This is a genomic window from Allobosea spartocytisi, from assembly GCF_014764685.1.
Classification (GTDB): Bacteria; Pseudomonadota; Alphaproteobacteria; order Rhizobiales; family Beijerinckiaceae; genus Allobosea; species Allobosea spartocytisi.
In genome coordinates this window covers 1-112,904 of record NZ_JACXWY010000015.1, presented here as the reverse complement: position 1 = coordinate 112,904, position 112,904 = coordinate 1, and the positions used below count along the sequence as shown (strand labels likewise).

Annotated in this window: 103 protein-coding genes and 5 pseudogenes (1 of these 108 running past the window's edge); 61 read left to right on the top strand and 47 right to left on the bottom strand. The window is 66.7% G+C overall.

Annotation, left to right across the window (positions count from 1 at the left end; translation table 11 throughout):
* The 11 genes in view from IED13_RS20760 to IED13_RS20710 are tightly spaced (at most 58 nt apart) and all read left to right on the top strand, a layout consistent with a single transcriptional unit that may run on beyond the window.
* On the top strand, positions 1–678 hold the 3' portion of the coding sequence (locus IED13_RS20760) for an SDR family oxidoreductase (protein ID WP_191125310.1). Its footprint begins 102 nt before the window's first position; only the last 678 of its 780 coding nucleotides appear in the window; its start codon lies off the left edge, out of view; it ends in the stop codon at positions 676–678.
* A gap of 11 nt (positions 679–689) precedes the next feature.
* Entirely contained in the window at positions 690–1,502 is an 813-nt protein-coding gene (locus tag IED13_RS20755; protein ID WP_191125309.1) for an enoyl-CoA hydratase/isomerase family protein, read from the top strand.
* A gap of 1 nt (position 1,503) precedes the next feature.
* Positions 1,504–3,537 carry an FAD-dependent oxidoreductase gene (locus IED13_RS20750; RefSeq protein WP_191125308.1) on the top strand — a complete coding sequence of 678 codons (2,034 nt, stop codon included), beginning with the start codon at positions 1,504–1,506 and terminating at the stop codon, positions 3,535–3,537.
* A gap of 13 nt (positions 3,538–3,550) precedes the next feature.
* Positions 3,551–4,303 carry an SDR family NAD(P)-dependent oxidoreductase gene (locus IED13_RS20745; protein ID WP_191125307.1) on the top strand — a complete coding sequence of 251 codons (753 nt, stop codon included), beginning with the start codon at positions 3,551–3,553 and terminating at the stop codon, positions 4,301–4,303.
* 10 nt (positions 4,304–4,313) lie between these two features.
* The gene (locus IED13_RS20740) at positions 4,314–5,192 is read left to right on the top strand and encodes an NAD(P)-dependent oxidoreductase (RefSeq protein WP_191125306.1); all 879 of its coding nucleotides are present in this window, start codon (positions 4,314–4,316) and stop codon (positions 5,190–5,192) included.
* Between the two features lie 7 nt (positions 5,193–5,199).
* Positions 5,200–6,357: an acyl-CoA dehydrogenase family protein gene (locus IED13_RS20735; RefSeq protein WP_191125305.1), complete on the top strand. Its 1,158-nt coding sequence runs from the start codon at positions 5,200–5,202 to the stop codon at positions 6,355–6,357.
* Positions 6,357–7,217 (top strand): HTD2 family dehydratase, encoded by an 861-nt coding sequence (locus IED13_RS20730; RefSeq protein ID WP_191125304.1) that lies wholly within the window; start codon positions 6,357–6,359, stop codon positions 7,215–7,217. Before IED13_RS20735 ends, IED13_RS20730 begins: the two co-directional genes overlap by 1 nt.
* A complete protein-coding gene (locus IED13_RS20725) occupies positions 7,214–8,047 on the top strand; it encodes an HpcH/HpaI aldolase/citrate lyase family protein (RefSeq protein ID WP_191125303.1) in 834 nt (277 codons plus the stop codon). Before IED13_RS20730 ends, IED13_RS20725 begins: the two co-directional genes overlap by 4 nt.
* Positions 8,048–8,058: 11 nt before the next feature.
* A complete protein-coding gene (locus tag IED13_RS20720) occupies positions 8,059–8,805 on the top strand; it encodes an electron transfer flavoprotein subunit beta/FixA family protein (protein WP_133564806.1) in 747 nt (248 codons plus the stop codon).
* Positions 8,805–9,743 carry an electron transfer flavoprotein subunit alpha/FixB family protein gene (locus IED13_RS20715; protein ID WP_191125302.1) on the top strand — a complete coding sequence of 313 codons (939 nt, stop codon included), beginning with the start codon at positions 8,805–8,807 and terminating at the stop codon, positions 9,741–9,743. The genes IED13_RS20720 and IED13_RS20715 overlap by 1 nt, the downstream gene beginning before the upstream one ends.
* A 58-nt stretch (positions 9,744–9,801) precedes the next feature.
* Complete coding sequence (locus tag IED13_RS20710) at positions 9,802–10,176, top strand: cupin domain-containing protein (protein ID WP_210323699.1); 375 nt, start codon at positions 9,802–9,804, stop codon at positions 10,174–10,176.
* 100 nt (positions 10,177–10,276) lie between these two features.
* Here IED13_RS20710 and IED13_RS20705 read toward each other — a convergent pair.
* The 6 genes and pseudogenes from IED13_RS20705 to IED13_RS20680 form a co-directional block, all read right to left on the bottom strand.
* A pseudogene (locus IED13_RS20705) lies at positions 10,277–10,817 on the bottom strand (integrase core domain-containing protein); the annotation flags it as partial.
* 5 nt (positions 10,818–10,822) lie between these two features.
* Positions 10,823–11,176, bottom strand: a pseudogene (locus IED13_RS20700) (aspartate 1-decarboxylase); the annotation flags it as partial.
* 61 nt (positions 11,177–11,237) lie between these two features.
* Positions 11,238–12,179: an efflux RND transporter periplasmic adaptor subunit gene (locus IED13_RS20695; RefSeq protein ID WP_191125300.1), complete on the bottom strand. Its 942-nt coding sequence runs from the start codon at positions 12,177–12,179 to the stop codon at positions 11,238–11,240.
* Positions 12,176–12,385: a DUF1656 domain-containing protein gene (locus IED13_RS20690; protein ID WP_191125299.1), complete on the bottom strand. Its 210-nt coding sequence runs from the start codon at positions 12,383–12,385 to the stop codon at positions 12,176–12,178. The genes IED13_RS20695 and IED13_RS20690 overlap by 4 nt, the downstream gene beginning before the upstream one ends.
* A gap of 7 nt (positions 12,386–12,392) precedes the next feature.
* The gene (locus IED13_RS20685) at positions 12,393–14,471 is read right to left on the bottom strand and encodes an FUSC family protein (RefSeq protein ID WP_191125298.1); all 2,079 of its coding nucleotides are present in this window, start codon (positions 14,469–14,471) and stop codon (positions 12,393–12,395) included.
* Positions 14,468–14,935, bottom strand: coding sequence for a MarR family winged helix-turn-helix transcriptional regulator (locus IED13_RS20680; protein ID WP_142021437.1), 468 nt, complete (start codon positions 14,933–14,935; stop codon positions 14,468–14,470). The genes IED13_RS20685 and IED13_RS20680 overlap by 4 nt, the downstream gene beginning before the upstream one ends.
* Positions 14,936–15,109: 174 nt before the next feature.
* Here IED13_RS20680 and IED13_RS20675 point away from each other — a divergent pair.
* The 5 genes and pseudogenes from IED13_RS20675 to IED13_RS20655 all read left to right on the top strand — a co-directional run.
* Positions 15,110–15,343 (top strand): annotated as a pseudogene (locus IED13_RS20675) (IS110 family transposase); the annotation flags it as partial.
* Positions 15,344–15,473: 130 nt separating this feature from the next.
* Positions 15,474–16,691, top strand: coding sequence for an ABC transporter substrate-binding protein (locus IED13_RS20670; RefSeq protein WP_191125297.1), 1,218 nt, complete (start codon positions 15,474–15,476; stop codon positions 16,689–16,691).
* A 25-nt stretch (positions 16,692–16,716) separates the two neighbouring features.
* Complete coding sequence (locus IED13_RS20665) at positions 16,717–18,330, top strand: flavin-containing monooxygenase (protein WP_191125296.1); 1,614 nt, start codon at positions 16,717–16,719, stop codon at positions 18,328–18,330.
* Positions 18,331–18,348: 18 nt separating this feature from the next.
* The gene (locus IED13_RS20660) at positions 18,349–19,293 is read left to right on the top strand and encodes an alpha/beta hydrolase (protein ID WP_191125295.1); all 945 of its coding nucleotides are present in this window, start codon (positions 18,349–18,351) and stop codon (positions 19,291–19,293) included.
* A gap of 15 nt (positions 19,294–19,308) precedes the next feature.
* Positions 19,309–20,364 carry an alcohol dehydrogenase gene (locus IED13_RS20655; RefSeq protein ID WP_191125294.1) on the top strand — a complete coding sequence of 352 codons (1,056 nt, stop codon included), beginning with the start codon at positions 19,309–19,311 and terminating at the stop codon, positions 20,362–20,364.
* A 16-nt stretch (positions 20,365–20,380) separates the two neighbouring features.
* On the opposite strand, the gene IED13_RS20650 is transcribed toward IED13_RS20655, so the two are convergent.
* From IED13_RS20650 to IED13_RS20580, 15 genes are all read right to left on the bottom strand, one after another.
* Positions 20,381–21,163: an SDR family NAD(P)-dependent oxidoreductase gene (locus IED13_RS20650; RefSeq protein ID WP_248312693.1), complete on the bottom strand. Its 783-nt coding sequence runs from the start codon at positions 21,161–21,163 to the stop codon at positions 20,381–20,383.
* Between the two features lie 5 nt (positions 21,164–21,168).
* A complete protein-coding gene (locus IED13_RS20645) occupies positions 21,169–21,486 on the bottom strand; it encodes an AtuA-related protein (RefSeq protein WP_191125292.1) in 318 nt (105 codons plus the stop codon).
* Between the two features lie 2 nt (positions 21,487–21,488).
* Positions 21,489–22,823 (bottom strand): acyclic terpene utilization AtuA family protein, encoded by a 1,335-nt coding sequence (locus tag IED13_RS20640; RefSeq protein ID WP_191125291.1) that lies wholly within the window; start codon positions 22,821–22,823, stop codon positions 21,489–21,491.
* A gap of 19 nt (positions 22,824–22,842) precedes the next feature.
* Positions 22,843–23,808 (bottom strand): Bug family tripartite tricarboxylate transporter substrate binding protein, encoded by a 966-nt coding sequence (locus tag IED13_RS20635; RefSeq protein WP_191125290.1) that lies wholly within the window; start codon positions 23,806–23,808, stop codon positions 22,843–22,845.
* Between the two features lie 106 nt (positions 23,809–23,914).
* A complete protein-coding gene (locus IED13_RS20630; RefSeq protein WP_191125289.1) occupies positions 23,915–24,688 on the bottom strand; it encodes a FadR/GntR family transcriptional regulator in 774 nt (257 codons plus the stop codon).
* 40 nt (positions 24,689–24,728) lie between these two features.
* Positions 24,729–25,445 carry an ABC transporter ATP-binding protein gene (locus IED13_RS20625; RefSeq protein WP_191125288.1) on the bottom strand — a complete coding sequence of 239 codons (717 nt, stop codon included), beginning with the start codon at positions 25,443–25,445 and terminating at the stop codon, positions 24,729–24,731.
* A complete protein-coding gene (locus IED13_RS20620; protein WP_191125287.1) occupies positions 25,442–26,170 on the bottom strand; it encodes an ABC transporter ATP-binding protein in 729 nt (242 codons plus the stop codon). Before IED13_RS20620 ends, IED13_RS20625 begins: the two co-directional genes overlap by 4 nt.
* Positions 26,167–27,180: a branched-chain amino acid ABC transporter permease gene (locus tag IED13_RS20615; protein WP_191125286.1), complete on the bottom strand. Its 1,014-nt coding sequence runs from the start codon at positions 27,178–27,180 to the stop codon at positions 26,167–26,169. Before IED13_RS20615 ends, IED13_RS20620 begins: the two co-directional genes overlap by 4 nt.
* Positions 27,167–28,057 carry a branched-chain amino acid ABC transporter permease gene (locus IED13_RS20610; RefSeq protein ID WP_191125285.1) on the bottom strand — a complete coding sequence of 297 codons (891 nt, stop codon included), beginning with the start codon at positions 28,055–28,057 and terminating at the stop codon, positions 27,167–27,169. Before IED13_RS20610 ends, IED13_RS20615 begins: the two co-directional genes overlap by 14 nt.
* A 62-nt stretch (positions 28,058–28,119) precedes the next feature.
* On the bottom strand, positions 28,120–29,343 hold the full coding sequence (locus tag IED13_RS20605) for an ABC transporter substrate-binding protein (RefSeq protein ID WP_191125284.1): 1,224 nt from the start codon (positions 29,341–29,343) through the stop codon (positions 28,120–28,122).
* Between the two features lie 42 nt (positions 29,344–29,385).
* Positions 29,386–31,155: a hydantoinase B/oxoprolinase family protein gene (locus IED13_RS20600; RefSeq protein ID WP_191125283.1), complete on the bottom strand. Its 1,770-nt coding sequence runs from the start codon at positions 31,153–31,155 to the stop codon at positions 29,386–29,388.
* Positions 31,156–33,174, bottom strand: coding sequence for a hydantoinase/oxoprolinase family protein (locus tag IED13_RS20595; RefSeq protein ID WP_191125282.1), 2,019 nt, complete (start codon positions 33,172–33,174; stop codon positions 31,156–31,158).
* A gap of 2 nt (positions 33,175–33,176) precedes the next feature.
* The gene (locus IED13_RS20590) at positions 33,177–34,421 is read right to left on the bottom strand and encodes a CaiB/BaiF CoA transferase family protein (RefSeq protein ID WP_260368430.1); all 1,245 of its coding nucleotides are present in this window, start codon (positions 34,419–34,421) and stop codon (positions 33,177–33,179) included.
* Positions 34,418–35,395, bottom strand: a complete 978-nt coding sequence (locus tag IED13_RS20585; protein WP_191125280.1) for a DUF7065 domain-containing protein — start codon at positions 35,393–35,395, stop codon at positions 34,418–34,420. Before IED13_RS20585 ends, IED13_RS20590 begins: the two co-directional genes overlap by 4 nt.
* Positions 35,388–36,794, bottom strand: coding sequence for a phosphotransferase family protein (locus tag IED13_RS20580; RefSeq protein ID WP_191125279.1), 1,407 nt, complete (start codon positions 36,792–36,794; stop codon positions 35,388–35,390). The genes IED13_RS20585 and IED13_RS20580 overlap by 8 nt, the downstream gene beginning before the upstream one ends.
* Positions 36,795–36,894: 100 nt before the next feature.
* On the opposite strand from IED13_RS20580, the pseudogene IED13_RS20575 reads away from it, so the two are divergent.
* From IED13_RS20575 to IED13_RS20550, 6 genes and pseudogenes are all read left to right on the top strand, one after another.
* Positions 36,895–37,365, top strand: a pseudogene (locus IED13_RS20575) (MaoC family dehydratase); the annotation flags it as partial.
* On the top strand, positions 37,362–38,255 hold the full coding sequence (locus IED13_RS20570) for an HpcH/HpaI aldolase/citrate lyase family protein (RefSeq protein WP_191125277.1): 894 nt from the start codon (positions 37,362–37,364) through the stop codon (positions 38,253–38,255). The pseudogene IED13_RS20575 and the gene IED13_RS20570, both read left to right, overlap by 4 nt.
* Positions 38,252–39,532 (top strand): acetyl-CoA hydrolase/transferase family protein, encoded by a 1,281-nt coding sequence (locus IED13_RS29260; protein ID WP_191125276.1) that lies wholly within the window; start codon positions 38,252–38,254, stop codon positions 39,530–39,532. The genes IED13_RS20570 and IED13_RS29260 overlap by 4 nt, the downstream gene beginning before the upstream one ends.
* A 27-nt stretch (positions 39,533–39,559) precedes the next feature.
* Positions 39,560–40,492, top strand: coding sequence for a 3,5-dioxohexanoate:acetyl-CoA acetone transferase (gene kce / locus IED13_RS20560; RefSeq protein WP_191125275.1), 933 nt, complete (start codon positions 39,560–39,562; stop codon positions 40,490–40,492).
* A 10-nt stretch (positions 40,493–40,502) separates the two neighbouring features.
* The gene (locus IED13_RS20555) at positions 40,503–41,534 is read left to right on the top strand and encodes an NADP-dependent oxidoreductase (RefSeq protein WP_191125274.1); all 1,032 of its coding nucleotides are present in this window, start codon (positions 40,503–40,505) and stop codon (positions 41,532–41,534) included.
* Positions 41,535–41,566: 32 nt separating this feature from the next.
* Complete coding sequence (locus IED13_RS20550) at positions 41,567–42,733, top strand: acyl-CoA dehydrogenase family protein (RefSeq protein ID WP_191125273.1); 1,167 nt, start codon at positions 41,567–41,569, stop codon at positions 42,731–42,733.
* A gap of 49 nt (positions 42,734–42,782) precedes the next feature.
* On the opposite strand, the gene IED13_RS20545 is transcribed toward IED13_RS20550, so the two are convergent.
* From IED13_RS20545 to IED13_RS20530, 4 genes are read right to left on the bottom strand one after another with little or no spacing between them, the layout of a single operon-like run.
* Entirely contained in the window at positions 42,783–43,532 is a 750-nt protein-coding gene (locus tag IED13_RS20545; RefSeq protein WP_191125272.1) for an ABC transporter ATP-binding protein, read from the bottom strand.
* Positions 43,529–45,316, bottom strand: a complete 1,788-nt coding sequence (locus IED13_RS20540) for a branched-chain amino acid ABC transporter ATP-binding protein/permease (RefSeq protein WP_191125271.1) — start codon at positions 45,314–45,316, stop codon at positions 43,529–43,531. Before IED13_RS20540 ends, IED13_RS20545 begins: the two co-directional genes overlap by 4 nt.
* Positions 45,313–46,188 (bottom strand): branched-chain amino acid ABC transporter permease, encoded by an 876-nt coding sequence (locus tag IED13_RS20535; protein ID WP_191125270.1) that lies wholly within the window; start codon positions 46,186–46,188, stop codon positions 45,313–45,315. Before IED13_RS20535 ends, IED13_RS20540 begins: the two co-directional genes overlap by 4 nt.
* Positions 46,189–46,240: 52 nt before the next feature.
* Positions 46,241–47,428 (bottom strand): ABC transporter substrate-binding protein, encoded by a 1,188-nt coding sequence (locus IED13_RS20530; RefSeq protein ID WP_191125269.1) that lies wholly within the window; start codon positions 47,426–47,428, stop codon positions 46,241–46,243.
* A gap of 135 nt (positions 47,429–47,563) precedes the next feature.
* Between IED13_RS20530 and IED13_RS20525 the strand changes: the two genes are divergently transcribed.
* The 4 genes and pseudogenes from IED13_RS20525 (at position 47,564) to IED13_RS20510 (ending at position 50,572) form a co-directional block, all read left to right on the top strand.
* The gene (locus IED13_RS20525; RefSeq protein WP_191125268.1) at positions 47,564–48,748 is read left to right on the top strand and encodes an ABC transporter substrate-binding protein; all 1,185 of its coding nucleotides are present in this window, start codon (positions 47,564–47,566) and stop codon (positions 48,746–48,748) included.
* A gap of 199 nt (positions 48,749–48,947) precedes the next feature.
* Positions 48,948–49,061: pseudogene (locus IED13_RS20520) on the top strand (helix-turn-helix domain-containing protein); the annotation flags it as partial.
* Positions 49,062–49,319: 258 nt separating this feature from the next.
* The gene (locus IED13_RS20515) at positions 49,320–49,580 is read left to right on the top strand and encodes a hypothetical protein (protein ID WP_112761450.1); all 261 of its coding nucleotides are present in this window, start codon (positions 49,320–49,322) and stop codon (positions 49,578–49,580) included.
* Between the two features lie 56 nt (positions 49,581–49,636).
* Positions 49,637–50,572, top strand: coding sequence for a LysR family transcriptional regulator (locus IED13_RS20510; RefSeq protein WP_113254561.1), 936 nt, complete (start codon positions 49,637–49,639; stop codon positions 50,570–50,572).
* On the opposite strand, the gene ppk2 is transcribed toward IED13_RS20510, so the two are convergent.
* A complete protein-coding gene (gene ppk2, locus IED13_RS20505; RefSeq protein ID WP_191125267.1) occupies positions 50,536–51,525 on the bottom strand; it encodes a polyphosphate kinase 2 in 990 nt (329 codons plus the stop codon). The genes IED13_RS20510 and ppk2 overlap by 37 nt on opposite strands.
* 141 nt (positions 51,526–51,666) lie before the next feature.
* Here ppk2 and IED13_RS20500 point away from each other — a divergent pair, with 141 nt between their 5' ends.
* The 7 genes from IED13_RS20500 (at position 51,667) to phoB (ending at position 58,219) form a co-directional block, all read left to right on the top strand.
* The gene (locus IED13_RS20500; protein ID WP_191125266.1) at positions 51,667–52,725 is read left to right on the top strand and encodes an ATP-binding protein; all 1,059 of its coding nucleotides are present in this window, start codon (positions 51,667–51,669) and stop codon (positions 52,723–52,725) included.
* Between the two features lie 124 nt (positions 52,726–52,849).
* Positions 52,850–53,875, top strand: coding sequence for a phosphate ABC transporter substrate-binding protein PstS (gene pstS, locus IED13_RS20495; protein WP_113254534.1), 1,026 nt, complete (start codon positions 52,850–52,852; stop codon positions 53,873–53,875).
* Between the two features lie 173 nt (positions 53,876–54,048).
* Entirely contained in the window at positions 54,049–55,020 is a 972-nt protein-coding gene (pstC, locus tag IED13_RS20490) for a phosphate ABC transporter permease subunit PstC (protein WP_038359776.1), read from the top strand.
* Positions 55,021–55,038: 18 nt separating this feature from the next.
* Positions 55,039–55,920 carry a phosphate ABC transporter permease PstA gene (pstA, locus tag IED13_RS20485; RefSeq protein WP_038360388.1) on the top strand — a complete coding sequence of 294 codons (882 nt, stop codon included), beginning with the start codon at positions 55,039–55,041 and terminating at the stop codon, positions 55,918–55,920.
* Between the two features lie 39 nt (positions 55,921–55,959).
* Positions 55,960–56,766: a phosphate ABC transporter ATP-binding protein PstB gene (pstB, locus tag IED13_RS20480; protein WP_038359773.1), complete on the top strand. Its 807-nt coding sequence runs from the start codon at positions 55,960–55,962 to the stop codon at positions 56,764–56,766.
* A gap of 22 nt (positions 56,767–56,788) precedes the next feature.
* Positions 56,789–57,508: a phosphate signaling complex protein PhoU gene (gene phoU, locus IED13_RS20475; RefSeq protein WP_038359770.1), complete on the top strand. Its 720-nt coding sequence runs from the start codon at positions 56,789–56,791 to the stop codon at positions 57,506–57,508.
* Between the two features lie 12 nt (positions 57,509–57,520).
* Entirely contained in the window at positions 57,521–58,219 is a 699-nt protein-coding gene (gene phoB, locus IED13_RS20470) for a phosphate regulon transcriptional regulator PhoB (protein WP_038359768.1), read from the top strand.
* Positions 58,220–58,271: 52 nt separating this feature from the next.
* Here the strand turns inward: phoB and IED13_RS20465 are convergent, their stop codons facing one another.
* Positions 58,272–58,658 carry a SpoIIAA family protein gene (locus IED13_RS20465; protein WP_191125265.1) on the bottom strand — a complete coding sequence of 129 codons (387 nt, stop codon included), beginning with the start codon at positions 58,656–58,658 and terminating at the stop codon, positions 58,272–58,274.
* 56 nt (positions 58,659–58,714) lie between these two features.
* On the bottom strand, positions 58,715–59,626 hold the full coding sequence (locus IED13_RS20460; RefSeq protein ID WP_191125264.1) for a LysR substrate-binding domain-containing protein: 912 nt from the start codon (positions 59,624–59,626) through the stop codon (positions 58,715–58,717).
* A gap of 202 nt (positions 59,627–59,828) precedes the next feature.
* Between IED13_RS20460 and IED13_RS20455 the strand changes: the two genes are divergently transcribed.
* The 6 genes from IED13_RS20455 (at position 59,829) to mdh (ending at position 65,911) form a co-directional block, all read left to right on the top strand.
* The gene (locus IED13_RS20455) at positions 59,829–60,728 is read left to right on the top strand and encodes an amino acid ABC transporter permease (RefSeq protein ID WP_191125263.1); all 900 of its coding nucleotides are present in this window, start codon (positions 59,829–59,831) and stop codon (positions 60,726–60,728) included.
* A complete protein-coding gene (locus tag IED13_RS20450) occupies positions 60,725–61,519 on the top strand; it encodes an amino acid ABC transporter ATP-binding protein (protein WP_112761482.1) in 795 nt (264 codons plus the stop codon). The genes IED13_RS20455 and IED13_RS20450 overlap by 4 nt, the downstream gene beginning before the upstream one ends.
* 99 nt (positions 61,520–61,618) lie before the next feature.
* Complete coding sequence (locus IED13_RS20445) at positions 61,619–62,449, top strand: ABC transporter substrate-binding protein (protein ID WP_112761483.1); 831 nt, start codon at positions 61,619–61,621, stop codon at positions 62,447–62,449.
* Positions 62,450–62,669: 220 nt separating this feature from the next.
* Positions 62,670–63,848, top strand: coding sequence for a cell division protein ZapE (gene zapE / locus IED13_RS20440; protein ID WP_248312688.1), 1,179 nt, complete (start codon positions 62,670–62,672; stop codon positions 63,846–63,848).
* A gap of 170 nt (positions 63,849–64,018) precedes the next feature.
* Positions 64,019–64,618, top strand: coding sequence for a TetR/AcrR family transcriptional regulator (locus IED13_RS20435; protein WP_038359756.1), 600 nt, complete (start codon positions 64,019–64,021; stop codon positions 64,616–64,618).
* 327 nt (positions 64,619–64,945) lie between these two features.
* Positions 64,946–65,911 (top strand): malate dehydrogenase, encoded by a 966-nt coding sequence (gene mdh, locus IED13_RS20430; protein ID WP_038359754.1) that lies wholly within the window; start codon positions 64,946–64,948, stop codon positions 65,909–65,911.
* Positions 65,912–65,968: 57 nt separating this feature from the next.
* Here the strand turns inward: mdh and IED13_RS20425 are convergent, their stop codons facing one another.
* Positions 65,969–66,607 (bottom strand): 2OG-Fe(II) oxygenase family protein, encoded by a 639-nt coding sequence (locus IED13_RS20425; protein ID WP_038359752.1) that lies wholly within the window; start codon positions 66,605–66,607, stop codon positions 65,969–65,971.
* Positions 66,608–66,783: 176 nt separating this feature from the next.
* Here IED13_RS20425 and sucC point away from each other — a divergent pair, with 176 nt between their 5' ends.
* From sucC to lpdA, 5 genes are all read left to right on the top strand, one after another.
* Positions 66,784–67,980, top strand: coding sequence for an ADP-forming succinate--CoA ligase subunit beta (gene sucC, locus IED13_RS20420; RefSeq protein WP_191125262.1), 1,197 nt, complete (start codon positions 66,784–66,786; stop codon positions 67,978–67,980).
* 9 nt (positions 67,981–67,989) lie between these two features.
* On the top strand, positions 67,990–68,874 hold the full coding sequence (sucD, locus tag IED13_RS20415; protein WP_038359746.1) for a succinate--CoA ligase subunit alpha: 885 nt from the start codon (positions 67,990–67,992) through the stop codon (positions 68,872–68,874).
* A 217-nt stretch (positions 68,875–69,091) separates the two neighbouring features.
* Positions 69,092–72,049: a 2-oxoglutarate dehydrogenase E1 component gene (locus IED13_RS20410; RefSeq protein WP_038360384.1), complete on the top strand. Its 2,958-nt coding sequence runs from the start codon at positions 69,092–69,094 to the stop codon at positions 72,047–72,049.
* A gap of 105 nt (positions 72,050–72,154) precedes the next feature.
* Positions 72,155–73,384, top strand: coding sequence for a 2-oxoglutarate dehydrogenase complex dihydrolipoyllysine-residue succinyltransferase (gene odhB / locus IED13_RS20405; protein WP_191125261.1), 1,230 nt, complete (start codon positions 72,155–72,157; stop codon positions 73,382–73,384).
* A gap of 132 nt (positions 73,385–73,516) precedes the next feature.
* On the top strand, positions 73,517–74,917 hold the full coding sequence (gene lpdA / locus IED13_RS20400) for a dihydrolipoyl dehydrogenase (protein WP_191125260.1): 1,401 nt from the start codon (positions 73,517–73,519) through the stop codon (positions 74,915–74,917).
* A gap of 138 nt (positions 74,918–75,055) precedes the next feature.
* Here lpdA and folD read toward each other — a convergent pair whose 3' ends face one another.
* Positions 75,056–75,916 (bottom strand): bifunctional methylenetetrahydrofolate dehydrogenase/methenyltetrahydrofolate cyclohydrolase FolD, encoded by an 861-nt coding sequence (gene folD / locus IED13_RS20395; protein WP_191125259.1) that lies wholly within the window; start codon positions 75,914–75,916, stop codon positions 75,056–75,058.
* A gap of 171 nt (positions 75,917–76,087) precedes the next feature.
* Between folD and IED13_RS20390 the strand changes: the two genes are divergently transcribed.
* The 5 genes from IED13_RS20390 to IED13_RS20370 all read left to right on the top strand — a co-directional run bounded on the left by IED13_RS20390 (position 76,088) and on the right by IED13_RS20370 (position 81,032).
* A complete protein-coding gene (locus IED13_RS20390; RefSeq protein ID WP_191125258.1) occupies positions 76,088–77,419 on the top strand; it encodes a cytosine deaminase in 1,332 nt (443 codons plus the stop codon).
* Positions 77,416–78,840, top strand: coding sequence for an FAD-binding oxidoreductase (locus tag IED13_RS20385; RefSeq protein ID WP_191125257.1), 1,425 nt, complete (start codon positions 77,416–77,418; stop codon positions 78,838–78,840). Before IED13_RS20390 ends, IED13_RS20385 begins: the two co-directional genes overlap by 4 nt.
* A gap of 2 nt (positions 78,841–78,842) precedes the next feature.
* A complete protein-coding gene (locus tag IED13_RS20380) occupies positions 78,843–79,424 on the top strand; it encodes an NAD(P)H-dependent oxidoreductase (RefSeq protein WP_191125256.1) in 582 nt (193 codons plus the stop codon).
* A gap of 103 nt (positions 79,425–79,527) precedes the next feature.
* Positions 79,528–80,010: a MarR family winged helix-turn-helix transcriptional regulator gene (locus tag IED13_RS20375; RefSeq protein ID WP_038359732.1), complete on the top strand. Its 483-nt coding sequence runs from the start codon at positions 79,528–79,530 to the stop codon at positions 80,008–80,010.
* A 95-nt stretch (positions 80,011–80,105) separates the two neighbouring features.
* A complete protein-coding gene (locus tag IED13_RS20370; RefSeq protein WP_248312687.1) occupies positions 80,106–81,032 on the top strand; it encodes a DMT family transporter in 927 nt (308 codons plus the stop codon).
* A 208-nt stretch (positions 81,033–81,240) separates the two neighbouring features.
* Here IED13_RS20370 and IED13_RS20365 read toward each other — a convergent pair whose 3' ends face one another.
* From IED13_RS20365 to IED13_RS20355, 3 genes are all read right to left on the bottom strand, one after another.
* Positions 81,241–83,205: a potassium transporter Kup gene (locus IED13_RS20365; RefSeq protein WP_081925201.1), complete on the bottom strand. Its 1,965-nt coding sequence runs from the start codon at positions 83,203–83,205 to the stop codon at positions 81,241–81,243.
* A gap of 79 nt (positions 83,206–83,284) precedes the next feature.
* Complete coding sequence (gene ispG / locus IED13_RS20360) at positions 83,285–84,559, bottom strand: flavodoxin-dependent (E)-4-hydroxy-3-methylbut-2-enyl-diphosphate synthase (RefSeq protein WP_191125255.1); 1,275 nt, start codon at positions 84,557–84,559, stop codon at positions 83,285–83,287.
* A gap of 13 nt (positions 84,560–84,572) precedes the next feature.
* Entirely contained in the window at positions 84,573–85,121 is a 549-nt protein-coding gene (locus IED13_RS20355; protein ID WP_113254519.1) for a Fur family transcriptional regulator, read from the bottom strand.
* Positions 85,122–85,234: 113 nt separating this feature from the next.
* On the opposite strand from IED13_RS20355, the gene IED13_RS20350 reads away from it, so the two are divergent.
* From IED13_RS20350 to IED13_RS20340, 3 genes are all read left to right on the top strand, one after another.
* Entirely contained in the window at positions 85,235–86,020 is a 786-nt protein-coding gene (locus IED13_RS20350; protein ID WP_191125254.1) for a 3-hydroxybutyrate dehydrogenase, read from the top strand.
* Positions 86,017–87,090 (top strand): patatin-like phospholipase family protein, encoded by a 1,074-nt coding sequence (locus IED13_RS20345; RefSeq protein WP_112761494.1) that lies wholly within the window; start codon positions 86,017–86,019, stop codon positions 87,088–87,090. The genes IED13_RS20350 and IED13_RS20345 overlap by 4 nt, the downstream gene beginning before the upstream one ends.
* A gap of 213 nt (positions 87,091–87,303) precedes the next feature.
* Entirely contained in the window at positions 87,304–87,720 is a 417-nt protein-coding gene (locus tag IED13_RS20340; protein WP_112761495.1) for a DUF3830 family protein, read from the top strand.
* A 154-nt stretch (positions 87,721–87,874) separates the two neighbouring features.
* Here IED13_RS20340 and ybaL read toward each other — a convergent pair whose 3' ends face one another.
* From ybaL to IED13_RS20325, 3 genes are all read right to left on the bottom strand, one after another.
* Complete coding sequence (gene ybaL, locus IED13_RS20335; protein WP_081925197.1) at positions 87,875–89,755, bottom strand: YbaL family putative K(+) efflux transporter; 1,881 nt, start codon at positions 89,753–89,755, stop codon at positions 87,875–87,877.
* A 194-nt stretch (positions 89,756–89,949) separates the two neighbouring features.
* Positions 89,950–90,270, bottom strand: a complete 321-nt coding sequence (locus IED13_RS20330) for a polyhydroxyalkanoic acid system family protein (protein WP_038359722.1) — start codon at positions 90,268–90,270, stop codon at positions 89,950–89,952.
* 146 nt (positions 90,271–90,416) lie between these two features.
* A complete protein-coding gene (locus IED13_RS20325; protein ID WP_038359720.1) occupies positions 90,417–90,626 on the bottom strand; it encodes a hypothetical protein in 210 nt (69 codons plus the stop codon).
* Positions 90,627–90,801: 175 nt separating this feature from the next.
* Here IED13_RS20325 and IED13_RS20320 point away from each other — a divergent pair, with 175 nt between their 5' ends.
* A complete protein-coding gene (locus tag IED13_RS20320; protein WP_113254515.1) occupies positions 90,802–91,479 on the top strand; it encodes a hypothetical protein in 678 nt (225 codons plus the stop codon).
* Between the two features lie 102 nt (positions 91,480–91,581).
* Here IED13_RS20320 and IED13_RS20315 read toward each other — a convergent pair whose 3' ends face one another.
* The gene (locus tag IED13_RS20315; RefSeq protein WP_248312686.1) at positions 91,582–91,854 is read right to left on the bottom strand and encodes a hypothetical protein; all 273 of its coding nucleotides are present in this window, start codon (positions 91,852–91,854) and stop codon (positions 91,582–91,584) included.
* A gap of 302 nt (positions 91,855–92,156) precedes the next feature.
* Between IED13_RS20315 and IED13_RS20310 the strand changes: the two genes are divergently transcribed.
* Complete coding sequence (locus IED13_RS20310; protein WP_210323698.1) at positions 92,157–92,477, top strand: DUF4156 domain-containing protein; 321 nt, start codon at positions 92,157–92,159, stop codon at positions 92,475–92,477.
* Between the two features lie 165 nt (positions 92,478–92,642).
* Here the strand turns inward: IED13_RS20310 and iolB are convergent, their stop codons facing one another.
* The 8 genes from iolB to IED13_RS20270 form a co-directional block, all read right to left on the bottom strand.
* Positions 92,643–93,440: a 5-deoxy-glucuronate isomerase gene (gene iolB, locus IED13_RS20305; protein WP_191125252.1), complete on the bottom strand. Its 798-nt coding sequence runs from the start codon at positions 93,438–93,440 to the stop codon at positions 92,643–92,645.
* 152 nt (positions 93,441–93,592) lie between these two features.
* Positions 93,593–94,477: a myo-inosose-2 dehydratase gene (iolE, locus tag IED13_RS20300; protein WP_191125251.1), complete on the bottom strand. Its 885-nt coding sequence runs from the start codon at positions 94,475–94,477 to the stop codon at positions 93,593–93,595.
* Between the two features lie 32 nt (positions 94,478–94,509).
* Complete coding sequence (gene iolD, locus IED13_RS20295) at positions 94,510–96,360, bottom strand: 3D-(3,5/4)-trihydroxycyclohexane-1,2-dione acylhydrolase (decyclizing) (RefSeq protein ID WP_191125333.1); 1,851 nt, start codon at positions 96,358–96,360, stop codon at positions 94,510–94,512.
* Between the two features lie 72 nt (positions 96,361–96,432).
* On the bottom strand, positions 96,433–98,367 hold the full coding sequence (locus IED13_RS20290; protein ID WP_191125250.1) for a bifunctional 5-dehydro-2-deoxygluconokinase/5-dehydro-2-deoxyphosphogluconate aldolase: 1,935 nt from the start codon (positions 98,365–98,367) through the stop codon (positions 96,433–96,435).
* Positions 98,368–98,464: 97 nt separating this feature from the next.
* Positions 98,465–99,340 carry a MurR/RpiR family transcriptional regulator gene (locus IED13_RS20285; RefSeq protein WP_051987586.1) on the bottom strand — a complete coding sequence of 292 codons (876 nt, stop codon included), beginning with the start codon at positions 99,338–99,340 and terminating at the stop codon, positions 98,465–98,467.
* A 229-nt stretch (positions 99,341–99,569) separates the two neighbouring features.
* Positions 99,570–100,373 (bottom strand): SDR family NAD(P)-dependent oxidoreductase, encoded by an 804-nt coding sequence (locus tag IED13_RS20280; protein ID WP_191125249.1) that lies wholly within the window; start codon positions 100,371–100,373, stop codon positions 99,570–99,572.
* Positions 100,374–100,531: 158 nt separating this feature from the next.
* Entirely contained in the window at positions 100,532–101,551 is a 1,020-nt protein-coding gene (locus tag IED13_RS20275; protein WP_191125248.1) for a TRAP transporter substrate-binding protein, read from the bottom strand.
* Positions 101,552–101,607: 56 nt separating this feature from the next.
* Positions 101,608–103,476, bottom strand: a complete 1,869-nt coding sequence (locus tag IED13_RS20270) for a TRAP transporter large permease (protein WP_191125247.1) — start codon at positions 103,474–103,476, stop codon at positions 101,608–101,610.
* A 233-nt stretch (positions 103,477–103,709) separates the two neighbouring features.
* Here IED13_RS20270 and IED13_RS20265 point away from each other — a divergent pair, with 233 nt between their 5' ends.
* Genes IED13_RS20265 through IED13_RS20255 form a run of 3 tightly spaced genes read left to right on the top strand, consistent with a single transcriptional unit; the run spans position 103,710 to position 107,076 of the window.
* Positions 103,710–104,597: an IclR family transcriptional regulator gene (locus tag IED13_RS20265; protein ID WP_191125246.1), complete on the top strand. Its 888-nt coding sequence runs from the start codon at positions 103,710–103,712 to the stop codon at positions 104,595–104,597.
* On the top strand, positions 104,594–106,228 hold the full coding sequence (locus IED13_RS20260; protein ID WP_191125245.1) for an acyl-CoA synthetase: 1,635 nt from the start codon (positions 104,594–104,596) through the stop codon (positions 106,226–106,228). Before IED13_RS20265 ends, IED13_RS20260 begins: the two co-directional genes overlap by 4 nt.
* Complete coding sequence (locus IED13_RS20255; RefSeq protein WP_191125244.1) at positions 106,225–107,076, top strand: PCC domain-containing protein; 852 nt, start codon at positions 106,225–106,227, stop codon at positions 107,074–107,076. The genes IED13_RS20260 and IED13_RS20255 overlap by 4 nt, the downstream gene beginning before the upstream one ends.
* A 112-nt stretch (positions 107,077–107,188) precedes the next feature.
* On the opposite strand, the gene IED13_RS20250 is transcribed toward IED13_RS20255, so the two are convergent.
* Entirely contained in the window at positions 107,189–108,814 is a 1,626-nt protein-coding gene (locus IED13_RS20250; protein WP_191125243.1) for an acyl-CoA synthetase, read from the bottom strand.
* 174 nt (positions 108,815–108,988) lie between these two features.
* Here IED13_RS20250 and IED13_RS20245 point away from each other — a divergent pair, with 174 nt between their 5' ends.
* From IED13_RS20245 to pepT, 4 genes are read left to right on the top strand one after another with little or no spacing between them, the layout of a single operon-like run.
* On the top strand, positions 108,989–109,249 hold the full coding sequence (locus IED13_RS20245) for an AbrB/MazE/SpoVT family DNA-binding domain-containing protein (protein WP_113254502.1): 261 nt from the start codon (positions 108,989–108,991) through the stop codon (positions 109,247–109,249).
* Positions 109,246–109,641: a type II toxin-antitoxin system death-on-curing family toxin gene (locus IED13_RS20240; protein WP_191125242.1), complete on the top strand. Its 396-nt coding sequence runs from the start codon at positions 109,246–109,248 to the stop codon at positions 109,639–109,641. Before IED13_RS20245 ends, IED13_RS20240 begins: the two co-directional genes overlap by 4 nt.
* Positions 109,638–110,525, top strand: a complete 888-nt coding sequence (locus tag IED13_RS20235; RefSeq protein ID WP_133564569.1) for a beta-keto acid cleavage family enzyme — start codon at positions 109,638–109,640, stop codon at positions 110,523–110,525. Before IED13_RS20240 ends, IED13_RS20235 begins: the two co-directional genes overlap by 4 nt.
* A 20-nt stretch (positions 110,526–110,545) precedes the next feature.
* Positions 110,546–111,775, top strand: coding sequence for a peptidase T (pepT, locus tag IED13_RS20230; protein ID WP_191125241.1), 1,230 nt, complete (start codon positions 110,546–110,548; stop codon positions 111,773–111,775).
* Positions 111,776–111,875: 100 nt separating this feature from the next.
* Here pepT and IED13_RS20225 read toward each other — a convergent pair.
* On the bottom strand, positions 111,876–112,904 hold a 1,029-nt coding region (locus IED13_RS20225; protein ID WP_191125240.1), incomplete at its 5' end, for an autotransporter family protein.

Here is a 112,904-nt window from a genome sequence, read left to right as displayed (position 1 = left end):
CATCTCGTCGCGCGCTCGGGCGACAAGCTCACCCGGCTTGCCGAACGCCTGCGCGATCAGCATGGCATCACCGTGGTGGTTCAGGAGCAGGATATTGCCGCTAAGGGGGCCGCTGGGGCGATCGGCAAGGCAGCCGGACGCGTCGATGTGCTGGTCAACAATGCGGGAGCTATTCCAGGCGGCGATCTCTGGCAGGTCGACGGAGAGCGCTGGCGCGAAGGCTGGGAGGTGAAGGTCTTCGGCTACATCGACCTTTGCCGCGAATTCTACGCAGCGATGAAGGCGGCTGGAGGCGGCGTCATCCTCAACAACATTGGTAATGGCGGCGAGAACACCGATTTCCGCTACATCGCGGGTTCGACCGGCAACGCTGCCCTGATGGCTTTCTCCCGGGCGCTCGGTGGCCGCAGCCTCGATGACGGCATCCGCGTCCTCGGCATCAATCCGGGCCCAGTCGCCACGGACCGGATCGTCAACATCATGAAGAAGCGTGCTCGCGAGCAGTGGGACGACGAGAGCCGCTACGTCGAACTGTTGGCGGCCTATCCGCTTGGCCGCGCAGCGAGCGTGCGCGAGGTGGCTGACCTCTTCGCCTTCCTCGCGTCGCCGCGCTCCGCCTACACGTCCGGCACCATCATCACCGTCGATGGCGGCATCACCTCGCGCCGCTCGATCTGACCGGAGGCAGCATGACACTCGAAGCCTATTCCGCCTTTCCATCGATCCTCTGCGACCGGCCCGCTCCAGGCGTGCTGCGGCTGACGCTGAATCGCCCGGAAAGCTTGAACTCGCTTGGGGCCGACGCCCATCGCGAGCTGGCCGACATCTGGCGCGTTGTCGATCGAGATCGCGAAACACTGGCCGTTCTGCTCTGCGCCAAAGGAAAGGCTTTCTCTGCCGGCGGCGACTTCGAGGTCGTGAAAAAGCTGACGCAGAGCTTCGAGGAACGCGCCAACATGTGGCGGGAGGCGAGAGACCTCGTCTACAACATCGTCAACTGCTCGAAGCCGATCGTTTCGGCCATTCAAGGAGCGGCCGTCGGCGCCGGTCTGGCCGCCGCCCTGGTTTCCGACATTCCAATCGCTGCCAAGAATGCCAAGCTGGTCGACGGCCATGTTCGGCTTGGCGTTGCTGCGGGTGACCATGCCGCAATCATCTGGCCGCTGCTCTGCGGCATGGCCAAGGCCAAGTATCACCTCCTGCTCAACGAACCCGTGAGCGGTGAGAAGGCCGAGCAACTCGGGCTCGTCGCGCTCGCGGTCGACGAAGAAGAGTTGCAGGAGAAGGCGCTCGCCGTGGCCACGAGGCTTGCCGAAGGTGCGCCTTCCGCCATCCAGTGGACCAAATACGCCCTGAACAACTGGCTGCGGATGGCTGGCCCGACCTTCGATGCCTCGCTCGCATTGGAGATGCTTGGCTTCTCAGGTCCCGACTCGCAGGAGGGGCTCGACTCCTTCCGCGAACGGAGAGCACCCAACTTCCCGAAGAAGGCGCCGTTCTGAGATGCCCGCCGCCGGCTACGAGAGGCTGCTGAGCCCGCTCGCTCTCGGCCACGTCACGTTCCGCAATCGCATTGCGATGATGCCGCATGCGGTGATGTTCGGCGCCGGCTACGGCTCCGCGATCGAGCGCACGATCGCCTACCATGTCGAGCGCGCGAAGGGCGGCGCCGGCCTCATAGTCATGTCCAACTTTCTGATGCCGCCGTCCTGGCGTCATACAGCGAGCTGGGGCGGGGCGCTCGAAACGACGGCACTCGGCGGGCTGGACCTGGCCAATGATCGCGGCCTGCAGCCGTATTATCAGCGTATGATCTCGGCGATTAAATCCGAGGGAGCCTGCTTCGTCTCGCAGCTCAACATGAGCGGCCGCCAGTTGCGGTCACCAGGCACAACCCAGTTCGGCATCCCGCTCTTCGCTCCATCGCCGCTGCCGTGTCCGCGAACCGGCGAGATCCCGAAGGAGATGAGCGAAGAGGACATCGCCGAATACGTCGCGACCATGGTCGAGGCCGCCCAGAACATGCAGGAGGCAGGCGCCGATGGCGTCGAGCTTTTTGCGGCTCAAGGCTATCTCCTGCACGAATTCCTCTCGCCCGCGACCAACAAGCGGACAGACCGCTATGGCGGATCCCTCGAAAACCGCATGCGTTTCCTGCTCGAAGGGCTTCGGGCAATCCGAGCCGCGGTCGGTCCGAATTTCCTTATCGGCGCCCGGGTGAATGGCAGGGATGACGTTCCGGGTGGACTTCAGCTCGCGGATGCCACCGCAATCGCAGAGAGGCTCCAGACGGAAGGCATCAGCTATCTGAATGTCAGCGGGCTGACCTCACTGCATTATCCCGGCTGGATCGCAGACATCACTGCTCCGGAAGCCCAATTTGTTGTAGAAGCGGGAGCGATACGGCAGGCCGTAGATGGCCTCCCGGTTTGCGTCAGCTCCCGTATCGCGACTCCGGAAGCGGCCGAGGCGGTGCTCGCATCCGGCAGCGCCGACTTCATCGGCATGGCTCGCGCGCTGATCTCTGATCCCGAGTTGCCGCTCAAGGCGGCCAGAGGGGACCGCGAGAGCATCCGCATCTGCACCTACTCGAACCAGTCCTGCATCGTCGGCCTCGATCGCGGGCGCGGTGTTGGCTGCGTGCACAACCCCGCAGTCGGCCGCGAAGCCCAGATTGGAATCGGGACCATGCGTCCTGCGCCGCGATCCAAACTCGTGGCGGTTGTGGGCGGTGGCCCTGCAGGACTGGCAGCCGCGCGTGTCGCCGCCGAGCGCGGCCACCGAGTAACGCTCTTCGAGCGCGGCACGCGCCTCGGAGGTCAGAACCTCATGACCAGCGAGATCACTTCGCGGCGCGGCTTCGCAGAGATTCACCGCTGGCAGATCGAAATGCTGGAGCGGCTCCAGGTCGACATCCGTTTGAATGCCGAGGCCGATCGGACGACTTTGGCGAGCGGCGCTTTCGAAGCCGTTGTCCTTGCGACGGGCTCATCGCCTCGCCGCGACGGGTACAGCTCGCTGCGCCCCGGGGCCTCGGGCATTCCCGGCGCCGAACTCCCGCGCGTCCGAACCGTCTGGGATGCGTTTCTCCAACCTGAGAGCTTCCACGGCCCGGTCATTGTGATCGAAGACGATCCCCATCTCTCCGGAACAGCTGCCGCGGAGAAGTTGGCCGAGCGGGGGCATGCCGTCACCATCGTCACGCCGCACATGCACGCCGGCGCGGATTTGCCTGTCCATCATGCACCCGCGCTTTACCGGCGCCTGGCTGCTCTGGGGATCGAGGTTCTGCCGACACGCTTCGTCACTGCAATCGAGCAACTGCGCCTGATCTGTGAGGATCGCTTTGGCGGCGCGGTCAGTGAAATCGAGCATGCCGGCCCGATCATCCTCGCCATGGGCAATAGCGCCAATGCCAGCCTGGCTTCGGAACTGGCCGGCAATGACCTGGAAATCCAGCTTGTCGGTGATGCCGTGGCGCCGCGTCAGGTGGACATCGCCATTCTCGACGGCGAACGCGCCGGCTGGATGGTCTGAACAGGAGGACGACATGACAAGGCTGTCCGGCAAAATTGCTTTCATTACCGGTGCTGCTGGCGGCATCGGCCGCTCGACTTGCGCCCGCTACATCGCCGAAGGCGCCCGCATCGTCGCAGCCGATATCAGCGGGCCTGCACTCGATGAAACCTTGGAAGAAGCCAAGGCGGGCGAAAATGGGCTGCCGCTCGTCTGCGACATCACCGATCCCGAACAGGTCAAGGCCGCGATGGCGAAGACCGTGTCGGAGTTCGGCAGGCTCGACATCCTTTGCAACATCGCCGGCGGATCCAGCTCAGCCGATGCGCGTGTGACGGAGGCGCCGGACGAGGAATTCTGGCGCGTCATCAAGCTCGATCTCTACGGCACGTTCCTGTGCTCCAAATATGCGATCCCCGAGATGGTCCGTTCGGGCGGGGGCTCCGTGGTCAATCTTTCGTCGATGGTCGCATTGATGGCTCTGCCGGAACGCGATTGTTACACCGCGGCCAAAGGTGGCGTCGCGGCGATGACCCGTTCGATGGCCGTCGAATACGCGCCCGACAACATTCGCGTGAACGCGATTGCGCCCGGCCTCGTTTTGACACCACGAGCCGAAGCGCTTTTGCAGGAGCGCGAGGAGTTGCGGCGTCTGGCCGGACAGCACCTTCTCGGTCCCTGCCGGCCGCTCGATATCGCCGACATGGCGGTTTACCTCGGCAGCGATGAAGCCCGCGTGGTCACGGGCCAGGTCATCTCTGTCGACAGTGGCGTGACCATTTCCTGAGGCGCAATCCATGATCAATTCAGTCGCCGTCATCGGCGTCGGAGCCATGGGCGCTCCGATGGCCATGAACATCCATAAGGCGGGCTTCGCCCTTACCGTCTGCGATCGCGGCGAAGCTGCGCGAGCGCCGTTCGCCGCGCTAGGCGTCAACTGCGTTGAACGCGCCGCTGACTGCGCTGGCTGCGACGCGGTCATCATCCTGGTCGCGACGCCCGAGCAGGCTCGCTCCGTCGTGCTTGGGGAAGGCGGCCTGCGCAGCGGGCTCAACGGCCGCAAGCCGATCCTCGTCGTCATGGGAACGATCGCTCCCGAAACCATGCGCGAGCTCGCGCAGGAACTTGAGCCTGACGGCGTTAGGGTCGCCGATGCCCCGATCAGCGGCGGAGCCTTGAAGGCTCGCGATGGGACCCTCGCCATCATCATGGGCGGGCGTGCTGAGGATTGCGAGGAACTGCGCCCCCTGATGCAGTCCATGGGCAGCAGCATCTTCCATTGCGGCCCGCTTGGAGCGGGGCAGGCGACCAAGATCGTCAACAATCTCGTTGGCATCACCACGCTGATGATCGCGGCCGAAGCCTATCGCATTGCCGGCGAAAACGGCATCGCGCTGCCGGACGCCATTCCGGTCTTCGAAGCCAGCACAGGGCGCAACTTCTTCACCGTCCGCCCGAACGATGCCGGGGAGGCTTATGAGGCCTGGACGGCGACCCGCGCGGATTTCGATTCCCTCCAAGCCATCCTGCGCAAGGACATCGACCTTGCGCTTACGATCGGGGAAGCCGCCGGCCCCCTGCCGATGACGAGCGCCCTGCGAGCGGTGCTCGAAGGGGTTGGCGACGAAACTTTCCAGACCTGGCGCGCGGTTGCGACCGCCCCTCGACAATTCTGAGGCCACCATGCAGCACGCTTCCGATCACTCAGAGATCCGCGACGCCGTCGCGAAGCTCTGCTCCGATTTTCCGGGCGAGTACTGGCGCAAGCACGATCGCGAGATGGCCTATCCGTCCGAGTTCGTTTCGGCTCTGACGGAAAGCGGCTTCCTGTCGGCGCTCATCCCTGAGGAATATGGCGGGGCCGGTCTGCCGCTATCGGCCGCCGCCGTCATCATGGAGGAGATCCAGCGACAGGGCTGCAATGGCGCCGCCTGCCATGCCCAGATGTATGTGATGGGCACGGTATTGCGACACGGCACCGAGGACCAGAAGCAACGCTATCTCCCCAAAGTTGCCTCGGGCGAGCTTCGCCTTCAGGCCTTCGGCGTTACCGAGCCAACCAGTGGCACGGACACGACGGCACTGAGGACGACGGCCCTTCGCGAGGGCGACCACTACGTCGTGAACGGTCAGAAGATCTGGACGAGCCGCGCCGAGCAGTCTGACCTGATGCTGCTTCTGGCTCGCACCACCCCGCGCGACCAGGTGGCGAAGCGCACCGATGGGCTCTCGGTATTCATCCTCGACATGCGAGAAGCGCTGCAGGCGGGCCTCACCATCCGGCCGATCCGGACGATGATGAACCACGCCACCACCGAGGTGTTCTTCGACAATGTCAGGGTGCCGGCCGCGAACCTCGTTGGCGAGGAGGGCAAGGGCTTCCGCTACATCCTGTCGGGCATGAATGCCGAGCGCATCCTGATCGCTTCGGAGTGCGTCGGCGACGCGAAGTGGTTTATCGACAAGGCGTCGAACTACGCCAAGGAGCGCCATGTATTCGGGCGCCCGATCGGCCAGAACCAGGGCATTCAGTTTCCGATCGCCAAGGCCTACGCCAACATGCGTGCCGCGGAGCTGATGGTGCGCGAGGCGATCCGGCTCTACGAGGCCGGCGCCAATCCGGGCGCCGAGGCCAACATGGCCAAGATGCTGGCGGCGGATGCTTCCTTCGAGGCCGCCAACGCCTGCATCCAGACCCATGGCGGTTTCGGGTTCGCCGAAGAGTATGACGTCGAGCGCAAGTTCCGCGAGACGCGTCTCTATCAGGTTGCACCGATCTCGACGAACCTCATCCTCTCGTTTCTCGCGGAGCATGTGCTCGGCATGCCGAGGTCATACTGATGACCGCGGCCGAAGCGCTCACTGTCGATATCGACCATCTTCGAAGCTGGATCGGCCGCGAGGATCTTGGCTCAGATGTCCTGACCGAGGACCTCGCGCGAAAATATCACGCGACCTTCGACCTTGCTGGCGAAGCGCCGAAGTTTGGCGAGGTCGCGCCACGGATGATCCATGTCTGCCTGGCCCAGCCTGCGGTCCCGACTGCACAACTCGGTCCGGACGGTCATCCCGAACGCGGTGGATTCCTTCCCCCGGTGCCTTTGCCGCGTCGCATGTGGGCAGGCAGCAGCCAAACCTTCCACGACGATCTGCGGGTTGGCGATGAGGTGAGGCGGATTTCGCGCATCGCTGACGTCGTCTTCAAGGAGGGGCGGACAGGGGCGCTTTGCTTCGTCACAGTGCAGCACCAGATCGAGGCGAGCGGACGGCTTGTGCTCGAAGAGCGGCAGGACATCGTCTACCGGAATATTGAGGCTTCCGGAGCCACACCTAAGACGCCGCCACCGGCTGAGGCGGGCGCACATCGGCGTCCGATGAAAATCGAGCCTCCGCTGCTGCTTCGATATTCGGCGCTGACCTTCAATGCCCATCGCATCCATTACGACCGGCGTTATTCGATGGAGGTCGAGGGATATCCGGCTCTCGTCGTCCACGGGCCGATGCAGGCTGCGATGCTCCTGAACTACGCCACGGAACTGCACGGCTCGCCGCCGAGCCGTTTCCGCTTTCGCGGCCAGTCCCCGCTGTTTGACGATGCCGCCTTCGCACTCAACGCACGTGACGAGGGCGATGGGTTGAAGCTCTGGACCGCCAGGCAGGACGGTCCGGAGTGCATGGTAGCCGAGGCGTCGTGGCAATGACCGCGGTGCCGGACATCACCGTCGCGCTCTTCGTTCCGGGAGACCGGCCTGAGCGCTTTGTGAAAGGGGCCTCGACCGACGCCGATGCGATCATCATCGACCTCGAGGACGCTGTCGCGGCTGAGGGCAAGGACAAGGCTCGCTCCGCTCTAAAGCGCGACTTCACCGACGAGCCGGTTCTGGTACGGGTCAACGGGCTCGGTACGCCCTGGCATGAACGGGACATCGCGGCGCTGAGGGGGCATGGCTTCAGCGCGGTGGTCCTTCCGAAAGCGGAGTTTGGTCCCGAGTTTCAGGCGCTCTGTGATGGGCTCGACCTGCCGGTCGTGGCCCTGATCGAAAGCGTGCGGGGGCTGGCCGATGCGCGCCGGATTGCGACCACACGCAATGTCATACGCATCGCTTTCGGCAGCATCGACTTCAGTGCTGATCTTGGATGCGCTCATACGCGGGAAGCGCTGCTGCTGGCCCGCTCCGAGCTTGTCATTGCTTCTCGGTTGGCCGGTCTGCCGCAGCCCATCGACGGAGTGACGACCGCAATAGATGACGCCCCGTTGATCGCGAGCGATGCGCGCCATGCGCGAGATCTCGGGTTCAGTGGGAAGCTCTGCATCCATCCTCGTCAGGTAGCCGCGATCCAGCTGGGCTTCGCGCCGGATGAGGCCGAGGTTCTCTGGGCCCGTAACGTCATGGCCAGCGGCGACGGCGCAGTGGCTATCGACGGCGCGATGGTCGACGAGCCCGTTCGCATCCGAGCGCGATCAATCCTGAAGCGGGTGCAGAGCGCGCCTGCCACAGCCTTCGACACACCCCGCTCGACATCTCAGTAAGAGGTTCCGAAATGAAGATCTTGGTGCCCGTGAAGCGGGTTGTTGATTACAACGTGAAGATCCGCGTGAAGGCGGATGGGTCTGGCGTCGAGCTTGCGAACGTCAAGATGTCGATGAACCCGTTCGACGAGATCGCCGTCGAAGAGGCGCTGCGCCTGAAGGAAGCCGGCAAGGCGACCGAGGTGATCGTGGTTTCGATCGGCCCGGCTCAAGCCGCCGAGACGATCCGCACGGGCCTGGCCATGGGCGCCGACCGCGGCATCCTCGTGAAGGTCGATGGGCTGGTCGAGCCGCTGGCGGTGGCCAAGCTCCTGAAGAAGGTGGTCGAGCAGGAGGCTCCCGGCCTCGTCATCCTCGGCAAGCAGGCGATCGACGACGACGCCAACCAGACCGGCCAGATGCTCGCCGCGCTGCTCGGCTGGCCGCAGGGCACCTTCGCCTCGAAGGTCGTGGTCGGCGACGGCTCGGTCGACGTCACCCGCGAGGTCGATGGCGGCCTGCAGACGGTCCAGCTCAAGCTGCCGGCGATCGTCACCACGGATCTGCGCCTGAACGAGCCGCGTTACGCCTCGCTGCCCAACATCATGAAGGCGAAGAAGAAGCCGCTCGACGAGACCTCGGCCGAGACGCTTGGCGTCGATGTTTCGCCGCGCCTGAAGGTGCTGAAGACGGAGGAGCCGGCCGGCCGCTCCGCCGGCATCAAGGTGGCCAATGCCGCCGAACTCGTCTCCAAGCTCAAGACCGCCGGGGTGATCTGATGACCACGCTGCTGATCGCCGAACACGACAACGTTTCCGTCAAGGACGCCACCGCCAAGGCGCTGACCGCCGCCGCCCAGCTCGGCGCACCCGTCCATATCCTCGTCGCCGGTGAGGGCGCCAAGGCCGCGGCCGAGGCGGCTGCGAAGCTCGCGGGCGTCGAGAAGGTGCTGCTCGCCGACGACGCGGCCTACGGCCACGCGCTGGCCGAGCCGCTGGCCGCGCTGATCGTCAAGCTGGCAAGCAATTACGACGCCATCGTCGCCCCCTCCACCACCACCGGCAAGAACGTGCTGCCGCGCATCGCCGCCCTGCTCGATGTGATGCAGGTCTCGGACGTCACCAAGGTCGTCTCGCCCGACACCTTCGAGCGCCCGGTCTATGCCGGCAACGCCATCCAGACGGTGCAATCCGCCGACGCGAAGAAGCTGCTGACGATCCGCACCGCCTCCTTCCAGGCGGCCGGAGAAGGCGGCTCGGCTGCCGTCGAGAGCGTCTCGGCCGCCGAGAACCCCGGCAACTCGTCCTTCAAGGGCGAGGAGGTCGCCAAGTCCGACCGTCCGGAGCTGGCCTCGGCCAAGATCATCATCTCGGGCGGGCGCGCGCTGGCTTCGGCCGAGAATTTCACCAAGGTGATCGAGCCCGTCGCCGACAAGCTCGGCGCCGCGATGGGCGCCTCGCGCGCCGCGGTCGATGCCGGCTACGCCCCCAACGACTGGCAGGTCGGCCAGACCGGCAAGGTGGTCGCGCCCGAGCTCTACATCGCGGTCGGCATTTCCGGCGCGATCCAGCATCTCGCCGGCATGAAGGATAGCAAGGTCATCGTCGCCATCAACAAGGACGAGGAGGCGCCGATCTTCCAGATCGCCGATTACGGCCTCGTCGGCGACCTCTTCACCGTCCTGCCGGAGCTCGAGCAAGAGCTAGCGCGGGGGTAAGGGGGCGGCGAAGCCGAGCGACCTCAAAGCAGGTGCTAGTCAGCAGATGGAGCATAGGATGTCGAAAGCGCCCCGTCGGCACATCGAAATGCTGCCGTTCGATAACAACGACGGCTGGCTGCCCTTGCCCGGATTTCCAGCAGGGCTTGATGTGAAAATCCTGGCCGACGACCTGGACGAAGATCGCAAGACGGGCGCTCGAACACGCCTCGTGCGCTTTGCTGCAGGCGTCGCGACTGCCGCGCCCCTCGTTCACGACTATTGGGAGGAGGTCTTCGTGCTAAAGGGCGCGATCGGGCCGGTTGGTGGTGGGGCCGCGGGCCCAAGTGCGCTGATGTATTCCTGCCGGCCGCCAGGAACGCCACATGGGCCGTTCCGGTCAGAGGAAGGCTGCATCATGCTTGAGGTACAGTACTACGTCGCTGCCGCGTGACCTGAGACCCTTTTCTCCTCCGACCTGAGGGAGAGTCCTCAGGTTAATTGATCCGAGACCATTTGCTGGAGCGCCGGAGCCTGGAGTTTCCGGCCTTCGATCACGGCGGTGGGCTAGGTGCTCCGCCGGGATTTTGCAGCAGGATCGGGGGCTTGTTGCCGATGGCCCCGTGCGGCCGATCCTCGTTGTAGTATCTGAGCCAAGCCTCCATCTTTTCGGCCGCATCCGCAAGTGTCAGGAACCAGTGCGTGTTCAGGCACCCGCTACGGAAGCGGCCGTTGAACGCCTCGATGAAGGCATTGTCGGTCGGCTTTCCTGGGCGGGAGAAGTCGAGCGTGACGCCCTTGGCGTAGGCCCACAGGTCAAGGTCGCGGCTGACGAACTCGGAGCCCTGATCAACCCGGTAGCTGAAGCGCGGATCAACCGCCGGCAAGAAGCGCGAGAAGGTATCGACCATGGTCAGAACCCGGATTTTGCGGCCCGTCGCGAGCTGGTCATGGACAAAATCCATCGCCCAGACATCGTTCGGCCGCGTCGCCGGCGCGATCCTCGCGCAGCTTCGCCTTGACCCGTCGCTTGGGCGTCTTGTTCCTGAGCTGCAAGCCTAACTCATTGTAGATCCTTCGAATCCGCTTCTGATTGACATTCAGCCTTTGGAGACTAGGCCAGGAATAGCCAATGCTGCATCCGTGTCGTCCAGAATCGAGAAGCTGTATCGACCCTGCGCATCGTGATCGACCGAGTAGCTCAGGCGGTCCCGGATTCGATTGTCCTGATCGAAAGTGACGATGCGCGGCTTCAGCGAGGTGATCTGCCGTTCGTCATCATAGACGGAATTACAGATGATGATCTGGTCGCCCGCCTTGCAGGTGCGGGCGGCTGCGCCATTGAGGATACAGCATCGCGGGCTGCGTTCACCGAGAATGGCGTAAGTCGAGATACGAGCGCCCGAGTTCTTGTTCCAGATCTCCACGAACTCCATCGGCAGGATCCCGACAGCCAGAGCGGCGCCTTCGGCAACGACGCGCCGACCGGAGCGGGCATCTCGGATTGCTCGGTCGTCATCTTGCTGGCTTCCCGACTGCCGGAGGCGGAGAGATCCCGACCTGAGCAGCTTGTGCCGCCGCGGGGAAGTCGCCTTGCGGCTTGATCTCCACCGTCGCCGTCAGCCCGGCGATCAGGCGCTGGCCTGGCGGGATCTCGGTCACGTCAATGCGAACCGGTACACGCTGAGCGAGACGCACCCAGGTGAAGGTCGGATTGATATTCGCGAGCAGTCCGCTGCCCACGGTCCGCTCACGGTCTTCGATCGCAGCCGCAATGCTCGCGACCCGCCCATGAAGCAGGCCCGCCTGTCCCATCAGGCGGATCGTGACCGGGGCGCCGATCTGAATCGAGGAGAGCTTGGTTTCCTCGAAATAGCCTTCGACATGGAGCGAATCCGTGTCGACGAGGGCGACGACCGCTCTCCCGCTCGTCACGTAATCGCCGGGCTGGAGATCGAGATTGGTGACGATGCCGTTCGTCGCGGCCTTCACCCCGGAACGGTCGAGATTGAGCCTGGCCAGATCCCGGTCGCTCACGGCCTTGCGGTGGTCGGCTTCGGCTTGCGCGAGCGCCGTCTGGGCCTCTTCCCTGCTTTTGCGGGAGATCACCTCCTGGAGCTGCTGATAGCGGTCGAGGTCGCGTTTCGCCTGGTCGAGCGCGGCTGCGCGACCGGCCAGCGCGGCCTCTGCCTGATCGAGGGCGATCCTGAAACGCTCGCGGTCCACCCGGAACAGCAGATCTCCCTTGCGCACCACCTCGTTGTCGCGGACCAAGACCTCGCTCACCAGTCCGGAGACGTCCGGGGCGACGCCGATCACATCCGCACGCACCCGCGCGTCGCGGGTCCATGGCTCGTTCATATAATGGTTCCAGAGCCCACGACCGACCAGGACGGCCGCCGCGACGACGATAAGGGTGAGCAAGACGCGTCCTGCAGAGGCGAGATAGGTCTTCATGACGAGAGCCATTGGGAAAAGGAGAACAACGCCCCGGTGATGCAAACGAAGAGGGCGACGTTGAGCAGCGCCCTGTGCCAGACGAAATTGTAGAAGCTGGTTCGGGCGAGCAGGCCGCTCAGCAGATAGGTCAGGATGTAGGCGGCGAGCGCCACGGCGAAGAAACTGGGAACGAAGACACCCTGGATATCCAGTTCGGAAGGCATGAGGTTCCTACTCCGCGGCCAGTAATGCCAATGGGGCTGGCTGCCGCTCGGCATTCAGAGGTTCCGGTGGCGGGCCGGGCTCGTTGGGGAAGAGGGCCCGGCGCAGCCCCACCAGGGACTGCAGGATGTCGAGCTCCACCGTGCCTTGCCCGTGCCGGACTACGCTCCGGAACGTCGAGTCGATGCTCATACGAAGATGCCGGGGAGCCTCGGTCGCGTCGCCCTCGTCCAGGCACCGGCGGAAGAAGGTGGCCACGTCGCGCAGCACGGCGTCGATGCCGTCCCGGGCCGGGCCGGCGATCAGGCGCCGGTCGCGCTGCAGCATGACGATGTTGTAGCCGACGCGGATCTCGCGAAGAACATCGACGGCGGCACTCTGCTCGGGCGAGGCCGTGGCGAGGCGGGGCGCAAGCTGGCTCAAGCGGTCGAGGTTGCGCCCGGCCAGGGTGGACAGGTCGTGCCTGTGCCTTCCCTCCGCCAGCGTCGCGAGGTCGGACCAGCCCGCCCGCAGCAGTCGTCTTGCCGCGATCTCGGAGCCGAACGGCTTGGTGACGAGCGTCCAGGTCAGGGCGTACAGAACGCCGCCGAGCACGGCGAGGCCTTCGTTCGCATAGCCGGCGAAATCGACGTTGTAACGGCTCTGGAGCGCCAGGTTGCCGGCGCTGTTGGCGGCCAGCAGCAACGTCACCAGCACGAGCTGCGGCCTCGGGATCAGGGCGCCGATCAGCAGGAAGGGCACTGCCAGGGTCAGCACCACCATCTCGAAATCATGGATCTGCGGCAGGATGGCGAAGAGATACAGCGCGGCGCCGACCGAGCTGATCGCGCACCAGACGAACATCGTCCGCATCGCCGGGGCAGGGCGGTCCAGCGCCCCGAAGAAGCAGCAGGCGACAGCCGTCATCGCCACGAAATAGGCGCCACCCGGCCAGCCGCTCTGGATCCAGATGAGACCGACCGAGAGCGTGGCCAGGACGGACGAGGCGCATGAAAACAGGATGAGGCCGTGATCGTGGTAGCGCGTACCGGGGACCAGTTGAGCGCGCGAAAATGCGGGCCGCCACGCAACAGCCTTCCGCTGCTGCGACGCGATCTGCCGCTGCAATGCAAGGCAATCCTGCCAGAGATCGACGATATCGCTCAGGCGCGACAAAAGGCTGGTGGTGAGAAGCCCCTCCCAGCGGCCCAGTTCTTCGCGCGAGGGCTGGAGCTCCGCCAGGGCTGCGCGCAACCGGCCCGGCCTGTCCGGCCCGGCGATCGTTTCCCCGGCGATCCAGTCGGAGGTCTCGCCCAGGACCGCGTTCAATCGCGGGGGGAGCGTCTTCGCCTCGAATTGCAGCGCATGGAGGCGGTCGGCCAGCGAGGAGAGCATCGGCAGGAGCAGAAGCAGGCGCCCCCTGAGCTCTTTCGCCCATCTCGTCGTGCCTCGCGTGTCCGTGCCATGGGACAACTGGCTGATGAACATATCGAGCGCGGCGACGTCGGCGGCGAGACGCTGCCGGGCCAGTGGTGTTGCCGGCCCGGGCCGCTCGCGCAGGATGTCCTCGGCCCATGCGGCAGCGTCGCGAAGCCAGGTCGCGACCCGCGTTTCGAAGACCGGGCCGATGCTCGCCGGGAATATGGTCGCGCCGACGACGCTGGCGCAGATGATGCCGAGGATGATCTCTTCGCTGCGCGCCACCGCCACATCGAAGATCGTTTCCGGCGCGGAGACGCTCGGCAGCGCCACGAGCGGCAAGGTGTAGGCCGCGAGCATGAAGACGTAGCTGCGGGGCGTTCGGTCCAGAAGCGCAACATAGCAGAGCCCGCCTGCCCAGAGCGCTATCGCTAAGGTGAGCAGTTCGGGCGCACTGGCAAGCAGGGGAACGAGCACGACCGCGGCGGTGGCGCCCAGCAGCGTTCCGAGCGCACGATAGAGCGCCTTCGAGTTCGTCGCGCCGGAGAGCGGGTTGGCGACGACATAGACCGTCGTCATCGCCCAGTAGGGGCGCGGCAGGTCGCAGGCGAAGGCGATGTAGAGGGCGAGCATCGCCGCTGCGAACGTCTTTGCCGAGAACAGCCAGTCGCGCCACGACGGGAAGGTCACTCGACTGTCTCCGGGCGTTGCGGCTCGTATTGCTCGGCGCCGCTGGCTCGGTTGATTGCATCCAGAACCTTCAGCGCGGCCGCGACCTCCGCCGGGCTGACATCGCGCAGGACATGATCACGCAGCTCGGTCAGAATCCGCTCGATCCGGCCCGCGAGCCGCTCACCTTCCGCCGTCAACCAGATCGTGTTCGCCCGCCGGTCGCTGGGGTCGTCGCGGCGGACGACCAGGTCGGCCGCGCTGAGCTGGTCGAGCAGCCGGACCAGCGAGGTGCCATCGATCCCGATATGATTGGCCAGCGTCACCTGTCTGACGCCGCCGCCAAGCCGATGCACCCAGACCAGCGCCGCCGCGCGCGCTTCGGAAATATCGTGCTTTGCCAGCGCCGCCTCGCAGAGCTTGCGCCATTGCCGGCCAGCGAGCAGCAGGTTGGATGTCAGCGCGGATTTTCGATTGTGCTTCATCTCCTCATTATAGGGGGACAAATAATGAGGATACAATCTAATTTGATGATCGGGACATGGCGGAGAGAAAGCCGCCTGGACGATGCAGAAAGCGCTTGGCGTGCGCCCGCCAACTCTTGCGAAGCAGCGAGGCTCCAGCGCATTTGGCGGCCGAGCTCGGTTCGCAGATCGTCGAGGAACACCGTCGAGAGCCATCCCGAGGTGATCTGCAGACACCTCATCGGCCTCGGCCACAGCTATGCTCGTGTCGGCCTGGAGGCGGGGCCTCTCTCGCCATGGCTCTATGCCGGCCTGGTCGAAGCTGGGCTACCGGCGATTTGCGTCGAGACCCGTCACATGCACGCCGCCCTTTCGGCACGCATCAACAAGACCGACCGCAACGACGCGATGGGCATCGCTCAGATGATCCATAAAAGCCAAATTCGCATAACATCTTCCAAATTAATGGTTGACCAAATTAATTGCTGATCTAACGTCGCTCGTCGCCTGCTTGAGACGTGCTCATCAACGAAGCGCGCCCGGCGATCGGGAGGTTGCAATGGCGAGCGTGCCGCAGATCACCTCGCAGCTGGTCCTTTGGGCCGCGAGCTGTGTCGCGTTGATTGTCGGATCGCTGCCTGCAGCGGCGCAGGGCAGGCCGCTGAAGATCGGCCAGCTCAGCGACATGTCCGGGATCGTCAGGGATCTGTCCGGTCCGGGCACGACGGTCGCGATGAAGCTGGCCATCGAGGATTTCGGCGGAAGCGTGCTCGGTCGGCCGATCGAACTGCTCACGGCCGACCATCTCAACAAACCCGATGTCGGCCTCGGCATCGCCCGGCGATGGTACGACGAGGGGGTGACCGCGATCTTCGATATCGGCATCACGACCGTCGCGCTCGGGATGCAGGAGATCTCCAAGGATAAGAACAAGCTCGTCGTCTACCTGTCGACCGCCAGCTCCGACCTCACGGGCGCCAAGTGCAGCCCCAACGGCATCCACTGGACTTACAACAACTATAGCCAGGCGCTCGGCGTCGTGAACCGGCTGATCGAGCAGAAGAACGACAGCTGGTACTTCATGACCGTGAATTACGGGTACGGCGTCAATGTCGAGCGCGACACGACCGAGATGATCAAGAAGGCGGGCGGCACGATCGTCGGCTCGACCAAACATGCCTTCGACACCACCGATTACTCGTCCGACCTGCTTAAGGCGCAGGGTTCTGCCGCCAAGGTGATCGCGCTCGCGACCACCACCTCGCATGCCGGCAATATCGTGAAGCAGGCCGACGAATTCGGCGTCCGGCCGAAGCAGCAACTGGCCGCGCTGAGCCTGACGCTTCACGACACCAAGGCGATGGGGCTGAAGACGGCGCAGGGCCTACTGGAGACGGCGCCCTATTACTGGGACCAGAACGACAAGACCCGTGCCTTCGCGAAGCGCTATTTCGACCGTTTCGGCAAGATGCCCAACATGATCCAGGCCAGCGCCTACGGCGCCGTGCTGCACTATCTCAACGCCGTGAAGAGCGCCGGGACCGACGACACCGCAGCAGTCAACAAGGCGATGCGCGAGACTCCGATCAACGATTTCATGACGACGAACGGCTCGATCCGGCCGGACGGGCGCGTGATGCGGCCGATGTTCGTCTTCGAGGCCAAGAAGCCGGAGGAGTCGAAGGGCGAGTGGGACCTGTACAAGCAGGTCGCCGAAATCCCGGCGGACAAGGCCTTTGCGCCCGCCGACCCGGCGCTCTGCCCGCTGGCGAAGTGAGCGGCGTGAGCCTCGGGGGATCGTCATGAAGGATTCAGGCAAGGCAAGGCGGAACTTCGATGTCGCGATCGTCGGGGCGGGCTTTTCCGGCCTCTATCTGATCTACAGGCTGCGCCGGCTGGGCTTTACCGTCAGGGCGTTCGAGACGGCGAGCGACATCGGCGGGACCTGGTACTGGAACCGCTATCCCGGTGCGCGCTGCGATGTCGAAAGCATGCAGTACTCCTATTCCTTCGACGAGGATCTGCAGCAGGAGTGGAACTGGTCGGAACGCTTCGCGACGCAGCCCGAGATCCTGTCCTACGCCCAGCATGTCGCCCAGCGCTTCGACCTGAAGCGCGACGTCGAGCTCGACACCACGATCGAAAGCGCGGTCTATGACGAGGCGGCACCAAGCTGGACGCTGACGACGGACAAGGGCGAAGCCGTTTCGGCGCGCTTCTGCGTGATGGCGACGGGGTGCCTTTCGGCGGCCCGAGATCCCGAGATCAAGGGCGCCGAAACCTTCGGCGGCGAGGTCTATCGCACCGGCAACTGGCCGCACCGGCCGGTCGATCTCGCCGGCAAGCGCGTGGGCGTCATCGGCACAGGCTCGTCGGCGATCCAGGCGATCCCTGAAATCGCCAAGACCGCCGGTCATCTCCTCGTGTTCCAGCGCACTCCGAACTTCAGCGTGCCGGCGAAGAACGCGGCCCTGAGCCCCGACTACGTCGCTTCGTGGAAGGACGATTACCCGGCGCTGCGCAAGCGGGCGCGCGAAGAGACGCGCTCGGGCACGATCTATGAATTCGCCACGAAATCCGCCCATGCCGCGACCGAAGAGGAGCGCGAGGCCGAATATCAGCGGCGCTGGGACAAGGGCGGCGCCAATTTCATGCATGCCTATAACGACCTCGTCGTCGATGAGGCGGCCAACCGGACGGCGGCCGAGTTCGTGCATCGAAAGATCAGGGAGATCGTCAAGGACGCCCGCACGGCCGATCTCTTGTCGCCGAAGGACTACCCCATCTTCACCAAGCGCATCTGCGTCGACACCGATTATTACGCGACCTTCAACCGCCCGAACGTCACGCTCGTCGACATCCGGACAGACCCGATCGACGCGATTACGCCAGGCGGGATCCGCACCGCCGGCGGTCATTACGATCTCGACGTCCTGATCTACGCGACCGGCTTCGACGCGATGACCGGGGCGCTGAACCGCATCGACATTCGCGGTCGCGGTGGCCGCGACCTGCGCAGCAAATGGGCGCATGGCCCGCGCGCCTATCTCGGATTGATGAGCGCAGGGTTCCCGAACCTGTTCATGGTGACGGGGCCTGGCAGCCCGTCGGTGCTGAGCAACGTCATCACCTCGATCGAGCAGCATGTCGAGTTCATCACCGATTGCATCGCCCATATGCGCGAGCAGGCCAGGGCCGAGATCGAGCCCGACGCGGCGGCGGAAGACGCCTGGGTCGCGCATGTGGGGGAGGTCGCGGCCGGCACGCTGCTGACCAAGGCGGCGTCCTGGTACATGGGCGCCAACATTCCCGGCAAGCCTCGGGTGTTCATGCCCTATGTCGGCGGTGTCGATCGCTATCGCCGTACCTGCAACGAGATCGTCGCCAAGGGTTACGAAGGTTTCGTCTTTGCCTGAACGGCGGGAGCCGACCTGATGACGCTTCATCCCTTCATCGCCGCGATGCTGGAACAAATGAAGGGCCGGCCGGGCCTCTCGGCGGGCACCCCCCAGCAGGCTCGCGCGATGGTTGCGGCGAGCCGCCCCGTTCTAGGCGAAGGGCCCACGCTGGCCGAGGTCCGAGATATCGAGATTCCGACGCGCGGCGGGGCGATCAAGGCGCGGCTCTTCCGATCGGGTCCGTCGCCGGCCGGGCTGATCGTCTATCTGCATGGTGGGGGCTGGATGATCGGCACGCTGAACGATTACGACGCGCTCGCGCGGACGCTGGCCGCCGAGAGCGGGTGCGCCGTCCTGTTGCCCGATTACCGGCTCGCCCCCGAGCATCCGTTCCCGGCAGGGCTGGAGGATGCCGAGGATGTGCTCGTCCGTGCTGCGCTTGCGGGCGAAGCGTTGATCGGGACGAGCCTGCCGCTCGTCGTCGCCGGCGACAGCGCCGGCGGCAATCTCGCCACGGTCGCGGCGTTGAAGCTTCGCGGGCACGTCGCTCTCGCCGCGCAGATCCTGATCTACCCCGTCGCCGACAGCGATTTCGAACGGCCGTCCTATCACGCGTTCGGCACGGGGCTGCCGCTGACGCGGCAGGACATGGTCTGGTTCTTCCACCGTTACGCGCCCGAGCACGAATGGACCTCGCCACGGATCGCGCCGCTGCGCGCCGACGACCTGACCGGCCTGCCGCCGACACTGATCGCGCTTGCCGAATGCGATGTGCTCGCCGACGAGGGCCGTGCCTATGCCGATGCGCTTGAGCGGGCCGGAATTCGCGTCGCGCGCCGGGAGGCCGCGGGCGTCACCCACGGCTTCATCCGCCTGCACAATCTGTTCGATGTCGCCCGCGATGAGGTGAAGGCCGCCGCGGCATTCGCACGAGCGGCCTGTCGCGACGTCGCCGCGCCCGCACAACGCTCCTCAGTCTGACCGAAGGAAACGCGCATGAAAGCCTGGGCCGTCGTCCGCAACAACGAGCCGCTCGAGTGCATCGAGGTCAAGACGCCGGAGCCGACAGGCACGCAGGTCGTGCTTGCGGTCGAGGCCTGCGGCGTTTGCCATTCCGATCTCCACTTCTGGAAGGGCAGCTACAATCTCGGCGGCGGCAAGACCATGACGTTGACCGATCGCGGCGTGACGCTGCCGCGCGCGCCGGGCCACGAGGTCGTCGGTCGCGTCATCGCGGCCGGCCCCAACGCCTCGGGCGTGACGGTCGGCGAGAGCTATATCGTCTATCCCTGGATCGGCTGCGGGCATTGCGACGATTGCCTGAACGAGGATGACAATCTCTGCACCGCCCAGAAGAGCATCGGCGTGATCCAGCATGGTGGCTTCGCCGGCGAGGTGGTCGCGCCGCATCCGCGCTATCTCGTTCCGGTCGGCGATCTCGATCCCGCTTTGGCCTCGACCTTCGCCTGCTCGGGCATCACGGTCTACAGCGCGATCCAGAAGGTCATGCCGATCGCACCCGACAAGCCGATCGTCCTGATCGGTGCCGGCGGGCTCGGCCTTGCCGCAATCGCGATGCTGCGGGCCTTCGGACATCGGGCGATCGTCTCGGTCGATCTCGATCCGGCCAAGCGGCAGGCGGCGCTCGACATGGGCGCCACCGCCGCCGTCGATGGCGGTGGGGAAGGCGTCGCGCAGGCGATCATCGAGGCTGCCGGCGGACCCGTGCGGGCCGTCATAGACTTCGTCAACGCGACGAGCACGGCCGCGGCAGGCTTCGGTGCGCTCGCCAAGGGCGGCCGGCTGGTCAATGTCGGCGTCGCCGGCGGCGAACTCAGCCTCTCGCTTGCGGGCATGGTCTTCCGCGCCGCAAGCGTCGTCGGCAGCAACACCGGCAGCGTCAAGGACCTGCGCGCCGTGGTCGAACTCGCCAGATCGGGCAAGCTGCCGGCCATGCCGGTGACGCGGTTTCCGAAAGATGAGGCGAACGACGTCCTGCAGAAGCTCAAGCACGGCGAGATCACCGGCCGCGCGGTGCTGGTGGAAGCCTAGCGGCAAGCCGGCTGTCTCAGCCGGCCGAGCCTGCCATGATGCCGCCGTCGATCGAGAAGGCGCTCCCGGTGCAAAACGAGGCCTCGTCGCTGAGCACGAAGGCGAGCAGCGCCGCGACCTCATCGGGCGTTCCGTAGCGCTTGAGCGGAACCCGGGCGATCGTCGCCTTGCCGGCGATCTCCGGCGCCTCGGGCGCGAAGCCGCGCTCGATCTGGTGGATCATGACGGTGTCGATCGGGCCAGGGTGCAGCGCATTGACGCGCACGCCCGCAGCGGCGCCTTCCAGCGCGGCGCAACGCATCAGGCCGAGCACGGCATGCTTGCTGGCGACATAGGGCGCCAACCCGACGCTGCCGCGCAGGCCGGCGGTCGAAGAGGTCAGTACGATCGAGCCGCCACCTTGCCGTGTCATCAGCGGCATCAACTTGCTCAGGCCGATGAAGCAGCCGCCGACATTGACGGCCATGACCCGCTCGAAATCGGCAAACGCCGCGTCGCCGAGCCGCGCGACGCGACCTTCCATCCCCGCATTGAGGAACGCGCCGTCGATGCGTCCGAAGGCGGCGAGCCCGTCGCGGATGGCATGGTCCATCGTCTCTTCGCGCGTGATATCGCCGACGATCGCGATCGCCTGCGGTCCGAAGGATGCGGCGAGCTCCGTCAGCGGTCCTTCGATCTGGTCGGTCAGGACGAGGCTGGCGCCTTCGTCGGCGAGCCGCCGCGCCGCCGCCTGCCCGATGCCGCCCGTCGCGCCGGTGACGAGGACACAGCGTCCGCTGAAGCGGGTCGAGAGCGGCATCGGCGTCACGCGCGTTGACGATCGGGAATGTCGAGTTCGAGCAGGAGCGAGCTCAAGCTCTTGCCATGCGGATCGAGCCTCAGCGAGCGGGTCACGCCGCCGCCGAGCGCCCGCTGGAGCACGAAGTTGAAGGCGCCGAGTTCCGGCAGCTCGTAACGCGTGACCGGGCCGCGAACGATGTCGCCGAAGAGCGCCTTCACACGCTCCGCCGTCACATGCTCGGCCAGGAAGGCGTAGTCGCCGGGCTCATAGGCGATGACGCTGATGTTGGAGATGTCGCCCTTGTCGCCGGCCCGGGCATGGGCGAGTTCGCCGAGGCGCATCGTCACGACTCCAGCCAATGGATGGTCGGCTCGACGAGGTCGCGCGGCAGCAGCATGGAGGCTGCGGCGATGACCTCGCGCGCCAACCATGTCGCGCCGCCGCCGCCGGCCGGGCCATTGATCCAGGCGGCCTCGATCTCGCGGCCGATGCGCTGCGCGTCCTGGAGCGATGCGGTCCGGCCCGTGATCCGCGCGCGGACATCCATCGGCTCGTGCGGGCCGCGCGGGCCGGCATAGAGGGCATCGACGCCGATCACGTCGAGCCGCAATTCCGAGATCGCGACGCCGATCAGATCGAGGCGTTCCCGCACGACATCGAGCGCCAGGCGCGCTCGCCGTTCCGCGCCGGTGCCGGCATAGGAGATCTGCCCCTCGCCGATGAAGCCGTCGCGATAGCCGATCGTGACCTTGAGACTGTCGGTCCGAGGCGAGCCGCCGCCGCCCTCCAGCCGGACCTTGTCGAGGCCGGCCTGCGTGAAACGCGCGCTGGTGAAGTCCGCGACGACATCGGGCTGGATGTAACGAGTCGGGTCGTGCACCTCGTAGAGCAGCTGTTCCTTGCAGGTTCGGATGCTGAGTTCGCCGCCCGAGCCGTCGACCTTGCCGAACAGGGCCGTACCGTCCGCATCGACATCGGCGAAGGGGAAGCCGAGACGCGCCAGTCCCGGCACGTCCTTGCGGCCGGGATCCGCGAAGTAGCCGCCCGTCAGCTGACCGGCGCATTCCAGCAGATGGCCGATCAGCGCGCTGCGGCCGAGCCGGGTCCAATCGTCCAGCGCCCAGCCGAACTCGTGGACCAGCGGCGCGGCGAACAAAGCGGGATCGCCCACGCGGCCGGTGATGACGATGTCAGCGCCCTGTCGAAGCGCCGATACGATCGGCTCGACGCCGAGATAGGCATTGGCGGAGACGATGCGCGCGCCGAGATCGGCCGTGGAGCCCGGACCGTCCGAAAGCGGCCAGGTCGCGGCGCGAACCGGCTCGAGCACGTCGTCGCCGAGAACATAGGCGATCTTCACACCCGCCAGCCCGAGCCGCCGCGCGGTTTCGGCCACCGCGCGGGCCGCGGCGGCCGGGTTTGCCGCCCCCATATTGCTGACGATGCGGATGCCGTTCCTGCGGCAGGGCGGCAGCACCCGCTCCATGCGCTCTTCGAGCAGTCGATCATAGCCGGCATCCGGATCCTGCAGCCGGGCCTGCTGGGCGAGCGCGATCGTCCGCTCGGCCAGGCATTCGAAGACAAGGTAGTCGAGGCCGCCCTGTTCGGCGAGCTCGATCGCGGGCTCGATCCGATCGCCGCCGAAGCCCGATCCGGCTCCGATCCTGATGGTTCTCATCGCCGGCCTCGGTCGCGTGTCACTCCGGCTCGATGCCGGCTTCCTTGACCAGTGCCGCCCATTTCACGACCTCGCTCTGGACGTAGCGGGTGAATTCGGCGGCCGAGACGGGCTGCGCCTCGATGCCGAGTGGGGCGAAGCGCTCCTTCACGTCCGGCAAGGCCAGGATGGCATTCACCTCGGTGTTCAGCCGCTCGACGATTTCGTTCGGCGTTCCCGCCGGCGCGAACAGGCCGGTCCACGAGGCGAGGTCGAAATCCTTGACGGCCGTCTCCGCGATGGTCGGCAGGTCGGGCGCCAGCGTGCTGCGGTTCTTGGTCGTCACGGCAATGGCGCGCAGGCTGCCGGAATTCACCGAGCCGATGGCCGACGACATGTCGCAGAACATCATGTTGATGCGGCCGCCGATCACGTCGGTCAGGGCGGGCGGATTGCTGCGATAAGGCACTTTCAGGAAGCTGATGCCGGCACCCTTGGCGAAGCTTTCCGCCATGACGATGCTGGTCGAACTGCCGCCCGCATAGCTGATCTCGCCGGGCTTGGCCTTGGCCGCCGCGATCAGGTCCGCGACGGATTTGATCGGCAGCTTGGGGTCGAGCACGAGGAAGTAGGAGAAGACGCCGGTATGGGCGATCGGCGCGAAATCCTTGATGGGATCATAGGCGAGCTTCTTGTAGAGCGCGCTGTTCGAGCCATGCGTGGAGTTGGTGCCCAGCAGCAGGGTGTAGCCATCGGGCGCGGCCTTCGCGACGGCTGCAGTCGCGATGGCGCCGGTCGCGCCTGCGCGGTTCTCGATGATGAAGTTCTGCTTCAGCCGCGCCGCCAGGTGCTGCCCGAGGACGCGCGCGGCGGTGTCGCTGCCGCTGCCGGCCGCGAAGGGCACGACGATGGTCACGTTGCGGCTGGGATAGCTTTGGGCGCCGGCCGGTGCTGTCGCGCAAAGACCGATCGCCGCACCGATGAGCGCGGATACAAGACGCTTCATGTCGACCCTCCCGGCGCGTCCGCTTGACCTGCGGATCGCGTTCGTCACTGCGGGAAGGAGACTAGCGGCCCACCTGCGGGCAGACAAGCTAAATGGTCCAATTATTTCAAATATCGATGATGCGGATCTTGGCGGTCGTGTTCTTGGCGGCCGGCGGCATGGGGGCCGCGCCGGTCGCGATGTCGCGATAGCCCGCGACGTGCCGGTCCATGCGCTGAAAGGCGGCATCCTCGTCCTGCTCGCGGATGGCCTTGAGGATGACGGTATGGGCCTTGACCGCGATGACACGCAGTTCCGGCGTGGTAACGTGCTGATAGTCCATGGCGTCGCGGATTGGCGTCGAGATCGCCTCCATCAGCGCCATTAGGGGCTCGTTGCCGCTGGCGCGGGCGATGGCCAGGTGCCAGTCGAGATTGACGTTCTTGTAGTGCGCGACATCGTCGACCGACGCGACGAACTGCTCGTGCAGCTCCTCCATCTCCGCCAGCTGCTCGGGCGTGCGGCGCTTGGCGGCGAGGCGGGCCAGGGTGGGCTCCACGGCCACGCGGCATTCCAGCAGCGATTCGAGGCGGATGCCGTGCGTGCGGACGAAAAGCTCGACCGAGCGCGCGACCGAGGCCCGGCCCGGCAGCGTCACCATCGAGCCGCCCGTGCGCCCGACCTTGGTGGTGATCAGCCCTTCCGATTCCAGAATCCGCAGCGCATCGCGCACCGATGTCCGGCTCAGCCCCGATTCCGTGACGAGATCGCGCTCGGTGGGAAGAAAGCTGCCCGGCGTGATCTGTCCCTTGACGATGAGGTCCCGCAGGCGGTTCGCCAGGATGTCGGCCGCCTTCGGCACGACGACCGGCGCGATCAGGGCGGGCGACTTCACGGTCATTCTTAATTCCTTCGCAGGCGGCAATGGTCCACCGTACGTATCATAAACCCATATAGGCTTCCTGAATGCTTCTGTCGGCCAGAAATTGCCGTGCCTGGCCGGAGCGCACGATGCGCCCCTGGTCGAGGATATGCGCCTCGTCGGCGATCTCCAGCACTTCGGTGACGCGCTGCTCGACGATGACGACGGTCAGGCCCTCGTCGCGGGCCAGGCCGGCGACCACCTGCAGCACGGTCTCGGCCATCAGCGGCGAGAGCCCGACGGACGGCTCGTCGAGCAGGAGCAGCGACGGGCGGCACATCAGGGCGCGCGCGATGGCGCACATCTGGCGCTCGCCGCCGGAGAGCTTGCCGGCGAGCTGCGTGCGCCGCTCGGTCAGGATGGGGAAGGCCGCCGTCACCTCACGGATGCGCCCCGCCATCCCGGCGCGGGCGTGGCGGGAATAGGCGCCCAGCTGGAGGTTCTCCTCCACCGTCATGAAGGGGAAGAGGCGCCCGCCTTCCGGCACGAGGGCAAGCCCCAGCGCCGGCAGATCTTCTGCGCGAGCGCGGGTGATGTCGCTGCCGCGGAAGGTGAGGCGCCCGGCCGAAGGGCGGATCAGCCCTGCGATGGTCGACAGCAGCGTGCTCTTGCCAGCGCCGTTGGCGCCGACGATGGCGACGACCGAGCCAGCCGGCACAGACAAGCCGACATCGTGCAGGACGCGAAGGTCCCCATATCCGGCGCAGAGCCCCTCGACGACAAGATGATGCGTCATGCGCGGATCTTTCCGACATAGGCTTCGACGACCGCGGGATCGCTCAGGACCTCCTCGGCCGTGCCCTGCTTCAGAACGCGGCCGCGGTTGATCACGAGGACGCGGCGCGAAAAGGCGCGGACCACCTTGAGATTGTGCTCGATGACGAGGAAGGTGACGCCCGTAGCGTTCAGGGCGTGGACCATGTCGATGATCTCGGCAACCTCTGTCTGATTGAGGCCGGCCATCACCTCGTCCAGAAGGACGATCTGCGGCTTCATCGCCAGGGCGCGCGCCACTTCCAGCCGGCGGCGCTCACCCAGTGTCAGCGACCCCGCCTTGTCCGTCGCGCGCTTCGCCAGCCCGACGCGCTCGAGCGCCTCGAAGGCGCGCGCGGCGGCGGCGGGAAGCCTCCGCTCGTGCATGAAGGCGCCGACCATGCCGTTCTCCAGCACGCTCATCGAGGTCAGCGTCTGCGAAATTTGGAAGGTCCGGCCGAAGCCGAGCCGCGCCCTCTCGTTGGACCGCGTCCGCCCGATGTCGCGTCCTTCGAAGCGCACGGTTCCGGCGGAGGGCGGCAACTGCCCGGTCAGCAGGTTGAAGAGCGTCGTCTTGCCGGCGCCGTTGGGCCCGATGATGCTAACGATCTCGCCGCGCGCGACCTCAAAGCTGACCTCGTCGACCGCTTTCAGGCCGCCGAAATGACGGGAGACGTTGTCGATCTGAAGGAAAGGCTCGGCGATCATGCGCGCGCCCCCGACACCTTGAGCGCCAGCGCGCGCAGAGCGCCCATGATGCCGTGCCGCAGGAAGAGCGCCGTCAGCATCAGGATGAGGCCCAGAACGACGAGGTTCGCGCCCGGCACGAAGCCGCCGAGTTCCGCGCGCAGATAGCTTTCCAGCGGTACGATCAGCAGCGCCCCGAGCAGCGGACCGTAGATCGTCCCGATGCCGCCGATCAGCGCGACGAGCGCGATCTTCACGCCGATGTCGAAGAGCGAGAACAGCGTCGGCGGGTCGGCGACGCGGACATACATCATGTAGAGCACGCCGCCGATGCCGGTCAGCGCCGCGCTGATCGCCATGCCCGTCAGCTTGGTGCGCAACACGTCGATACCGGCGGCGAGCGCGGCGTCCTCGTTGTCGCGAACCGCCTGGAGCGAGTAGCCGAGCCGGCTGCGCGTCACGGCCGCCATGACCAGCAGGCACACGGCCAGGAAGCCGAGCATCAGCAGGGCATAGGACAGCCGATCGCGGAAGATCATGTTCTGCAGGCCGAGCCGGAACGGGATGGAGAGGCCGCGCGAGCCGCCGGTCAACGTGTCGAAATAAAGCGCGAGCGAGAGCATCACCTCGGTCATCGCCATGGTCGCGATGGCGAAGAACGGCCCCCGCAGCCGAAAGACGGGCCAGGAGATCAGCGCGCCCAGCAGCGCCGCGAGCAGGGCGGCGGGCACGATCGCGAGCCAGGGCGAGAGCTGCAACTTGAGATAGAGGTTCGCGACCGTGAAGGCGCCAACCGCGAAAAAGACGCTATGGCCGAGCGAAAACTGGCCGCCCAGTCCGCCGATGATGTTCCAGGCGGTCGCGAGGCCGGCGAACAGGAAGGCGGTGGCCAGGATGTTCAGGGTGAAGCTGTCGCTAGAGAAGACTGCGATCAAGGCACCCGCGCCGGCGATGACCCCCAGCGTGACCGGCAGTTCGTGCCGCAGCGTCCGCACGCCGACGCGGCCGGGCTTGGCGTCAGGATTGTTCACGGAGACCGACCTCCTCCGCGCCGGCAACGCCGAACAGCCCGGACGGGCGCACGATCAGCACGGCGATGAAGACCATGAAAAGCACGGCGTGCTTCAGCGCCGGATCGAGATAGAAGCCTGCCAGCGCCTCCGTCAGCCCGACGATGAAGCCGCCGAAATAGGCGCCCTTGACGCTGCCGAGGCCGCCCAGCACGACGACGGCAAACGCCGGCATGATGAAGTTCATGCCGATCTGCGGCGACATCGAATAGAGTGGTGAGAGCAGACAGCCGGCGAGGCCCGCGAGCGCGGCGCCGACGCCGAAGGTCACCATGTACATCCGCTCGACAGGGATGCCCATGAGCCGCGCCGCCTTGCGGTCCTGAGCGACGGCGCGGATTGCCTTGCCCGGCACGGTGGCACGCAGCCACCAGCCGAGGCCACCCGCCACCACGGTCGCGGCCACGAGGACGACGATCCGCGCGAGCGGCATCTGAACGGGGCCGATCGCGACCGTGGTCTGCGAGAGCGCCGAGGCCACGCTGAAGCTGATGCCGCGCGTCAGCGCCAGAACGCTGTTCTCCAGAACCATCAAGAGGCCGAAGGTGGCGAAGACCTGCATCATCGGCTCGCCCTGGAGCGGCCGCAGGAGAAGGAAATAGACTACGCAGCCGAGCAGGAAGAGCGCGGGCACGACGATGACAGGTGCCAGATAGGGATCGAGGTTCAATGCCGCCTGCGCGGCGAAGGCGCCGTACATCCCCAGCATCACGAATTCGCCCTGGGCGAAGTTCACGACGCGGATGACGCCGAAGATCAGGTTCAGGCCGACGCTGACGAGCGCATAGATGCCGCCGAGCAAAAGCCCGATCGCCAGGATGTTCAGGAATTCCGCCATGGGCCGCTCCGGTCGAGGGGCGAAAGGGGCCGGCCAGCGGCCCCTCTGGTCTCGCAAGCGCGTCAGGCGCGAGGCAGGTTGACGACGGTGACGCCCTCGGCCGCGGCCTCCGTCGGGAAGACCGCCTTGACGCGCCCGCTTTGCCACTGCGCGACCACAGGCAGCGCCCGGGTGTTCTGCATCTTCGCGTCGAACTTGGCGCCGTAGCCCGTCTCGTAGGTGCCGAGCGGCTTGTCCATGGCGGCGGCCGCCTTCACGACTTTCTCATAGTCGACGTCGCCGGCGGCCTTCACGGCCTCGAACAGCATCTTCATGCCGACGAAGGCGTTCATGCCCTGGGGCGCGATCGGATCGCGGCCGAGTTTGTCGCGGTAGACCTTGAGGAAGGCACCGGCGCCCGGGCCGTATTTCTCGCTGATGTCGGGCCGGGGGTAGGACACGACGAAGATGCCTTCGAGATACTCCTTGCCGAGCGCTTCCAGCGTCTCCGTGGTGTCGCCGACCCCGCACAGCATGATGGCGGCCGGCTTGAAGCCCTGGTCGCGCGCGGCGCGCAGCAGAAGGTTGGTGTCGACGACATACGCCGTGCTGATCCATATGTCGGGCGCCGCGTTCTTGGCGCGCAGGATCGAGTCGGTGACGTCGATCGCGCGAGCGCTGTGAGCGCCGACGCCGAAGCTGACGCCGGCCGCCTTGAGCAGGCGCTGCTGCTCGGTCGCGATCGAGGTCCCGTAAGCGGAATCCTCGTGCTCGACCCAGACCTTGAGGTCCTTCGGCTGCTTACCGAGCTTGGTCGCGACGATCTTCAGCGCGCCGTCCACCGCCCGCGAGGCGAACTCGTTGCTGCTCGGGCCGGAGCGGACGAAGTTGGGCAGGCCGCGATCGGTGAGGTCGCGCGCCAGCGCGTTCGTTTCCCAGTATAGCTTGCTGTAGTTCAGCGCGCTTTCGCTGGCTGCGTTGGAGATCGCGGTGACATAGGTGCCGGCGAAGATGTCGACCTTGTCGCGGCCGACGAACTGCTCGATGGCGGCGATGCCCTCCTGCGCGGAGGTCGCGTTGCCGCGAACGATCTGGAGCTGGCGCCCGAGCACGCCGCCCTGCCCGTTGACCCATTCGGCGGCGAGCTCGTAACAGCGCGTGACCTCGTCGCCATATTGCGCCATCGCGCCGGAATAGGGATTGATCGCGCCGATCTTGATCGCGCCGCCCTGCGCGAACGAGGAGCGCGTGCCCGCGAGCAGGGTCGCGCCGGCGGCGAATCCTCCGAATTGACGTCTCGTCAGCATCTTCTTGTCCTCCCGTTGGCTTGTTCTTGTTTGCGCCTTGGTTCAGCAGGCCTGGCGCCGGTCCGGTCTCATCTCGCTTCGTCGCGCCCGGCTTCTCTCCGGGTCGAGGGTGAAGACGGGCCGGCCGTCGATGCTGCGGGTCGACGCGACGGCGACGCCGTAGACGGTCTCGGCCGTCTCCCTGTCGATCAGCCCCGCGTTGAGATCGGCCTCGACGGCGTCGATGTCGCGCTCGATCGGCGCGCCGAAGCCGCCGCCGCCCGGTGATCCGAGATGGAAGCAATCGCCGGCAGCGAAGGGGATCTTCTCGGCCTTGCTGCGCATCGGGGGGACCCAGGCGCGGCCCCCGGTCGTCAGTTCGACGCGGTTGGCCACCGCCGGGCCGCCGCCCTGCACGCCAAACGGCGCATGATCGACACGGTCGCCGAGGATCGAGACCACGGTGTCGGTCAGCGTCTCGATGGCGTAGTCGGAGCCGCATCCGCCGCGATGGAGACCCGCGCCGCCCGAGCCCTCTCGGATGGCGTAGTGACGGAAGCGCACCGGATAGCGGTGCTCCGACATCTCGACGGACATGAATTTGGCCATCGAGCCCGGCGGCGTGCCGTTGACCAGGCCATCGGATTGCCGGCTCGCGCCGTAGCCGCCCGGGTAGGGATATACAGCGACGAAGTATTTGCCGGTCTCGGGATGGCGGCCCGACACGGTGGCGACCCCCGTGGTTCCGAACGGGGCGGCCGGCGTCTGATCGGGGATCGCTTGCGCGAGCGCGCCGAAGACGACGTCGACGATGCGCTGCGTCACGTCGGTCGTGCCGCCCACGGCGGACGGGTATTCGGCATTAAGGATGCATTTGCGCGGGATGACGAAGCGCGTCGGGCGGAAGGCGCCGCCATTGACGGGCACCTCAGGGAAGATGTGCTTCAGCGCCACGAAGCAGAGCGAGCGCGTGGTGGCGTCGGAGATGTTCATCGGACCGACGGCGGCGGCCGAGGTTCCCGTGAAGTCGAAGACCAGATCCGAGCCCTCGACGGTGATCGCCAGCGATACGGTGAGCCGCTCGTCGACGACGCCGTCATTGTCGAACCAATCGGTGACGGCATAGGTGCCGTCCGGGATCTCGGCGATGTAGGAGCGCATCTCGGCTTCCGAGCGGCGCATCATCTCGTCGATGCAGGCCTGCAGCGTGTCCACCCCGTAGCGCGCGACGAGGTCGTCCAATCCGCGCCGCCCGAGCGCGAAGACGTTGGTCATGGCGGCGAGATCGCCCAGCAGCTGCTGCGGCAGGCGCACATTCGCGGTGATCATCGCGACCACGGCCTCGTTGCGCCGGCCCTCCTCATACAGCCGCAGCGGCGGGATGATGATGCCTTCCTGATGAATCTCGCGCGCCGTCGGCGCCCAGCCGCCCGGCACGCTGCCGCCCATGTCCATCCAGTGGCCGGTGTTGGCGAAGAGCGCGAAGAGCTTGCCGTCGACGAAATGTGGGGAGACCAGGATGACGTCGTTGAGATGCGTGCCGCTGAGATAGGGATCGTTGGTGATCCAGATGTCGCCCGGCCGGAATCCGCCGGCCGCCTCGGCGATCGGGATCAGGCGCTGGACGGTGAACTGCATGTTCGCCAGGAACATCGGCAGGCCGTAGCCGCCCTGCGCGATCGTCTCGCCGCTCGCCGGGTCGTAGAGCCCGTGGGCGCAGTCGTTCGTCTCGGAGATGATCGGGGAGAGCGCCGCGCGGATGAGATGCAGGTCCATCTCGTCGGCGATCTGTTCGAGGGCGCCGCGAACGACGGCGAGCGTCACCGGATCCATTCAGGCCACCTCGATCAGGATGTTGCCGAAGGCATCGACCCGCGCGCGCATGCCCGGCTCGACCACGCTGGTGGTGTCGGCCTGCTCGATGATCGCGGGACCGTGGAAATGCATGCCGGGCGCGAGGTCCCGGCGATCGTAGATCGGCGTCGTCAGCCATCCGCCGAAATAGACCGGCCGGCTCGCGCGCGACGGCGCGGGCTGCGCCTCGACCGGGGCAGGCCGGCTCTCAGGCTTGGCCCGGACGCCCTGCACCGAGGTCTTCAGGCTGACGAGCACGACGGGGATGTCGCCCAGCGTGTTGCCGTATTCGCGCCGGTAGACCTCCTCGAAGGCCTCGACCAGGCGCGCGTGATCCCAGTCCGGATCGACGACGGCACGCAGGGTGTGGATCTGGCCGAGATAGGACATCTCGGCGGCGTGGCCGACGACGACGCTTTCGAGCGGCGTGCCGCTGGCCGAAAGGCGCGCCTCGCCATCCGCGCGCTGCCGGGTCAGCACCTCTCCGGCGAAGCCTTCGGCGACCTCGGACAGGGGTTGCTCGACGGTCTGGGAGAGGTCGTAGCGCAGATCGGCGACGGCGCAGCCGAGCGCGCAGAGCACGCCGGGATGCGGCGGCAGCAGCATCGTGCGGATGCCGACCTCGCGCATGATCGCGGCGCCATGCAAAGGTCCTGCGCCGCCGAAGGCGACGAGTGCGAAGATGCGCGGGTCATGACCCTGCTCGACGCTGAGCAGCCGTGTCCGCCGGGCCATGACGTGGTTGACGATGGTGAGGATCGCCTCCGCCGTCTCCTCGATACCGAGACCGAGAGGAGCACCCAGCGCCGCCATCGCCGCCCGCGCGCCGTCGATGTCGAGCCGGGCGAGATGCTTCATGCCGATCGGCTGGTCGGCGTTGATGCGGCCCAGAACGGCGTTCGCGTCGGTCACGGTGGGCTCCGTGCCGCCCCGTCCGAAACAGACGGGGCCCGGCACCGCGCCGGCGCTGCGCGGGCCGACCTGGAGGATCCCGCCACGGTCGACATGGGCGATCGACCCGCCGCCGGCACCGATCGTGTGCACGTCGATCATCGGCAGGCGCAAGGGCACGCGGAAATCGAGCTCGGTCGTCTCCGCGATGCGCAGCAAGCCGTTGACCACCACCGCGACGTCGTAGCTCGTGCCGCCCATGTCGCCGGTGATGACGTGGGTGAAGCCCGCCTCTGCCGCGAGCTTCGCCGCCGCCATCACGCCGGCGGCCGGGCCGGAGCGGACGATGTTGGCGGCGCGCTCGTGCAATTGCCCGAGCGGAATCAGCCCGCCATTCGATTGCATCACGAGAGTCTGGCGGTCGAAGCCGAGATCCCGGAGCTTGCCGTCGAGATTGCGGGCATAGCGCGAGACCAGCGGCTGGAGGTAGCCCTGGACGGCGGCGGTGCTGGTCCGCTCGAACTCGTAGTACTCGCGCACGACGTCGCTGGAGATGACGATCTCCCAATCCGGATTGGCGGCTTTCAGGATTTCGCGCGCCTGCCGTTCGTGAGCCGGATTGGCATAGGCGTGGAGGAAGGAGACGATGACGGCATCGACATCCTCCTGCGCCAGCGCGGCCGCAAGGCGGGCAAACCCGGCCTCGTCCAGCGGCGTCAGCACCGTGCCGCGGTGGTCCAGACGTTCGGCCACCTCCCAGCGCATGGCGCGCGGGATCAGCGGCTGCTGCACGCCCGTCAGCCCATACATGCGCTGGCGATCGCGCCGCCCCAGCTCGAGGATGTCCCGGAAGCCGGCCGTGGTGATCAGGGCGCAGCGCGCCCCGCGTCGCTCGATCACGGCGTTCGTGGCGATGGTCGTGCCGTGCAGGATGACGTCGAGCGAGGCGGGCGCGACATCCGCCGCCTTGAGCGCGTCAATCAGTCCGCGGCTCGGATCGTCCGGCGTCGAGGGCACCTTGAGCACGGCGTCCACGCCGAGTCCGTCCGCCGAATAGAACAGGTCGGTGAAGGTGCCGCCGACGTCGATCCCGACAATCCCGCCCATCTTCAGAGCTCCGCCTTCGCAGGGTGTCGCGGCACGGAGGTGCCGGCCGCGTCGCCGTCATGCCGGCCGAGGCGCTCGCGCAGCACGGCCTGCGTGTCGGCACCGAGCGCGCGGCTCGGCTCCAGCGTCCGTCGCGGGACCCCGGCATAGCGGAGCGGCGAATGCTGTACGACGATGCGGCCGAGCTCGGGATGGTCCTGCCATTGCAGCGAACCGCGGGCATGCATGTTCGGATCGTTCACGACCTCTTCGAGATCGCGGACTGGCGCACAGGGCACCTTGTTCGCCATCAGGGCCTGGAAGGCCTCCTCCTTGGTGCGATGGCTCGTCCAGTCGGAGACCAGCGCGTCGACCTCGTCCATCACGGCCACGCGCTGCTTGAGGCCGGCGAAGCGCGGATCCTCGGCGAGCTCGGGCCGGCCCATGGTATGGACCAGCGTGCGCCAATGGGCGTTGCCGACGCAGATGATCGCGATCCAGCCGTCGCTCGTCGGGTAGACGTTGTAGGGAGACTCGGCGAGCCCGCCATGGCGGTTTCCGGTGCGCGGCGGCGGCGGGTTCTCCGCCTCGCGCTGTCCCCAATGCATGCCGAGGCTGGAGCTCAGCGCCGGATAGACCGCATCCTGCATCGCGACTTCGAGTCGCCGCGCCACGCCGGTGCGCTCGCGTTCGAACAAGGCGGTCGCGATCGCGCCGTAGAGATGCACGCCAGCGAAGAAGTCGCAGAGCGCAGGGCCGGCCTTGACCGGCGGGCGGTCGGGATAGCCGGTCGTGCTCATCACGCCTGCCATCGCCTGGACGGTGAGGTCCATCGCCGGGTAGCTTCGATAGGGGCCGTCGCTGCCGAAGCCGGAGCTGGAGGCGTAGATCAGCCGGGGATTCAGCGCCTGGAGCGCATCGGCGCCCAGTTCGAGCCGGTCCATGGTGCCAGGTGCGTAGTTCTCGACCAGCACGTCGGCGTCGGCGACCAGATCGCGCAGCGTCTGCTTGCCCTCGGCGCTCTTGAGGTCGAGCACCATGCATTGCTTGCAGCCGTTGAGCATGGCGAAGGGCAGGGCGGCACCGCCGACGACGCCGCGCCGGCGCAAGGGCTCGCCGCCCGGCGGCTCGATCTTGATCACGGTCGCGCCGGCTGCCGCCATCAGGAAGGTCGCGTAGGGGCCGTTGTAGATCTGGCTGAGGTCGATCACGACGACACCGTCGAGCGGCTGGCGCGTCGGGTCGGGGCTCTGTGAGGGCGTCGTCACGAGGCGCGCCCCATCCTGGCTTCGCGGCGGAAGGCCGACCAGCGGTGAACCGGCCACATGTCCTGATCCTCGCCATGGCCGCGCTTGCCGTTGATCGTCCATTCGATCAGCCCGTTGCTGTCGATGAAGCTGTGGCGGTTGATGATGATGCCGCTCAGTCGCTCGCCGACGGCATCGAGATCGCGACCGAACTCGTCCTTGCCTTCGATGGTGATGCGGGTGACCCAGCCCCGCTCCGGATCGCGCTCGACGATGCGGCGGCCCGAGACGAGATCGCCGATTTTGCCGTCCCGGATCATGAAGCCGTAGGCGATCGGGTCCGTCTCGTCGTTCCACTTGGTCACGGCGAGGAAGCCGTCATCGGGTGAGGCGATGCCGGTGACGTAGGCGCTCTTTCCGGGGCGGTGTTCGGGACGTGGGCCCCAACTGCGGTCGCGGATCGCGTAGCAATCGATCGGGATCGTCTCGCCATGGAGGACGATCTGCCCGGTGACGTGGCCGAACTGGTCGAAATGGTTGAGGTTCTTGAAAGAAGAATCGCCCTTGCGGAGCGGTCGCGCCGGCATCACCGCATCGAAGGTCAGATCGACGGTCAGCCGATCCTCGTCCAAGAATCCGAGCTTGTAGCGCTTCAGGGGCTCGAGCGCCTTGATGCTGACGCCGGTCGGCAGCGCGATGTCGGTCAGATCCTGGTCGCGCGGCAGGCGCAGAGCGGTGTAATTCGCCGAATACGGCACCTCCCACGGCACGGCGGCCGTGTCGTCCCAGATCCAGCAGCCGCCGGCGATCGTGCCGATGTTCGGCCGTGCCATGCTGTAGAGCCAGCCGCCGAGCTTGCGCTCCGGCGCGCAGAAGGCGAACCAGGCCGTCTCCGTCTCCCACCAGCGGTCGCTCATCTGGTCGAAATGGAAGCGGTCGTCCCTCGCGGTGAAGGGGGTGTCCGTCGCGGTTTCGAGCGTGGCGGTATCAGACATGATTCATCTCGGTCAGAGGCGGGAAATCGCGCCCGGCGAGCCCGCCGGACGCGGATGCGGCGAGCTCCGCGTCGCGCGCGACGCTGCCGGCGAAGAATTGCAGGGCCGCGGTGAACGGAATGTCGCCCGCCTGCAGCCTGTCGGCGAGCGCGGCCATGCCTTCGGGAACCGTCGACGGCCGCGCGCTCAGCATCCCCGTCAGGGCTTCGAGCTCCGCTGCCGCGACGAGGGGGCCGATGCGGTCGCATTCGCGCAGGTATTTGACGACCTTCGCCATGTTCTTGGCAGCCGCGACGACGCCGGCATCGTCACTGGCTTCCGCGATGTCGTGGCGCAGCTCGTGAAGCACGAAGTCGAACAGCGCGCTGCGCTCCGTCTCCGGCGCGTCCATCCGCGCAGGCGGCGCCAGTGTGGTCGCGGTCGCTTCCGCCAGCGCCGTGACGAGCAGGCGGCGGTTCAGCGCGCGTGAGACGATCGAGTTGCCCGGCAGGCCGGTGACGTTGCGATGCCGGATGATGACGACGCGCGTCGAGACGAAGACGCGGTGATAGCGGATGCGGTCGAGATCGACCGGGGTCCCCATCGCCTCGCCGTATTCGCGCAGGCGCGCCGGAAAATCGGGGACCGGTTCCATCACGCAGCGCATCGAGAACCAGGCGAGGTCTTCCATAGGATCGCCCGGATGAGCGAGCTCCCAGTCGAGCAGGGCGGTGAGATGCCCCTCGTCGAAGAGGAAGTTGCCCGGCCCGGCATCGCCGTGGACGAGGACGGGAGGCGCGGTCGTCGCGGGGACGTTGTCGTCGAGCCAGTCGAGCGCGAAGGCGATCAGCGGGTCCAGGCGCCTCGTCTCGGCATACATGGCGCGCCAGATCGCCAACTCTTGGCGCACGCAATCGGCGAGGGTCGCGCGGGGGTCGAAACCCGCCATGTCGAGCCGCGCGACCGGCGTCCTGTGCAGCGTCGCCAGGGCTTGGACGAACTCGCGGGCGATAGTGGTGCGGGCTGCGTCGTCGGCGATGCGGCGATAATCGGCGCGCCCCGGCGCGCGCTCGGTCAGAATGGCCTGGCTCTCGGGATGCACCGCGATCAGCTTGGGCGCCGGCACCGGGCTGGAGGCTAGCGCGCGATAGAACTGCGCCTCTCGCCACACGGTATAAGGCTCGGCGGAAGGCGGGCGCGGCGGCTGATAGCGAAGATAGAGTTCAGCGGGCGGTTCCGAGGCCGAGGCGACGTCGACGGCCCAGGAGCGGCAGCGGTTGCCGCCGCTGATCTGCGTCCAGGACGTGATCGCCCCGCCCGTCTGCGCTTCTATCCAGGCCCGCAGCTCATCCGGCGTCGCCGGACGGTCGGTCGGATTTTGAAGCGCTGTGACGGGCCGCTGGTCCGGCTGTCTGTCCACCCTGTCCCATCCTCGTGCTCGTTGCCGGCACGATAAGAGGCTCGACAACACCGTGCAACTAAATTATTAGACCAAAAAAAAGAACGATGAATTAGAGGCGGCGGAGCAGCGGATGGCCGGGCTTTATTTCGACGATCTCACGGTGGGGCAGGTGTTCAGGCACGAGATCCGCCGGACGATCACCGAGGCGGACAATGTCTGGTTCAGCGCCGTCACGCACAATCCGGCCTATCTGCATCTCGACGAAGAATATTGCCGCAACGAAACGGAGTTCGGCCAGCGCCTGGTCAACAGCGCCTTTACGCTGGGGCTGATGGTCGGCATCTCGGTCGGCGATACGACGCTCGGCACGGCGGTCGCCAATCTCGGCTGGGACGAGGTCCGTTTCCCAAAGCCGCTCTTCCACGGCGATACGATCAGGGTCGAGACCGAGGTCGTGGAGCTGCGTGAGAGCCGCTCGCGGCCGGAGGCCGGCATCGTCGTCTTCCTCCACCGTGCCTTCAACCAGCGCGGCGAGCTCGTCGCCCATTGCAAGCGCTCGGGCCTGCAGCGGCGGAGGCCTGCGGCATGAGCCTGCGCTCCTTCCTGTTCGTGCCGGGCGACAGCGAGAAAAAGCTGTCGAAGAGCGCCGGCTCCGGTGCCGATGCGCTGATCCTCGATCTCGAGGATTCGGTCGCGCCGTCGCGGAAGGCCCTGGCGCGCGACATGGTGCGCGACTATCTCGCGGCCCCGCGCGCGGGCACGGCCGAACTCTGGGTGCGGATGAACCCGCTCGCCGAGGGCGGGCTCGACGATTTGGTGGGGGTGGTGCGGGCGGCTCCGGACGGCATCGTCGTGCCGAAGGTCGACGGGCCGGGCGACCTAGTTCGGATCGGTCATTTTCTCGACGCGCTGGAAAAGCGCGACGGCATCGGCCGCCCGATCCGCCTCTTGCCCGTGGCGACCGAGACGCCGCGAGCGCCCTTCGGCCTGGCGCATTATCACGATGCGGCATTCCCCAGGCTCTACGGCCTGACCTGGGGCGCGGAGGATCTCAGCACGGCGGTCGGCGCCAGCACCAATCGGGATCCGCAAGGCCTCTGGGCCTTCACCTACCGCATGGTGCGCTCGCAGTGCCTGCTTGCCGCCAAAGCCTGCGGCGTCGCCGCGATCGAGACGTTGTATGCCGATTTTCGTGACGATGCCGGGCTTCGTGCCGACTGTGCCGAGGCCTCGCGAGAGGGCTTCACCGGCCGCATCGCCATTCATCCCGACCAGGTCGCGGGCATCAACGAGGCCTTCTCGCCTTCGCAGGCGGAGATCGCGCACGCTCAGCGCGTCGTCGACGCGTTCTCCGCCAATCCCGGCGTCGGGGTTGTCGGTCTTGACGGCAAGATGCTCGACATCCCTCATCTCAAGCAGGCCGAGCAGGTTCTGGCACGCAAAGCGGCCATCGCGGCACGGGCCGGGGCCGGCGCGTGACGGTCACGGCTGCGCTAGCACGATCCACGGTCGCGGCGCGCAGCGTCGGCACGCCGGCTGCGCTCGTCGCGCGGATCTCTGCCGGCGAGCGCATCTTCCTTCCCGGCTCGGGGGCCGAAGTGCCGGAGCTGACGGCGGCCCTGTTTTCCGGCCACGCACCGCCGCTCGACATCACCGCCAGCTTCGTTCCCGGCATCAATGCCGTGCCGATCGAGGCCTTGCCAGAGGGGGCGCGCTACACGAGCTGCTTCGCCCAGCCTTCGCCGCCGGGCGCGCAGGCGAACGGCCGGTTTCGCCATCTTCCGGTCTCGTATGGCGGCTTTGCGTCTCATCTGTCGCGTCAGTCGTTCGACGTCGCCATTGTTCACGTCTCGCCGCCGGATGCGGCGGGACTTTGCTCCTTCGGCATCGCCGTCGAATTCATGCCGATCGTGTTGAAGAACTGCCGCCGCGTCTTCGCTGTCATCAACCCTCGAATGCCCCGCATTCCCGGCGCCGAGACCTTCGATATCGCGAGGGCCAATCTCATTGCCGAGACCGACGAGCCCTTATGCGAGTACGATGTCGGCGCCCCGAGCGCGCAGGCCTCCCGGATCGCCGAACACGTCGCCGCCTTCGTCGAGGACGGCACGACGCTTCAGGTCGGCCTCGGCAAGACGCCCGACGCGCTGATGCGCATCGTGTCCGACCGCCGCCGTCTGCGGCTGCATTCCGGCATGCTCTCCGACGCCGCGCGGCTCCTTGCCGAATGCGGCAGCCTCGACGCGCAATGGCCGCATATGAGCTGCGTCCATGTCGGGACGGCCGCACATTACGCCTGGCTGTCAGGACGCGACGACTTCCAGATCCGGGGATGCGACCAGACTCATTCGCCCGCCGTGCTGGCCGGCCTGCCGCGCCTGGTCGCGGTGAATTCCGCGCTCGGCGTCGATCTCTTCGGCCAGGCCAATCTCGAAATGCTGGGCGGGCGCATGCTGAGCGGCGTCGGCGGTGCCGCCGATTTCGCCCAGGCTGCGAGCCTGGCGCCGGACGGGGTCAGCATCATCGCTCTGCCGTCGACGGCCGGCCGCGGCGGCGCCTCGCGGATCATCGCGAAGCTCGACGGCATCTGTTCGCTGCCGCGCCACGCCGTCGATGTCGTGGTGACGGAGCACGGCGCGGCCGACCTGCGCGGCGCCACCGTGATGGAACGGGCCGAACGCATCATCGCGATCGCCGACCCCGCGCACAGGACTTCGCTTCAGGACGCCTGGAACGAGATCGCGGCCCGCTTTTGACGCTGCGACGGACGAGAGGACAGGGACATGAAACGCGCCGAGAAGGTCATCATCAGTTGCGCCATCACGGGGTCGATCCACACCCCCAGCATGTCGCCCCATCTGCCGGTGACGCCGGAGCAGATCGCTGAGGGCGCGATCGGCGCCGCCAAGGCCGGCGCCGCCATCCTTCACCTTCACGCCCGCGATCCGCAGACGGGCAAGCCGACGCAGAACCCCGAGATGTTCAAGCGCTTCCTGCCGGTGATCAAGCAGGGCTGCGACGGCATCGTCAACATCACCACCGGCGGCGGGCTCGGCATGACGCTGGACGAGCGGCTGGCCGCCGCGAAATGGGCGAGCCCCGAGATCGCCTCGATGAACATGGGCTCCTTCAACTTCAACATTTCGGGCGCGAGCGGGCGCATCCCGTCGTTCAAGAACGACTGGGAGCAGCCCTATCTGGAGATGACGAAGGACTTCATCCTCTCCAACACCTTCACGCAGATCGAGCGCGGCATGACGGAGCTCGGCGCGCTCGGCACGCGCTTCGAGTTCGAGTGCTATGATGTCGGCCATCTCTACAACCTCGCCCATTTCGCCGAGCGTGGGCTGGTGAAGCCGCCCTTCTTCGTCCAGGCGATCTTCGGCATCCTCGGCGGCATCGGGCCCGAACCCGAGAACCTGATGCACATGAAGGCGACGGCCGATCGGCTGTTCGGCAACGACTATTACCTCTCGATCCTGGCGGCCGGGCGCCATCAGCTGCCCTTCGTCACGATGGGTGCGATCCTGGGCGGGAATGTCCGCGTCGGGCTCGAGGACAACCTCTATCTCGGCAAGGGCGAGCTCGCCCCCTCCAACGCCGACCAGGTCGCCAAGATTCGACGCATCCTCGAGGAGCTGTCGCTCCAGATCGCCACCCCCGACGACGCCCGCCGCATGCTCGGCACCAAGGGCGCGGCGCATGTCGGCTTTTGAGGAGCGCACGATGCCGACCGAGATCCCGGCCTATTCCTCCCCGAGCCGCAACCGGCAGGTCCTGCTGACGACGCGGCCCGCCGGCGTGCCGCAGGCCAGCGACTTCACGCTCGGTTCCTCCGACGTGCCGAAGCCCGGCGAGGGCGAATTCCTCGTCCGCAACATCTATCTCTCGGTCGATCCCGCGCAGCGCGGCTGGGCTTCGTCCGAGGCGAATTACTCGGCGCCGGTGCCGCTCGGGGGGCCGATGCGGGCGCTGGCGGTCGGGGTGGTGACCGAAAGCCGGAACCCCGATTTCGGCGAGGGGCAGTTCCTCTACGGTTGGTTCGGCTGGCAGGACTACGCCGTGGCGACGCCCCAGCAGGTGATCCTGCGCGCGACGCAAGACCTGCCGCTGACCGCCTTCGGCAGCCTGCTCGGCATCAACGGCATCACCGCCTATCTCGCCTTGACCGAACTCGGTCGCCCCAAGGCCGGCGATACGCTCGTCGTCTCGACGGCCGCCGGCTCGGTCGGCAGCTTCGTCGGGCAAATCGGCAAGAGCCTGGGCTGCCGCTGCATCGGGCTGACCGGTGACGATCGCAAGGTCGCGCTCTGCGAGGAGCGCTACGGCTACGACGTCGCGATCAACTACAAGTCGGGTGCCCTCGACGAGGCGCTGGCGGCCGCCGTCTTGGATGGCGTGAACGTCTATTTCGACAACACGGGCGGCATGATCCTCGATACGGTGCTGCGGCGCATGGCGGTCGGCGGCCGGCTCGTCCAATGCGGCACGGCCTCGATCGACTCCTGGAACCCACTGCCCACGGGGCCGCGCAACGAGCGCGAGATCCTGACGCGCCGGCTCGTATGGAGCGGCTTCGTCATCTTCGACCACATGGCGCGCTATGCGAAGGCGGCCGACGAGATGGCGCGCCTGCACCAGGCCGGGACGCTCGGCTTCGACACCGATCTCGCCAAGGGCATCGAGCACGCGCCCGGCGCCATCGCTTCGCTCTATGCCGGCGAAAACCTCGGCAAGAAACTGATCTTCATCGGCTGAGAGACGGCCAGAACGCCATCCCGGAGAGCATCATGGATATCCAGCTCAGCGAAGAGCAAAAGGCGATCGACCAGAGCGTGCGCGAAATCTGCGCCGCCTTCGACGACGATTATTGGACCCGTTGCGAGGAGGAAAGCACCTTCCCGAGCGAGTACTATCAGTTGATGGCGCAGAACGGCTGGCTCGGCATCACCATGCCCGAGGAGGTCGGCGGCGCGGGGCTCGGCGTCACCGAGGCCGCGATCATGATGCATGCCGCCACGTCCAGCGGCGGCGGCTACTCGGCGGCGTCCGCCATCCACATCAACCTCTTCGGCCCGCACTCGATCGTCGTTCACGGCTCGCCCGAGCAGAAGCAGCGCTGGCTGGTGCCGCTGGTCAAGGGCGAACAGAAGGCCTGCTTCGGCGTGACCGAGCCCGATGCGGGCCTCGATACGACCAGCATCAAGACCGTCGCGACGAAGACGCAAGGCGGCTACGTCGTCCATGGGCGCAAGATGTGGACCTCGACGGGGCAGATCGCCGACAAGATCCTGCTCCTGACCCGCACCACCGCCAAGGAGGACAGCCGCAAGCCGACGCAGGGCATGACGCTGTTCTACACCGATCTCGACCGCAGGAAATGCGAGGTGCGCCGCATCCACAAAATGGGCCGCAACGCGGTGGATTCGAACGCCGTCTTCATCGACGGGCTGTTCATCCCGGAGGAGGACCGGATCGGCGAGGAGGGCAGGGGCTTCGAATACCTGCTCGACAGCCTCAACCCGGAGCGCATCCTCGTCGGGATCGAGGCCGTGGGCCTCGGCCGCGACGCGCTCAGCCGGGCTGCGCAATACGCCAAGGACCGCGTCGTCTTCGGCCGCCCGATCGGAAAGAACCAGGGCATCCAGCATCCGCTCGCGGAAGCCTGGACCTATCTGGAATCCGCCTATTGGATGCTGATGCGGGCGGCATGGCTTTACGACAACGGCCAGCCCTGCGGGGCCGAGGCCAATGCCGGCAAATTTCTGGGCGCCCGCGCTGCTTTCGATGCCGCGACGAAGTCGGTGATGACCCATGGCGGCATGGGCTATGCCCGCGAATATCAGGTCGAGCGGCTGTTCCGGGAATCGATCCTGCCGCGGATCGCGCCCGTGACGGAGCAACTGATCCTGTCCTTCATCGCGGAGCGGGTTCTCGGCCTGCCGAAATCCTATTGAGCGCCCGACGGCCAGGCGCCGCGGCCCGGTTCATGCGTCGCTGCCCGGTTCAGGCGGCGGCGTCGGCGCCCATGTATCCCATGCGCAGGGTCTCGCGCGCGTCGGGATCGGCGGCGAGGCCTCGATGGCGGATCTCGCCGCGGTCGATGACCGCGAAGCGATCGACATATTGCAGGGCCTTCACGGCGAGCTGTTCGAAGACCACGATCGTCACCCCGGAGGCGCGCAAGGCCGCCAGCGTCTCGTAGACCTTGTCGATCAGGATCGGCGCGAGCCCGAGCGAGGGTTCGTCGATCAGCACCAGTCGCGGCTTCGCCATCAAAGCCCGGCCGATCGCGACCATCTGCTGCTCCCCGCCGCTCAGCGTCGCGACGGCGCGATCCTTCCCCTGCCTGACAGCCTCCGGCATCAGGGCGTAGGCCTCGGCGAGGCGGCGCGCCGTCTCGGCCCGCCCCGCGCCTGAACCGAAAGCGCCGAGCACCAGATTTTCCTGAACCGAAAGCTGGCCGAAGAGCCGGCGGCCTTCGGGGATCAGCGCGACGCCCGCCTCGACCAGGCCGCGGCGTCCGGCACGCGCCGTGACATCGGCCCCGTCGAGCATCAAACGTCCGCCAGTAGGGGACATTGCGCCGGCCAACAGGAGTGCGAGGGTCGATTTTCCGGCGCCGTTGGGGCCGACGACGGCCAGGAACGTGCCCGCCGGCACCGCAAGGTCGATGCCGTGCAGCGCCAGCACCCCCTCGTAGCGATGTTCGATGCGCTGTGCCTCGATCAGAGGCGAAGGCGATGGTTCGCTCATGCGGCGGCACTCCGGGACGGCGCGCCGTCCGCACCGAAATAGGCGCGGTGCACGTCCGGGTCGTTGCGGATCTGCTCGGGCGGACCCTCCGCCAGGACCTTGCCGAATTCGAGCACGACGATGCGGTCCGCGACCTGGAGGACCTCCTGCACCGCGTGATCGATGATCAGGATGGTGACGCCCGCGCCGCGCATGCCGCGCAAGATGGCGCGGATGGCGGAGCGCTCCCGCTCGTCGAGGCCGGAGAACGGCTCGTCCATCGCAACCAGCGATGGCGCGAGCGCCAGGGCGCGGCCAATATCGGCAACCTTCTGGACACCGAAGGGGAGGGCGGGGGGATAGCTCTCCGCATAGGCGGACAGGCCGAGCGCCGCCACGATCGTCGCGGCGATGGCGTCTGGCGAACGGTCCGTCAGCCCGGCCGCGAGGCGCCGTGGCGCGCCGAGCATCGCCGCCGCCGCGATATTCTCGCGCACGGTCAGTTCGGCGAACAGCTCGGCATGCTGGAAGGTCCGGCCCATGCCGAGACCGGCCCGAGCATAGGACGAGCGATGCATGAGGTCGTGCTCGCCGAAGCGGATCCGCTGCGCGCTCGATGCACGGTAGAAGCCCCCGATGACGTTCAGCAGGCTCGTCTTGCCGGCGCCGTTGGGGCCGATCAGCCCCAATGTCGAGCCGGCCGGTGCGGCAAGGGTGATGTCTTGCAGCGCCTTTACGCCGCCGAACCGCAGATCGAGATGCTCGATGGCGAGGCTCTCGGTTGCTGGCGGCAGACAGGCCCGTACCAGGGCCTCGATCGCGCTCGGGTCGATCGGCAAGATGTCCGCCGCGACCGGAGCCTTAACGGAGCGGGGCTTTATCCAACCTGCGAGACTGGGCACGATGCCGCGGCGCATGAACAGGAGGACGACGATCGTCGCGGCGCCGAACACGAAGACCGAGACGTTGGCGATGCCGCGTGCCGCCTCCGGCACCGCGACGATGAAGACGGCGCCCAGCACCGCGCCCAGCAGGCTGCCGGCGCCGCCGATCACGGTCGCGACGATCAACTGTACCGATGCGTCGAGGCTGAAGGCGATCGGATCGAGATAGGAGATCGTGAAGGCGATGCCGACACCGGCGAGAGAGGCGATGGCGGCGCTGAAGGCGAAGGCGGTCGCGTTCTCGACATGCGGGCGCAGGCCCATCGCCGCGGCTGCGATGCGCTGGCTCTTTACCGCAAGCCAGCGACGCCCGATCGGGCCGCGTGCGACGACATCGACCATGACCAGGGCGAGGGTGGCGAGGAGCACCGTCATGACCACGGCGCCGCGCAGGTCCAGCGTCCGGCCGAGCAGGATCGAGCGCGCCTGCAGGACAGCGATGCCCTCGTCGCCGCCGGTCACCGATGTCCAGTGGCCGATGATCTCGGTCGCCGCCATGCAGAGCGCCAGTGTCAGCAGGCCGAAATAAAGCACCGAAAATCGCCCCGCGCTGAAGCCGAGCAGGAAGCCGGCCGCGCCCGCCGCGGCGGCCGCGCAGAGGATCGCTAACTCGACCGGCCAGCTGTACAGAGCGAATTGCGCTGCCATGTAGGCGCCGATCGCCATGAAGGCGGTATGCCCCATCGACCAGATGCCGCAGAGCCCCGCCAAGACGCTCACCGCCATGACGGCGATGGCATAGAAGGCGATGGAAGCGACGACGAACTGGCCGTAGTCGCCGAGAAGGCCCGGCCAGCCGACCAGCAGCGCGAGGAGGAGGCCGGCCGCGACCGTCGCCAGACGCCGAAGAGCGGGGGTCATACGCGCTCCTTCCGGGCGACGCCGAGGAAGCCGGACGGGCGGATGAAGAGCACCGCGACGATGATCCCGAAGACGATGGTGTCGCGGTAGTTGGCCGAAAGGTAGCGGCCGGCGATATTGTCGAGCACCCCGATCGAGAAGGCGCCGAGCGCGGCGCCGAGCATGCTCGTCAGCCCGCCGAGGAAGACGCCGGCAAAGGCGCGAAAGAGCGGCGAAAGGGTTAGGTTGGCGTTGGCCGAACCGTCCGCGGCGAGGAAGAACGCGGCGATGGCGGCCAGCCCGCAGCCGATGAACCAGGCGAGTGCCGCGATGACGGAGGGGCGGATGCCGATGATGCGGGCCGCGAAGTGATCCTCCGCGCTGGCACGCATGGCGATCCCGATGGCCGTGTAGCGGAACAGCCAGGCGATGACCGCCATGGCCAGCAGGGCGATCCCCGCCGCCAGCACCTTGTTGAGGGTCAGCGCGACGCCGAACACGTTGACCATGCCGGCGGCGACGGGTGCCACCACGATCGGGCGCTGGCCCCAGACGACGCCGATGACGGCATGGATCACGAGGCCGAGGCCGATCGTGACGACCAGCGCGCTGAACAAGCTCTTGGGTCCGGAGCCCAGGGGCCGGATCAGGAGGCGCTCGGTCGCCATGCCGCCGAGTCCGGCCAGGACGACCGCGAGCAGGAGCGCGGCCACCGGCGGCAGGCCCGCCGCCATCGCCGAGGTGGTCATGAAGACCGCCAGCGTCGCGGTGTCGCCGATGGCGAAATTGACCGTGTCGGTGGAGCGAAAGATGATGACGATGCCGAGCGCCAGCAGCGCATAGGCCGAGCCGCTGACGAGGCCGGACGCGATCACGGCGGGCAGGTCTCCCATGACGGGCTCCTCCGGTACAGGCGAAACGGGGTCGAAGGCGGGCGGTGCGGTCTCACCACTCGGCGGTGGAATCGACAGGCTCCCCGACCGCCTCCCAGATGCCGGATTTCAGGACGACGCGCTGCAGCGTCGACAGGCCCAGCGGCTTGTCCGGCGCGAAGGTGACCGGCGGCAGGATCCCGGTGTCGTAACCCTTCAGCTTATAGAAGCCTTCGAGGAAACTCGTCCGGTTCAACGGCTCGTCGGCCCGGCGCAGGGCCTCCGCCACGATCTTGGCGAAGCCGAAGCTGAGCAGGGAATCGAAGTCCGGCTTCTGATCCGGCGCATATTTGGCAAGCGCCGCGCGATATTCCCTGAGTGCCGGGTTGTCGAGCGTCGCAGGCACCGTCCATGACACGGATTTGATGCCCTCTACGGCCGGTCCGCCGAGCAGCGGTAGAGATTGCGTGACATTGGGCGAATAGGTGTAGATCGGAACCTGCGAATTCTGCTGGCGCAGTTCCTTGGCCAGCGACGCGACCTCCTGCACCACCGCGATTTGGATGACCGCGTCCGGCGCGCGCCGCAGCACGTCGAGCGCAATCGGCGCGTAATCCTGCGTTCCCCATTTCACCGACAGGGCCTCGACCTTGGCGGACGGGTTTGCCTTCCGGATGGCCGCGACCGCAGCCTCGCCCGGCTTGTGATAGGCGGCAGGATCGGAGTGAATGACGAGAATGGACTTTCGGTCGTCCTTCACGGCCCAACGCCCGACGGTCGCAGCCTGGTTCTCGTAGAGGACCTGAGCGCTCAGCAGCCCCGGACGGGGTGGCGCGAACCATTCCTCGGCGCCGGCATAAGGCGTGACGAAGGGCGTCTTCTCCTGCTGCAGCACATAGGGGAAGGCTGCGGCGGAGGGGCCGGTGCCGAAGGCGACGGCGATCGCCAGAACCTCGTCGCTGCCGATCAGCTTGCGCGCGGCGGCGACGGTGCGCTGGGGATTGAAGGCGTTGTCCTCGACGATGAACTTGATCTTGCGGCCCTTGATGCCGCCCTGCTCGTTGACGAGGTTGAAATAGGCGTCCGCCCCGGCGCGGACCGGCACCCCGTAGATCGAGACAGGTCCGCTCAGCGGCTGCCAGGACCCCAGCCTGACTTCGCTCGCCGAGACGCCAGGGCCCGTCTGCGCGCTGGCTGCGGCTGCGCCGAGCCATGCGGCTGCTGCGACGAGCGCAAGCCCTGCGCCGTTCCTCCTCGTCATGGAGCCCTCCCCGGTGCTCTCTATCGTTATCCTGGACGCTACATCCCTCGACATCCCTCCGCAACTAAATTATTAGACCAAATAAAAGAGCGATGAATTTGTCGATTGAGCGAGATCCTGGGGAGGATGACGATGATGACGCGATCGATTCAGATCGGCCTGCCGGCGCTGGCCTTGGCGTTCGGGTTGCTCGGGAGCGCGGCACGCGCGCAGGACGGGCCGGGCGTCAGCAAGGACGAGATCAGGCTGGGCTCGTGGTCGGCGCTGAAAGGCCCGTTCGCGCTTTACGGTCTGCCGGGCGTGGCGGGGCAGACGGCCTTCTTCGGCCGGCTGAACGAGCAGGGCGGCATCGACGGGCGCAAGGTCACGGTCATCGTCGAGGACCACGCCTATAATCCGCAGCAAGCCGTCGCGGCGGCCCGCAAGCTCGTCGACAGCGACAAGGTTCTGGCGATTCAGGGCTCCTATGCGACAGGCCCGAGCGCGGCGACCTTTCCCTATCTTCAGCAGGCCGGCGTGCCCTATGTCATGCCCTATGGCGGTGCGCTCGACTGGTACGAGCCGGCGCGCGCCCTGATCGTCGGCGCACAGACGCTGCTGGATTACCAGGCGCAGGCGCTCGGGCGCTGGGTCGGCAAGGATGGGCTGAAGAGCGTCATCGTCGTCCACGCCGCGGCGTCGGCCTTCGAGAAGGTCGCACTCAATGTCGAGCCCGGCGCGCGCTCCGCCTCGCCCGACACCAAGGTCGAGCTCATGCCGGTAAAGCTCGGCACGAGCGACTATGCGCCGATCGCGCTGGAGATCGCGCGCAAGGCGCCCGACGGCGTCGTGTTCATCGGCACTATCCAGGAGCTCGTCGCTCTCGCCAAGGAGCTGAAGCAGCAGAAGGTCAAGACGCAGCTCCTGACCTATGGCGGCAATGTCGGCATGGATCTGATCAAGATCGGCGGCGATTCCGTCGAGGGCCTGCGCAGCGTCTCGCTGTCCTATACCGTCGAGTCGGACCGGCCGGCGGTGAAGGAATATCGCGAGGCGCTGGCCAAGTTCGCACCGGGCGAACGGCCGGACTACGGCTCGCTCCTGACCTATGCGCTCGCCAAGGTCACGGCGGAGGCGATCCGCCGCGCCGGGGCGCCGCTGACGCGCGCCTCGCTCGTGAAAGGCTTCGAGCAGCTGAAGGACTACGACACCGGCATCATCGGCAAGGTGACGCTCGGCCCCGACCGCCATCTCGGGACGACCGAAGTGCTGCGCGTCGAGATTAGGAACGGGCGCTGGGAGCCGATCGGCGGCTTCATCGACAGTCTGGGCCCGTGGTGATCCAGGGCGTCGGCCTTGTTCTCGGTCGTGCACTTGGTTGCACGACGCTTGACGGACCTGTCTTCGGAGCTTGCCGGCTTCTGTGTTTCGGCGGGCAAGTTTGACCCCTTGAGGCGGGGGATCGGCGTCCAACTTTGACCCCCCTTGAGCCGGTTTCGGTGAGACTGCCCGTCCTGGTTTCGGATGGGCGGGCGGGGGGATGAAGGGCGTGGATACGATTGCGCGGATCCGGCGCGAGTTTTCGATCCGTGGGAAGACGATCAAGGAGATCGCCCGCGAGCTGCACGTCTCTCGGAACACGGTGCGGAAGGTGCGCGGGCAACCCGCTGCCGCAGCGAAGCCGGCCGTCGCCGCGTTCGACGCTTCGCGTGCTGGTCCCGGACAAGCCCGCGATCGGCGGGAAGGGCGGGGCGGAAGAGCGCCGCCGACGAGCGAGGCGGCGACAGGGGCGCCGCGCCTTTCCCGGTGACGGCAGGCCTGCCCTTCTCCACACGGGAAACGGGTTCATCGCGCCTTTTCGGACCCGATTGAGGTAAGCTCACCGCGCAAAGCGATTCACGGAACCCTCCCCATGGCCAAAAAGACCCCCGAACAGCTCGCCCAGGAATTCGAGGGCCGCAAGGCCAAGGGGCTGGCCAAGGGCGGGGCGGCGTACTGGCCCAACATCATCGCCAATGCCGTGCTGAAGCTCACCGCGGCGCGGGCCGAGATTTCGCCGGAAACGCTGATCGAGATGATCGAGCGCGAGGCGCCGTCGCTGGAGATCACGGTCCGGTCCGGCGCGACGGAGGCGGTCGCGCGGTTGAAGCAGGCCATCGCCAAGGGAGCGTGAGGCGCGGGCTTGAGGCGCGACGGGCGTGAGGCGCGATCTCTTGGGGGCGGTGGCGGATGGATAATCGCGCGGGTGAGATGGATGTCTTCGTCACGGCGGCGGATGCCGGCAGCTTCTCGGCGGCCGGGCGCAAGCTCAACCTCTCGCCCTCGGCCGTCAGCAAGCTGATCAGCCGCGTCGAGGACCGGCTCGGCACGCGGCTTCTGGTGCGCACGACGCGCGCTTTGCAGCTCACGCCGGAGGGCGAGGTCTATCTGGCGCGGGCGCGGCGCATCCTCGCCGAGATCGAGGAGACCGAGAGCGCGCTCTCCAGCGGGGCGCGGGCGGTGCCGCGCGGCCGGCTCAGGGTCAGCGTCTCCGTCGGGTTCGGGGTGATGTATGTCCTGCCGCTGGTGCAGGAATTCCTGACGCTCTATCCCGAGATCGAGCTGGACATCTCGCTGAACGACGAGGTGATCGACCTGGTCGAGGAGCGCGCGGACATCGCGATCCGCGCCGGCATCCTGCGGGATTCCCGGCTCAAGGCGCGCAAGCTGCTGGAGACGCGCCGCATCGTCATCGCCTCGCCCGCCTATCTGGAACGGCACGGCACGCCCCGGACCCCGGACGATCTCGAGCGGTTCAACTGCCTGCGCTTCAATTTCCGCTCGAGCTTCGACGAATGGCTGTTCCGCGATCCGGCGAGCGGCGAGCGCTTCAGCCGCACGGTCGCCGGGAACTTCCTGGCCAATAGCGGCGCCACCCTGCGCAATCTCTGCCTGCGCGGCATGGGGCTGGCGCGGCTCGGCCGGTTCCATGTCGAGCCGGATCTCGCCGCGGGCCGGCTCGTGCCGGTGCTGGAGGCCTATGATGCGGATGACCGCGAGCTGATCCACGCCGTCTTCGCCGGCCACGAGCATATGGCGGGGCGCATCCGCGCCTTCGTCGATTTTCTCGCCGAGCGGATGCGGGAGCCTCAGGCGGTTTCCGGCTCGCCGCCCTTGGCGAGATAGCGCTCGACCGAGACGACGACCTTGTCGTCGAGCGGGCCGATCGCCGCCTCGTCCTTGTCCTTGTAGGGGATCGCCCGCAGGACATGGCGGATGGCGTTGAGCCGCGCCCGCAGCTTGTCGTTGCTGCGCACGACGACCCAGGGCGCGTCTTTCGTCGAGGTGCGGCCGAGCATCTCGTCGAAGGCGCGGGAATAGTCGTCGAAGCGCGGGATCGCCTCGAAGTCGATCGGCGAGAGCTTCCAGCGCTTGAGCGGATCGTGCCAGCGGGCATGCAGGCGCATCATCTGCATCTCGCGGCCGATGGTCAGGAAGAGCTTGACGATGCGGATGCCGCCGCGCGTCAGCATGCCCTCGAAGACGGGGGCCTCGCGCAGGAAGCTCTCGGTCTGCTCCGGCGTGCAGAAGCCCATGACGCGCTCGACCCCGGCGCGGTTGTACCAGGAGCGGTCGAAGAAGACGATCTCGCCGGCCGTCGGCATCTCGGCGGCGTAGCGCTGGAAGTACCACTGCCCCTTCTCGGTGTCCGAGGGCTTGGGCAGGGCGACGATGCGGGCCTGGCGCGGATTGAGATGCTGGGTGAAGCGGGCGATGGTGCCGCCCTTGCCGGCGCCGTCGCGGCCCTCGAAGACGACGACGATGCGCTCGCCATGCTTCTGGGCCCAGCGCGTCAGCTTCTGCAATTCGATCTGCAGCGGCTCCAATTCGCGGTTGTAGCGCTTGCGCTTCATCCGCTTGCCATAGGGATAGTCGCCGCTGTGATAGGCGGCGTCGACGATCGCTTCCGGCAAGGTATCGGCCTCGATGTCGAAGCCCTTGGCCTTGCCGGGCTTGCGGGCCTTGCCGGTACTCTTGGACTTGTCCGGCTTGGGCGGCCGCTTCTCCTTCGGGGTCGATTGCGTCGCCGGCAGCTGGATCAGGTTTTCGATCTCGGCGCCTGAGAATTTCTTCGCCATCGTTTCTGTCTCCTTGCCGGGACGAGCCCGTTTCTTCCCCGGTGGAGCCTAGCCGGCTACCGCGCCGAAGGGAATTGACGCCCTCTGCCGTTCCGCGCAGGAAGAGCCGAGCCGGCAACGGCCGGCAGCTTCGGACGTTCCATGATCGACACCGCCGTTTTCCCCATCGCCGCCGCGCGCGGCTTCGTCGAGGCGCTCGGCACCGCCGTCGTGCTGCTCGACGAGCTCGGCGTCGCGCAGGCGCTGAGCCCGGCGATGCGCGCGCTGATCCCGGGGCTCGAGACCGGCAAGCTCCTGGCGCTGGTGCTGCGCGACCCCGACCTGATCGAGGCGATCGAGGCGGTGGCGCTGGATGGCGGGCGCAAGACGATCGAGCTCGTCGAGCGCGTTCCGGTGGAGCGGACCTTCCGCATCCACATCGCCGCGCTTGCCGGGCGGGCCGAACGCCGTCCGACGCTCCTGACCTTCGAGGATCTGAGCGAGCAGCGCGTCATCGAGCGCATGCGCGTCGATTTCGTCGCCAATGCCAGCCATGAATTGCGCACGCCGCTGGCTTCGCTGCTCGGCTTCGTCGAGACGCTGCAGGGGCCGGCGCGCAACGACGAGAAGGCCCGCGAACGCTTCCTCGGCATCATGCGCGAGCAGGGCCTGCGCATGGCGCGGCTCGTCGACGACCTGCTCTCGCTGTCGCGGATCGAGCAGCGCGCCCATGTCGCGCCAGACGCGCCGGTGGATCTCGCCGGCATCGCGCGCGAGATCGTCGATTCCCTCACGCTGCTGGCGCGCGAGCGCGAGGTCACCCTCAAGCTGAAGGCGCCGTCCGAACCGCTGCAGGTGCCGGGGGACCGGGACGAGTTGCTGCGGCTGATGGAGAACCTGGTCGAGAACGCGATCAAATACGGCAAGCGCGGCGGCGAGGTCGCGATCGCGGTCGAGATCCACGATGGGGAGGCCAGCGTCTGCGTTCGCGACGACGGGCCGGGCATCGCGCCCGAGCATCTTCCGCGCCTGACCGAGCGCTTCTACCGTGTCGATACGGCGGCCAGCCGCGAGGCCGGCGGCACGGGGCTGGGCCTCGCCATCGTCAAGCACATCGTGCTGCGCCATCGCGGCCGGCTGACCATCGAGAGCAAGCCGGGGCAGGGCGCTGCCTTCAAGGCGATCCTGCCCCGCTACGGAACGGGCCGCAGCGCGGCCTGAGCCCTGACAATCCGGAGCGGCCTGAGCCTTTGTGACAGTTTTCATGACGGAATGTCATGTGGCTGTCATACTGAGGGTGTTCTGACGAGGTCGCTGCAAACAGCGACCCAGAGAGGACATCTCAATGCGCAAGATTCTCGTTCTCGCGGCCGTTGCCGCCGGGATCGCCGGTTCCGCCCAGGCTGCCGACATCACCGGCGCCGGCGCGACCTTCCCCTTCCCGATCTATTCGAAATGGGCCGAGGCCTATCAGAAGGAAGCCGGCGTCGGCCTGAACTATCAGTCGATCGGCTCGGGTGGCGGCATCCGCCAGATCAAGGCGAAGACCGTCGCCTTCGGTGCGACCGATGCTCCCCTCAAGGGCGAGGAGCTCTCCAAGGACGGCCTGATCCAGTTCCCGACCGTGATGGGCGGCGTCGTTCCGGCCGTGAACATCGCCGGCATCGAGCCGGGCAAGCTCAAGCTCTCGGGCGAAATCGTCGCCGGGATCTATCTCGGCGAGATCAAGAAGTGGAACGACCCGAAGATCGTCGCGCTCAACGGCGATCTGAAGCTCCCCGATGCCAACATCAACCCGGTCTACCGTTCGGACGGCTCGGGCACGACCTTCGTCTTCACCGACTACCTCTCCAAGGTTTCGGCCGAATGGAAGACCAAGATCGGCAACAACACCGCCGTGCAGTGGCCGGTCGGCATCGGCGGCAAGGGCAATGAGGGCGTTTCCGCTTCGGTGAAGCAGGTCGCGAACTCGATCGGCTATGTCGAGTACGCCTATGCCAAGCAGAACAAGCTCTCCTACGCCCTGGTGAAGAATGCCGACGGCAACTTCCCGATGCCGACGATCGAGGCCTTCCAGGCCGCGGCCGCCAATGCCGACTGGAAAGAGCAGCCGGGCTTCGGCATCTCGCTCAACAACCAGAAGGGCAAGGATGCCTGGCCGATCACCTCGGCGACCTTCATCCTGGTTCATGCCAAGCCGGAAAGCCCGGCCGACGTGCAGGCCGCGCTGAAGTTCTTCGACTGGGCCTACAAGAGCGGCGACAAGCTGGCGAGCGATCTCGACTACGTGCCGCTCCCGGCCAACGTCAAGGACGAGGTCCGCGCCGCCTGGAAGGGCGTGACCGACAACTCCGGCAAGCCGATCTTCTGATCGCAGCCTGACCGACAGGGCGAGGCGGGTTATCCCGCCTTGCCCGACCACGCTCAGCCTTCATCCTGAGGAGCCGCCGGTCGCGGCACCGGAGGCTCCTCAGGATGAGGGCTGAGGCCGATCGAGCCGGACCGGCTCGAGCAGCCTCGGCGACATTATCGGAGCCTCGCGGAATGACCGCCGTAACCGACATGAAAAGCATTCCCCCGGCACCGGTGATCCGGAAGACGCCGAAGGCGACCTTCGATCTCGTCTTCCGCAATGCGAGCTTTCTCGCCGCGCTGCTGGTGCTGGTGCTGCTCGCCGGCATCATGCTCTCGATGATCGTCGGCGGCTGGCCGGCCTTCCGCGAATTCGGCCTCGGCTTCATCACCTCCAGCGTCTGGGATACGCAGAACGAGCAGTACGGCGCCTGGCCGGCGATCGTCGGCACGCTCTCGACGGCGCTGATCGCGCTCGTCATCGGCGTGCCGCTCTCGCTCGGCATCGCCGTGTTCCTGACGCAGCTCGCCCCGCCCTGGTTCAAGCGGCCGGTCGCGACCGCGATCGAGCTGCTCGCCGCCGTGCCTTCGATCATCTACGGCATGTGGGGGCTGTTCGTCTTCGCGCCGCTCTTCGCGGCCTATGTCCAGATCCCGCTCTCGAATATCGTCGAGGGCATCCCGATCGTCGGCACGGTGCTCTATTCGCGCTCGCCCTCGGGCCTCGGCATCTTCACCGCGGGCATCATCCTCGCCTTCATGATCGTGCCCTTCATCGCCTCGATCACCCGCGACATGCTGGAGCAGATCCCCTCGGTGCTGCGCGAGAGCGCCTATGGAATTGGGGCGACCACCTGGGAAGTCGTGCGCCATGTGCTGGTGCCGCAGGCTGGCGTCTCGATCATCGGCGCGATCATGCTCGGGCTCGGCCGTGCGCTCGGCGAGACGATGGCGGTGACCTTCGTGGTCGGCAACGCCAACCGGCTCTCGGCCTCGATCCTCGACCCCGGCTCGACCATCGCCTCGCGCATCGCCAACGAGTTCAACGAGGCGATGGGCCTGCAGCTCAATTCGCTGATCGCGCTGGGCTGCATCCTGTTCTTCGTCACCTTCGTCGTCCTCGTCATCGCGCGGCTGCTGGTCGCCCGGGTCAAGAAATTCTGAGGTCTGGGTCAGATGAGCATGTCCACCTCTTCCGCACCGGCCGCATCGCACATCGCCTGGGGGCGCGTGCGCCAGTCGCGCCGCACCGCCGACCGCGCGATGAAGGTCATCGCCACCGGCTTCACCTTCTGCGCCATCTTCGTGCTGTTCTGGATTCTCGGCATGCTGCTGGTGAAGGGCATCGGCGGGCTCTCGCTCGCGACCTTCACCCATGTCACGCCCGGGCCGGGCTCCGAGGGCGGCGGCCTCGCCAACGCCATCGTCGGCTCGATCGTGCTGACCTTCCTGGGCATTGCGGTGGCGACGCCGATCGGCGTGCTCGCCGGCACCTGGCTGGCGGAATACGGCCGCGGCTCCAAGCTCGCCAACATCATCCGCTTCATCAACGACATCCTGCTTTCGGCGCCGTCGATCTTGATCGGCCTGTTCGTCTACGTCATCCTGGTCGAGCCCTTCCGCGGCTATTCCGGCTGGGCCGGCGGCGTCGCGCTCGGCATCATCGCGATCCCGGTCATCGTGCGCACCACCGAGGACATGCTCAGCCTCGTGCCCGGCCCGCTGCGCGAGGCAGGCTCGGCGCTCGGCGCGCCGCCTTCCGTCGTCATCACCAGCGTGACCTGGCGCGCGGCGAAGGCCGGCATGGTCACTGGCATCCTGCTGGCACTCGCCCGCATCGCCGGCGAGACGGCGCCGCTGATCTTCACGGCGCTGAACAACAATTTCTGGTTCTCGCCCAATCTCGTCGGCGGCGTTTCCAACCTGCCGGTCACGATCTACCAGTTCGCCTCCGCCCCTTACGAGAACTGGCAGCAACTCGCCTGGGCTGGTTCGCTGATCATCACGATCTCGATCCTGCTGCTCTCGATCATCGCCCGGCGCGTCGTCGCCGGCGGCAAATAAGACTTGAATCCAGCCCGGTCGCGCCCGACCTTGAGGACCATGTCGATGCTTTCGACCCTTGAACTCTCCCCGCAGTCGCTCGATGCCGAGGCTCCCGTCCGGATCGCGGTGAAAAACCTCGATTTCTACTACGGCGAGCACAAGGCGCTGAAGAACATCAATCTCGACTTCCGTGACCGCCATGTCACGGCGCTGATCGGGCCTTCGGGCTGCGGCAAGTCGACCCTGCTGCGCATCTTCAACCGGATCTACTCGCTCTATCCGGAGCAGAAGGCGACCGGCGAGATCATGCTCGACGGGCGCAACATCATCTCCAACGACGTCGATGTGAACGAGCTGCGCTCGCGCGTCGGCATGGTGTTCCAGAAGCCGACGCCCTTCCCGATGTCGATCTACGACAACGTCGCCTTCGGCATCCGCCTCTACGAGAAGCCGCCGAAGTCGGAGCTCGACGACCGCGTCGAGGGCGCACTGCGCCGCGCCGCGCTCTGGGACGAGGTCAAGGACAAGCTGAAGAGCTCCGGCATGGGCCTCTCCGGCGGCCAGCAGCAGCGCCTGTGCATCGCGCGCACCATCGCGCAGAAGCCGGAAGTGATCCTGTTCGACGAGCCGACCTCGGCGCTCGATCCGATCTCGACCGGCAAGATCGAGGACCTGCTGGAGCAGCTCAAGAGCGACTTCACCATCGCCATCGTGACGCACAACATGCAGCAGGCGGCGCGCATCTCGCAGTACACGGCCTTCATGTATCTCGGCGAGGTCATCGAGTTCGCGCCGACCAACACGATCTTCATGAACCCGGCGAAGAAGCAGACGCAGGATTACGTCACCGGCCGGTTCGGCTGAGCGGCGACGGAGGAGGAACCCCATGACCGACCACATCGTCCGCTCCTACGACGCCGATCTCGAAGGCCTTCGCCGCAGCCTCGCCGAAATGGGCGGGATGGCCGAGCGCATGCTCGGCGATGCGACCGTGGCGCTGGTGCGCCGCGACACCACGCTGGCCCAGAAGATCATCTCCGCCGATCAGCGCCTCGACAATCTCCAGCGCGAGGTCGAGGAGAAGGCGGTGCTGACCATCGCCCGGCGCCAGCCGCTGGCCAACGATCTGCGCGAGCTGATCTCCGCCATCCGCATCGCGGCGGATGTCGAGCGTGTCGGCGATCTCGCCAAGAACATCGCCAAGCGCGCCGTCGCCATCTCCGGGCAGTTCCAGCCGCCGCACCGCGCCGTGGTCGGGCTGGAGCACATCAGCCGCCTCGTTCAGGCGCAGCTCAAGGATGTGCTCGACGCTTATGCCGCCGGCAACGAGCAGAAGGCGCTCGAGGTCTGGCGCCGCGACGACGAGATCGACGCGCTCTACACCTCGCTGTTCCGCGAGCTCCTGACCTATATGATGGAAGATCCGCGCAACATCACCTTCTGCACGCATCTTCTGTTCTGCGCCAAGAACATCGAGCGCATCGGCGACCACACCACCAACATCGCCGAGACGATCCACTATCTCATCACCGGTGACTCGCTCGACGCGAACCGGCCGAAGCTCGACACGACCAATATCGAGGTCGAGGCGATCACGGGTAGCTGAGGCTAAGGAATCATGGCGGCACGCATCCTGATCGTCGAGGACGAAGAGCCTCTCACCCTGCTGCTGCGCTACAACCTCGAAGCCGAGGGCTTCGAGGTCGACAGCGTGGCGCGGGGGGACGACGCCGAACTGCATCTGCGCGACCACACGCCCGATCTGGTGCTGCTGGACTGGATGCTGCCGGGCCTTTCCGGCATCGAACTCTGCCGCCGGCTGCGCTCGCGGCGCGACACCGAGCGGGTGCCGATCATCATGTTGACGGCGCGCGGCGAGGAGACCGAGCGGGTGCGCGGGCTCGCGACCGGCGCCGACGACTATGTCGTGAAGCCGTTCTCCCTGCCGGAGCTGACGGCGCGCATCCAGGCGCTGCTGCGCCGGGCGAAGCCCGGCCATGTCGCGGGCCTGCTGCAGGCGGGCGACCTCGAGCTCGACCGCACCACGCGGCGCGTCCGCCGCGCCGGCAGCGAGCTGCATCTGGGGCCGACCGAGTTCCGCCTGCTCGAATTCCTGATGCAGGCACCGGGCCGCGTCTATTCCCGCGCCCAGCTCCTCGACGCCGTCTGGGGCCGGGACGTCTATATCGACGAGCGCACCGTCGACGTGCATGTCGGGCGCCTGCGCAAGGCGATCACCCCTGCCGACGCCAAGGATCCGCTCAGGACCGTGCGCGGCGCGGGCTATGCCTTCGACGAGACGTTCGCCAGAAGCTGACTGCCGCCGGAGCTGACACGCGAGCCGAGCCCCGGCTCGCAGCGCCCGTGCTTCAGGTGTCGGGGCCGCCCTCGATATCGGCGGCCCAGGCCAGGGCGGCTTCGCGCTCGGCCGGCGGGAAGGTACGGATCTCGACGAAGGGGACTACCGGGGCGAAGAGCCGCGCGACGCGATCGAGCCAGCCCTTCTCGACGATGATCGCCTCCTTGGGGAAGCGCCTGAGTTCCCAGAGCTTGCCGAAGCTGTAGCGCGCGTCCTTCCAGGCCGCGGCGAAGGTCATGTCGTCGAAGGCGGTGATATCGGCGAGGATCGCGACCTTCTCGTGCCGGCTCAGCCGGTCTTCGACATCGGCGGCGACGCGCTCGATATCGGCCGGCTCGATGGTGCCGCTGAGCGCGATGGCGAGAACATGGTCGGGAGCCGGAAGAATGGTGATCATGGCGGCCTCCTCCTGTGCCGATGTCAACGCATGGCCGGCCGGGAGGTTGCGGGCGCTCAGGCTGCTCGCGTCGCCGCGTCGAAAGCCGCGGCCTCCGTCCTCAGCCAGGCGATGAAGGCGTCGAGGCCGGGGCGCGAGGGCTGGTCCAGGCGGCGGGTCAGCCAGCAGCCGGTGACGCTGGTGAAGCCGATATCGAGCGGGTTGACCAGCGCGCCCGAAGCCAGTTCCTCGGCGACATAGCAGCGTGGCGCCAGCGCGACGCCGAGCCCCGCGACCGCGGCGCGGATGATGACGGAGTAATAGCCGTAGCGGACGGTATGGGCCGGCACCGCGCCGCGCAGGCCATGCGCCTCGGTGAACTCGGCCCAGAAGGCCGGCATCTGGTAATGCTGCAGCAGCGTCATCTTCTGGATGTCGGCGGCGCGGCGGAAACCGCTCATGCGCTCCAGCAATTCGGGCGCGGCGACGAGGGCGACATCGCGGCCGAACAGATAATGCGCCTCCTTGCCGGGCCAGGGCGGGGTGCCGTGGTTGATCTCGATGTCCGGCTCTTCCGTCTCGTTTTCGCTGACATAGTTGGTGAACTGGACGTCGACGCCGGGATGGGCCTCGGCGAAGACGGGGAAGCGCTCCATCAGCCAGCGCTCGCCGGCGATGGCGACCATGTGCAACCGGATCGGCCGGGCGATGGCGACGCGCTCGGCCAGGCGCATCGCACCGCGTTCCATCTGCTCCAGGGCGGCTTCGGCATAGGGCAGGTAGATCGCGCCGGCCTCGGTCAGCTTGAGGCCGACCGGATTGCGCTCGAACAGCACCGTGCCGAGATGGTGCTCGAGCGACAGGATCTGCTTGGAGACCGCGCTCTGCGTCAGGTTGACGACGCCGGCGGCGCGGGCGGTCGAGCCCAGTCGCGCGACGGTGACGAAGGCGCGCATGGCGGTGGAGGAGGGCGGGGGCCGCAAGGCCATGGGTATTCCGTTTTGGACTAGGCTACCGGAGATCGTTTCGTTTGCTGGCTGCCGGGTCAAGAGGTCATTCTTACGCTTGGGGAGGAGGGGCTCGCATGAATTTGACAATCTGCCCGTGCTGCGGTGGTTTCCGCGGACCAACGGCTTCGCGGTCGATGGCGCTTTCGAGAGCCGCCGGCAAGCCCGTCCGGGAGTGCCGTCGATGAGCCATGCCGTCACCTCGCCGGTCGCCAGCCGCGATCTGGCCGCGATCGCGCGACTCAGGATCGTGCCGCGTCGCTTCTATGGGCGCTGGGTCGCGGCGGCGCTCATCATCGCTGTCCTCGCCTGGATTATCGCCGCCTTCGTCAAGGGCGACATCGCCTGGCCGGTGGTCGGGCAGTTCTTCACCGCGCCCGCGATCCTCTCCGGTCTCGGCAACACGCTGATCATGACGGTCTGCGCGATGACGCTGGGCATCGTGCTCGGCGTGATCTTCGCGATCATGTACATGTCGCCGAACCCGGTGCTGCGCAGCGTCGCGCTGTTCTACATCTGGTTCTTCCGCGGCACGCCGCTGCTGCTGCAGCTCCTGATCTGGTTCAACCTGGCGCTGGTCTTCCCGACCATCGGCATTCCCGGGCTGTTCTCCTGGCGCACGATCGACATCATCGGTCCGTTCATGGCGACGCTGCTCGGGCTCGGCATGAACCAGGGCGCCTATACCGCCGAGGTGGTGCGCAGCGGCATCCTCTCCGTCGATACCGGGCAGACCGAAGCCGCCAAGGCGATCGGCATGACGCGGCTGACGGCGCTGCGCCGCATCGTGCTGCCGCAGGCGATGCGCGTCATCATTCCGCCAGTCGGCAACGAGGTGATCAGCATGGTGAAGCTGACCTCGGTGGCGAGCGTGATCCAGTATGCCGAGATCCTGCGCAACGCCCAGACGATCTATTTCGCCAATGCCCGCGTCATCGAATTGCTGATCGTCGCCGCCGGCTGGTATCTGCTCGTGGTGACGCTGCTGCAGATCGGGCAGTATTTCCTCGAGCGCTATTTCTCGAAGGGACGCGGCGAGAGGCGGGCGAAACGCACCGTCAAGCTCGAGGAGGAGCCGGCATGAGCGCGGTGCAGAACCAGGCGGATGCGGATACCGCCATCGTCACCGTCGCCAATGTCAGCAAGTTCTTCGGTGATCTGAAGGCGCTGAACGACGTTTCGCTCTCGGTCGAGCCCGGCATGGTCCAGTGCATCATCGGGCCGTCCGGCTCGGGCAAGTCCACGCTGCTGCGCTGCATCAACCAGCTCGAGAAGATCGACCAGGGCGCGATCCGCGTCGATGGCGAACTGATCGGCTATCGCCGCGTCGGCGACGAGCTGCACGAGCTGACCGACCCGGAGATCGCGCGCCAGCGCCTCGTCACCGGCATGGTGTTCCAGCGCTTCAACCTGTTCAATCACATGACGGCGCTGCAGAACATCATCGAGGGGCCGCTCACGGTGCTGAAGCGGCCGCGCAAGGAGATCGTCGCGGATGCCATGGCGCTGCTGGAGCGTGTCGGCCTCGCCGAGAAGCGCGACGCCTATCCGAGCGAGCTCTCGGGCGGGCAGCAGCAGCGCATCGCCATCGCCAGGGCGCTGGCGATGAAGCCCAAGCTGATGCTGTTCGACGAGCCGACCTCGGCGCTCGATCCCGAGCTCGTCGGCGAGGTGCTGAACGTGATGCGCGACCTCGCCGCCAGCGGCATGACGATGATCGTCGTCACCCATGAGCTCGGCTTCGCGCGAGAGGTGGCGAACGACGTCGTCTTCATGGACAAGGGCGAGATCGTCGAACGCGGCACGCCCGACACGGTCCTGGTCGCACCGACCCAGGCCCGCACCCGGGATTTCATCGCAGCCGTCCTGAAGTGACGACCGGCGGGATTCTTGTCGTTTTGCGCATGGCTTCAGCGAAAAACCGGTTCCCGCTTCTTCGCGCAATGCTTTGAGTTCATAAGAGGGAGAGACCACATGCTTCGTTTGACACTGACGGCGGCGCTGCTCGCCGCGACCACGCTGGCCGCTCAGGCGCAGACCGTGCCGGACCGGATCAAGACCGCCGGCAAGCTCGTGATCGGGACCCAGCCGAACTATCCGCCGATCACCTCGAAGGACCCGGCGACCAACCAGCTCATCGGCTTCGACATCGAGCTGGGCGAGGCCATCGCCAAGGAACTCGGCCTCAAGGTCGAATGGCAGGAAACGGCCTTCGCCCAGATGCTGCCCTCGATCCAGACCGGCCGCGTCGACATGGCGCTGGCCGGCATGAGCGATCTGCCGGCCCGGCGCGAGCAGGTCGACTTCGTCGATTATCTCGAATCCGGCGCGCAGTTCTACACGGTCACCCCGTTCAAGGACACGGTGAAGAGCCCTGACGACCTCTGCGGCAAGAGCGTCGGCGCCAGCCGCTCGACCAACTGGCCGCAGCAGATCGGCGATTGGAGCCAGGCCAATTGCGTCGCCAAGGGCAAGCCCGCGATCAACGTCGTCGGCACCGAGGGCTCGGTCGATGCCCGCACCCAGCTCAAGACGCAGCGCCTGCAGGGCGGCGTCCAGGGCAGCGAGACGATGAGCCATTTCCAGAAGCTCGAGCCCAACACCTACATCCCGCTCGGCAAGCCGTTCACGACGACGCTGATGGGCATCCCCTTCGCGAAGACGGCCGAGGGCACGCAGCTGCGCGACGCCGTGAAGGCCGCGCTGGAGAAGCTCCAGGCCAACGGCACCTATGACGCGCTGATCCAGAAATACGGCCTCCTCGACAACCCGCTGAAGCCGGTCTCGATCAACAAGGGCCAGTAGTTCCCTCGCGAATGCGCGGCGGCCTCGAAGCCGCAAGCCGAGGTTCGCTTCGCTACCGTCATCCCGGCCGGTCCGTCCGTGCCGGGATGACGTGTTTTTGGGCCGATGAGGCCGGGTGCCGGCCGCGGAGATGGCGGGTGCGATCTCGCCGGGCTTGCGATGGCGGCCGGGCTGCCGTAACCCGGAAGCCTCTTTCCGCGACCCGTCGTTCCCAGCCGCCATGCCAGCCTCGATCACCGACCGCTATGCCGCCCTGGTCGAGGCGGGCGCCATCGAGCGCGATCCGGCCCAGGTCGCCGTCGTCAGGAAGCTCGAGGCGCTGAACGCGGCGCTCGCCGCCCGCCGCCTTGCCCGCAAGGGCAGCGCGCTCGGCTGGCTCTTCGGCAAGAAGCCCGACACCGCCGAGGCGCCGAAGGGGCTCTACATCTGGGGCTCGGTCGGCCGCGGCAAGACCATGCTGATGGACATGTTCTTCGAGTCCGCGCCGGTGAAGCGCAAGCTGCGGGTGCATTTCCACGAGTTCCTGGCCGCGGTGCATGGCCGCATCAACGCCCATCGCCAGAAGATCAAGACGGGCGAGGTCAAGGACGGCGATCCGATCGCGCCGGTCGCGGCGGAACTGGCTGAGGAAGCCTATCTGCTCTGCTTCGACGAGTTCACGGTGACCGACATCGCCGATGCGATGATCCTCGGGCGCTTGTTCACGGCGCTCTTCGCCGCCGGCGTCGTCGTGGTCGCGACCTCGAATGTCGAACCGTCGCGGCTCTATGAGGGCGGGCTCAACCGGGCGCTGTTCCTGCCCTTCATCGATTTGCTTCAGACCAAGGTCGAGGTGCTCAAGCTCGATGCGCGCACTGATTTCCGGCTGGAGAAGCTCGGTGGCGCGCCGGTCTATCACGTGCCGGCCGATGCGAAGGCGAAAGCTGCGCTCGATGCTGCCTTCAAGGGGCTCTCCGGCGTGGCGCAGGGGCCGCGGACCGTGCTCAACGTCCAGGGGCACGAACTCGTGCTGCCGCAGGCGGCCGGCGGCGTAGCGCGGGCAAACTTCGTCGATCTCTGCGCCCAGGCCTATGGCGCCTCCGACTATATCGCGCTGGCGCAGCGCTTCCACACGCTGGTGCTCGACGATATCCCGATCCTCGATTTCGACCGACGCAACGAGGCCAAGCGCTTCATCATCCTGATCGACACGCTCTACGAACATCATGTGAAGCTCGTCGCCTCGGCGGCGGCCGAGCCGCATGAGCTCTATCACGCCAGGCAGGGGCGCGAGGCCTTCGAGTTCGACCGCACCGTCTCGCGGCTGATCGAGATGCGCTCGGAGGAGTATCTCGCGATGCCGCATGGCCGGCCGGATTCGGCTGCGAGCGGCGACACCACCGGGCTGGTCGAGACGTGAGTTTTACCGCCGACAATGGATGGGTGGTCATCCCGGGCAAGCTGCGCAGCAGCGCCGACCCGGGATCCATGCCTGAACCTTGCTCGGTCGCGCTCCGGCATGGACCCCGGGTCAAGCCCGGGATGACGGCGTGGTTGCGTGCGAACCCTAAATCGGAGCGCCGCTGAGCCATGCCGCAGCGCGAGCCGAGCGAGACACGCATCCTCACGGTCGCCAGCGAGCACCTGCGGACGTTCGGGCTGAAGCGCTTCACCGTCGTCGCCGTGGCGGAAGAGGCGGGCATGACCCATGCCAACGTCTATCGCTATTTTCCGTCCAAGGGGGCGTTGATCGATGCGGTGGTCGATCTCTGGCTCAAGGCGACGGAGCGGCGGCTCGCCGACATCGCCGATGGCCCCGACCCGGCCGACGACAAGCTCGAGCGGCTGATCCTGGCGCTCGCCAAGGCCAATCGCGACCTGCTGAGCGAGGATCCGCATCTCTTCGCGGCGCTGTCGCTCGCCGTCGCCAAGCGCCATGCCATCAGCCGGCGCAACCGGACGCGGGTCAGGGCGCTGTTCGAGCGCGTCGTCGACGAGGGAATCGCCACCGGCGTGTTCGAGCCGCGCGATCGCGACCGGGCCATCGCCTTCGTCATCGATGCGACGCATCGCTTCATCCATCCGGCCTCGCTGGCGCTGGAAGCCGACGTGCCGCTGGCCTCGGTCGATACCCGCCTCTCGACGCTGATCCGCGTCATCCTGCGGGTGCTCGGTAGCGGCATCGTGTGAAAAAATTTGGTGACCAATTACAATTTCTGTAAATTGTAATTGCCCGATTTTTGCCCCAAACGACTGAAAGTCGACGTGGAGCCTCTTGCAAGTCATTGAAAAAAAAGAGGCCGCCTGTTTCGCCGCGCGAATGGGGGCGCCTCGCCCCGCAAAAGCCGTGTTTTCTGCGAGGGTTGCGGCAAAAGGGCGGTTTGGGCCAAAGGAAGCCACGGTTTGGCCGGCCCGCCGGCCATCGTAGCGCCAAGGTATTTTGGCCAAGGCATTCCGGATGTCGAAAGCCGGCCGCAGCCGGCTTCGATCGAAGCGCCAGAAGAGAAGGACTAGGCTATGGCCCGCAAGAAGATTGCCCTCATCGGTTCAGGCCAGATCGGCGGCACGCTCGCCCACCTCGCCGGCCTGAAGGAACTCGGGGACGTCGTCCTCTTCGACATCGCCGAGGGCATCCCGCAGGGCAAGGGCCTCGACATCGCCGAATCCGCGCCGGTCGACGGCTTCGACGCCGGCTACAAGGGCACGAACTCCTACGAGGACATCAAGGGCGCTGACGTGATCATCGTCACCGCCGGCGTGCCCCGGAAGCCCGGCATGAGCCGCGACGACCTGATCGGCATCAACCTCAAGGTGATGAAGGCGGTCGGCGAAGGCATCAAGCAATATGCGCCGAAGGCCTTCGTGATCTGCATCACCAACCCGCTCGACGCGATGGTCTGGGCGCTGCAGAAGTTCTCGGGCGTCAAGCCGAACATGATCTGCGGCATGGCCGGCGTGCTCGACTCCGCCCGCTTCCGCTACTTCCTCGCCGAAGAGTTCAACGTCTCGGTCAAGGACGTCTCGGCCTTCGTGCTCGGCGGCCATGGCGACGACATGGTGCCGCTGGTCCGCTACTCCGGCGTCGCCGGCATCCCGCTGCCCGACCTCGTCAAGATGAAGTGGACGACGCAGGAGAAGCTGGACGCCATCGTCGAGCGCACCCGCAAGGGCGGCGGCGAGATCGTCAACCTGCTCAAGACCGGCTCGGCCTTCTATGCGCCTGCCGCTTCCGCCATCGCGATGGCCGAGAGCTATCTCAAGGACCAGAAGCGCGTGCTGCCGGCGGCCGCCGCGCTGAAGGGCCAGTACGGCGTCAAGGACATGTTCGTCGGCGTGCCGGTGGTGATCGGCGCCAAGGGCGTCGAGCGCGTCGTGAAGATCCGCCTCAACGGCGCCGAGAAGGAGATGCTGGCGAAGTCGGTGGCTTCGGTGCAGAGCCTGATCGACGCCTGCAAGAGCGTCGATCCGTCGCTGGCCGGCTGAGGCATGCGCCCGGCGCAGGCACATATCCGGCAGGTGTTCGGGGGACGGCTCAGCCCGTCACCCGAACCGCAGCACCTTCTTGACCAGATGGGTGAAGGAGCCGCGGCTCTTCTTGCGTTCGACGTCGGCCTGGCTTCTGAGCCAGGTCATCTGGACGACGCGCCGCTCGCCGACGAAGGATGTGTGTCCGTGCCAGGAGTTGTCGGCGCGACGGAACGCGAAGAGCGAGCCGGTGATCGGGCTGATCTCTTCCTTCATGTTCTCGAAATCGGTGCCGTTGTAGAGCACCCGCAAGCGTCCGGCCGGCGAGTCCTGCCAGGCGTCGTTGAGATAGACGAGCAAGGTCGCGATCTTCGACTCGCTGTCGGTGTGGATGCGTCCATCCTTGGCGGCGGAGAGCTTGCGGATCGTGATCATCTTCGGCTTGTCGACGAGGTCGATGTCGAGCTTTTCGGAGACGATTTCGGCCATCTCGCGGCTCTTCATCTCCTCCAGGAGTTTCGCGAAGGTGCCGTGCCGGTTGACGTCCTCTTCGGGGTGGTAGCCGGACTCGCGGATGTCGGGGAAGTCGTTGCGCAGGCCGTCCACCGCACCGGGCAGGATGACATCGCTGGCGATGAGATAGTTGTAGGGCTCGCGTTCAGTTCGCGCCGCGCGGACGGAATCGAGGTTGATACAGGAATACGACGTCGCCATTTCACTGTCCTCCCGTCAGATGTTTCATCTGATTGTGGATTTTTATCACCGGAATTCGGACGCGCGCAATCGCAGGCGATGCTCCGCCGCGCCGGGGTTTCGCCATCTTCGATCGCATGGGGCGCCGCACCCGATGCCGGCCCCTTTTTCTTCAAAGCCCAGTCAGGAGCTACCGGATGAACATCCACGAATACCAGGGCAAGGCCATTCTGAAAGAGTATGGCGCGCCCGTCTCCGCCGGCTTCCCGGCGTTGACGGTGGCTGAAGCGGTCGAGGCCGCCAGGAAGCTGCCGGGTCCGCTCTATGTCGTGAAGTCGCAGATCCACGCCGGTGGCCGCGGCAAGGGCAAGTTCAAGGAACTCAGCCCTGACGCGAAGGGCGGCGTGCGCCTGGCCAAGTCGGTCGAGGAAGTCGAGGCCCACGCCAAGGAAATGCTCGGCAACACGCTGGTCACCGTGCAGACCGGCGAAACCGGCAAGCAGGTCAACCGCCTCTATATCGAGGACGGCTCGGACATCGAGAAGGAGTTCTACCTCTCGGCGCTGGTCGACCGCGAGACCTCCCGCATCGCCTTCGTCGTCTCGACCGAAGGCGGCATGGACATCGAAGCCGTCGCCCATGACACGCCCGAGAAGATCGAGACCTTCTCGGTCGATCCCGCCACCGGCATCATGCCGCATCACGGCCGCGCCATGGCGCGCATCCTCGGGCTCTCCGGCGACCTCGCCAAGCAGGCCGGCACGGTGCTCGGCCAGATCTACAACGCGTTCGTGGCCAAGGACATGGACATGCTGGAGATCAACCCGCTGATCGTGACGACCCAGGGCCAGATCAAGTGCCTGGACGCCAAGATCTCGTTCGACTCCAACGCGCTCTATCGCCATCCCGAGATCGTCGCGCTGCGCGATACGACGGAAGAGGACGAGAAGGAGATCGAGGCCTCCAAATACGACCTCGCCTACATCGCGCTCGACGGCACGATCGGCTGCATGGTCAACGGCGCCGGCCTCGCCATGGCGACGCTCGACATCATCCAGCTCTACGGTGAAAGCCCGGCGAACTTCCTCGACGTCGGCGGCGGCGCCAGCGAAGAGAAGGTGACGGCGGCGTTCAAGATCATCACCGCCGACCCGAAGGTGAAGGGCATCCTCGTCAACATCTTCGGCGGCATCATGAAGTGCGACGTCATCGCGCGCGGCGTCATCGCGGCGGTGAAGGCGGTCGGCCTTCAGGTTCCGCTGGTGGTGCGCCTCGAAGGCACCAATGTCGAGGAAGGCAAGCAGATCATCCGCGAGTCCGGCCTCAACGTCATCCCCGCCGATGACCTCGACGACGCCGCGCAGAAGATCGTCGCCGCGGTCAAGAAGGCCTGAGGAGCAGATATGTCCATCCTGATCGACAAGAACACCAAGGTCATCACCCAGGGCTTCACCGGCAAGAACGGGACCTTCCATTCCGAGCAGGCGATCGCCTATGGCACGCAGATGGTCGGCGGCACCTCGCCGGGCAAGGGCGGCGCGATCCATCTGGGTCTGCCCGTCTTCGACACCGTCGCCGAGGCGAAGGAGAAGACCGGCGCCACCGCTTCGGTCGTCTATGTTCCGCCGCCGGGCGCGGCCGATGCGATCTGCGAGGCGATCGACGCCGAGATTCCGCTGATCATCTGCATCACCGAGGGCATTCCGGTGCTCGACATGGTGCGCGTCAAGCGCTCGCTCTCGGGCTCGAAGTCGCGCCTGATCGGCCCGAACTGCCCCGGCGTCGTCACCGCCGGCCAGTCGAAGATCGGCATCATGCCGGCCAACATCTTCAAGCCGGGCTCGGTGGGCATCGTCTCGCGCTCGGGCACGCTGACCTATGAGGCGGTGTTCCAGACCACGCGCGAAGGCCTCGGCCAGACCACGGCCGTCGGCATCGGCGGCGACCCGGTCAAGGGCACCGAGTTCATCGACATGCTCGAGATGTTCCTCGCGGACGACAAGACCGAGTCGATCGTCATGATCGGCGAGATCGGCGGCTCGGCCGAAGAGGACGCGGCGCAGTTCATCAAGGACGAAGCCAAGCGCGGCCGCAAGAAGCCGATGGTCGGCTTCATCGCCGGCCGCACGGCGCCTCCGGGCCGCCGCATGGGCCATGCCGGCGCGATCATCTCGGGCGGCAAGGGCGGCGCCGAGGACAAGATCGCCGCGATGGAAGCGGCCGGCATCCGGGTCTCGCCCTCGCCGGCGCGCCTTGGAAAGACCTTGGTCGAAGTGTTGAAGGGCTGAGGCCCTGGCGCCTTTCCGGGGACGTCATGGTCGGGCTTGACCCGACCATGACGTCCCCGAGGAAGCGACGGCAAAACGGCATGAGATGGTCGGCTCAAGGCCGGCCATGACGGAAGACCAAATGCTTAGGGCGCAGGCCCGAGCATGACGGCAAGTTGAAGGATGTCCGGGCAAGGGTTCGGACATGTCGCAAGCGGTGAAGGAAGGCAGGAGCATCATGGCTCGCCAGGACATCAACGAGGCTCTCGCACAGACCGGGTTCCTCTACGGCGGCAACGCGGCCTATATCGAGGATCTCTACGCCCGCTACGAGGCCGATCCCAAGTCGGTCGACGAGCAGTGGCAGAGCTTCTTCGGCGCGCTGCAGGACGACAAGCAGTCGGTGCTGGACAACGCCAAGGGCGCCTCCTGGAAGAAGCCGAACTGGCCGGTCGTCGCCAATGGCGAGCTGATCTCGGCGCTCGACGGCAACTGGGCCGTGGTCGAGAAGGTCATCTCCGACAAGCTCGGCGCCAAGGCCAAGGCAGCCGGCACGACACTCTCCCCAGCCGACGTCCAGCAGGCGACGCGCGATTCCGTGCGCGCGATCATGCTGATCCGCGCCTATCGCATGCGCGGCCATCTCCATGCCAAGCTCGACCCGCTCGGCATCGAGAGCCGCAACGACCCCGAGGAATTGTCGCCGGCCGCCTTCGGCTTCGGCGAGGCCGATCTCGACCGCAAGATCTTCATCGACAACGTGCTCGGCATGGAGTTCGCCACCATCCGCGAGATGGTCTCGATCCTGCAGCGCACCTATTGCGGCACGGTCGGCATCGAGTTCATGCACATCTCCGACCCCGAGCAGAAGGCCTGGCTGCAGGAGCGTATCGAGGGGCCGGACAAGGAGATCGCCTTCACCAAGGAAGGCAAGAAGGCGATCCTCAACAAGCTGGTCGAGACCGAGGGCTTCGAGAAGTTCCTCGACCTGAAGTTCACCGGCACCAAGCGCTTCGGCCTCGACGGCGGCGAGGCGCTGGTTCCGGCGCTGGAGCAGATCATCAAGCGCGGCGGCGCGCTCGGCGTGCGCGACATCGTGTTCGGCATGGCCCATCGCGGCCGCCTCAACGTGCTGACGCAGGTGCTGGGCAAGCCGCACCGCGCGCTGTTCCACGAGTTCAAGGGCGGCTCCTTCGCGCCCGACGACGTCGAGGGCTCGGGCGACGTGAAGTACCATCTCGGTGCCTCCAGCGACCGCGAGTTCGACGGCAACAACGTCCATATCTCGCTGACCGCCAACCCGTCGCATCTCGAGATCGTCGATCCGGTGGTGCTCGGCAAGGTGCGTGCCAAGCAGGATCAGTTCGGCGACGTCGTCGAGCGTTCCAAGGTGCTGCCGCTGCTGATCCATGGCGACGCGGCCTTCGCCGGCCAGGGCGTGGTGGCGGAGTGCCTCGGCCTCTCCGGGCTGAAGGGCCACCGCACCGGCGGCTCGCTGCACTTCATCATCAACAACCAGATCGGCTTCACCACCTATCCGCGCTATTCGCGCTCTTCGCCCTATCCGTCCGACGTGGCGAAGATGGTTGAGGCGCCGGTCTTCCATGTGAATGGCGACGATCCGGAGGCGGTGGTCTTCGCCGCCAAGATCGCGATCGAGTTCCGGCAGAAGTTCCACAAGCCGGTCGTGGTAGACATGTTCTGCTATCGCCGCTTCGGCCATAACGAGGGCGACGAGCCGGGCTTCACCCAGCCGCTGATGTACCGCAAGATCCGCGGCCACAAGACGACGCTGGAGCTTTACGGCGCCAAGCTCGAGGCCGAGGGCGTGGTTCAAGCCGGCGAGCTCGACGAGATGCGCGCCGCCTGGAAGGCGAAGCTGGAGGTCGAGTTCGACGCCGGCCAGGCCTTCAAGCCGAACAAGGCCGACTGGCTCGACGGCCGCTGGGCCGGCATGAAGGCGATCCGCGCCGACGAGGACGATCCGCGCCGCGGCGCCACCGGCGTGCCGGCGGAGACGCTGAAGGAGATCACCGAGAAGATCACCGCCGTTCCGGCCGGCTTCAACGTCCACAAGACGATCCAGCGCTTCCTCGACAACCGCAAGAAGGCGGTCGAGAGCGGCGAGGGCATCGACTGGGCGACCGCCGAAGCGCTGGCCTTCGGTTCGCTGCTGCTCGACGGCAATCCGGTGCGCCTCTCCGGGCAGGATTGCGAGCGCGGCACCTTCTCGCAGCGCCATTCGGTGCTGATCGACCAGGAGACGGAAGCCCGCCATACCTCCCTGAACCATATCCGCGAGGACCAGGCCCGCTACGAGGTCATCAACTCGATGCTCTCGGAAGAGGCCGTGCTCGGCTTCGAATACGGCTACACCCTGTCGGAGCCGAACGCGCTGACGATGTGGGAGGCGCAGTTCGGCGACTTCGCCAATGGCGCGCAGGTCGTGTTCGACCAGTTCATCTCGTCCGGCGAACGCAAGTGGCTGCGCATGTCCGGCCTCGTCTGCCTGCTGCCGCATGGCTATGAGGGCCAGGGTCCGGAGCACTCCTCCGCCCGCCTCGAGCGCTTCCTGCAGATGTGCGCCGAGGACAACATGCAGGTGGCGAACTGCTCGACGCCGGCGAGCTATTTCCACATCCTGCGCCGCCAGCTGAAGCGCGACTTCCGCAAGCCGCTGATCCTGATGACGCCGAAGTCGCTGCTGCGCCACAAGCGCGCCGTCTCCGACCTCGCGGACCTCGCCGAGGGCTCGACCTTCCACCGCGTGCTGGCGGATGATGCCGAGCGCGGCAAGTCGACCACCAAGCTGGTCAAGGATTCGAAGATCCGCCGCGTCGTGCTCTGCTCGGGCAAGGTCTATTACGACTTGCTGGAGGAGCGCGAGAAGCGCGGCATCGACGATGTCTATCTGATGCGCGTCGAGCAGCTCTACCCGTTCCCGCTGAAGACGCTGGCGCAGGAGCTGGCGCGCTTCAAGGGCGCCGATGTGGTCTGGTGCCAGGAGGAGCCGAAGAACATGGGCTCCTGGACCTTCGTCGAGCCCTATCTGGAATGGGTGCTGGGCCATGCCGGCTCGAAGTCGAAGCGGCCGCGCTATGTCGGCCGCCCGGCCTCGGCCGCGACGGCGACCGGCCTGATGTCCAAGCATCTCGCCCAGCTCAACGCCTTCCTCGACGAGGCCTTCGCGGCCTGACGACCCTCCCGGCGATGCTTTACGCACTGCCGGATTTCCCTGCCGCATCGGCGTTTCCGCCGGTGCCGATCCGACCGCCAGAGAACGAGACAACAGAGGCCTGACATGGCGACCGAAATCCGCGTACCCACCCTCGGCGAATCCGTTTCCGAGGCGACCATCGGCAAGTGGTTCAAGAAGCCGGGCGAGGCTGTGAAGGCCGACGAGCCTCTCGTCGAACTTGAAACCGACAAGGTGACGCTGGAGGTCAACGCCCCGGCCGCCGGCGTGCTCGGCGAGATCGTCGCCAAGGAAGGTGATACGGTCGGCGTCAGCGCGCTGCTCGGCATGATCGCCGAAGGCGGTGCGGCTGCTGCCGCGCCCGCTCCGAAGAAGGAAGAGAAGCCCGCCGCCGCGCCGGCTCCGGCCGCTGAGGCTCCGAAGGCTGCCGCCACCAAGGCCGCTGATTCCGGCCCGGCCGTGGCGCGGCTGGCCGCCGAGAGCGGCATCGACGCCTCGTCGGTCCCGGCCTCGGGCAAGGACGGCCGCGTTACCAAGGGCGACATGCTCGCTGCGATCGCGACCGGCGCCAGCGCCGCCCCGGCGGCGGCTGCCGCTCCGGTGCAGGTCCGCGCCCCGTCGGCGCCGGACGATGCCTCGCGCGAAGAGCGCGTCAAGATGACGAAGCTGCGCCAGACCATCGCGCGCCGCCTCAAGGAGGCCCAGTCCACCGCCGCGATGCTGACGACCTTCAACGAGGTCGACATGACCAACGTCATGGCGCTGCGCAACCAGTACAAGGATGCCTTCGAGAAGAAGCACGGCGTCAAGCTAGGCTTCATGGGCTTCTTCGTGAAGGCCTGCGTGCAGGCGCTGAAGGAGATCCCGGCCGTCAACGCCGAGATCGACGGCACCGACATCGTCTACAAGAACTACTATCATATCGGCGTCGCCGTCGGCACCGAGAAGGGCCTGGTGGTTCCGGTGGTGCGCGATGCCGACCAGCTCTCCATCGCCGGCGTCGAGAAGAAGATCGGCGAGTTCGGCCGCAAGGCCCGCGACGGCAAGCTCTCGATCGAGGAGATGCAGGGCGGCACCTTCACCATCTCGAATGGCGGCGTCTACGGCTCGCTGATGTCGACCCCGATCCTGAACGCGCCGCAATCGGCGATCCTGGGCATGCACAAGATCCAGGAGCGCCCGATGGTGGTGAACGGCAAGATCGAGGCCCGGCCGATGATGTATCTCGCGGTCAGCTACGACCACCGCATCATCGACGGCAAGGAGGCCGTGACCTTCCTCGTGCGCATCAAGGAAGGCCTGGAGGATCCGGCGCGGCTCGTGCTCGACCTCTGATCGCGTTTCGCAACGTTCACTTCGACGTCATGCCCGGGCTCGTCCCGGGCACCCACGACTTTTCTCCCGGCCTCCCGAGACGTGGATGGTCGGGACAAGCCCGACCATGACGGGCACTGCGAGGCTATAGAGATGTCCTACGATCTCGTCGTCATCGGAACCGGCCCCGGGGGCTATGTCTGCGCCATCCGCGCCGCCCAGCTCGGCCTCAAGGTCGCGGTGGTCGAGAAGCGCGCCACCCATGGCGGCACCTGCCTGAATGTCGGCTGCATTCCCTCCAAGGCGCTGCTGCACGCTTCCGAGATGTTCGAGGAGGCCGGCCACACCTTCGAGAAGCTCGGCATCGTCGTCGGCAAGCCGAAGCTCGACCTCAAGGCGATGATGGCGCACAAGCAGGAGACCATCGACGCGAACGTCAATGGCGTCGGCTTCCTGCTCAAGAAGAACAAGATCGACGCCTTCCGCGGCACGGCCTCGATCCCCGCCGCCGGCAAGGTCGTCGTCACCGCCGAGGACGGCAAGACGCAGGAGATCGAGACCAAGAACATCGTCATCGCGACGGGTTCGGAATCGGCGCCGCTGCCGGGCGTGACCATCGACGAGAAGACCGTCGTCACCTCGACCGGCGCGCTCGAAATCGGCTCCGTGCCGAAGGAGCTCGTCGTCGTCGGCGCCGGCGTGATCGGCCTCGAGATCGGCTCGGTCTGGGCCCGGCTCGGCGCCAAGGTCACCGTCGTCGAATTCCTCGACCGCATCCTGCCCGGCATGGATGGCGAGGTCGCCAAGCAGTTCCAGCGCATCCTGGAGAAGCAGGGCTTCACCTTCCAGCTCGGCTCCAAGGTCACCAAGGTCGATGTGGCCAAGAAGGGCGGTGCGACCGTCACCGTCGAGCCTGCCGCAGGCGGCGAGGCCAGGACGCTCAATGCCGATATCGTGCTGGTCGCGATCGGCCGCCGTCCCAACACCGATGGTCTCGGCCTCGACAAGGCGGGTGTCGCCACCGAGCGCGGCCGCGTCGTCATCGACGACCATTTCAAGACCAATGTCGCCGGCATCTACGCGATCGGCGACGTGGTGCGCGGGCCGATGCTGGCGCACAAGGCCGAGGATGAGGGCGTCGCGGTCGCCGAGATCATCGCCGGCAAGGCCGGCCATGTGAACTACGACGCCATCCCCGGCATCGTCTACACCGCGCCGGAAGTCGCCGCGATCGGCAAGACCGAGGAAGAGCTGAAGGCGGCCGGCGTCGCCTACAAGATCGGCAAGTTCCCGTTCACGGCCAATGGCCGCGCCCGCGCCATCCGCCACACCGAGGGCTTCGTGAAGGTCCTGGCCGATGCCGCGACCGATCGTGTGCTCGGCTGCCACATCATCGGCCCGCATGCCGGCGACCTGATCGCGGAAGTGACCGTGCTGATGGAGTTCGGCGGCTCCTCCGAGGATCTCGCCCGTACCTGCCACGCGCATCCGACGCTGGCCGAGGCGGTGAAGGAAGCGGCGATGGCCGTGGAGAAGCGCCAGATCCATATGTGATCGGGTTGGCGGGCCGTGCCTCTGGCGCGGCCCTGCTGCAGGAACGAAAAAAGGAGCTGCAGGATTGCAGCTCCTTTTTTTTAGGGGCTAACCGAGGAAGGGCCGGGCCGCCCGTGGCGGTCTCGCTGATTGCTGCGCTCAACCTCGTCGGGCGTGGAAGGCCGTCAGCGTGTTCTTGAGCAGGCAGGCGATGGTCATCGGGCCGACGCCGCCGGGGACGGGCGTGATCGCGCCCGCGACCTCTACCGCCTCGGCGAAATCGACATCGCCCGTCAACTTGCCGTCGGGCAGGCGGTTGATGCCGACATCGATCACGGTTGCGCCGGGCTTGATCCAGTCGCCCTTGACCATGCGCGGGCGGCCGACGGCGGCGATGACGATATCGGCGCGCTTCACCACCGCGGGCAGATCACGCGTGCGCGAATGGGCGATGGTGACCGTGCAATCGGCCTGCAACAGGAGCTGCGCGACCGGGCGGCCGACCAGTTCCGAGCGGCCGATCACCACCGCTTCGAGCCCCGACAGCGAGGGCAGGGCCTGCTTCAGCAGCAGCATCGAGCCGAGAGGCGTGCAGGGTACGAGGCCGTTCTTGCCGCCGGCGAGCAGGCCGGCATTGATCGGGTGCAGGCCGTCGACATCCTTGGCCGGGTCGATGGCGTCGATGATGCGGCCGGTGTCGATATGCTTCGGCAGCGGGAGCTGAACGAGGATGCCGTCGACGCTGTCATCGGCGTTGAGTTCGGCGAGCTTGGCGAGGAGTTGCGCCTCGGTCGTGTCGGCCGGCAACCGATGAGCGACCGAGTTCATGCCGACCTCAACGGCGAGCTTCTCCTTCGAGGCGACATAGACCTTGCTGGCCGGATCCTCGCCGACGAGCACGACATGCAGGCCGGGCACCAGTCCGCGCTCGGCCTTGAGCGCCGCGACCTCGCGGGCGATGCCGGCGCGCAATTCCGCTGCTACGGCCTTGCCGTCGATGATGCGTGCCTGTTGCGCCATGATGCGTCCTCCTGCCGGAAGCCGCTCTCATGCGCGATCCCGCCCGCACGGACAAGCCCGGATGCGACGGCTGCGTGGCCTTCTGCGCCATGGGCCCTGCGGCGGTTGCGCTTGCGGGGCACAGGGCGGGCCGATATCCAGTAGCGGAGGGCCGATGCGGGAGGTGCGGAAGTGACGTTGGGTTTCGCCACGCTTCCGGATGCATCCGCCTTCCGCCTGCTCAATATGAGCGCGCCGCTTTGCCTGATCGATGGCGGCTCCTTCGCCGCGGATCGTGACGGGCTTGCCCGGATCGACCTTGCGATTGCCGATGGCCGGATCGAATCGCTGCTGCCGGCGGGAACCGAGACGCTGACGAACGATCGGCCGGCGCTCGACCTCGAGTGCGGCATCGTGCTGCCGCGGCTCGTCGACTGCCACACCCATCTCGACAAGGGCCATATCTGGCCGCGCAGTCCCAATCCGGACGGGACGTTTCCGGGCGCGCTCGCTGCCGTCGCCAATGACCGCGAGGCGAACTGGTCGGCGCTGGATGTCCGGACGCGCATGGATTTCTCGCTGCGCACGGCCTTTGCCCATGGCACCGCCGCGATCCGGACGCATCTCGATTCGCTCGGCAAACAGATTGGCATCTCCTGGCCGGTCTATGCGGAGATGCGGGAGCGTTGGGCCGGGCGCATCGCCTTGCAGGCCTCTCCGCTGTTCGGCACCGAGCAGGCGCTCGATCCGGCGCATATGGCGGCGGTGATCGCGGCGGTGAAGATGCATGGCGACGGGCTTCTCGGCTGCGTCACCTACATGATCCCGGAGCTCGACCGGGCGCTCGACATCCTGTTCCGGGCGGCGAGCGAGAACGGCTTCGATCTCGATTTCCATGTCGATGAGATGAACGACCCGGCAGCCCGCTCGCTCGAGCACATCGCCGATGCGGCGCTGCGGCACCGCTTCACGGGCAAGATCCTGTGCGGGCATTGCTGCTCGCTCAGCTTGCAGGCGCCGGAGGACGAAGCGCGGATCATCGGCAAGGTGAAGGAGGCCGGCATCGCCGTGGTCTCGCTGCCGCTCTGCAACCTGTATCTGCAGGACCGGCAGGCGGGCCGCACACCGCGCTGGCGCGGCGTCACGGCCTTGCATGAGCTGAAGGCGGCCGGCGTGCCGGTGATGGTCGCTTCCGACAACACCCGCGACCCGTTCTATGCCTATGGCGATCTCGACCTCGTCGAGGTGCTGCGCGAGGCGACGCGCATCCTTCAGCTCGATCATTCCGGTTCGGACTGGCCTTGCGCCGTGGCGCGGACGCCGGCGGCCGTGATGGGGCTTGACGGTGTCGGCGTGCTGGCGGCGGGCGGGCCAGCCGATCTCATCTTGACGCGGGCGCGGAGCTGGACCGAGTTCTTCGCCCGGCCGCAGGGGGACCGCAGCATCCTGGTCGCGGGCAGGGCGATCGACCGGACCCTCCCGGATTACCGCGAACTGGATCATCTGATGGGTAGAGCATCATGACGAGCCGCTACGACATCGCGGGGCTGAAAGCCCGCATCAGTGGCGTCCGCACCGAGGAGAACCCGGCGCTGGTGAAGCAGAAGAGCCGCGACTTCTTCTGGTACTCGCCGGTGCTGAAGCGCCAGCTCGATCAGGTCGTAGCCGATATCGTCGTGTCTCCGACGAGCGAGGCGGAGGTCGTTCAGACGCTCGCCGCTTGCCACGCGCTCGGCATCCCGGTGACGCCGCGCGGCACCGGCACCGGCAATTACGGCCAGGCGATGCCGCTTTCGGGCGGCGTGCTGCTCGATCTCGCCGGTTTCAACAAGGTCAAGGAGATCGGCGCCGGCCGCTATGTCGCCGAGCCCGGCGCGATCATGGCCCGCATCGACGACGAGACACGGGCGCATTCGCGGCAGGAACTCAGGCTGCACCCCTCGACCTATCAGACTGCCTCGATCGGCGGCTTCATCGCCGGCGGCTCGGGCGGCGCCGGCTCGATCAAATGGGGCGGGCTGCGCGACTGGGGCAACATCATCCGGCTCAAGGTCGCGACGATGGAGGCAAGCCCGCGCCTGCTCGAATTCGCGGGCGAGGACCTGCACAAGGTCGCCCATGCCTATGGCACCAACGGCATCATCACCGAGGTCGAGATGCCGCTCGGCCCGGCCTATGATTGGGTCGATGTCATCGTCGGCTTCGAAAACCTGCGCGTTGCGACCGAATTCGCCAATGCGGTGGGCGAGCAGGACGGGCTCGCGCTCAAGAACCTGAGCGTCTTCGCCGCGCCGGCGCCGCATGATTATTTCCTGCGCCATCGCAAGTTCCTGCCGCGCGACAGCCATCTCGTCGTCGTCATGGCTGCCGATTTCGCCGTCGATGCGCTTTGCGCCTATGTGCGGCGCTTCCGGGGCGCGGAGCTCCTGCTGCGCTCGGACACGCTCTCACCGGAGGATGCCAAGGGGCTGCCGCCGGCCTACGAGCTCGGCTGGAACCACACGACGCTGAGGGCGCTGCGGGTCGACCCCGCGATCACCTATCTCCAGGTGCTCTATCCGTTCCCGGATCAGGTCGAACTGGTCGAGGCCATCCATCGGCGCTTCGGCGAGGAGCTCGTCGCGCATCTCGAATTCGTGCGCTTCGACGGCAAGATCACCTGTTTCGGCCTGCCGCTATTGCGGTTCACGACGGAGGAGCGGCTGGACGAGATCATCGCCATCCATGAGGAGATGGGCGCACCGATCTTCAACCCGCATCGCTACACGCTGGAGGAGGGCGGCATGAAGCAGACCGACGAGACGCAGCTCGCCTTCAAGCGCGAGGCCGATCCGCAGGGGCTGCTCAACCCCGGCAAGATGATCGCCTGGGAGGACCCGGATTACGACTACCGCTCGGGCAAGACCTTCCTGTTCCGCAGCCTGTCCGAAGCCGGGGCCGGCTGACGATGCGCGTGCTCGTCCTCTTCGCCCATCCCGACCCGGAGAGCTATGGCGCCGCCCTGCACCGGACGGTGGTCGAGGGGCTCAGGCAGGCCGGGCACGAGGTCGATGACTGCGACCTCTATGCCGAGGGGTTCGATCCGGTTCTGAGCCCCGACGAGCGCCGCTTCTATCACGATACAGCCAGCAACAGATCGAACGTTGCCGGCTATGTCGCGCGATTGCAGGCGGCCGACGCGCTGGTGCTGTGCTTTCCGGTCTGGAATTTCGGCTATCCGGCGATCCTGAAGGGGTTCTTCGACCGGGTCTTCCTGCCGGGCGTCTCCTTCGAGCTCGTCGGCGGCAAGGTCGAGCCGGCGCTCGGCAACATTCGCAAACTCGTCGCAGTGACGAGCTATGGAGCCACGCGCTGGACGGCCTTTCTGATGGGAAATCCGCCGCGCAGGCTGGTTTGCCGGGCGTTGCGGGCCGTCTGCCATCCGGCGGTGCGGACGCTCTATCTGGCGCATTACGGCATGAATCGCGCCACGCCCGAAAGCCGCGCCGCCTTCCTGCAAAAAGTCGCGGCGAAAGTCGCGGTCTTTTAAGACCGACATGGGATTGTCATCTGTCTGTCATGTTGGCGGGCGAATACGCAGCCGGCGAAGCGTCTTCCTTATCCGCGCAAGGATCCCGCCGAAGGATGGCTCCATGACCAAGGCTCTCGAGAAAAGCGTCGGTCGCGCCCTGCTCGTGACGGCGCGGCTACATCGCTCGCGGATGGGCGAAAAGCTGAACGGGCTCGGCCTCTTTCCCGGGCAGGAGCAGGCGCTGAAGGCGTTGCAGCCGGCACCGATGACGATGGGCGAACTCGCCTCGCTGCTCAGGGTCAAGCCGCCGACCGTCTCGAAGACGATCGGCCGGCTCTCGCTGCAGGGTCTAGTGACGCGCGAGGGCGGCAATCGGGACGGCAGGCTGGTGCAGGTCGCGCTGACGGAAGCCGGGCAGAAGACGGCGGCCGAGCTCGACGCGGTCTGGAACGATGTCGAGGAGGAGCTGCTCGACAAGCTCGACGGCAAGGAGCGCAAGCAATTGCGCAAGCTGCTGCGCAAGGCGGCCAAGGGCCTCTCCAAGGCCGGCGCCGACCATGACGATCCCGAGATCGATGGTGAAGAGGCCGATAGCGACGCCTGATTGATGCATGGAACGCATGCGTTCCGGTGCTGGCAGGCCGCCTCAAATCGTTTAAGCCTGATCTCCTCATTCGCTCAGATCATAGCGAGGCGGGCTTGCCTGCGCCTTCCCAGACTGTCGACGAGGCGCGCAGGGCGCGCCTGACGGCCATTGGCCTGATGTGCGCTGCCGTCATCTGCTTCGCCCTGCTCGACACCAACGCGAAATGGCTCGGCCTCCACGGCATGGACCCGCTGCTCGTCGCCTTCGCGCGTTACGGCGTCAGCGTCACGCTGGTCTCCTTCCTGATCAATCCGTGGAGCCATCCCGGCGTACTCAGGGCAAAGCGGCCCTGGCTGCAGTTCTTCCGCTCGCTGATGCTGCTCGCCTCGACGGTGCTGAACTTCTTCGCGCTGCGCTATCTGCAGCTCGCCGAGACGATCTCGATCATGTTCGCGGCGCCCTTCCTGGTCGCGCTGGCGTCGGGGCCGCTGCTCGGCGAATGGCCCGGACCGCGCCGGCTCATGGCCATCGGCATCGGTTTCCTCGGCGTGCTGGTGGTGACGCGCCCGGGCGTGGGCGGGATGCATCCGGCGGCGCTGCTCTCGGTCGCCGGCTGCTTCTGCTACGCCTTCTATGCGCTGTCGACACGGGTGCTGGCGGCCTCCGATTCCTCGGAGACCACGATGGTCTATTCCGGGCTCGCCGGCACGCTGGCGCTGCTGCCGGTCCTGCCTTTCGTCTGGACGACGCCGCAGGAACCTCTCGCCTGGGCGGCGCTGTTCGCGACCGGCTTCTTCGGCGCCGTCGGGCACTGGATGCTGATCCTGGCGCATCGGCTGGCGCCGGCGACGGTGCTGGCGCCCTTCATCTATTCGCAGCTCGTCTGGATGGTGCTGATGGGCTGGCTCGTCTTCGGGCAATTGCCCGATCGCTGGACCTTCATCGGCGGCGGCATCGTCATCGCCTCGGGCCTCTACCTGCTCTATCGCGAGCGGGTGCGGCATGTGCCCGAAGAGGCGAGTTCGGCGCGGCTGGACTGAGAGGCTCCCGGCAACCCTGCGGCGGTGTCCGACTGACGGCGTTTTCTGCGCGTCCGGTGCTCACGTTACGAAGAGGCGACACGGTGCGGCTAGATCGAGCGCAGCGGGTCGTCATGCTCGGGCTTGACCCGAGCATTTCCTGAGCGAGATATTCTCGGGTCTGCGCTTCGCTCCGCCCGAGAATGACGAGGCGCGTTCGGACTTCCGCTCAGACCGTGACCTGCGTGCCGACCTCGACGACGCGGCCGGTCGGGATCTGGAAGAAGCTCGTCGCGTCGGTCGCGCTCTTGGTCAGGCTGATGAAGAGATTGTCCTGCCAGACCGGCATGCCCGATTGCGGCGAGGGCTTGATCGAGCGGCGTGAGAGGAAGAACGAGGTCGACATGATGTCGAACTTGAAGCCCTGCTTGCGCAGCATGGCCAGCCCCTTGGGCACGTTCGGGCTCTCCATGTAGCCGTAGACCAGATCGACGCGCCAGAAATCGTCGGTGATGCGGGAGAGGCGCACGCGCTCCTCCTCGGCGACGCGGGGCGTGTCGACCGAGCGCACGGTCAGGATGACGTTGCGCTCATGCAGCACCTTGTTGTGCTTGAGGTTGTGCAGGAGCGAGGCCGGCGCCGTCTCGGGATCGCTGGTCAGGAAGACCGCCATGCCCTTGACGCGGGCGGGCGGGCTCTTCGACAGCATGCCGACGAGTTCGAGCAGCGGCACATCCGTCTTGCGGGTCTTGTCGAACAGGATCTTGGTGCCGCGCATCCAGGTCCACATCACCACCGTCAGCGCCATGGCGAGCAGCACCGGCACATAGCCGCCATGGAACAGCTTCAGCATGTTGGCCGAGAAGAAGGAGAGGTCGACCAGCAGGAAGGGCAGGATGATCGCCGCGGTGGCCGGCAGGCTCCAGCCCCAGTGGCGCCGGATGACGATCGCCGCGAGCATGGAGGAAACCACCATCGTGCCGAAGACCGAGATGCCGTAGGCGTGTGACAGGCTCGACGAGGTCCGGAACGACCAGACCAGGATCAGGACGACGATGAGCAGCATCAGGTTGACGCGCGGCACGTAGATCTGGCCCGAGGTCTGCTCGGAGGTGTGGCGGATCTCCATGCGCGGCAGCAGCCCCAGCTGGATCGCCTGACGGGTCAGCGAGAAGGCGCCGGTGATCACCGACTGGCTGGCGATGATGGTCGCGACCGTCGCCAGCACGACGAAGGGCAGCAGGAAGCCCTCCGGCGCCAGCCGGTAGAACGGGTTGTCGATGGCGCTCGGGTCGGACAGGATCAGCGCTCCCTGGCCGAGATAGTTGAGCCAGAGCGCCGGGAAGACGACATAGAGCCAGGCACCACGGATCGGCCCGCGCCCGAAATGACCCATATCGCCATAGAGCGCCTCGGCCCCGGTCACCGCCAGGCAGACCGAGCCGAGCACCGCAAGAGCCACGCCGGCATGGTCGTGGAAGAACATCAGGGCGTAATAGGGGTTGATCGAGCGGAAAATCGTGAGGTCGTCGGCGATGTGGTAGATGCCGAGTCCGGCCAGCGTCACGAACCAGATCAGCATGATCGGGCCGAAGAAGGTCGCCACGCGCTGGGTGCCGTGGCTCTGCACGACGAACAGGCCGATCAGGATCGCCGAGGCGATCCACAGGATGTAGTCGTCGAGCACGGGCGTGACCAGCTTGACGCCCTCGACGGCCGAGAGCACCGAAATCGCTGGGGTGATGACGGTGTCGCCATAGAACAGGCCGGCGCCGATCATGCCGAGCAGCAGCGCGGCCCGGCTGCGGTTGCGGCCTAAGGCGCGCTGCGCCAGCGCCACGAGCGTGAGGATGCCGCCTTCGCCGTTGTTGTCGGCCCGCATCAGCAGGACGACATATTTCAGCGTCACGACGATGACGAGCGACCAGAGGATCAGGGACAGAACGCCGATGACGACCGTCGGCGGAATGACGACATTCTCCTGCCCGCCGGTGGCCGCCAGCAGGGTTTCGCGCAGCGCGTAGAGCGGGCTCGTGCCGATGTCGCCATAGACGACCCCCAGCGCCCCGAGGGCCAGCGCGGTATAGCCGTGCTTGCCGTGGCCGGGGCCGCCGGCGGCACCATGGCCATCGTCCAGACCGAAACGGGAGTCTTCCGGCCTGACGGTCGAAAGACCCGTTTGTTCATGCCCCATTGGGGATCTCCGCTCGTGCTGCAGTGCAGCGGAAGGCCGGGGCCTCTACCATAACGCAGGCGGCTGGCAAAGGGAGCGGTTAGCCGGCCGCGCCGAGCCCGGAACCGAAGCGGTGGGCGATATAGTTTGCGACCATGGCCTTGAACTCCTCCGCGATGCCGGCGCCCCTGAGGGTCGCAACCTTCTTGCCGTCGACGAAGACGGGGGCCGTCGGCGCCTCGCCGGTGCCCGGCAGCGAGATGCCGATATCGGCATGCTTCGACTCGCCGGGGCCGTTGACGATGCAGCCCATCACCGCGACGTTGAGGTTCTCGACGCCGGGATATTGCGTCTTCCATTCGGGCATGGAGTTCGAGATCCAGTTCTGGATATCGCGGGCGAGCTCCTGGAACACGGTCGAGGTCGTGCGGCCGCAGCCGGGGCAGGCGGCGACGAGCGGCACGAAGGCCCGGAAGCCCATGGTCTGGAGCAGCTCCTGCGCCGTCTTGACCTCGAGCGTGCGGTCGCCGCCGGGCTCCGGCGTCAGCGAATAGCGGATGGTGTCGCCGATGCCTTCCTGCAGCAGGATGCCGAGCGCGGCCGAGGAGGCGACGATGCCCTTCGAGCCCATGCCGGCCTCGGTCAGGCCGAGATGGATGGCGTAGTTCGCCCGGCTCGCCAGCATGCGATAGACCGTGATCAGGTCCTGCACGCCGGAGACCTTGGCCGAAAGGATGATGTATTCGCGGCCGAGCCCGATCTCCTCGGCGCGCTCGGCCGAGAGCAGGGCCGACTGGACCATGGCCTCGCGCATGATGGCGCGGGCATCGAGCGGGCGGGGCGAACGGGCGTTCTCGTCCATCAGCGCCGTCAGCAGTTCCTGGTCGAGCGAGCCCCAATTGGCGCCGATGCGGACCGGCTTGCCGTGCTTGATCGCCATCTCGACGATCTGGCCAAACTGCTTGTCCTTCTTGTCCTTGAAGCCGACATTGCCCGGATTGATCCGGTATTTCGCCAGCGCCTCGGCACAGGCCGGATGGTCGGCCAGCAGCTTGTGGCCGATATAGTGGAAGTCGCCGACCAGCGGCACGTCGACGCCGATGCGGTCGAGCCTTTCGCGGATCTTCGGCACGGCCGCGGCGGCTTCATCGCGATCCACCGTGATGCGCACGAGTTCCGAGCCCTGCCGGGCCAGCGCCGCGACCTGCGCGACGGTGGCGGCGATATCGGCCGTGTCGGTATTGGTCATCGACTGGACGACGATGGGTGCCCCGCCGCCGACCGTGACATGGCCGACCTTGACCGGGACGGTGAGCTGGCGGGCCAGCGGGCCTGCGTGTTCCGGCGTCAGATAGGAAAAGGCGCGCTCGTTCATGCGGGCTGCTCTATCACGGGCCGGTGTTCCGGCAATGCTCGCAGCGGCCGACAATCTCGACCATCTGATGCGAGGGCGAGAATTGCCGTGTTTCCGCGATCGCCGCCACCGCTTTCTTCATCGCGGGCGAAGAATCCTCATCGACGCCGCCGCAGACCTCGCAGATCAGGAAGGCGACGACCTCGTTCGCACCATGCCCATGCAGGCAGGCGACATAGGCGTTCTTCGAGGAGAGCCGGTGGACGAAGCCCTGCTCGACGAGGAAGTCCAGCGCCCGGTAGATCGAGATCGGCGCCAGCCTGCGCCCGCCTTCCGGCGAGATGCGGTCGGCCAGATCATAGGCGCCGACCGGCCGGTGGTCGGCATGGAGCGCTTCCAGCGCCTTGCGCCGGATCGGGGTGAGGCGCAGGCCGCGTTCCCGGCAGATCCTTTCGGCGCGGGCCAGCGCCTCCGCCGCGTGTTGGCGGTGGTCCACCGCATGGCGGCAGGCTTCGTCGCCATGCGTGTGCGACGCATGGTCATGTTCGCCGTGATGATGCGCGTTCGACTGCATTTTCGTCATGTTGCGTTGCAAAGACTCATCGGGCAACGTGCGGCGATATCGTGTCGGTGCATTGCCTCGTTCGAACCCGAACCTAAGCATTTTCTCCCCGATTGTCAGGAGCCTTGACGCTCATGTTCCTCAAAGACCGTACTGCCGCCATTACCGGGTCGACCTCCGGCATCGGGCTCGCCTATGCCCGCGCACTGGCCAAGGAAGGCGCCAATCTCGTCATCAACGGCATCATGCCCCCAGCCGATGCCGAGAAGCTGCGCACCGATCTCGAGCAGGAATTCGGCATCAAGGTGGTGTTCTCGCCCGCCGACATGACCAAGCCCGCCGAGATCGCCGGCTTCATCGCCGAGGGCGAGAAGGCCTTCGGCGCCATCGACATCCTGATCAACAATGCCGGCATCCAGTATGTCGCGCCGATCGACGAGTTCCCGCTGGAGAAATGGGATCAGATCATCGCGATCAACCTGTCCTCGGCCTTCCATACGATCCGCGCCGCGCTGCCGAAGATGAAGGAAAAGGGCTGGGGCCGCATCATCAACACCGCTTCGGCGCATGCCTTCGTCGCCTCGCCGTTCAAGAGCGCCTATGTCTCGGCCAAGCACGGCATCGCCGGCCTGACCAAGACGGTGGCGCTCGAGGTCGCGACCAAGGGCATCACCGTCAACGCCATCGCGCCGGGCTATGTCTGGACCCCGCTGGTCGAGAAGCAGATCCCCGACACGATGAAGGCGCGCAACATGACCAAGGAGCAGGTCATCAACGACGTGCTGCTCGACGCCCAGCCGACCAAGGAATTCGTCACGGTCGAGCAGGTGGCGGCGCTTGCCCTGTTCCTCTGCACCGATGCGGCGAAGTCGATCACGGGCGCGACCTTGCCGATCGATGGCGGCTGGACCGCCGCGTGAGCGGGCGCCCGCACCGCCGCTCGGAGCCGGTCAAGGGCCTGGCGGGACCGAAAGCGGAGAAGACCGTCTCGCTCGCCTTGCAGGGTGGTGGCGCGCATGGCGCCTTCACCTGGGGCGTGCTCGACGTCATCCTCGAGGATGGGCGCCTCGGCATCGAGGCGCTGACCGGGACGAGCGCCGGCGCGATGAATGCCGTCGTGCTGGCCGAGGGCTGGCTCGACGGTGGCGCGGACGGTGCCCGCGCCAAGCTCGAAACCTTCTGGCGGGCGATCAGCGTCGACGGCAAATATGGCGGCTCGGAACGCTCGCTGATCGACACCATGCTCGGCGCCTGGGGCAATAGCACGGGAACACCGCCGGGCATGCTGTTCTTCGAGATGTTTTCGAAGGTGGCGAGCCCCTACGACGTCAATCCGCTCAACATCAATCCGCTGCGGGGCGTCGTCGCCGACCTGATCGATTTCGAGAAGGTCAGGGCGCAGGACGCCGTGAAGTTGTTCATCGCCGCCACCAATGTGCGAACCGGCAAGATCGCGGTGTTCGACGGCGAGCAATTGACGCCGGACCATGTGATGGCCTCGGCCTGCCTGCCGATGGTGTTCCAGGCAGTCGAGATCGACGGCGAAGCCTATTGGGACGGCGGCTATATGGGCAATCCCGCCCTGTTCCCGCTGTTCTACAAGGCGCATTGCGACGACATCCTGCTCGTCCAGATCAACCCGATCCAGCGGCGGGAATTGCCGACCAAGGCACGGGAAATCCAGGACCGGCTGAACGAGATCACCTTCAACGCTTCGCTTCTGCGCGAGCTGAGGGCGATCGATTTCGTCAATCGCCTCATCGACGACGGCAAGCTGCCGCGCGACGAATACAAGCGCGTGCTGATGCATCGCATCGACGGCGGCCCGCCGCTGGCGGAGCTGACCTCCTCCTCCCGCATGAACGCGGAATGGGACTTCCTGCTCCGGCTCAGGGATATGGGCCGGGCGGCGGCGAAGCGCTGGCTGAAACGCAACTACGACGCCATCGGCAAGGTCGGCACGCTCGACCTGAAGGAGGCGATCACCTGAAGGCTCCGGCTGTCCGGACCTTCAGTCCTCATCCTTCGAGACGCCGCTTTGCGGCTCCTCAGGATGAGGGCTCGATGCATTCGCGGACGGCTCACGCAGCGAATTCTTCGCTTTTCGGCCTCGCACCTGTTCCGTCGCCACCGCTTGCGCCAGACTGGCCGGCAATGCCATTCACCGAAACCTCAGGCTCCCTTTCAGAGAGACGATCATCCCATGCAGAAACTGGTCATCACCGCCGGCCCGTACACCTTCGGCGGAAAGTTCGAGCTCGAGGCGGCCCCGAAGACCTGCGCCGCCTTCCTGCGGCATCTGCCCTTCGTCAGCAAGATCGTCCATGTCCGCTGGAGCGGCGAGGGCGTGTGGATGCCGCTCGGCGATCTCGACTTCGGCGTCGGCTACGAGAACAACACCAGCTATCCCGCGCCGGGGCACATCATCCTCTATCCGGGCGGCGTCAGCGAGACCGAGATCCTGCTCGCCTATGGCGGCGTGCAGTTCGCCAGCAAGGCGGGCCAGCTCTCCGGCAACCACTTCATCACCCTGACCGAGGGGCTGGAGAACCTCTACGCGCTCGGCCGCAAGACGCTCTACGAAGGCGCGCACGACATCCGCTTCGAACTCGTCGGCTGAGGGCGGTCAGGCCGCCATTGCGGCGGCGGCCACCGGCTCGCGGTCGAGCCTCACCGTCATCCCGGGCTTGACCCGGGATCCATGCCGGAGCGCTTCCGGTCGGGGTTCAGGCATGGATCCCGGCTCTCCGCTTCGCTGCGGCCGGGATGACGCTTCAAGCCGCCGTCGAGGTATCCGCCGGCGGTGGCAATTCCGCCCTGGTGTTCGGCTTCTCCCGCATGGCGGGAGCATCGGCCGGAGGGGCGACATCGGGTCGGGCCTGCGCGTCCGCCGCAGCCTCGCCGTCGCCGCTTCGGGGCGCGCCCGTCGCGGCGTTCAGATTGCCGCACAGCGAGAGCATGGCGCGTGCGATCTCGGCCTCGCCCATGATGGTCAGCGTCGCGCCGCATTTCGTCAGATGCTCGACCTCCGCATCCGAATGGGCGCGGGCGACGATCGGCAGGGTGGTGTTTTCCGTGCGCGCCTGCTGGCAGACCTGCCCGGCCTCGAAGCTGCCGGGGATGGCGACGAAAAGCCGCGTGGCACGGCCGACCGCGGCAGCGGCCAGCACCTCGGGGTCGGCTGCGTTGCCGATGAGAAGCTCGGCGCCGTCGCGCTTCGCCGTCGCGATGGCGTCCGGGTTGTCCTCGATCACCAGGAGCTTGGCGCCTTGCGCCAGCAGCCCCGCGCCGAGCAGGCTGCCGACGCGGCCATAGCCGACCACCACGATATGGTTCGACAGGCTCGTCGGGATGACGTCGCGCTCCGGTTCCACGGCCGGCGCAGGCTGGGCGGCGGGCGCCGCGGCATCGGCCTCGGGCGCGTCGGCCGCGGGCTTGGGCTTGGCGCCGGTGTCGGCACCGAGCCGGTCGATCAGCGCGAACATCAGCGGGTTGAGCAGGATCGACAGGATCGCGCCGGCGAGGATCAGGTCGCGCCCCTGCGACGGCAGGATGCCGAGGCTGGCGGCGAGGCCGGCGAGGATGAAGGAGAATTCGCCGATCTGCGCCAGCGAGGCCGAGATCGTCAGCGCCACCGCGTTCGAGCGGCCGAAGGCGCGCACGATCAGCCAGGCTGCGACCGATTTGCCGATCAGGATGATGGCGAGCGTTCCGAGCAGCGCCCACGGCGCCCGCAGCAGGATGCCGGGGTCGAACAGCATGCCGACCGAGACGAAGAACAGCACCGCGAAGGCGTCCCGCAGCGGCAGCGTCTCCTCGGCGGCGCGCTGGGAGAGCGGCGATTCCGAGAGGATCATGCCGGCGAAGAAGGCGCCGAGTGCGAAGGAGACACCGAACAGCGTCGCCGACAGGAAGGCGACGCCGAGCGCGACCGCCAGCACGGCGAGCCGGAACAGCTCGCGGGAGCCGGTATGGGCGACCCAGTGCAGCACCCAGGGAATGACCCTGCGCCCGACGATGAGCATGAAGGCGATGAAGGCGGCGACCTTGGCGACGGTGACGCCGAGCACGCCCCACAGGCCGAGATCGAACTGCGCCGAGAGCGGGGAGGGGCCGCCGGACTGTCCGCCGTTGATCGCACTGGCGACGGCGGGGATCGCGACCAGCGCCAGCACCATCGCGAGATCCTCGACGATCAGCCAGCCAACGGCGATCCTGCCCTTTTCCGTCTGCACCAGCCGGCGCTCCTGCAGCGCGCGCAGCAGCACCACGGTGCTGGCGACCGAGAGCGCGAGGCCGAAGACGAGGCCGGCAACCCAGTTCCAGCCGAGCAGCAGGCCGAGGCCAAGCCCGAGCAGGGTCGCGACCGCGATCTGGGCGATGGCGCCGGGAACGGCGATGGTTTTGACCGACAGCAGATCCTTCAGCGAGAAATGCAGGCCGACGCCGAACATCAGCAGGATCACGCCGATCTCAGCCAGTTCGTTGGCCAGGTTCTGGTCGGCGACGAAGCCCGGCGTGAACGGGCCGGCAGCGACGCCGGCGAGCAGATATCCCACCAGCGGAGAGATGCGCAGTTTCTGGGCAATGGCCCCGAAGACGAAAGCAAGGCCGAGGCCCGCGACAATGATGGCGATCAGCGGGCCGTGATGCATGTCTCTCCCGAAATCCGAACGTAAAAATCAAGCCTGTGGAATGATTTCGAGGATGGGGATTTGCGGCGGCGATTTCAACCGAAAGACGTAGAACCTTTGTGCCTGGGCGGCAGTTTTTTTAGGCGCGAGGCAAGGCGTTCGCCGCGGCGGGGAGAGACCGGCGCGATGCGGGCGGGCGGCGGGGCCGGCCTGGCTCAGGCCCTGGGCTTCTCCAGCAGGATCTGTCCCTGCTTCTCAACGCCGATCTTCAGCTTCTCGGCGAAGACGGCGAGCATCCAGGGTAGCGTCACTTCGACGCGCACCAGGGCGTCCTCGACATCCAGCCGCCCATGGACGGTGTGACCGAGCGCCGCGACGCCGAAATACAGGCTGTCGCCTTCCCAGCGCTCCTCGACGAGCTGCATCTTGACCATGCCGAGCCGGTCGCGGATGCGGTCGATGCCGCCCCGCAGGCGATCCAGCGCAGCTGCGCGGCCGAGATCATGCGAGATGGTGATCGAGACAGGCTTCGCCATGGCGTTCCGGAAGAGGTTTCAGTTCACGGGGCTTGCCTGCACATGGCAACGGCGCCGGAGGATGTCCAGCGCCGGTGCAATGATCGGCAGGTTTCCGGGCCCGCGCTTCAGATCCGCGCCAGCCCGTCCGAGGCCAAGAAGGCGGATCAGCTCCGCTCGCTCAGCCGCTTCTGACCTGTTTCGGTGACACGCCAGATCGAGCCGTCGGACTTGACCAGGCCGCGGCCTTCCAGAGCGTGAAGCATGGTTTCATCGAAGATGAAATGCCGGGTTTCTTCCTCGATGCTCTCGAGCGCGATCCATTCGGGATCCGAGAGGATGGAGGGATGCGCGATCTGGAGGTGCTGAACGTGCATAAGCGTCTCCTTCTCGTTTGATGCCCCTGTTGCAGGCTCAGATCGCATCCAATCTTGACGCGGTGATGGCCGAAACATCCTGCATCGATGACGGTGCGTTTTTCTGCCTCGGGCGGAACCCATCTTCCGATCGCCGGTTCACCTCGTAACCCTGTCCAGAAACGGAGTGTTCCCGATGGCGATGACCAACAGCTTCCCGCCCGATGTGCCGAAGGATGCGGAGGAGATGCGCGAGGAGGCGGGTGCCACCGTGCGGAGCCTGCGCAGCAAGGCGAGCGAGATGGCCGACAAGGCCGGCGAGGTGGTCAAGGACCATTACACCCGCGCGAAAGAGGCCGTGACCGATGCCGTCAGCGAGGCCGATCCGATGGAGACGGCCCGCCAGGGTGGGCAGGCCGTGGCCGGCGCCGTCGGGCGGCACCCGCTGGCGGCTTTCGGGCTCGGTGCGCTGAGCGTCGGGCTGATCGCCTGGGCTGCCCTGCGCAGCCGTGAGCCTGCTTCGCGCTGGGAACGTTACCAGCCGGATTACGGACGCTGGCGTAGCTGGCTGCAAGACCAGGGATCGGAAGCGGCCGATGCCGGCAACCAGGCGTTGCGGGCCGGCGGCAAATGGCTGCGCTCCCAGCGGGGCCAGGTCGACGACTATGCCGACCAGGCCAGCGACTATGCGGCGCGGGCACGCGGCTATGCCGATCTCGGCGGGCGCATGCTGGCGAAGCGGGCCGAACGCGAGCCGGTGGCGGCGCTGATCGGCCTGGGGCTTGCCGTTTATGTGATCGGTTCGCTGTTGACGTCGGCCTCGGCCAGTGAGCCGGCCACGGCTCCGGCGCGCAAGCGGGCCGCGCGGCGCTGACGTTTTCCGATAGGCCAAAAAAAATCCTGCGACGCCGAGCGCCGCAGGACCGGGATATCCTGGAAGAAGGAGGTGCCTTCCGAAAGAAGGCGCCTCGCTATCTCACCACCAGTAGCCACGGCGGCCGTAATAACCACGGCCGTAGTAAGCGCGGTTGTCGGCGGCAACGAGGGCGCCGCCGATGACGCCGGCGGCCACGCCGGCCGCAACCGCATTGCCGGTCTCGTTCGAGGCCCGGCGATTCTCGACATAGTTCGCCGAACGGCACTGCTGGTAGGCGCGGGTGCCGGGGCGGAAGCCCTGGGACTCGCAGGTGACTTCGGCGTCGGCCATCGATTCCTGCGCGGTCTGGCAACCGGCGAGAAGAGCGGCCATCGCACCAACGATCAAAATGCTACGCATTATTTATTCCTTTTCAGCCTCCCATTGGCCTGCTGGAGACTTAAGAGCAGCCGCGTTGGCAGGTCAAGAATGGGCATCGTGTTTGAGTTAAGTTCGCACGGCTGTTTTGTGACAATAGTGTCGTATCCGGTTCTTGGCGGGAGGTGGCGAAGGTCTTCCGTTTTGGAGACTTGCAACCGTCAGCCGCCGGAGCATTTCCCGATTGGCGTCGGGCTTGCTTTTGTGTCAAAGCGGCGGATCATGCGTTCGATACCTCCGAGAGAGACCATCCGGCCGTGACGATGAAGCCGCGTTTCCTGATCCTTCTGCCCGCGCTTCTGCTCGGCGCCTGCGCCTACCAGACCTCGCGCACCAGCATCGTGGTGGTCACCAACACGCAGGGCGTGATCGAGAACTGCCAGAAGCTCGGCGAGATCGACGGCGATTCGGGTTTCGGTTCGGTCGTGCCGCTCGACAAGATGCGCGAGCTGACGCTGAACCGGCTGAAGATTCGCGGCGCCGATATGGGCGGCACGCATGTCTTCTCCGAAGTCGCCGACATCAAATGGGCGGGCGGCAAGACGACCGGCACCGTCTACAAGTGCAATCCGGGCTAGGGTTTCGCCTCCGGCTGCTACGGCGACGATGCTTTGACGCTTCATTCCTCTCGCTTCCCGCCGATCGCTGGGTGACAGCCCGGATCAAAGCGGCAAAGCGGAACGAAGCCGTCCTTTATTCGAAGGACCGGTGCGGCGAGCGGAGAATCGCGCCGCGAGGCGGGCTCATCCCTTCAGCAGCCATTCGTGCTCGGCCGCGTTGTGGAATTTCCAGCTCCGCTTCGGGCCGGCCATCACGTTGAGATAGTAGAGGTCGTAGCCGTGGCAGGTCGCGCAGGGGTGATAGCCCTTGGGCACCAGAACGACATCGCCGTCCTCGATGGCCATGGCCTCGTCGAGGCTGCGGTCGTCGGTATAGACGCGTTGGAAGCCGAAGCCCTGGGGCGGGTTGAGGCGGTGGTAGTAGGTCTCTTCCAGATAGGTTTCGCGCGGCAGGTCGTCCTGGTCGTGCTTGTGCGGCGGATAGCTCGAGGTGTTGCCGGCGGGCGTGATGACCTCGACGACGAGCAGCGAATCGGCCGGTTCGGTCTCAGGCAGGATATTGGTGACATGGCGGGTGTTCGAGCCCTTGCCACGGACCTCCTGACCGAGCTCGTCCGGCCGGATCACGCGCACGGGAAGTCCACCGCCGAGACCCGGTGCCGTGCAGATGGCGAGTTCCAGATCAGTGGTGGCGGTGACGGACCAGGCGGAGCTTTCCGGGAGATAGACCGACCAGGGCTTGCCCTCGAAGGGGCTCATGCGCTGGCCGAGTTCGCCGAGGCTCTGGCCGCCGGCCGTGGCTTCGCCCTTGCCGGTGACGAAGACGAGGCAGGTCTCGCGGTCGCCGGTCTGCGCCGAAACGGTCTCGCCCGGCTTCAGGCGATGCAGCTCGAAGCCGACATAGGTCCAGCCGGCGCTTTCCGGCGTGACATGGGTGACGCGGCCATGGCTGCCGTTGGGCTTGACCTTGAGACGGGACATCGGTGCTTCCTCAAGCAGTCAGATTCAATCAGGGCGTCATTCCGGGCGCAGCGCAGCGGAGGCCCGGAATCCATCGTAAAGCGCATCGGCCTCCGATGGATTCCGGATCGGCGCCGCTTTCGCGGCTTGTCCGGAATGACCGTGGAGGATGTTCAGGCCAGCCCGGCTTCCTTGATGAAGCGCGCCAGATTGGCATGCCCCAGCTTGGCATAGGCCGCGGGCTCGGCCTTTTTCGGGTCCTGCTCGGCCTCGACCACGATCCAGCCGGAATAGCCCTGCAGCTCCCTGAGCACGCGGACATAGTCGATCAGCCCGTCACCCGGCACGGTGTAGACGCCGGCGAGCACGGATTCGAGGAAGGACCAGTCCTCGCGATTCGAGCGCCACATCACGGCTTCGCGGATGTCCTTGCAGTGGACATGGTGGATGCGCGCCTTCCAGTGGCGGGCGATGCGGGCGGGGTCGCCGCCGCCCCAGGTGGCATGGCCGGTGTCGAGCAGGAGGCCCACGGCAGGGCCGGTGACGCCCATGAAGCGGTCGATCTCGGCCTCGGTCTGCACGACCGTGCCCATATGGTGGTGATAGACGAGCTGGAGGCCGTATTCCGCTTTCAGCGCTTCGGCGAAGTTGGTGTAGCGCGCGCCGAACTCGTCCCAGCGCGTCTTCGGCAGGACGGGCCTGGCCGAGAGCGGCTTGGCGATGTCGGAATGGATCGCGTTCGAGGTCTCGGCCGCGATCAGGACCGCGCAGCCCATGTCGCGCAGCAGCGTCGCATGGGCCTTCACGGCCGCCATCTCGGCGGCGACGTCGCGGACGAGCAGTTCGGTCGAATACCAGCCGGAGACGAGCGTATGGCCATGCGCGTCGAGGATCGGCTTCAGCTTGGCTGCCTCGCGCGGGAACTTGTTGCCGAGCTCCATGCCTGTGAATCCGGCTTCGCTCGCCTCTTTCAGGCAGGTTTCGAGCGGAATGTCGCCGCCGATCTCCAGCATGTCGTCATTCGACCAGCCGATGGGGTTCGCGCCGATGCGGATCATGTCAGGGGTCTTTCTCGCCTAGGGAAACGGCTTTAGTTGCCGATGTTCTGATGCTTGCGCAGCTTGTCATAGCTGGCCCGCGCCGTGCGGACTTGCTCGCGCTCGCTGACCTCAGGCACCGCGACATCCCACCAGGCGCCGCCGGCCCCCGTCGAGATCAGCGGGTCGGTGTCGATGACGACGACGGTCGTGCGGGCGTTGGCCTTGGCCTGCGCCAGTGCGGCTTCGAGCTCGGCGATGGAGGCCGCCTTCACCGCGATCGCGCCGAGGCTCGCGGCGTGGGCGACAAAGTCGATCTCCGGCAGGGTCTCGTGCCGGCTGTCCTTGAGCAGGTTGTTGAAGCTCTGGCCACCCGTGGCGTTCTGCAGGCGGTTGATGCATCCGAAGCCGCGATTGTCGAGCAGGACGATGGTGAGCTTCAGCCCCAGCATCACCGAGGTCGCGATCTCGGAATTGAGCATCAGATAGGAGCCGTCGCCGAGCATGACGACGACCTCCTTGTCGGGCCGCGCCATCTTGGCGCCCAGGCCGCCGGCGATCTCGTAGCCCATGCAGGAGAAGCCGTATTCGGCATGGTAGGAGCCGGGCGTGCCGGCCTGCCAGAGCTTGTGCAATTCGCCCGGAAGGCCACCGGCGGCATGGAGCAGGATCACCTCGGAGCCCAGCGCGCGCTGGACCGCGCCGATGACCTGCGCATCCGAAGGCAGGGCGGCGTTGCTGGCAGCGGTAGCCTTGCCGGCTTCCTTCTGCCACTCGGCCTTGCCGGCCTTGGCATTGCTGGTCCAGCTCTCCGCCGCCTTCCAGCTGCCGATGGCTTCGGCCAGTTCGGCCAGACCCTCGCGGGCATCGGCGACGAGGGGCAGGGCCCGGTGCTTGCCGGCATCGAAGGGCTGGACGTTGAGGCCGATGATGGTCTTCGACGCCGCGCCGAACAGCGCCCAGGAGCCGGTGGTGAAATCCTGCAGGCGGGTGCCGACGGCGAGCACGAGATCGGCTTCTGCGGCGAGCCGGTTGGCGGCTTCCGTGCCGGTGACGCCGACGGCGGCCATGTTGAGTGCGGCGTCGTCGGGCAGGGCGGATTTGCCGCCTTGCGTCTCGCAGACGGGAATGCCGGTCGCGGCCGAGAAGCGGGCCAATTCGTCACTCGCGCCGGAATAGAGCACGCCGCCGCCGGCGACGATCAGGGGCTTCTTGGCGGCTTTCAACGCCTCGGCAGCGGCTTTCAGTTCGTCACGGTCGGCGCGCGGACGGCGCGGCGTCCAGAGACGCTCGTCGAAGAAACTCTCTGGGTAATCGTAAGCTTCGGCCTGCACGTCCTGGCAGAGCGCGAGCGTGACCGGGCCGCATTCGGCGGGATCGGTCAGCACCTGCATGGCCCGGGTCAGCGCCGGGATGATCTGCTCGGGCCGGGTGATGCGGTCGAAATAGCGCGAGACGGGCTTGAAACAGTCATTGGCCGAGATCGTACCATCGCCGAAAGCTTCGACCTGCTGGAGGACCGGGTCCGGAATGCGGTTGGCGAAGACGTCGCCCGGCAGCAGCAGCACCGGCAGGCGGTTGACATGGGCGAGCGCCGCGGCGGTGACGAGATTGGTCGCGCCGGGGCCGATCGAGGTGGTCGCAGCCATGAAACGGCGGCGCATGTTCGCCTTGGCATAGGCGATCGCCGCATGGGCCATGGCCTGCTCGTTATGGGCGCGGAAGGTCGGCAGGCGTTCGCGCTCATGCCAGAGCGCCTCGCCGAGTCCGGCGACATTGCCATGGCCGAAGATCGCCCAGACGCCACCAAAGATCGGCAGGCGCTGCCCGTCGATCTCGGTCATCTGCGCGGCGAGATAGCGCGTCAGCGCCTGCGCCATGGTGAGGCGGACGGTGCTCATGATCTGTCTCCGGTCGGGAGTCTTTTTAGCATCGGCTTGGTCCGAAAACCGGTTCCCACTTTTCGGGCCGATGCGCTAGGCCGCCTTGCGGCCGCGCGTGGCAAGCCAGAGGCCGGTCAGCGCCTCGAAACGCCCCGCCATGTCTGCGATCGCGGCTTCGTCGTCGAGCTTGCCGGAAAGCCAGCCTTCGGCCGCGTTCATGAAGATGGTGCGGCCCACGGCGAAGCCCTTGACGATGGGGGCTGAGGCCGTGGCGGCGAAGCCGGCCTCCAGCTCCTCGGCGGGAGCATCGAGTCCGAGCAGCAGCACGCCGCGGCACCAGGGGTCGTGCCTCGCAATCGTCTTCTCGATCGCGGTCCAGGCGGCGGGGGAGGATTGCGGCTCGAGCTTCCACCAGTCGGGCTTGATGCCCAGCGCGTAGAGCTCTTCCAGCGCGCGGGCGACGGTGTCGGATCCGAGCGGGCCGTTCTTGCCGGCGATGATCTCGACCAGCAATTCGCGGCCGACCTTGCGCGCTGCCTCGAACAGCCCGCGCAGCTTCTCCTGCTGCTCGCGCTTCAGCTCGGGCGCATCGTCCGGATGGTAGAAGCACAGGCACTTGATGCAGTGATCGACCGGCCATTCCGGCAGGAGCGAACCGATATCCTGGCTCGTCTCGAAGCGCAGCGGGCGCGAGCCGGGCAATTCGACCGGGCGGCCGAGCCAGGAGAAGGGGTGGCGGGCGAATTCGAACATCGCCTCGCGGCCATGCTTCTCGTCGAGCAGCATGCCGTAGCCCGGGCGGCCATCGGCGACGCGGGCGGCGGCCTTGACCGCGAGCACCTTGAAGTCGCGGATGCGGGCGGGATCGGCACTGACCTTTGCTGCGAGTTCTTCGAGCTGCGAGCGATGGTCGCAGGCAAATGCCATCAGCGAGGGGATGTCGCGCCGGCGCGTCGTCGCCCAATGGATGTGATTGATGTCCTCATCCTTGCGGAGCGCGCGATGCGGGCTGCCGTTCTTGAGGAAGTACTGAAGTTCCTCGAAGGTCGGAATCTCCGGCGCGCAGAGCAGGCGCGAAACGGCGAAGGCGCCGCAGGCATTGGCCCAGGTCGCGGCAGTGGTGAGGCTTTCGCCGCCGAGCCAGCCGCGCAGGAAGCCGGACATGAAGGCGTCGCCGGCACCGAGGACATTGTAGACCTCGATCGGAAAACCCTTGCCGACGATGCCGTCCTCCAGATCGTCGGAGATCGCGCCGTCATAGACGATGCAGCCCATCGGGCCGCGCTTGAGCACGATGGTCGCTGGCGTCAGCGCGCGGATCGTCTTCAGCGCCTGAAGGAGCTCGCTCTCGCCGGAGGCGATCAGCACCTCCTCCTCCGTGCCGACGATCAGGTCGCAGCCGGGCAGGACCGTCTTCATTCGCTCGGAGACGGCCTGCGAGGCGATATAGCGGTTGTCGCCGGCATCGTGCCCGGCGAGGCCCCAGAGATTGGGCCGGTAGTCGATGTCGAGCACGACCTTGCCGCCGTTCTCGCGCATCAGCCGCATCGCCTTGCGCTGGGCTGCCTCTGGCTTCGGCCGGGCGAAATGCGTGCCGGTGACGACGACGGCGCGGGCGCGCGCGATGAAGGCCGGGTCGATATCGCCTTCCTCAAGCGCGATGTCGGCGCAGTTGTCGCGGTAGAACAGCAGCGGGAAGGATTTGTCGCTCTCGACCGAGAGGATGGCCAGCGCGGTCAGCCGCTCGGGGTCGGTCTTGAGGCCGTCGAGATTGACACCCTCACGGGCAAGCTGCTCGCGCAGGAAGCGGCCGAACTGCTCGTTGCCGACGCGGGTGAGCAGGGCCGAACGCAGGCCGAGCCGCGCCGTGCCGATGGCGATGTTGGCCGGGCAGCCGCCGACCGACTTGGCGAAGGAGGTGACATCCTCCAGCCGCGAGCCGATCTGCTGGCCGTAGAGATCGACCGAGGCGCGGCCGATGGTGATGACGTCGAGCGCCTGCGCCGATCCGCTGAGCGGTCCCGTCATATGCTCCTCCCGGCTGCGATGCTTCTCAGGCCGAACGGCCCTGGCTGCCGGCATGAAATAATAATTCCATTATTTCGTCAATGCGGAATGGATATTCCTATGCTTTTCCAAGCTGGCTGCGGCGGCGGCTCCTGCCGCGGCCGTCGCGGCGCGCCTCGCCGATGCCGACGGTCAGCGCCATCGCCAGCGCCATGGTCGAGGCCAGCGTCCGGAAGCCGCCGAAATCGGCTTCCGCGACCTCGAACCAGAGCTGCGCGAAGCTCGCGAGCGGCGAGAAGGCGCTGTCGGTGATGGCGACGAGCGGCACGCCGCGCTCGGCAAGGCCACGGGCATCCTCGACGGTGGCCGGCGCGTAGGGCGAGAAGCTGACGACGAGCACGGCGTCTTTCGGCGTGGCGAAGGCGATCATCTCGGGGTCGAGCCCGGCCGCCGATTCGACGAGCTGGTAGCGCACGCCGAGCTTGCCGAACGCATAGGCGAGATAGCTCGCGATGGGGTAGGAGCGGCGGCGGGCGAGGATGTAGATGGTCTCGGCGCCGGCCAGCAATTCGATCGCCCGGTCGAGCGTCCCCTCGTCGAGGCTGCGGCTCATCACATCCAGCGATTTGCGTGAGGCGGTGAGGAAACCGTCGAGAATGTGATGGTTGCCGGCCGGGCCTTCGCCGCTCCGCAAGGTGCTGAGGCGTTCCTCGTAGCTGGAATTGCGCTCGCGCAGGCGCTCGCGGAAGACGCCCTGCAGGCTGGTGAAGCCGTCGAAGCCGAGATGCTGGGCGAAGCGAATCAGCGTCGAGGGCTGGACACCGGCGGAAACGGCGATGCTGGCCGCGGTGCCGAAAGCGATTTCGTCGGGGTTGTCGAGCGCATAGGCGGCGATCTGCGCGATGCGTTTGGGCAAACTCTCACGCTGGGCGAGGATCAGTGTGCGCAGGCCGTCGAAATCACGCGGCAGTTCCGTCGTCGCCATATCGCTCATGCGTCGTTCGTGCTCGCGGCGGATTCTCTATGCGCGACAGTTCTGGCAGCGATGACGAAATGGAGCAAGCGTTCCAATGGGGGAATGAACGGTCGATGGGGAGAGGGGGAACGTCATGCTCGGGCCTGACCTGAGCAGCTCTTGCTGGGGGCGGTTCCTGCGTCTCTTCCTGCCAGAGATTCTCGGGTCTCCGCTCCGCTTCGCCCGAGAATGACGCGAATGCTCTTGTTCAACCCAGCGGAGCGGTGGCGCAGCTCTGGCCGCCATCGACTGGCAGGCAGACGCCCGTGATGAATTTCGCCTCGTCCGAAGCCAGGAAGATCGCGGCGTTGGCGATATCCCAGGCCGTGCCCATCTGGCCGAGCGGCACGAGCGCGTTACGGGCGGCGACCATCTCCTCGGCGGAGGCGTATTGCGCGGAGATCTGCTTGTAGATCAGCGGTGTGTCGATCAGCCCGGGCATGATGCAGTTCGCCCGGATGCCCTGCCTGGCATACTGCATGGCGAGCGCGACCGTCGCCTGGTTCACCGCCGCCTTGGTCGCGTAATAGGCGAAGTAGGGATAGCCGGTCCAGCGGATGGCGGCGAGCGAGGAGATGTTGACGATGGCGCCGCCGCCACCCTTCAGCATCTCCGGAATGACGGCCTTGGCGCAGCGATAGACCGAGCCGAGATTGAGCTGGAGCGAGGCGTTGAACTGCTCCTCGGAGAGCTCGACCGGCCCGCCCATATGGGTGACGCCGACATTGTTGTGGAGGATGTCGATGCGGCCGAAATGGCTCACGGTCTCGGCGACGCAGGCCTCGACCGAAGCGAGATTCGTGACGTCGGCCGCAAGCGCCAGAGCCTTGCCGCCTTCGCCGGCGATGATCGCGGCGGTTTCCTCGGCGGCCTCGCGATTGAGGTCGATGCAGGCGACGCCGGCGCCCTCGCGGGCATAGGCGACCGCCGCGGCCTTGCCATTGCCCCAACCGGGGCCGGAGGAACCGGCGCCGAAGACGATGGCGATCTTGCCCTTCAGCCGGTCGGCCATGATGATCAGTCTCTCGCTATCGGAAATATCCGCGGGTCATCCCGGACAAGCGGCGAAGCCGCGCCGATCCGGGATCCATGCCTGAACTCTTCCGGCATGGATCCCGGGCCTTCGCTTCGCTGCGCCCGGGATGACCCGCGTGTGGTGGCTGGCGCCGATCAGCTCAGCGAGCTGCCGACGGCCTTTTCCAGGATCGCCCAGGCTTCGTCACCGTATTTCTTCTTCCATTCGGCGTAGAAGCCGGCCTTGCGCAGCGCCTCGCGGAAGGCGTCGGCCTTGGTCTCGTTGATGGCCATGCCCTTGGAAGCGAGCTCGCCCTGCAGGCCGGCATTGAGCTTGGCGACGTCGTCGCGCTCCAGCAGCGCGGCGGCGTTGATGTTCTTGGCGACGATGGCGCGCAGGTCTTCCGGCAGCTTCTCCCAGGCGCGGCGATTGGCCAGGAACCAGAAGCCGTCCCACATATGGTTGGTCAGCGAGAGATATTTCTGCACTTCGAAGAGCTTCGCGGTCGAGATGATCGCGAGCGGGTTCTCCTGGCCGTCGACGATCTTGGTCTGCAGCGCGGTGTAGACCTCGGCGAAGTTGATCGAGGCCGGGGCCGACTGGAAGGCGGTGAACATCGAGGTCCAGAGCGGCGAGACCGGCACGCGGATCTTGAAGCCCTTGAGGTCTTCGGGCGTGGCGACCGGGCCCTTGGACGAGGTGATCTGGCGGAAGCCGTTGTCCCAGATCTTGTCCATGACGACGAGATTGGCCTTGTTGATCTGGCCGCGGACATAGGCGCCGAGCTCGCCGTCCATCGCCTTCCAGACGGCGTCGTAGTTCGGGAAGGCGAAGCCGATGCCCGAGAGCGAGGCGTTGGCGACCAGTGTCGAGAGGATCAGCGGCGAGAGCGTGAAGAACTCGACGCCGCCCGAGCGGACCTGGCTCAGCATGTCCGTGTCGGAGCCGAGCTGGTTGTTCGGGAAGATCTGGATGTCGACGCGGCCCTTGGTCTCTTCCTTGATCTTGGCCACAGCCTCGTTGGCGCGCATGTTCATCGGGTGCGCGACGGGCAGGTTGTTGGCGTATTTATAGGTGAACTCGGCGGCCTGGGCGTTGGCGCGGCCGATATGGAAGGTGCCGATGGCAGAGGCGGCGGCTGTCGCCTGGAGCAGGGTACGGCGCGAGATGGTCATGGGCGTTTTCTCCTTGAGAGCGTCTGTTGTTTGTTTCTTGTGGTTGGCGGCGAGCTTCACAGCACCCAGGTCGAGAGGCCGGGGACGAGGGCGATGACGACGAGGCCGACGAGGAGCGCGATGAGATAGGGCCAGATCGCGCCCATCGCCTCGTCCGGCGAGACGTTGCCGATCTTGCAGGCGATGTAGAAGCCGATGCCGATCGGCGGCGCCATCAGGCCGATATTCATCGCAGTGACCACGACCATCGCATAGTGCACGTCGTTGATGCCGAGGCTCTTGGCGATCGGGAACATCAGGGGCGCCAGCAGCACGATCGCCGGCAGGCCTTCCAGCACGCAGCCGAGGATCATGAAGACGACGATCGACACCGCCATGAAGCCGAGCCAGCCGCCGGGCAGGTTCGCCATGAAGGTGGCGAGGTCGCGGGCGAAGCCGGTCTGGGTCAGCGCCCAGGCCATGGCGAGCGCCGTGCCGAGAATGACGAGGATCGCGCCGGAGAGGGCCGCCGTCTCGACCAGCATCTGGTAGAACTTGCGCGGGCCGATGCCGCCATAGAGCACGATGCCGATGACCAGGGCATAGAGCACGGCGATGGTCGAGACCTCGGTCGCGGTCGCGACGCCGCCGCCGACTGCGGCGCGGATGATGAAGGGCAGGACGAGTGCGGGAGCGGCGACGAGCGCGACCTTGCCGATCACCGCGAGCGGAGCGCGGCGCACGCCCTTCATGTCCTCCGCCGCCGCCTTCCAGCGCGCGAGGCCGGCGAGCGCCACCAGCAGCACGCCCGCGATGACGAAACCGGCATTGAACAGGCCGGCGATCGAGACGCCGGCGACGGAGCCGAGCACGATCAGCACGATCGAGGGCGGGACGGTGTCTGCCATCGCCGCGCCGGTGGAGAGCAGCGCGATCAGGTCCTTGGGCTTGTAGCCGCGCCGCTTCATCTCCGGGAACAGCGCGGGGGCGACCGTCGCCATGTCCGAGACCTTCGAGCCCGAGATGCCGGAGACGAGATAGAGCGAGCCGAGCAGCACATAGGACATGCCGGCGCGGACATGGCCGAGCAGCGAGGCCAGGAAATCGACAATCGCCTTGCCCATGCCGGTGGCGTCGAGGATGCAGCCGAGTAGCACGAAGATCGGCACGGAGAGCAGGATGAGGCTCGACATGCCCTCGTCCATCCGCCCGATCATCACGAGCATCGGGACGTTGGTCGAGAAGGCGAGGAAGGCGAGCGTGCCCAGCCCGAAGCAGAAGGCGATCGGCACGCCCGCGACGAGGCAGGCGGCGACGACGCCGATCAGGAAGATCAGGATGTTGTAGTAGCCGAGGCCCTTGAGTGTCGGCCCGAGCAGCCAGAAGGCGAGGCCGAAGCCGCCGATGATCACCGCGGCGGCGGCGATGTCGACGAGAGGCGCGGTCTTGAAGAGATAGCGCAGGGTCAACAGCCCCATCAGCACGATGCCGACGGCGATGGCCGAGACGCGCCAGCTCACGGGGATATTGAGCGCGGCCGAGGTGACGTAGCTCTCCTCCACCGCATATTCGATGGCCGGATCGACCATCGCGGCCAGGAAGGCGGCGACGACGGTCAGCGCCAGCGTCTCGGTGAACTCGCGTAAGCGCGGGGGCATCATGCCGACGAAGAGCGTCAGGCGCAGATGCTCGTTGCGGTCGACGGCGATGGCGGCGCCGAGCATGGCGAGCCAGATGAAGGCGATCGAGGCGACCTCGTCGACCCAGACGAAGGGCAGCGCGAAGACATAGCGCGAGACGACGCCGAGCAGCAGTACGCCGATGATGAAGGCGACCAGCGCGGCCGCGACCATCTCGACCGGGCGCATGATGGCGGAGCCCGGGCGCGCATCCGCGTTCTCGCTCAGGTTCTCCGGAATCGTCAGGGTATCGGCGATATCGCTCATGCGCCGGCCTCAGTTGCCGGTCGCAAGGCGCAATACGCCTGCACTATGGGATGCCCAAAGGGCCATCATTCCGTTCCTCCCTTCGCGCCGATCTTGTGTGTCGCCGGCGTCGATTGTGGTCCACACTGTGAATAGCCAGACAGCGGGACGGCGGGCAGATTACACGAGGGGTGCGGCATTGCAATCCGCAAAGCGCCCATCTAGGCTTGGGATACAAGAATAAGGTCCATATCATGGACTATCTGGAGGAGCGCTTGCCGCAGAATTCCGCGCCCGAAGCCGGCCTGTCCGGCTCGCAGAGCGTCGACCGGGCGCTCGGGCTGCTCTCGCTGATCGGGCGGGAGCCGGCCGAAGGCCTGCCGCTCGGCGAGATCGTCTCCGGAAGCGGGCTCAACAAGCCGACGACGCGGCGCCTGCTGCTGGCTTTGATGCGCGCGGGCCTGGTCGAGCAGGAGCCGCAGACGCGGCGCTATTGCCTGGGCGAGGAGGCCTTCGTGCTCGGCGTGCTGGCGGCGCGGCGCCACGGCCTGCTCGAAATCGCGATGGACGGCCTGCGCCGGCTCTCGGCCGAGACGCAGGATACGAGTTTCCTGACCGTCCGGCGCGAGAATTACGCGATCTGCCTGCATCGCGAGGAGGGGACGTACCCGGTGCGGACCCATGCCTTGCAGGCGGGCGACCAGCATCCGCTCGGCGTCGGCGCAGGCTCGCTCGCCATGCTGGCGGCGCTGCCCGACGACGATGTGGACCGGGTGATTGCGGCCAATGAAGCCGTGCTGCTGGCGCGCTATCCCGGCTTCGCGCCGGATGCCTTGCGGGTCGATATCGCCGAGACGCGCGCGCGGGGCTTCTCGCTCAATCCCGGCCGGCTCGTCGCCAGTTCATGGGGCATCGGGCGGGCCTTCCGCTATCCGGACGGGCGGGTCGCGGGCGCTTTGTCCATCGCCGCGATCGACAGCCGGATGGCGCCAAGCCGACAGGCGGAGCTTGCCGTGCCGCTGGCGCGCGAGGCCGAGCGCATGGAAGCGCTCCTGGCCGAGATGTTCGTATCCAAGAGGGCCGGCAGGCCCATGACGGCCGCTGTGCCGCGATCCATCGAGACAGGGAGAGCCTCAAGATGAGCTCTGCAACAGCCGCCCCGACCGGGGGCGTCGTGCCGATGACCCGGCGCGTGATGAACCTCGCCCATATCGCGACGCAGAATGCGCGGCGCTTGGCCCGGCATCCCGCCTTCATCTGGGGCGAGAAGACCCTCGATTGGGCCGAGATCGATGCGCAGGTCTCGGCGCTTGCCGCGGGTTTGAAGGCGCGCGGCATCGGCAAGGGCGACCGCCTGCTCGTCCATTCCAAGAATTGCGACGCGATGTTCGTCTCGATGTTCGCGACCTTCCGGCTCGGCGCCGTCTGGGTGCCCACCAATTTCCGCCTGCTGCCGGACGAGGTCGCCTACCTCGCCACGGCTTCCGGCGCGAAGGGCTTCCTCTGCCATGGCGATTTCCCGGAACATGCGGCCGCAGTCGCGGCCGCCAGCCCGGCGCCGGAGTTCACCTGGCGGATCGGCGAGGGCGCTTTCGGCGAGGACGAGGTCGGTGCGGTGATCGCGCGCCATCGCGGCGAAAAGGTCGAGAATGTCGCGGTCGAGCATGACGATCCCTGCTGGTTCTTCTTTACCTCCGGCACGACCGGGCGCTCCAAGGCCGCCGTTCTGACCCATGGCCAGATGGGATTCGTCATCACCAACCATCTCTGCGACCTCGTGCCCGGCTCGACCGAGAAGGACGCCTCGCTGGTGGTGGCGCCGCTCTCGCATGGCGCGGGCGTGCATCAACTGATGATCTCGGCGCGCGGGGCGACCTCGATCCTGCTGCCGACCGAGCGCTTCGATATCGACGAGGCCTATCGGCTGATCGCCAAGCATCGCATCAGCAACATCTTCACCGTGCCGACGATCCTGAAGATGCTGGTCGAGCATCCGGCCGTGGACCAGCATGATCATTCCAGCCTGCGCTACATCATCTATGCGGGCGCGCCGATGTATCGCGAGGACCAGAAGGCGGCGCTGAAAAAGCTCGGCAAGGTGATCGTGCAGTATTTCGGGCTGGGCGAGGTGACCGGCAACATCACCGTGCTGCCGCCGGCCTTGCACGAGGCCGAGGACGGCCCGAACGCCCGCATCGGCACCTGCGGCTTCGAGCGCACGGGCATGCAGGTGCAGATCCAGGACGAGGACGGGAAAGAGGTCGAGGCGGGCGTTCAGGGCGAGATCTGCGTGATCGGGCTGGCCGTCTTCGCCGGCTATTACGACAATCCGGAGGCCAATGCGAAATCCTTCCGCAATGGCTGGTTCCGCACCGGCGACCTCGGCCATATGGACGAACAGGGCTTCGTCTACATCACCGGCCGGGCCTCGGACATGTACATCTCCGGCGGCTCGAACATCTATCCGCGCGAGATCGAGGAGAAGATCCTGACCCATCCGGCGATCGCCGAAGTCGCCGTGCTGGGCGTGCCCGATCCGGTCTGGGGCGAGATCGGCATCGCGGTCTGCGTCAACCGCCCCGGCCAGAATGCGACGGAAGGCGAGATCGCGGATTTCCTTGGGCCCAAGATCGCCCGCTACAAGATGCCGAAGCGCTTCCTGTTCTGGGAGGCCCTGCCGAAATCGGGCTATGGCAAGGTGCCGAAGCGCCTCGTCAAGGACGAGCTGGAGAAGCGCGGGGAGCTCGACTTTCTGAAGGGGAAGGCGTCGTGAGGCGGGTCGAGCAGCCCGGCACCGGAACTCCCGAACGCATCCAGTGGGTGGAATGCGGCGGGCGCGCCTTCTCGCTGACGCTGCCGGCTGGCGTGCCGTTGCTGGAGGCGGTGAGGAGCGGTTTCGCGGCCGAGGGCTTCACCTCGGGCGTGGTGAAGCTCGACGGACTGAAGCTTGCACCCTTCGCCTATGTGATGCCGGCTTTATCGAAGACGCCGGAGCATGCCGCCTTCTATAGCGAGACCTTCCGGCTGGAGGGCGGGGCGCGCATCGAGGTCGGCGCGATGACCTTCGGCCAGCGCGACGGGGCGCCGTTCTTCCATGCGCATGCCTTGTGGGTGGAAGGAGACGGCAAGCGCAGCGGCGGGCATATCCTCCCGGACGAGACGACCGTGGCCGAGACGATCACGCTGCAGGCGGTCGGACTCGATGGTGCGGCTTTCACGGCTGAGCCGGATGGCGAGACGCATTTCAAGCTGTTCGGACCGGTGGCGGCTGCGGCAGGTGGCGCCGGGGATGGACGCTTCTTCGCGTTGCGCGTGAAGCCGAATGTCGATTTCTGCGGAGCTCTGGAGACGTTCTGTGCGGAGCGCGGGGTTCGCGAGGCCGCGATCCATGGCGGGGTCGGCTCGACCATTGGCGCGCGGTTGACGGATGGTGGGGTGGTCGAGAATTTCGCGACGGAGGTCGCCATCACCGATGGTCGGATCGCTCCGGGCGTGGGGGGCTTCGAAGCAGCAATCGATGTCGCGCTGGTCGACTATAGCGGCGCGCTGGCGAGCGGGCGGTTGGTTCGGGGCGACAACCCGGTGCTGATGACCTTCGAGCTGGTGCTGGAGGCGATCTGAGCCGCCGCGTCATTCTCGGGCGAAGCGAAGCGCAGACCCGAGAATCGCTGACAATGAGAGGCGCCATCTGGTCCTGAGATGCTCGGGTCAAGCCCGAGCATGACGGCAGGGTTCAACCGTCCCGCTGCTTCGCGATCTCCCGATTCCGCAGATCCTTGCGCATGATCTTGCCCGTCGCGGTCAGCGGCAGCTCGGTCACAAACTCGACCTCGCGCGGATATTGGTAGGCTGCCAGCCGGTCGCGCACGAAGGCCTGGATTTGCGTCGCCAGTTCCGCTGTGGGCGTGACATCCGGCTTCGGCAGCACGAACGCCTTGACGATCTCGGTGCGGACCGGATCGGGCACGCCGACGACCGCGACCATCAGCACGGCCGGGTGGCGGATGATGCAGTCTTCGATATCACCCGGCCCGATGCGATAGGAGCCCGACGAGATGATGTCATCGTCGCGGCCCTGGAACCAGAAATAGCCTTCTTCGTCGCGGGCGCCGCTATCGCCAGTGACGAGCCAATCGCCGATGAACTTCGCGGCCGTCGCCTCTGGCTGGTTCCAGTATTCCAGCATCATCACCGGATCGGGTCGTGCGACCGCGATCAGCCCCTGCTCGCCATCAGGCAGTTCGCGCCCCTCAGGCGAGATCACCGCGACCCGGTGGCCGGGCACGGCGCGGCCCATCGAGCCGGGCTTCACGGGGTAGAGGCTTGCGCAGTTGGCGACGAGCAGGTTCGCTTCGGTCTGGCCGTAGAATTCGTTGACCGGGAAGCCGAAGGTCTCGCGGCTCCAGTCGAGCATGTCGGCGCCGAGCGTCTCGCCGCCGGTGCCGATCGAGCGCATCGCGTAGCCGAAGCGCTGGGGATCGCGCACCAGCCGCATCAGCTTCAGCGCCGTCGGCGGCAGGAAGGCGTTGCGGACCTTGTGCCGCGCCATCAGCGCGAAGGCGGCTTCCGGATCGAACTTGCGGGCGCGGGATGCCAGCACCGGCACGCCACAATAGAGGCTCGGCAGCAGCACATCGAGCAGGCCGCCGATCCAGGCCCAGTCAGCTGGCGTCCAGAACAGGTCGCCCGGCTGCGGGAAGAAGTCCTGCGGCAATTGCACGCCCGGCAGATGGCCGAGCAGGACGCGATGGGCATGCAGCGCGCCCTTCGGCTTTCCGGTCGTGCCGGAGGTATAGATGATCACGGCCGGGTCGTCGGCGCGCGTATCGGCCGCGGTGAAGCGGTCGGAGGCCTTGGCCATCTCCGCCTCGAAATCGAGATGGCCGGCGCCGCCGACGACGAAGATCCTGCGCAGGTTCGGCAATGCGTCGCGGATCGCCTCGACCTTGCCGATGTTCTCCGCGTCGGTGACCAGCGCGCTGGTGCCGCTATGGCCGAGGCGGTGTTCCAGCGCCTCTGGACCGAACAGGATGAAGAGCGGCAGCGCGATGGCGCCGAGCTTGTAGGCGCCGAGATGGGCGATCGCGGTCTGCGGCGATTGCGGCAGGAGGATGCCGACGCGTTCGCCCGGCCCGATGCCGTGAGCGCCGAGCAGGTTGGCGAAGCGGTTCGAGGCGCGGGCGAGATCGTCGAAGGAGAGCGTCGCGAGTTTTCCGCCGTCCTCCTCGAAGATCAGCGCGGGCTTGCCGGTGCCGTCGGCATGCGCGTCCGAGCAGGCCGTGCCGATATTGAAGCGCTCGGGGATGCGCCAGGCGAAGCGGCGCAACGTGTCGTCGTAGGTGGTGCCGCGTTCGAGCATGTCGGGCCTCGGCGTTCTGGCAGAGCCTCGATTAGGCGTGCGACGCGGTGAACTGGCAAGCTGCGGACAGGCTCATCGGATTTTGGGAGAAGGGCACCCTGCTCTGAAATCGTGAAAGGGTCGCGGCGATACTCATTTTATGTTATACGTTCTGTATAACAGGAGGGCGGGGCCATGAGCGAGCTGAAAAAGGTCGAGGAGACCGAGGCGACGGTGCTGCAGATCCGCAAGATCGGCAATTCGCTCGGGCTGATCCTGCCCAAGGATCTGTTGGCGCAACTCGGTTTCAGCGAGGGAGACAAGCTCGAGCTCGTTCGGCAGCCGGAGGGAGCGCTCAAGCTGCAGCGGCATGAGGATTTGCATGCCCGCGGCATGGCGATCGCCCGCAAGTCGTTCAAGAAATATGCCGCCACTTATCGCGAGCTCGCCAAGTGAGCGAGCCGCTCTGGGTGAGTGTCGAGCTCGCTCTCGATATCCATGCGGAGCAACTCGCCATCTTCGGAGGGCCGGAAGGCGTCCGTGATCGCGGCCTGCTCGAATCGGCCTTGGCCCGTGCCCCGAACAGGTTCTCCTATGGCGAAACCAGCCTCGCAGCGCTGGCGGCAGCTTACGCTTTCGGCATCGCCCGGAACCATCCGTTCGTTGATGGCAACAAGCGTGCAGCCTTCGCCTGCATGTTCGTTTTCCTGGGCCTCAACGGCATCGATTTCGACGTCGAGCCAGCAATGGCCGCAGCCGCTATCCTCGCGCTCGCGGCCGGCGAGGTCGATGAGGCCGGACTGACGCGCTGGATCCGCGACAATTGGCCGAAGGATATGCCGGCATGACCACCCCGATCTGGATCGAGGCCGCGATCAACGGTCCCTGGGGCAAGGAGCGCCAACCCGGCATCCCGATCAGCATCCCCGACATCGTCGCGGACGGCATCGCGGCGGTCGAGGCGGGCGCGGCGATCGTGCATCTGCATGTCTATGACGTCGAAACCGGGCGCCAGCGCGACGACTGGGAGCTCTATGCGCGGGCGATCGAGGGCATCCGCGCCAAGGTCGATGCCATCGTCTACCCGACGATCCCGATCCTCGGTTCCTCCTATGCCGGCGACATGATCAATTCCGGGCGCTACACCCATCTGGAAGAGCTGGCGAAGCGCGGCCTTGCCGAATGGGGCGTGCTCGATCCCGGCTCCTGCAACTGGACGAGTTTTGCCGGTATTCCGCAGGGCGAGGCCGGTTTCATCTACCAGAACCCCGGCGAGCATATCCGCGAGGGCATCGATGTGGCGCGGCGCCACAAGGTCCATCCGAGCTATGCGATCTACGAGCCCGGCTTCACGCGGCTCGGTGCCGCCCTGGCGCGGGCCCATCCCGATCTGCCCGTGCCGATCTACCGGCTGATGTTCTCGGATGCCTTCGCCTGGGGCTTTCCGCCGCGCGAATGGGCGCTCGAAGCGCATCTGAAGCTGCTGGCCGAAGATGCACCTGGCGCTCCGGTGATGATCGCGGGGCTCGGCGTCGATCTGTCCGAATTGATCGGGCCGGCCGTGGCGCGCGGGGTCCATGTCCGCGGCGGGCTGGAGGACGCGCCTTTCGGCTGCGCGAAAACGAATGCGCAGTTGATCGCGGAGACGGTCCGCCGGGTCGAGGCGGCAGGTGGTCGCGCGGCTGACGTCGACGAGGTACGAAGCAGCCTCGCCCGAGCGGGCGGAAGCTGAGAATCAGGGAATTGCGTTCGATGAGCCTGCGAGACGAGTTGCTGGAGCGGTTCTTCCGCTACGTCGCGGTCGAGAGCCAGAGCGATGGCGCGGCGACAATGCTGCCGAGCACGCCCGGCCAGCAGGAGCTGGCGGAATTGCTCGCGGGTGAACTGCGCGCGCTCGGGCTTGAGGATGTCGTTATCGACGCTCATGCGACGGTCACCGCCGTGAAGCGTGGCACGCGCCCGAACGCCCCCCGCATCGGCTTCATCGCCCATGTCGATACGGTCGATGTGGGCTTGTCGCCGGTCGTCAAGCCGCAATTGCTGCGCTTCGCGGGCGAGGATCTTCGTCTGAACGAGGCGCAGGACATCTGGCTGCGCGTGGCGGAGCATCCGGAGATCCTGCCCTGGAAGGGCCATGACGTCGTCTTCAGCGACGGCACCAGCGTGCTCGGAGCGGACAACAAGGCGGCGGTCGCGATCGTGATGACGCTGCTCGCGCGGCTTAAGGCCGAGGACGAGCATGGCGATATCCATGTCGCCTTCGTGCCCGACGAGGAGATCGGGCTGCGCGGCGCCAAGGCGCTCGATCTCGCCCGCTTCCCCTGCGATTTCGCCTATACGATCGATAGCTGCGAACTCGGCGAAGTCGTCTACGAGAACTTCAATGCCGCCGGCGCCGAGATCGTCTTCACCGGCGTCACCGCCCATCCGATGTCGGCCAAGGGCGTGCTGGTAAACCCGCTGCTGATGGCGCAGGATTTCATCGCCGCCTTCGACAGGGCGCAGACGCCCGAGAACACCGAAGGGCGCGAGGGATATGTCTGGTTTACCGGCCTCGACGCGAATGCCTCACAGGCGGTGCTCAAGGCCAATATCCGCGATTTCGACCGCGACTCCTTCGCGGCGCGCAAGCGCAGGATCGGTGAGGTCGCTGAGGATATCGCCGGCCGCTATCCGACCGGCAAGGTGACCTGGAAGGTGAGCGACACCTACGGCAATATCAGCGACAGCCTGGGCGAGGACCGCCGCTCGGTCGAGCTGCTGATGACCGCGCTGAAGGAACTCCAGATCGCGCCGAAGCTCATCCCGATGCGCGGCGGCACCGATGGCGCGGCACTCTCGGCACGCGGGTTGCCGACGCCGAATTTCTTCACCGGCGGCCTCAATTTCCATTCGCGCTTCGAGTGCCTGCCTGTGCCGGCTTTCGAAGCCTCCTATGAGGTGGCGCGGCGGATCTGCCTGCTGGCGGGGAGCGGCACCTAGAGCATCGGACCGAAAAGCGGATTCCACTTTTCGATCCGATGAGACGGAGGTCGGGCGTAAGGGATCGTCGACCCTGCGGCGGCCCCCGGGCCGCGAAGGATTACCAGGTTACCTGGAACCCGACATTGCCCGAGACGCCACGGCTGCGCTCGGAGGAGGCGTTCGTCAGATAGCTCGCCTTGGCGAAGAGGCTGACATTGCTTGCGACCTCCGCGGCGACGCCGCCGCCGATCTCGACAGCCGTCGCGCCATAGCGCGTGGTGATCAGATTGGCGTCGAACAGGGTTTTATCGTTGCCGTCGAAGGTATGCCAGAGATCGACGGTGAGATAGGGCCGCACCGGAATCGCGCCCCAGGTGAAACTGCCCTGCAGGCGCGCGCCGATGCGGCCGGAGACGACATTCGCATCGCGGTGGTCGATCGATGAGAACAGGTCGTTCGTCCGGTCGAGCATCGAGCGCTGCCAGACGAGCTGTGCCTGCGGCTCCAGCACGAGGCCGGCGCCAAGCGCGATCGGATAGCCGCCCTCGATCGACCCGGTGAGGACCGAGCCCGTCGCATCCGCCTTGAGGCCCCGGTCCGAGCGCGGATTGCCGTCGAGCCAGCTATGCATCGCGACCGCGTCGACATACCAGCCGCTCGGGCCGATATGGGTCCAGTAGCCGCCGAGGCTGTAGCTGTTGAGCGAGAGCTTGCCGGCCCGCGCGCGGAGCTGCCCGAGCGCGAAGCCGCGGGTGTCGCCTTCGGCCCGGCCGTAGCCGAAGAACAGGCCGAAGCGGTCGCGATGCCCGTCCGGCCTGTCGATGCCGTAGAGGTCGAGACCGGTCTGGAGCCCGACGATATTGCCCTTGAACTCCGGGCTGACGGTACCGGACTGCGCCCGTTCGCGATGCTCGCCGAAGATGCGGCCCCAGGCGGCCGAGCTCTGCTCGCCGCGGTTCAGCAGATACTGGTCGCCCCGGCGCTGGTGGAAGGTGCCGAGCGTGCTCAGCGCGACCATGCGGGCCGTGGATGGCGTCAGCGTGTTGGCGGCGACCTCGGGCCGATAGAGCGGGACCGTCGCACCTGCCGGGGCCGGCGGGATATAGGGCGTGCCGGGCGCTTGCTGAGGCGTGGGCGGGATGTCGGG

What these genes read in the sequence shown, in the direction of transcription:
- IED13_RS20755 (WP_191125309.1), top strand. Translation starts at nt 690, where the DNA reads ATGACACTCGAAGCCTATTCCGCCTTTCCATCGATCCTCTGCGACCGG.
- IED13_RS20750 (WP_191125308.1), top strand. Translation starts at nt 1,504, where the DNA reads ATGCCCGCCGCCGGCTACGAGAGGCTGCTGAGCCCGCTCGCTCTCGGC.
- IED13_RS20745 (WP_191125307.1), top strand. Translation starts at nt 3,551, where the DNA reads ATGACAAGGCTGTCCGGCAAAATTGCTTTCATTACCGGTGCTGCTGGC.
- IED13_RS20740 (WP_191125306.1), top strand. Translation starts at nt 4,314, where the DNA reads ATGATCAATTCAGTCGCCGTCATCGGCGTCGGAGCCATGGGCGCTCCG.
- IED13_RS20735 (WP_191125305.1), top strand. Translation starts at nt 5,200, where the DNA reads ATGCAGCACGCTTCCGATCACTCAGAGATCCGCGACGCCGTCGCGAAG.
- IED13_RS20730 (WP_191125304.1), top strand. Translation starts at nt 6,357, where the DNA reads ATGACCGCGGCCGAAGCGCTCACTGTCGATATCGACCATCTTCGAAGC.
- IED13_RS20725 (WP_191125303.1), top strand. Translation starts at nt 7,214, where the DNA reads ATGACCGCGGTGCCGGACATCACCGTCGCGCTCTTCGTTCCGGGAGAC.
- IED13_RS20720 (WP_133564806.1), top strand. Translation starts at nt 8,059, where the DNA reads ATGAAGATCTTGGTGCCCGTGAAGCGGGTTGTTGATTACAACGTGAAG.
- IED13_RS20715 (WP_191125302.1), top strand. Translation starts at nt 8,805, where the DNA reads ATGACCACGCTGCTGATCGCCGAACACGACAACGTTTCCGTCAAGGAC.
- IED13_RS20710 (WP_210323699.1), top strand. Translation starts at nt 9,802, where the DNA reads ATGTCGAAAGCGCCCCGTCGGCACATCGAAATGCTGCCGTTCGATAAC.
- IED13_RS20695 (WP_191125300.1), bottom strand. Translation starts at nt 12,179, where the DNA reads ATGAAGACCTATCTCGCCTCTGCAGGACGCGTCTTGCTCACCCTTATC.
- IED13_RS20690 (WP_191125299.1), bottom strand. Translation starts at nt 12,385, where the DNA reads ATGCCTTCCGAACTGGATATCCAGGGTGTCTTCGTTCCCAGTTTCTTC.
- IED13_RS20680 (WP_142021437.1), bottom strand. Translation starts at nt 14,935, where the DNA reads ATGAAGCACAATCGAAAATCCGCGCTGACATCCAACCTGCTGCTCGCT.
- IED13_RS20670 (WP_191125297.1), top strand. Translation starts at nt 15,474, where the DNA reads ATGGCGAGCGTGCCGCAGATCACCTCGCAGCTGGTCCTTTGGGCCGCG.
- IED13_RS20665 (WP_191125296.1), top strand. Translation starts at nt 16,717, where the DNA reads ATGAAGGATTCAGGCAAGGCAAGGCGGAACTTCGATGTCGCGATCGTC.
- IED13_RS20660 (WP_191125295.1), top strand. Translation starts at nt 18,349, where the DNA reads ATGACGCTTCATCCCTTCATCGCCGCGATGCTGGAACAAATGAAGGGC.
- IED13_RS20655 (WP_191125294.1), top strand. Translation starts at nt 19,309, where the DNA reads ATGAAAGCCTGGGCCGTCGTCCGCAACAACGAGCCGCTCGAGTGCATC.
- IED13_RS20650 (WP_248312693.1), bottom strand. Translation starts at nt 21,163, where the DNA reads ATGCCGCTCTCGACCCGCTTCAGCGGACGCTGTGTCCTCGTCACCGGC.
- IED13_RS20645 (WP_191125292.1), bottom strand. Translation starts at nt 21,486, where the DNA reads ATGCGCCTCGGCGAACTCGCCCATGCCCGGGCCGGCGACAAGGGCGAC.
- IED13_RS20640 (WP_191125291.1), bottom strand. Translation starts at nt 22,823, where the DNA reads ATGAGAACCATCAGGATCGGAGCCGGATCGGGCTTCGGCGGCGATCGG.
- IED13_RS20635 (WP_191125290.1), bottom strand. Translation starts at nt 23,808, where the DNA reads ATGAAGCGTCTTGTATCCGCGCTCATCGGTGCGGCGATCGGTCTTTGC.
- IED13_RS20630 (WP_191125289.1), bottom strand. Translation starts at nt 24,688, where the DNA reads ATGACCGTGAAGTCGCCCGCCCTGATCGCGCCGGTCGTCGTGCCGAAG.
- IED13_RS20625 (WP_191125288.1), bottom strand. Translation starts at nt 25,445, where the DNA reads ATGACGCATCATCTTGTCGTCGAGGGGCTCTGCGCCGGATATGGGGAC.
- IED13_RS20620 (WP_191125287.1), bottom strand. Translation starts at nt 26,170, where the DNA reads ATGATCGCCGAGCCTTTCCTTCAGATCGACAACGTCTCCCGTCATTTC.
- IED13_RS20610 (WP_191125285.1), bottom strand. Translation starts at nt 28,057, where the DNA reads ATGGCGGAATTCCTGAACATCCTGGCGATCGGGCTTTTGCTCGGCGGC.
- IED13_RS20605 (WP_191125284.1), bottom strand. Translation starts at nt 29,343, where the DNA reads ATGCTGACGAGACGTCAATTCGGAGGATTCGCCGCCGGCGCGACCCTG.
- IED13_RS20600 (WP_191125283.1), bottom strand. Translation starts at nt 31,155, where the DNA reads ATGGATCCGGTGACGCTCGCCGTCGTTCGCGGCGCCCTCGAACAGATC.
- IED13_RS20595 (WP_191125282.1), bottom strand. Translation starts at nt 33,174, where the DNA reads ATGGGCGGGATTGTCGGGATCGACGTCGGCGGCACCTTCACCGACCTG.
- IED13_RS20585 (WP_191125280.1), bottom strand. Translation starts at nt 35,395, where the DNA reads ATGTCTGATACCGCCACGCTCGAAACCGCGACGGACACCCCCTTCACC.
- IED13_RS20570 (WP_191125277.1), top strand. Translation starts at nt 37,362, where the DNA reads ATGAGCCTGCGCTCCTTCCTGTTCGTGCCGGGCGACAGCGAGAAAAAG.
- kce (WP_191125275.1), top strand. Translation starts at nt 39,560, where the DNA reads ATGAAACGCGCCGAGAAGGTCATCATCAGTTGCGCCATCACGGGGTCG.
- IED13_RS20555 (WP_191125274.1), top strand. Translation starts at nt 40,503, where the DNA reads ATGCCGACCGAGATCCCGGCCTATTCCTCCCCGAGCCGCAACCGGCAG.
- IED13_RS20550 (WP_191125273.1), top strand. Translation starts at nt 41,567, where the DNA reads ATGGATATCCAGCTCAGCGAAGAGCAAAAGGCGATCGACCAGAGCGTG.
- IED13_RS20545 (WP_191125272.1), bottom strand. Translation starts at nt 43,532, where the DNA reads ATGAGCGAACCATCGCCTTCGCCTCTGATCGAGGCACAGCGCATCGAA.
- IED13_RS20540 (WP_191125271.1), bottom strand. Translation starts at nt 45,316, where the DNA reads ATGACCCCCGCTCTTCGGCGTCTGGCGACGGTCGCGGCCGGCCTCCTC.
- IED13_RS20535 (WP_191125270.1), bottom strand. Translation starts at nt 46,188, where the DNA reads ATGGGAGACCTGCCCGCCGTGATCGCGTCCGGCCTCGTCAGCGGCTCG.
- IED13_RS20530 (WP_191125269.1), bottom strand. Translation starts at nt 47,428, where the DNA reads ATGACGAGGAGGAACGGCGCAGGGCTTGCGCTCGTCGCAGCAGCCGCA.
- IED13_RS20525 (WP_191125268.1), top strand. Translation starts at nt 47,564, where the DNA reads ATGACGCGATCGATTCAGATCGGCCTGCCGGCGCTGGCCTTGGCGTTC.
- IED13_RS20515 (WP_112761450.1), top strand. Translation starts at nt 49,320, where the DNA reads ATGGCCAAAAAGACCCCCGAACAGCTCGCCCAGGAATTCGAGGGCCGC.
- IED13_RS20510 (WP_113254561.1), top strand. Translation starts at nt 49,637, where the DNA reads ATGGATAATCGCGCGGGTGAGATGGATGTCTTCGTCACGGCGGCGGAT.
- ppk2 (WP_191125267.1), bottom strand. Translation starts at nt 51,525, where the DNA reads ATGGCGAAGAAATTCTCAGGCGCCGAGATCGAAAACCTGATCCAGCTG.
- IED13_RS20500 (WP_191125266.1), top strand. Translation starts at nt 51,667, where the DNA reads ATGATCGACACCGCCGTTTTCCCCATCGCCGCCGCGCGCGGCTTCGTC.
- pstS (WP_113254534.1), top strand. Translation starts at nt 52,850, where the DNA reads ATGCGCAAGATTCTCGTTCTCGCGGCCGTTGCCGCCGGGATCGCCGGT.
- pstC (WP_038359776.1), top strand. Translation starts at nt 54,049, where the DNA reads ATGACCGCCGTAACCGACATGAAAAGCATTCCCCCGGCACCGGTGATC.
- pstA (WP_038360388.1), top strand. Translation starts at nt 55,039, where the DNA reads ATGTCCACCTCTTCCGCACCGGCCGCATCGCACATCGCCTGGGGGCGC.
- pstB (WP_038359773.1), top strand. Translation starts at nt 55,960, where the DNA reads ATGTCGATGCTTTCGACCCTTGAACTCTCCCCGCAGTCGCTCGATGCC.
- phoU (WP_038359770.1), top strand. Translation starts at nt 56,789, where the DNA reads ATGACCGACCACATCGTCCGCTCCTACGACGCCGATCTCGAAGGCCTT.
- phoB (WP_038359768.1), top strand. Translation starts at nt 57,521, where the DNA reads ATGGCGGCACGCATCCTGATCGTCGAGGACGAAGAGCCTCTCACCCTG.
- IED13_RS20465 (WP_191125265.1), bottom strand. Translation starts at nt 58,658, where the DNA reads ATGATCACCATTCTTCCGGCTCCCGACCATGTTCTCGCCATCGCGCTC.
- IED13_RS20460 (WP_191125264.1), bottom strand. Translation starts at nt 59,626, where the DNA reads ATGGCCTTGCGGCCCCCGCCCTCCTCCACCGCCATGCGCGCCTTCGTC.
- IED13_RS20455 (WP_191125263.1), top strand. Translation starts at nt 59,829, where the DNA reads ATGAGCCATGCCGTCACCTCGCCGGTCGCCAGCCGCGATCTGGCCGCG.
- IED13_RS20450 (WP_112761482.1), top strand. Translation starts at nt 60,725, where the DNA reads ATGAGCGCGGTGCAGAACCAGGCGGATGCGGATACCGCCATCGTCACC.
- IED13_RS20445 (WP_112761483.1), top strand. Translation starts at nt 61,619, where the DNA reads ATGCTTCGTTTGACACTGACGGCGGCGCTGCTCGCCGCGACCACGCTG.
- zapE (WP_248312688.1), top strand. Translation starts at nt 62,670, where the DNA reads ATGCCAGCCTCGATCACCGACCGCTATGCCGCCCTGGTCGAGGCGGGC.
- IED13_RS20435 (WP_038359756.1), top strand. Translation starts at nt 64,019, where the DNA reads ATGCCGCAGCGCGAGCCGAGCGAGACACGCATCCTCACGGTCGCCAGC.
- mdh (WP_038359754.1), top strand. Translation starts at nt 64,946, where the DNA reads ATGGCCCGCAAGAAGATTGCCCTCATCGGTTCAGGCCAGATCGGCGGC.
- IED13_RS20425 (WP_038359752.1), bottom strand. Translation starts at nt 66,607, where the DNA reads ATGGCGACGTCGTATTCCTGTATCAACCTCGATTCCGTCCGCGCGGCG.
- sucC (WP_191125262.1), top strand. Translation starts at nt 66,784, where the DNA reads ATGAACATCCACGAATACCAGGGCAAGGCCATTCTGAAAGAGTATGGC.
- sucD (WP_038359746.1), top strand. Translation starts at nt 67,990, where the DNA reads ATGTCCATCCTGATCGACAAGAACACCAAGGTCATCACCCAGGGCTTC.
- IED13_RS20410 (WP_038360384.1), top strand. Translation starts at nt 69,092, where the DNA reads ATGGCTCGCCAGGACATCAACGAGGCTCTCGCACAGACCGGGTTCCTC.
- odhB (WP_191125261.1), top strand. Translation starts at nt 72,155, where the DNA reads ATGGCGACCGAAATCCGCGTACCCACCCTCGGCGAATCCGTTTCCGAG.
- lpdA (WP_191125260.1), top strand. Translation starts at nt 73,517, where the DNA reads ATGTCCTACGATCTCGTCGTCATCGGAACCGGCCCCGGGGGCTATGTC.
- folD (WP_191125259.1), bottom strand. Translation starts at nt 75,916, where the DNA reads ATGGCGCAACAGGCACGCATCATCGACGGCAAGGCCGTAGCAGCGGAA.
- IED13_RS20385 (WP_191125257.1), top strand. Translation starts at nt 77,416, where the DNA reads ATGACGAGCCGCTACGACATCGCGGGGCTGAAAGCCCGCATCAGTGGC.
- IED13_RS20380 (WP_191125256.1), top strand. Translation starts at nt 78,843, where the DNA reads ATGCGCGTGCTCGTCCTCTTCGCCCATCCCGACCCGGAGAGCTATGGC.
- IED13_RS20375 (WP_038359732.1), top strand. Translation starts at nt 79,528, where the DNA reads ATGACCAAGGCTCTCGAGAAAAGCGTCGGTCGCGCCCTGCTCGTGACG.
- IED13_RS20365 (WP_081925201.1), bottom strand. Translation starts at nt 83,205, where the DNA reads ATGGGGCATGAACAAACGGGTCTTTCGACCGTCAGGCCGGAAGACTCC.
- ispG (WP_191125255.1), bottom strand. Translation starts at nt 84,559, where the DNA reads ATGAACGAGCGCGCCTTTTCCTATCTGACGCCGGAACACGCAGGCCCG.
- IED13_RS20355 (WP_113254519.1), bottom strand. Translation starts at nt 85,121, where the DNA reads ATGACGAAAATGCAGTCGAACGCGCATCATCACGGCGAACATGACCAT.
- IED13_RS20350 (WP_191125254.1), top strand. Translation starts at nt 85,235, where the DNA reads ATGTTCCTCAAAGACCGTACTGCCGCCATTACCGGGTCGACCTCCGGC.
- IED13_RS20340 (WP_112761495.1), top strand. Translation starts at nt 87,304, where the DNA reads ATGCAGAAACTGGTCATCACCGCCGGCCCGTACACCTTCGGCGGAAAG.
- ybaL (WP_081925197.1), bottom strand. Translation starts at nt 89,755, where the DNA reads ATGCATCACGGCCCGCTGATCGCCATCATTGTCGCGGGCCTCGGCCTT.
- IED13_RS20330 (WP_038359722.1), bottom strand. Translation starts at nt 90,270, where the DNA reads ATGGCGAAGCCTGTCTCGATCACCATCTCGCATGATCTCGGCCGCGCA.
- IED13_RS20325 (WP_038359720.1), bottom strand. Translation starts at nt 90,626, where the DNA reads ATGCACGTTCAGCACCTCCAGATCGCGCATCCCTCCATCCTCTCGGAT.
- IED13_RS20320 (WP_113254515.1), top strand. Translation starts at nt 90,802, where the DNA reads ATGGCGATGACCAACAGCTTCCCGCCCGATGTGCCGAAGGATGCGGAG.
- IED13_RS20315 (WP_248312686.1), bottom strand. Translation starts at nt 91,854, where the DNA reads ATGGCCGCTCTTCTCGCCGGTTGCCAGACCGCGCAGGAATCGATGGCC.
- iolB (WP_191125252.1), bottom strand. Translation starts at nt 93,440, where the DNA reads ATGTCCCGTCTCAAGGTCAAGCCCAACGGCAGCCATGGCCGCGTCACC.
- iolE (WP_191125251.1), bottom strand. Translation starts at nt 94,477, where the DNA reads ATGATCCGCATCGGCGCGAACCCCATCGGCTGGTCGAATGACGACATG.
- IED13_RS20290 (WP_191125250.1), bottom strand. Translation starts at nt 98,367, where the DNA reads ATGACGGGACCGCTCAGCGGATCGGCGCAGGCGCTCGACGTCATCACC.
- IED13_RS20285 (WP_051987586.1), bottom strand. Translation starts at nt 99,340, where the DNA reads ATGAGCGATATGGCGACGACGGAACTGCCGCGTGATTTCGACGGCCTG.
- IED13_RS20280 (WP_191125249.1), bottom strand. Translation starts at nt 100,373, where the DNA reads ATGGCCGACCGGCTGAAGGGCAAGATCGCCATCGTCTTCGGCGCCGGT.
- IED13_RS20275 (WP_191125248.1), bottom strand. Translation starts at nt 101,551, where the DNA reads ATGACCATCTCGCGCCGTACCCTGCTCCAGGCGACAGCCGCCGCCTCT.
- IED13_RS20270 (WP_191125247.1), bottom strand. Translation starts at nt 103,476, where the DNA reads ATGAGCGATATCGCCGATACCCTGACGATTCCGGAGAACCTGAGCGAG.
- IED13_RS20265 (WP_191125246.1), top strand. Translation starts at nt 103,710, where the DNA reads ATGGACTATCTGGAGGAGCGCTTGCCGCAGAATTCCGCGCCCGAAGCC.
- IED13_RS20260 (WP_191125245.1), top strand. Translation starts at nt 104,594, where the DNA reads ATGAGCTCTGCAACAGCCGCCCCGACCGGGGGCGTCGTGCCGATGACC.
- IED13_RS20250 (WP_191125243.1), bottom strand. Translation starts at nt 108,814, where the DNA reads ATGCTCGAACGCGGCACCACCTACGACGACACGTTGCGCCGCTTCGCC.
- IED13_RS20245 (WP_113254502.1), top strand. Translation starts at nt 108,989, where the DNA reads ATGAGCGAGCTGAAAAAGGTCGAGGAGACCGAGGCGACGGTGCTGCAG.
- IED13_RS20235 (WP_133564569.1), top strand. Translation starts at nt 109,638, where the DNA reads ATGACCACCCCGATCTGGATCGAGGCCGCGATCAACGGTCCCTGGGGC.
- pepT (WP_191125241.1), top strand. Translation starts at nt 110,546, where the DNA reads ATGAGCCTGCGAGACGAGTTGCTGGAGCGGTTCTTCCGCTACGTCGCG.